121 protein-coding genes, 1 tRNA gene and 3 pseudogenes (2 of these 125 only partly in view) are annotated in these 107474 nt (G+C 63.4%); 70 read left to right on the forward strand and 55 right to left on the reverse strand.

Annotated features, from left to right (window positions below):
- Both X771_RS155510 and X771_RS155505 read right to left on the reverse strand, forming a co-directional pair.
- Window positions 1-891, reverse strand: partial view of an HlyD family efflux transporter periplasmic adaptor subunit gene (locus X771_RS155510; RefSeq protein ID WP_023687506.1) — the 5' portion only. It extends 63 nt beyond the left edge of the window; only the first 891 of its 954 coding nucleotides appear in the window; its start codon is at window positions 889-891; the stop codon falls past the left edge of the window.
- Complete coding sequence (locus X771_RS155505) at window positions 888-1592, reverse strand: CerR family C-terminal domain-containing protein (protein ID WP_023687507.1); 705 nt, start codon at window positions 1590-1592, stop codon at window positions 888-890. Before X771_RS155505 ends, X771_RS155510 begins: the two co-directional genes overlap by 4 nt.
- A 91-nt stretch (window positions 1593-1683) precedes the next feature.
- On the opposite strand from X771_RS155505, the gene X771_RS155500 reads away from it, so the two are divergent.
- The 3 genes from X771_RS155500 (at window position 1684) to X771_RS155490 (ending at window position 4075) form a co-directional block, all read left to right on the forward strand.
- Entirely contained in the window at window positions 1684-2181 is a 498-nt protein-coding gene (locus X771_RS155500; RefSeq protein WP_023681278.1) for a CYTH domain-containing protein, read from the forward strand.
- Window positions 2182-2267: 86 nt separating this feature from the next.
- On the forward strand, window positions 2268-3206 hold the full coding sequence (locus X771_RS155495; protein ID WP_023687508.1) for a CHAD domain-containing protein: 939 nt from the start codon (window positions 2268-2270) through the stop codon (window positions 3204-3206).
- A 41-nt stretch (window positions 3207-3247) separates the two neighbouring features.
- Complete coding sequence (locus tag X771_RS155490; RefSeq protein ID WP_023687509.1) at window positions 3248-4075, forward strand: hypothetical protein; 828 nt, start codon at window positions 3248-3250, stop codon at window positions 4073-4075.
- 50 nt (window positions 4076-4125) lie between these two features.
- Here X771_RS155490 and X771_RS155485 read toward each other — a convergent pair whose 3' ends face one another.
- Together X771_RS155485 and X771_RS155480 are read right to left on the reverse strand one after the other, a co-directional pair.
- Window positions 4126-5502 carry an adenylate/guanylate cyclase domain-containing protein gene (locus X771_RS155485; RefSeq protein WP_023687510.1) on the reverse strand — a complete coding sequence of 459 codons (1377 nt, stop codon included), beginning with the start codon at window positions 5500-5502 and terminating at the stop codon, window positions 4126-4128.
- 174 nt (window positions 5503-5676) lie between these two features.
- Window positions 5677-6477 carry a helix-turn-helix transcriptional regulator gene (locus X771_RS155480; RefSeq protein ID WP_023687511.1) on the reverse strand — a complete coding sequence of 267 codons (801 nt, stop codon included), beginning with the start codon at window positions 6475-6477 and terminating at the stop codon, window positions 5677-5679.
- Between the two features lie 115 nt (window positions 6478-6592).
- Between X771_RS155480 and X771_RS155475 the strand changes: the two genes are divergently transcribed.
- Window positions 6593-7450: an SMP-30/gluconolactonase/LRE family protein gene (locus X771_RS155475; protein WP_023687512.1), complete on the forward strand. Its 858-nt coding sequence runs from the start codon at window positions 6593-6595 to the stop codon at window positions 7448-7450.
- 18 nt (window positions 7451-7468) lie between these two features.
- Here the strand turns inward: X771_RS155475 and X771_RS155470 are convergent, their stop codons facing one another.
- Window positions 7469-9184: a SulP family inorganic anion transporter gene (locus X771_RS155470; protein ID WP_023687513.1), complete on the reverse strand. Its 1716-nt coding sequence runs from the start codon at window positions 9182-9184 to the stop codon at window positions 7469-7471.
- Between the two features lie 79 nt (window positions 9185-9263).
- Window positions 9264-9533: a helix-turn-helix transcriptional regulator gene (locus tag X771_RS155465; RefSeq protein WP_023687514.1), complete on the reverse strand. Its 270-nt coding sequence runs from the start codon at window positions 9531-9533 to the stop codon at window positions 9264-9266.
- Window positions 9534-9612: 79 nt separating this feature from the next.
- Here X771_RS155465 and X771_RS1000000168015 point away from each other — a divergent pair, with 79 nt between their 5' ends.
- A complete protein-coding gene (locus X771_RS1000000168015; RefSeq protein ID WP_023687515.1) occupies window positions 9613-9804 on the forward strand; it encodes a hypothetical protein in 192 nt (63 codons plus the stop codon).
- Window positions 9805-9820: 16 nt separating this feature from the next.
- Here the strand turns inward: X771_RS1000000168015 and X771_RS155460 are convergent, their stop codons facing one another.
- Both X771_RS155460 and X771_RS155455 read right to left on the reverse strand, forming a co-directional pair.
- Window positions 9821-10531: a phosphatase PAP2 family protein gene (locus X771_RS155460; RefSeq protein ID WP_023687516.1), complete on the reverse strand. Its 711-nt coding sequence runs from the start codon at window positions 10529-10531 to the stop codon at window positions 9821-9823.
- A gap of 4 nt (window positions 10532-10535) precedes the next feature.
- Window positions 10536-10877 carry a hypothetical protein gene (locus X771_RS155455; RefSeq protein ID WP_023687517.1) on the reverse strand — a complete coding sequence of 114 codons (342 nt, stop codon included), beginning with the start codon at window positions 10875-10877 and terminating at the stop codon, window positions 10536-10538.
- Window positions 10878-11107: 230 nt separating this feature from the next.
- Here X771_RS155455 and X771_RS155450 point away from each other — a divergent pair, with 230 nt between their 5' ends.
- Entirely contained in the window at window positions 11108-11332 is a 225-nt protein-coding gene (locus X771_RS155450) for a hypothetical protein (RefSeq protein ID WP_023687518.1), read from the forward strand.
- 79 nt (window positions 11333-11411) lie between these two features.
- Here X771_RS155450 and X771_RS155445 read toward each other — a convergent pair whose 3' ends face one another.
- The 3 genes from X771_RS155445 to X771_RS155435 form a co-directional block, all read right to left on the reverse strand.
- A complete protein-coding gene (locus X771_RS155445) occupies window positions 11412-12092 on the reverse strand; it encodes a GNAT family N-acetyltransferase (protein WP_023687519.1) in 681 nt (226 codons plus the stop codon).
- Window positions 12089-12574 carry a MarR family transcriptional regulator gene (locus tag X771_RS155440; protein ID WP_023687520.1) on the reverse strand — a complete coding sequence of 162 codons (486 nt, stop codon included), beginning with the start codon at window positions 12572-12574 and terminating at the stop codon, window positions 12089-12091. The genes X771_RS155445 and X771_RS155440 overlap by 4 nt, the downstream gene beginning before the upstream one ends.
- 394 nt (window positions 12575-12968) lie before the next feature.
- On the reverse strand, window positions 12969-14117 hold the full coding sequence (locus X771_RS155435; protein WP_156933273.1) for an NAD(P)/FAD-dependent oxidoreductase: 1149 nt from the start codon (window positions 14115-14117) through the stop codon (window positions 12969-12971).
- 187 nt (window positions 14118-14304) lie between these two features.
- Between X771_RS155435 and X771_RS155430 the strand changes: the two genes are divergently transcribed.
- A complete protein-coding gene (locus tag X771_RS155430) occupies window positions 14305-15336 on the forward strand; it encodes a phosphatidylglycerol lysyltransferase domain-containing protein (protein WP_023687523.1) in 1032 nt (343 codons plus the stop codon).
- A gap of 33 nt (window positions 15337-15369) precedes the next feature.
- Here the strand turns inward: X771_RS155430 and X771_RS155425 are convergent, their stop codons facing one another.
- Both X771_RS155425 and X771_RS155420 read right to left on the reverse strand, forming a co-directional pair.
- Window positions 15370-16131, reverse strand: coding sequence for an ABC transporter permease (locus X771_RS155425; protein WP_023681263.1), 762 nt, complete (start codon window positions 16129-16131; stop codon window positions 15370-15372).
- On the reverse strand, window positions 16128-17054 hold the full coding sequence (locus X771_RS155420; protein ID WP_023687524.1) for an ABC transporter ATP-binding protein: 927 nt from the start codon (window positions 17052-17054) through the stop codon (window positions 16128-16130). The genes X771_RS155425 and X771_RS155420 overlap by 4 nt, the downstream gene beginning before the upstream one ends.
- A 270-nt stretch (window positions 17055-17324) precedes the next feature.
- Between X771_RS155420 and X771_RS155415 the strand changes: the two genes are divergently transcribed.
- Both X771_RS155415 and X771_RS155410 read left to right on the forward strand, forming a co-directional pair.
- Window positions 17325-18686 (forward strand): cytochrome ubiquinol oxidase subunit I, encoded by a 1362-nt coding sequence (locus X771_RS155415; RefSeq protein WP_023687525.1) that lies wholly within the window; start codon window positions 17325-17327, stop codon window positions 18684-18686.
- Window positions 18687-18794: 108 nt separating this feature from the next.
- The gene (locus X771_RS155410; RefSeq protein ID WP_023687526.1) at window positions 18795-19799 is read left to right on the forward strand and encodes a cytochrome d ubiquinol oxidase subunit II; all 1005 of its coding nucleotides are present in this window, start codon (window positions 18795-18797) and stop codon (window positions 19797-19799) included.
- Between the two features lie 230 nt (window positions 19800-20029).
- On the opposite strand, the gene msrA is transcribed toward X771_RS155410, so the two are convergent.
- From msrA to X771_RS155395, 3 genes are all read right to left on the reverse strand, one after another.
- The gene (gene msrA / locus X771_RS155405) at window positions 20030-20755 is read right to left on the reverse strand and encodes a peptide-methionine (S)-S-oxide reductase MsrA (RefSeq protein WP_023687527.1); all 726 of its coding nucleotides are present in this window, start codon (window positions 20753-20755) and stop codon (window positions 20030-20032) included.
- A 111-nt stretch (window positions 20756-20866) separates the two neighbouring features.
- Entirely contained in the window at window positions 20867-21151 is a 285-nt protein-coding gene (locus X771_RS155400; RefSeq protein ID WP_023687528.1) for a hypothetical protein, read from the reverse strand.
- An 81-nt stretch (window positions 21152-21232) separates the two neighbouring features.
- Window positions 21233-21904: a DUF1223 domain-containing protein gene (locus X771_RS155395; RefSeq protein ID WP_156935983.1), complete on the reverse strand. Its 672-nt coding sequence runs from the start codon at window positions 21902-21904 to the stop codon at window positions 21233-21235.
- A gap of 224 nt (window positions 21905-22128) precedes the next feature.
- On the opposite strand from X771_RS155395, the gene X771_RS155390 reads away from it, so the two are divergent.
- A complete protein-coding gene (locus X771_RS155390) occupies window positions 22129-22500 on the forward strand; it encodes an endonuclease domain-containing protein (RefSeq protein ID WP_023681256.1) in 372 nt (123 codons plus the stop codon).
- Between the two features lie 140 nt (window positions 22501-22640).
- Window positions 22641-24446, forward strand: coding sequence for a translation elongation factor 4 (gene lepA / locus X771_RS155385; RefSeq protein WP_023687530.1), 1806 nt, complete (start codon window positions 22641-22643; stop codon window positions 24444-24446).
- Between the two features lie 298 nt (window positions 24447-24744).
- On the opposite strand, the gene X771_RS155380 is transcribed toward lepA, so the two are convergent.
- From X771_RS155380 to X771_RS155370, 4 genes are all read right to left on the reverse strand, one after another.
- Window positions 24745-25323 carry a hypothetical protein gene (locus tag X771_RS155380; RefSeq protein ID WP_023687531.1) on the reverse strand — a complete coding sequence of 193 codons (579 nt, stop codon included), beginning with the start codon at window positions 25321-25323 and terminating at the stop codon, window positions 24745-24747.
- Between the two features lie 32 nt (window positions 25324-25355).
- Complete coding sequence (locus tag X771_RS155375; RefSeq protein WP_198025821.1) at window positions 25356-25568, reverse strand: hypothetical protein; 213 nt, start codon at window positions 25566-25568, stop codon at window positions 25356-25358.
- Between the two features lie 119 nt (window positions 25569-25687).
- Entirely contained in the window at window positions 25688-25885 is a 198-nt protein-coding gene (locus tag X771_RS0133705) for a hypothetical protein (protein WP_023687533.1), read from the reverse strand.
- 86 nt (window positions 25886-25971) lie between these two features.
- Complete coding sequence (locus X771_RS155370; protein ID WP_023687534.1) at window positions 25972-26721, reverse strand: hypothetical protein; 750 nt, start codon at window positions 26719-26721, stop codon at window positions 25972-25974.
- A 409-nt stretch (window positions 26722-27130) separates the two neighbouring features.
- On the opposite strand from X771_RS155370, the gene X771_RS155365 reads away from it, so the two are divergent.
- The 5 genes from X771_RS155365 to X771_RS155350 all read left to right on the forward strand — a co-directional run bounded on the left by X771_RS155365 (window position 27131) and on the right by X771_RS155350 (window position 29661).
- Window positions 27131-27331: a hypothetical protein gene (locus X771_RS155365; protein WP_023687535.1), complete on the forward strand. Its 201-nt coding sequence runs from the start codon at window positions 27131-27133 to the stop codon at window positions 27329-27331.
- 70 nt (window positions 27332-27401) lie between these two features.
- Window positions 27402-27779 (forward strand): hypothetical protein, encoded by a 378-nt coding sequence (locus X771_RS1000000168745; RefSeq protein ID WP_245262539.1) that lies wholly within the window; start codon window positions 27402-27404, stop codon window positions 27777-27779.
- A gap of 333 nt (window positions 27780-28112) precedes the next feature.
- Window positions 28113-28517 (forward strand): hypothetical protein, encoded by a 405-nt coding sequence (locus X771_RS155360; RefSeq protein ID WP_245262540.1) that lies wholly within the window; start codon window positions 28113-28115, stop codon window positions 28515-28517.
- Window positions 28518-28833: 316 nt separating this feature from the next.
- Window positions 28834-29205: a hypothetical protein gene (locus tag X771_RS155355; RefSeq protein ID WP_023687537.1), complete on the forward strand. Its 372-nt coding sequence runs from the start codon at window positions 28834-28836 to the stop codon at window positions 29203-29205.
- 84 nt (window positions 29206-29289) lie between these two features.
- Window positions 29290-29661 carry an endonuclease domain-containing protein gene (locus X771_RS155350; RefSeq protein ID WP_023687538.1) on the forward strand — a complete coding sequence of 124 codons (372 nt, stop codon included), beginning with the start codon at window positions 29290-29292 and terminating at the stop codon, window positions 29659-29661.
- 112 nt (window positions 29662-29773) lie between these two features.
- On the opposite strand, the gene X771_RS155345 is transcribed toward X771_RS155350, so the two are convergent.
- Window positions 29774-30094 carry a hypothetical protein gene (locus X771_RS155345; protein ID WP_023681249.1) on the reverse strand — a complete coding sequence of 107 codons (321 nt, stop codon included), beginning with the start codon at window positions 30092-30094 and terminating at the stop codon, window positions 29774-29776.
- Between the two features lie 164 nt (window positions 30095-30258).
- Between X771_RS155345 and mbfA the strand changes: the two genes are divergently transcribed.
- On the forward strand, window positions 30259-31242 hold the full coding sequence (mbfA, locus tag X771_RS155340) for an iron exporter MbfA (protein WP_023681248.1): 984 nt from the start codon (window positions 30259-30261) through the stop codon (window positions 31240-31242).
- A gap of 156 nt (window positions 31243-31398) precedes the next feature.
- Here the strand turns inward: mbfA and X771_RS155335 are convergent, their stop codons facing one another.
- From X771_RS155335 to X771_RS155325, 3 genes are all read right to left on the reverse strand, one after another.
- A complete protein-coding gene (locus X771_RS155335) occupies window positions 31399-31746 on the reverse strand; it encodes an antibiotic biosynthesis monooxygenase (RefSeq protein WP_023687539.1) in 348 nt (115 codons plus the stop codon).
- Window positions 31743-32099 (reverse strand): NIPSNAP family protein, encoded by a 357-nt coding sequence (locus X771_RS155330; protein ID WP_023673248.1) that lies wholly within the window; start codon window positions 32097-32099, stop codon window positions 31743-31745. The genes X771_RS155335 and X771_RS155330 overlap by 4 nt, the downstream gene beginning before the upstream one ends.
- Before the next feature lie 85 nt (window positions 32100-32184).
- Complete coding sequence (locus X771_RS155325; protein ID WP_023687540.1) at window positions 32185-32388, reverse strand: DUF1127 domain-containing protein; 204 nt, start codon at window positions 32386-32388, stop codon at window positions 32185-32187.
- A gap of 69 nt (window positions 32389-32457) precedes the next feature.
- Between X771_RS155325 and X771_RS155320 the strand changes: the two genes are divergently transcribed.
- Window positions 32458-33132: a winged helix-turn-helix domain-containing protein gene (locus X771_RS155320; protein ID WP_023687541.1), complete on the forward strand. Its 675-nt coding sequence runs from the start codon at window positions 32458-32460 to the stop codon at window positions 33130-33132.
- A 218-nt stretch (window positions 33133-33350) separates the two neighbouring features.
- Here X771_RS155320 and ligD read toward each other — a convergent pair whose 3' ends face one another.
- Together ligD and X771_RS155310 are read right to left on the reverse strand one after the other, a co-directional pair.
- Complete coding sequence (ligD, locus tag X771_RS155315) at window positions 33351-35861, reverse strand: DNA ligase D (RefSeq protein ID WP_023687542.1); 2511 nt, start codon at window positions 35859-35861, stop codon at window positions 33351-33353.
- Window positions 35862-35872: 11 nt separating this feature from the next.
- Window positions 35873-36739 carry a Ku protein gene (locus tag X771_RS155310; protein WP_023687543.1) on the reverse strand — a complete coding sequence of 289 codons (867 nt, stop codon included), beginning with the start codon at window positions 36737-36739 and terminating at the stop codon, window positions 35873-35875.
- Between the two features lie 344 nt (window positions 36740-37083).
- Between X771_RS155310 and X771_RS1000000166560 the strand changes: the two genes are divergently transcribed.
- Together X771_RS1000000166560 and X771_RS155305 are read left to right on the forward strand one after the other, a co-directional pair.
- Window positions 37084-37233: a hypothetical protein gene (locus X771_RS1000000166560; protein ID WP_196813601.1), complete on the forward strand. Its 150-nt coding sequence runs from the start codon at window positions 37084-37086 to the stop codon at window positions 37231-37233.
- 179 nt (window positions 37234-37412) lie between these two features.
- Entirely contained in the window at window positions 37413-37838 is a 426-nt protein-coding gene (locus tag X771_RS155305) for a DCC1-like thiol-disulfide oxidoreductase family protein (RefSeq protein ID WP_031199395.1), read from the forward strand.
- 279 nt (window positions 37839-38117) lie between these two features.
- Here X771_RS155305 and X771_RS155295 read toward each other — a convergent pair whose 3' ends face one another.
- Window positions 38118-38579, reverse strand: a complete 462-nt coding sequence (locus X771_RS155295; RefSeq protein WP_023687546.1) for a RidA family protein — start codon at window positions 38577-38579, stop codon at window positions 38118-38120.
- 235 nt (window positions 38580-38814) lie between these two features.
- Here X771_RS155295 and X771_RS155290 point away from each other — a divergent pair, with 235 nt between their 5' ends.
- Window positions 38815-39183: a YciI family protein gene (locus X771_RS155290; RefSeq protein WP_023681239.1), complete on the forward strand. Its 369-nt coding sequence runs from the start codon at window positions 38815-38817 to the stop codon at window positions 39181-39183.
- A 7-nt stretch (window positions 39184-39190) separates the two neighbouring features.
- Entirely contained in the window at window positions 39191-40435 is a 1245-nt protein-coding gene (locus X771_RS155285) for a DUF6596 domain-containing protein (RefSeq protein WP_023687547.1), read from the forward strand.
- A 9-nt stretch (window positions 40436-40444) separates the two neighbouring features.
- Here X771_RS155285 and X771_RS155280 read toward each other — a convergent pair whose 3' ends face one another.
- The 3 genes from X771_RS155280 to X771_RS155270 all read right to left on the reverse strand — a co-directional run bounded on the left by X771_RS155280 (window position 40445) and on the right by X771_RS155270 (window position 43040).
- On the reverse strand, window positions 40445-41071 hold the full coding sequence (locus X771_RS155280) for a glutathione S-transferase family protein (RefSeq protein WP_023681237.1): 627 nt from the start codon (window positions 41069-41071) through the stop codon (window positions 40445-40447).
- 199 nt (window positions 41072-41270) lie between these two features.
- The gene (gene cysK / locus X771_RS155275; protein ID WP_023687548.1) at window positions 41271-42245 is read right to left on the reverse strand and encodes a cysteine synthase A; all 975 of its coding nucleotides are present in this window, start codon (window positions 42243-42245) and stop codon (window positions 41271-41273) included.
- A 177-nt stretch (window positions 42246-42422) separates the two neighbouring features.
- On the reverse strand, window positions 42423-43040 hold the full coding sequence (locus X771_RS155270) for a LysE family translocator (RefSeq protein WP_023687549.1): 618 nt from the start codon (window positions 43038-43040) through the stop codon (window positions 42423-42425).
- A gap of 63 nt (window positions 43041-43103) precedes the next feature.
- Here X771_RS155270 and X771_RS0133715 point away from each other — a divergent pair, with 63 nt between their 5' ends.
- Both X771_RS0133715 and X771_RS155265 read left to right on the forward strand, forming a co-directional pair.
- Window positions 43104-43634: a hypothetical protein gene (locus X771_RS0133715; RefSeq protein WP_031202523.1), complete on the forward strand. Its 531-nt coding sequence runs from the start codon at window positions 43104-43106 to the stop codon at window positions 43632-43634.
- A complete protein-coding gene (locus X771_RS155265) occupies window positions 43631-43888 on the forward strand; it encodes a hypothetical protein (RefSeq protein WP_023687551.1) in 258 nt (85 codons plus the stop codon). The genes X771_RS0133715 and X771_RS155265 overlap by 4 nt, the downstream gene beginning before the upstream one ends.
- A gap of 65 nt (window positions 43889-43953) precedes the next feature.
- On the opposite strand, the gene X771_RS155260 is transcribed toward X771_RS155265, so the two are convergent.
- From X771_RS155260 to hrcA, 3 genes are all read right to left on the reverse strand, one after another.
- A complete protein-coding gene (locus X771_RS155260; RefSeq protein ID WP_023672049.1) occupies window positions 43954-45303 on the reverse strand; it encodes a sorbosone dehydrogenase family protein in 1350 nt (449 codons plus the stop codon).
- Window positions 45304-45412: 109 nt separating this feature from the next.
- Window positions 45413-45613, reverse strand: a complete 201-nt coding sequence (locus X771_RS155255) for a hypothetical protein (protein WP_023672050.1) — start codon at window positions 45611-45613, stop codon at window positions 45413-45415.
- 36 nt (window positions 45614-45649) lie between these two features.
- Complete coding sequence (gene hrcA, locus X771_RS155250) at window positions 45650-46735, reverse strand: heat-inducible transcriptional repressor HrcA (RefSeq protein ID WP_023681233.1); 1086 nt, start codon at window positions 46733-46735, stop codon at window positions 45650-45652.
- A 148-nt stretch (window positions 46736-46883) separates the two neighbouring features.
- On the opposite strand from hrcA, the gene rph reads away from it, so the two are divergent.
- The 7 genes and pseudogenes from rph to X771_RS1000000169135 all read left to right on the forward strand — a co-directional run.
- On the forward strand, window positions 46884-47600 hold the full coding sequence (gene rph / locus X771_RS155245) for a ribonuclease PH (protein ID WP_023687552.1): 717 nt from the start codon (window positions 46884-46886) through the stop codon (window positions 47598-47600).
- A gap of 189 nt (window positions 47601-47789) precedes the next feature.
- Window positions 47790-48200 carry a VOC family protein gene (locus X771_RS155235; RefSeq protein WP_023687554.1) on the forward strand — a complete coding sequence of 137 codons (411 nt, stop codon included), beginning with the start codon at window positions 47790-47792 and terminating at the stop codon, window positions 48198-48200.
- The gene (gene rdgB / locus X771_RS155230) at window positions 48200-48847 is read left to right on the forward strand and encodes an RdgB/HAM1 family non-canonical purine NTP pyrophosphatase (protein ID WP_023687555.1); all 648 of its coding nucleotides are present in this window, start codon (window positions 48200-48202) and stop codon (window positions 48845-48847) included. Before X771_RS155235 ends, rdgB begins: the two co-directional genes overlap by 1 nt.
- A complete protein-coding gene (hemW, locus tag X771_RS155225; protein WP_023687556.1) occupies window positions 48847-50004 on the forward strand; it encodes a radical SAM family heme chaperone HemW in 1158 nt (385 codons plus the stop codon). The genes rdgB and hemW overlap by 1 nt, the downstream gene beginning before the upstream one ends.
- A gap of 101 nt (window positions 50005-50105) precedes the next feature.
- Complete coding sequence (locus X771_RS155220; protein ID WP_023687557.1) at window positions 50106-50426, forward strand: hypothetical protein; 321 nt, start codon at window positions 50106-50108, stop codon at window positions 50424-50426.
- Window positions 50427-50492: 66 nt separating this feature from the next.
- A pseudogene (locus X771_RS01000000164870) lies at window positions 50493-50815 on the forward strand (low molecular weight protein tyrosine phosphatase family protein).
- 189 nt (window positions 50816-51004) lie between these two features.
- A pseudogene (locus X771_RS1000000169135) lies at window positions 51005-51139 on the forward strand (transporter); the annotation flags it as partial.
- Between the two features lie 79 nt (window positions 51140-51218).
- Here the strand turns inward: X771_RS1000000169135 and X771_RS155210 are convergent.
- Window positions 51219-51404, reverse strand: coding sequence for a hypothetical protein (locus tag X771_RS155210; RefSeq protein ID WP_023687558.1), 186 nt, complete (start codon window positions 51402-51404; stop codon window positions 51219-51221).
- A 173-nt stretch (window positions 51405-51577) separates the two neighbouring features.
- On the opposite strand from X771_RS155210, the gene rsmI reads away from it, so the two are divergent.
- Window positions 51578-52486, forward strand: coding sequence for a 16S rRNA (cytidine(1402)-2'-O)-methyltransferase (gene rsmI / locus X771_RS155205; protein WP_023687559.1), 909 nt, complete (start codon window positions 51578-51580; stop codon window positions 52484-52486).
- Window positions 52479-52857: pseudogene (locus X771_RS01000000164875) on the forward strand (YraN family protein). The gene rsmI and the pseudogene X771_RS01000000164875 overlap by 8 nt, the downstream one beginning before the upstream one ends.
- Before the next feature lie 177 nt (window positions 52858-53034).
- On the opposite strand, the gene X771_RS155200 reads toward X771_RS01000000164875, so the two are convergent.
- The gene (locus X771_RS155200) at window positions 53035-53841 is read right to left on the reverse strand and encodes an undecaprenyl-diphosphate phosphatase (RefSeq protein ID WP_023687560.1); all 807 of its coding nucleotides are present in this window, start codon (window positions 53839-53841) and stop codon (window positions 53035-53037) included.
- Window positions 53842-54010: 169 nt separating this feature from the next.
- Here X771_RS155200 and X771_RS155195 point away from each other — a divergent pair, with 169 nt between their 5' ends.
- From X771_RS155195 to X771_RS155155, 9 genes are all read left to right on the forward strand, one after another.
- The gene (locus X771_RS155195) at window positions 54011-54703 is read left to right on the forward strand and encodes a glutathione S-transferase family protein (protein WP_023687561.1); all 693 of its coding nucleotides are present in this window, start codon (window positions 54011-54013) and stop codon (window positions 54701-54703) included.
- Window positions 54684-55838 (forward strand): tRNA epoxyqueuosine(34) reductase QueG, encoded by a 1155-nt coding sequence (gene queG, locus X771_RS155190; protein WP_023687562.1) that lies wholly within the window; start codon window positions 54684-54686, stop codon window positions 55836-55838. Before X771_RS155195 ends, queG begins: the two co-directional genes overlap by 20 nt.
- Entirely contained in the window at window positions 55835-56764 is a 930-nt protein-coding gene (locus X771_RS155185; protein WP_023687563.1) for an SDR family oxidoreductase, read from the forward strand. Before queG ends, X771_RS155185 begins: the two co-directional genes overlap by 4 nt.
- A gap of 34 nt (window positions 56765-56798) precedes the next feature.
- Entirely contained in the window at window positions 56799-57893 is a 1095-nt protein-coding gene (mepA, locus tag X771_RS155180) for a penicillin-insensitive murein endopeptidase (RefSeq protein ID WP_023687564.1), read from the forward strand.
- Window positions 57894-58030: 137 nt separating this feature from the next.
- The gene (locus X771_RS155175; protein WP_023687565.1) at window positions 58031-59050 is read left to right on the forward strand and encodes a glucokinase; all 1020 of its coding nucleotides are present in this window, start codon (window positions 58031-58033) and stop codon (window positions 59048-59050) included.
- Between the two features lie 278 nt (window positions 59051-59328).
- A complete protein-coding gene (locus X771_RS155170) occupies window positions 59329-61188 on the forward strand; it encodes an ABC transporter ATP-binding protein (RefSeq protein ID WP_023687566.1) in 1860 nt (619 codons plus the stop codon).
- Complete coding sequence (gene dapB / locus X771_RS155165; RefSeq protein ID WP_023687567.1) at window positions 61185-62006, forward strand: 4-hydroxy-tetrahydrodipicolinate reductase; 822 nt, start codon at window positions 61185-61187, stop codon at window positions 62004-62006. Before X771_RS155170 ends, dapB begins: the two co-directional genes overlap by 4 nt.
- A gap of 27 nt (window positions 62007-62033) precedes the next feature.
- The gene (locus X771_RS155160) at window positions 62034-62654 is read left to right on the forward strand and encodes a 2,3-bisphosphoglycerate-dependent phosphoglycerate mutase (protein WP_023672068.1); all 621 of its coding nucleotides are present in this window, start codon (window positions 62034-62036) and stop codon (window positions 62652-62654) included.
- Window positions 62655-62953: 299 nt separating this feature from the next.
- Window positions 62954-63038: transfer RNA gene (locus X771_RS155155), tRNA-Leu, on the forward strand.
- 101 nt (window positions 63039-63139) lie between these two features.
- On the opposite strand, the gene X771_RS155150 is transcribed toward X771_RS155155, so the two are convergent.
- The 3 genes from X771_RS155150 to X771_RS1000000166570 all read right to left on the reverse strand — a co-directional run bounded on the left by X771_RS155150 (window position 63140) and on the right by X771_RS1000000166570 (window position 64302).
- Window positions 63140-63484 (reverse strand): low affinity iron permease family protein, encoded by a 345-nt coding sequence (locus X771_RS155150; protein WP_023672069.1) that lies wholly within the window; start codon window positions 63482-63484, stop codon window positions 63140-63142.
- Between the two features lie 200 nt (window positions 63485-63684).
- Window positions 63685-63993, reverse strand: a complete 309-nt coding sequence (locus X771_RS155145) for a DUF1236 domain-containing protein (protein WP_023672071.1) — start codon at window positions 63991-63993, stop codon at window positions 63685-63687.
- Between the two features lie 48 nt (window positions 63994-64041).
- Window positions 64042-64302, reverse strand: a complete 261-nt coding sequence (locus tag X771_RS1000000166570; RefSeq protein ID WP_245262541.1) for a hypothetical protein — start codon at window positions 64300-64302, stop codon at window positions 64042-64044.
- Window positions 64303-64478: 176 nt separating this feature from the next.
- Here X771_RS1000000166570 and X771_RS155140 point away from each other — a divergent pair, with 176 nt between their 5' ends.
- From X771_RS155140 to X771_RS155115, 5 genes are all read left to right on the forward strand, one after another.
- Complete coding sequence (locus tag X771_RS155140) at window positions 64479-64778, forward strand: DUF1236 domain-containing protein (protein ID WP_023687568.1); 300 nt, start codon at window positions 64479-64481, stop codon at window positions 64776-64778.
- Between the two features lie 74 nt (window positions 64779-64852).
- Complete coding sequence (locus X771_RS155135; protein WP_023687569.1) at window positions 64853-65059, forward strand: hypothetical protein; 207 nt, start codon at window positions 64853-64855, stop codon at window positions 65057-65059.
- An 885-nt stretch (window positions 65060-65944) separates the two neighbouring features.
- Window positions 65945-69136 (forward strand): amino acid permease, encoded by a 3192-nt coding sequence (locus X771_RS1000000168750; protein ID WP_084566745.1) that lies wholly within the window; start codon window positions 65945-65947, stop codon window positions 69134-69136.
- A gap of 235 nt (window positions 69137-69371) precedes the next feature.
- Window positions 69372-71039, forward strand: coding sequence for an FAD-dependent oxidoreductase (locus X771_RS155120; protein WP_023687572.1), 1668 nt, complete (start codon window positions 69372-69374; stop codon window positions 71037-71039).
- On the forward strand, window positions 71039-71344 hold the full coding sequence (locus X771_RS155115) for a UBP-type zinc finger domain-containing protein (protein ID WP_023672079.1): 306 nt from the start codon (window positions 71039-71041) through the stop codon (window positions 71342-71344). Before X771_RS155120 ends, X771_RS155115 begins: the two co-directional genes overlap by 1 nt.
- 39 nt (window positions 71345-71383) lie before the next feature.
- Here the strand turns inward: X771_RS155115 and X771_RS1000000166580 are convergent, their stop codons facing one another.
- The 6 genes from X771_RS1000000166580 to X771_RS1000000168035 all read right to left on the reverse strand — a co-directional run bounded on the left by X771_RS1000000166580 (window position 71384) and on the right by X771_RS1000000168035 (window position 76983).
- Complete coding sequence (locus tag X771_RS1000000166580; protein WP_023681211.1) at window positions 71384-71557, reverse strand: hypothetical protein; 174 nt, start codon at window positions 71555-71557, stop codon at window positions 71384-71386.
- A 151-nt stretch (window positions 71558-71708) separates the two neighbouring features.
- Window positions 71709-72890, reverse strand: coding sequence for a PLP-dependent aspartate aminotransferase family protein (locus X771_RS155110; protein WP_023687573.1), 1182 nt, complete (start codon window positions 72888-72890; stop codon window positions 71709-71711).
- Window positions 72887-74320, reverse strand: a complete 1434-nt coding sequence (locus X771_RS155105) for a pyridoxal-phosphate dependent enzyme (protein WP_023687574.1) — start codon at window positions 74318-74320, stop codon at window positions 72887-72889. The genes X771_RS155110 and X771_RS155105 overlap by 4 nt, the downstream gene beginning before the upstream one ends.
- A gap of 227 nt (window positions 74321-74547) precedes the next feature.
- The gene (locus tag X771_RS155100; RefSeq protein WP_023687575.1) at window positions 74548-75915 is read right to left on the reverse strand and encodes an FAD/NAD(P)-binding protein; all 1368 of its coding nucleotides are present in this window, start codon (window positions 75913-75915) and stop codon (window positions 74548-74550) included.
- Window positions 75916-75931: 16 nt separating this feature from the next.
- Window positions 75932-76408 carry an Rrf2 family transcriptional regulator gene (locus X771_RS155095; protein ID WP_023687576.1) on the reverse strand — a complete coding sequence of 159 codons (477 nt, stop codon included), beginning with the start codon at window positions 76406-76408 and terminating at the stop codon, window positions 75932-75934.
- Between the two features lie 416 nt (window positions 76409-76824).
- Window positions 76825-76983 carry a hypothetical protein gene (locus X771_RS1000000168035; RefSeq protein WP_023672085.1) on the reverse strand — a complete coding sequence of 53 codons (159 nt, stop codon included), beginning with the start codon at window positions 76981-76983 and terminating at the stop codon, window positions 76825-76827.
- Window positions 76984-77217: 234 nt separating this feature from the next.
- On the opposite strand from X771_RS1000000168035, the gene tauA reads away from it, so the two are divergent.
- The 4 genes from tauA (at window position 77218) to X771_RS155075 (ending at window position 80305) form a co-directional block, all read left to right on the forward strand.
- A complete protein-coding gene (tauA, locus tag X771_RS155090) occupies window positions 77218-78231 on the forward strand; it encodes a taurine ABC transporter substrate-binding protein (protein WP_023687577.1) in 1014 nt (337 codons plus the stop codon).
- Between the two features lie 161 nt (window positions 78232-78392).
- Complete coding sequence (locus X771_RS155085; RefSeq protein WP_023687578.1) at window positions 78393-79184, forward strand: taurine ABC transporter ATP-binding protein; 792 nt, start codon at window positions 78393-78395, stop codon at window positions 79182-79184.
- The gene (locus X771_RS155080) at window positions 79181-80041 is read left to right on the forward strand and encodes an ABC transporter permease subunit (protein WP_023687579.1); all 861 of its coding nucleotides are present in this window, start codon (window positions 79181-79183) and stop codon (window positions 80039-80041) included. Before X771_RS155085 ends, X771_RS155080 begins: the two co-directional genes overlap by 4 nt.
- Before the next feature lie 81 nt (window positions 80042-80122).
- Complete coding sequence (locus X771_RS155075) at window positions 80123-80305, forward strand: hypothetical protein (RefSeq protein ID WP_023687580.1); 183 nt, start codon at window positions 80123-80125, stop codon at window positions 80303-80305.
- A gap of 136 nt (window positions 80306-80441) precedes the next feature.
- Here the strand turns inward: X771_RS155075 and X771_RS155070 are convergent, their stop codons facing one another.
- Window positions 80442-80729: a GIY-YIG nuclease family protein gene (locus X771_RS155070; protein WP_023687581.1), complete on the reverse strand. Its 288-nt coding sequence runs from the start codon at window positions 80727-80729 to the stop codon at window positions 80442-80444.
- Between the two features lie 283 nt (window positions 80730-81012).
- Here X771_RS155070 and X771_RS155065 point away from each other — a divergent pair, with 283 nt between their 5' ends.
- From X771_RS155065 to X771_RS155050, 4 genes are all read left to right on the forward strand, one after another.
- Complete coding sequence (locus X771_RS155065; protein WP_023687582.1) at window positions 81013-81966, forward strand: sulfonate ABC transporter substrate-binding protein; 954 nt, start codon at window positions 81013-81015, stop codon at window positions 81964-81966.
- A gap of 69 nt (window positions 81967-82035) precedes the next feature.
- The gene (gene ssuD / locus X771_RS155060; protein ID WP_023687583.1) at window positions 82036-83205 is read left to right on the forward strand and encodes an FMNH2-dependent alkanesulfonate monooxygenase; all 1170 of its coding nucleotides are present in this window, start codon (window positions 82036-82038) and stop codon (window positions 83203-83205) included.
- 39 nt (window positions 83206-83244) lie between these two features.
- On the forward strand, window positions 83245-83979 hold the full coding sequence (locus tag X771_RS155055) for an ABC transporter permease subunit (RefSeq protein ID WP_156935979.1): 735 nt from the start codon (window positions 83245-83247) through the stop codon (window positions 83977-83979).
- Between the two features lie 7 nt (window positions 83980-83986).
- The gene (locus tag X771_RS155050) at window positions 83987-84790 is read left to right on the forward strand and encodes an ATP-binding cassette domain-containing protein (protein ID WP_023687585.1); all 804 of its coding nucleotides are present in this window, start codon (window positions 83987-83989) and stop codon (window positions 84788-84790) included.
- 384 nt (window positions 84791-85174) lie between these two features.
- Here the strand turns inward: X771_RS155050 and X771_RS1000000168755 are convergent, their stop codons facing one another.
- Window positions 85175-85360 carry a hypothetical protein gene (locus X771_RS1000000168755; protein ID WP_023687586.1) on the reverse strand — a complete coding sequence of 62 codons (186 nt, stop codon included), beginning with the start codon at window positions 85358-85360 and terminating at the stop codon, window positions 85175-85177.
- A 310-nt stretch (window positions 85361-85670) separates the two neighbouring features.
- Between X771_RS1000000168755 and X771_RS155040 the strand changes: the two genes are divergently transcribed.
- The 4 genes from X771_RS155040 (at window position 85671) to X771_RS155025 (ending at window position 88861) form a co-directional block, all read left to right on the forward strand.
- Window positions 85671-86030 (forward strand): septal ring lytic transglycosylase RlpA family protein, encoded by a 360-nt coding sequence (locus tag X771_RS155040; RefSeq protein ID WP_023672096.1) that lies wholly within the window; start codon window positions 85671-85673, stop codon window positions 86028-86030.
- A 252-nt stretch (window positions 86031-86282) separates the two neighbouring features.
- Window positions 86283-87560, forward strand: a complete 1278-nt coding sequence (locus X771_RS155035) for a polyhydroxyalkanoate depolymerase (RefSeq protein WP_023687587.1) — start codon at window positions 86283-86285, stop codon at window positions 87558-87560.
- A 192-nt stretch (window positions 87561-87752) separates the two neighbouring features.
- Window positions 87753-88370, forward strand: a complete 618-nt coding sequence (locus X771_RS155030) for a transglutaminase-like cysteine peptidase (RefSeq protein ID WP_023672098.1) — start codon at window positions 87753-87755, stop codon at window positions 88368-88370.
- A gap of 284 nt (window positions 88371-88654) precedes the next feature.
- Entirely contained in the window at window positions 88655-88861 is a 207-nt protein-coding gene (locus X771_RS155025) for a hypothetical protein (protein WP_023672099.1), read from the forward strand.
- A gap of 90 nt (window positions 88862-88951) precedes the next feature.
- On the opposite strand, the gene X771_RS155020 is transcribed toward X771_RS155025, so the two are convergent.
- The 4 genes from X771_RS155020 to X771_RS155005 form a co-directional block, all read right to left on the reverse strand.
- Complete coding sequence (locus X771_RS155020; protein ID WP_023687588.1) at window positions 88952-89320, reverse strand: helix-turn-helix transcriptional regulator; 369 nt, start codon at window positions 89318-89320, stop codon at window positions 88952-88954.
- Window positions 89320-89838, reverse strand: a complete 519-nt coding sequence (locus tag X771_RS155015) for a Smr/MutS family protein (protein WP_023672101.1) — start codon at window positions 89836-89838, stop codon at window positions 89320-89322. Before X771_RS155015 ends, X771_RS155020 begins: the two co-directional genes overlap by 1 nt.
- Window positions 89835-90935 carry a murein transglycosylase A gene (locus X771_RS155010; protein ID WP_023687589.1) on the reverse strand — a complete coding sequence of 367 codons (1101 nt, stop codon included), beginning with the start codon at window positions 90933-90935 and terminating at the stop codon, window positions 89835-89837. The genes X771_RS155015 and X771_RS155010 overlap by 4 nt, the downstream gene beginning before the upstream one ends.
- Before the next feature lie 79 nt (window positions 90936-91014).
- Complete coding sequence (locus X771_RS155005; protein ID WP_023687590.1) at window positions 91015-91719, reverse strand: Tim44/TimA family putative adaptor protein; 705 nt, start codon at window positions 91717-91719, stop codon at window positions 91015-91017.
- A gap of 196 nt (window positions 91720-91915) precedes the next feature.
- On the opposite strand from X771_RS155005, the gene X771_RS155000 reads away from it, so the two are divergent.
- Window positions 91916-92416, forward strand: a complete 501-nt coding sequence (locus X771_RS155000) for an FxsA family protein (RefSeq protein ID WP_023687591.1) — start codon at window positions 91916-91918, stop codon at window positions 92414-92416.
- 139 nt (window positions 92417-92555) lie between these two features.
- The gene (gene secB, locus X771_RS154995) at window positions 92556-93056 is read left to right on the forward strand and encodes a protein-export chaperone SecB (protein ID WP_023672105.1); all 501 of its coding nucleotides are present in this window, start codon (window positions 92556-92558) and stop codon (window positions 93054-93056) included.
- Window positions 93057-93298: 242 nt separating this feature from the next.
- On the opposite strand, the gene dnaQ is transcribed toward secB, so the two are convergent.
- The 5 genes from dnaQ to X771_RS154970 all read right to left on the reverse strand — a co-directional run bounded on the left by dnaQ (window position 93299) and on the right by X771_RS154970 (window position 97040).
- The gene (dnaQ, locus tag X771_RS154990) at window positions 93299-94003 is read right to left on the reverse strand and encodes a DNA polymerase III subunit epsilon (protein ID WP_023672106.1); all 705 of its coding nucleotides are present in this window, start codon (window positions 94001-94003) and stop codon (window positions 93299-93301) included.
- Window positions 94004-94128: 125 nt separating this feature from the next.
- Window positions 94129-94713, reverse strand: coding sequence for a dephospho-CoA kinase (gene coaE / locus X771_RS154985; protein WP_023687592.1), 585 nt, complete (start codon window positions 94711-94713; stop codon window positions 94129-94131).
- Between the two features lie 27 nt (window positions 94714-94740).
- Window positions 94741-95568, reverse strand: a complete 828-nt coding sequence (locus X771_RS154980) for a shikimate dehydrogenase (RefSeq protein WP_023685038.1) — start codon at window positions 95566-95568, stop codon at window positions 94741-94743.
- Complete coding sequence (locus X771_RS154975) at window positions 95561-96160, reverse strand: Maf-like protein (protein WP_023685039.1); 600 nt, start codon at window positions 96158-96160, stop codon at window positions 95561-95563. The genes X771_RS154980 and X771_RS154975 overlap by 8 nt, the downstream gene beginning before the upstream one ends.
- Before the next feature lie 58 nt (window positions 96161-96218).
- Window positions 96219-97040 carry a pyruvate, water dikinase regulatory protein gene (locus X771_RS154970; protein WP_023687593.1) on the reverse strand — a complete coding sequence of 274 codons (822 nt, stop codon included), beginning with the start codon at window positions 97038-97040 and terminating at the stop codon, window positions 96219-96221.
- 403 nt (window positions 97041-97443) lie between these two features.
- Here X771_RS154970 and hemE point away from each other — a divergent pair, with 403 nt between their 5' ends.
- The 9 genes from hemE to X771_RS154925 form a co-directional block, all read left to right on the forward strand.
- Window positions 97444-98475 carry a uroporphyrinogen decarboxylase gene (hemE, locus tag X771_RS154965; RefSeq protein ID WP_023687594.1) on the forward strand — a complete coding sequence of 344 codons (1032 nt, stop codon included), beginning with the start codon at window positions 97444-97446 and terminating at the stop codon, window positions 98473-98475.
- Entirely contained in the window at window positions 98475-99017 is a 543-nt protein-coding gene (gene hemJ, locus X771_RS154960) for a protoporphyrinogen oxidase HemJ (protein ID WP_023687595.1), read from the forward strand. The genes hemE and hemJ overlap by 1 nt, the downstream gene beginning before the upstream one ends.
- Before the next feature lie 163 nt (window positions 99018-99180).
- Window positions 99181-100446, forward strand: coding sequence for a transcription termination factor Rho (gene rho / locus X771_RS154955; RefSeq protein ID WP_023672113.1), 1266 nt, complete (start codon window positions 99181-99183; stop codon window positions 100444-100446).
- 170 nt (window positions 100447-100616) lie between these two features.
- Window positions 100617-101543 (forward strand): EamA family transporter, encoded by a 927-nt coding sequence (locus tag X771_RS154950; RefSeq protein ID WP_023687596.1) that lies wholly within the window; start codon window positions 100617-100619, stop codon window positions 101541-101543.
- A gap of 474 nt (window positions 101544-102017) precedes the next feature.
- Window positions 102018-103340, forward strand: a complete 1323-nt coding sequence (gene mnmE, locus X771_RS154945) for a tRNA uridine-5-carboxymethylaminomethyl(34) synthesis GTPase MnmE (protein ID WP_023687597.1) — start codon at window positions 102018-102020, stop codon at window positions 103338-103340.
- A gap of 331 nt (window positions 103341-103671) precedes the next feature.
- Window positions 103672-105546 carry a tRNA uridine-5-carboxymethylaminomethyl(34) synthesis enzyme MnmG gene (gene mnmG, locus X771_RS154940; protein WP_023687598.1) on the forward strand — a complete coding sequence of 625 codons (1875 nt, stop codon included), beginning with the start codon at window positions 103672-103674 and terminating at the stop codon, window positions 105544-105546.
- A complete protein-coding gene (gene rsmG, locus X771_RS154935; protein WP_023687599.1) occupies window positions 105543-106175 on the forward strand; it encodes a 16S rRNA (guanine(527)-N(7))-methyltransferase RsmG in 633 nt (210 codons plus the stop codon). Before mnmG ends, rsmG begins: the two co-directional genes overlap by 4 nt.
- Before the next feature lie 65 nt (window positions 106176-106240).
- The gene (locus X771_RS154930) at window positions 106241-107038 is read left to right on the forward strand and encodes a ParA family protein (protein WP_023672118.1); all 798 of its coding nucleotides are present in this window, start codon (window positions 106241-106243) and stop codon (window positions 107036-107038) included.
- 62 nt (window positions 107039-107100) lie between these two features.
- Window positions 107101-107474: the beginning of a ParB/RepB/Spo0J family partition protein gene (locus X771_RS154925; RefSeq protein WP_023687600.1), read on the forward strand. Its footprint extends 514 nt past the window's final position; only the first 374 of its 888 coding nucleotides appear in the window; the start codon lies at window positions 107101-107103; its stop codon lies off the right edge, out of view.

Below are 107474 nucleotides of genomic sequence, written 5' to 3' on the forward strand. Positions count from 1 at the left end.
GCCCTCAGGCCGCGCCTCGACGAGGTAGACCAGCTTCTGCCGGTTCTCGAGCGAGTAGATCACCGGCGGGGTGAATTCCGGGTCGGGCGAGACATAGCTGACGCGCGCCTTCACCTCCGGCCCGCAGCCGTCGCAATGGACGACAAGCAGCGTGCCGACCTTGATCGACGAGAACGCACTTTCCGGGACATAGACGCTGAGCTTTACCGCACCGTCCGGCAACATCGAAATGACAGGCGCGGTCGGACCGGCGGTGTCGCCGGGATTGCGGATGACGTCATTGATGCGGCCGGGCGAGGGTGCCGCCAGCACGCGCTTCGATAGCCGCCACTCAGCCTGCTTCAACGCCGACTGTGCCTGTTTGACCTGATTGTCTGCCGCCTTGATCGTTTCGGGACGCGCAGGCAGACCGCCGACGGCGAGGTTGGCCTGCGCCTGGCCGACCTGCGCATTGGCGGTCTCCAGCGTCGCGGCGGCGGTGTCGTAGTCGGCCTGCGTGCCGGCACCGCGCTTGAACAGGTCGGCGGCGCGGTCGTATTTGCGCTTGGCATCCGTGGCCTGGGCCTTGGCCATGTCGACCTCGGCCTTCAGCACCGCGATCTCCTCCGGCCGCTTGCCGATCTGCAGGTCGGCCAGCTGCGCCTGCGCCTGGGCGAGCGCGGCCTCTGCCTGGGCGACGGCGATTTTTGCGTCGGCGCTTTCGAGAGTCACCACCGGCGTGCCTGATACAACACGGTCGCCGCGCTTGACCGCGACGGTCTCGACCTGCGCCACTTCGATCGGCGCCAGCAAGACATAGTCGCCCTCGACATAGCCGACGGCAAGCGGCGCTGCCGGCGCGCAGGCGCCGAACAGCTGGGCTGCGAGCGGCAGGGAACAGAGAAAACTCATCGCTTGCCCTCCTTGCGGGCGACCGGATTTCGGGCCGCCAGTATGGCGCCAAGATTGCTTGTGACCGCCGCCACCACCTTGGCGGCTTCGGTGTTACCGATCTCGCGCCAGCCCATACGACGCATCACTGCTTCGCGGCCGATGCGGAAATAGATGACCTGGCCGATCAGCGTGAAGACCACGAGCTTGGTGGCCTCGCTTTCGGCCGGCTCGCCCGTCGCCTGTTCCCAGATCTGGCAGAGGCGGCGATGCGTCGGTTCGAACACCCCGTCATAGATGCGGTCGAGGGCGGCCGTCGGATGCGACAACTCTCTAAGTACGAATTGTACGATCTCGCCCGCCTCCGGCCTGGCGACGACAAATCCTACCATCCGCTCCAATGCGGTCGAGAGCTGCGCCCGCGCCGTCTCTGAACTGGCTTGACCTTGCAGCTGCATGCCGCCGAGCGCCTGGCCGGCAACCGCCTGGATGGTCTCAACGATGTGGTCGGCGGCGGCCCCGCGCAGCCCTTCCTTGCCGCCGAAATGATAGGCGATGGAGCCGATGTTGGCCTTCGCCTCCGCCGCGATCTCGCGCGTCGAGGTGCCGTCGAAGCCCTGCCGCCCAAACAGTTTGAGCGCGGCCAGCACCAGTGCGGCGCGCGTCTGCTCGGCGGGCGATGTCTCCTGGCGAGGCATTTTGTTGGGCGCGGATTTGATCATGTGGCCTGTTTAATCAAACGATTGATTAAAGTCAAATTGATTGTCTACGGCCGCTTGCCATGTCGCGCCGCAGACGCTTTAGTGCGCGGCCATGGGCAAGGAAGTCGAACGCAAGTTCCTGGTCTCCAGCGCCGAATGGCTAGAAATGGCCGAGGCGAATATACGCATTCGCCAGTTCTATCTTGCCGCAGCACCTGGCCGCACCGTGCGCGTGCGCATCAGCGACGGCAGTTCGGCGAAGCTGACGCTCAAATTCGGCAGCAAGATCCGCGAGCGCGACGAATACGAATATGAAATTCCTCTGACTGATGCCGAGGAGATGCTGGCCTTCGCCATCGGACATGTCATCGAGAAGACACGCCACCATGTTAGGCATCGCGGCTATCTCTACGAAGTCGATGTTTTCGGCGGGATCCTAGCCGGCCTTGTGGTGGCCGAACTGGAGACGCCGGAGGATGTACCTGACGAAATGCTGCCTGATTGGCTCGGCCGCGAAGTGACCGGCGAGCAGAGATTTTACAACGCGTCGCTCGCCCTAGAGCCGGATGATTTTAGGTCGGGTCGACCTAAAATCGGAATCCGGCTCTAAATCAAAAGAGATGGAGCATGATGTCGTCCGAAAACCGCTTCACACTTTTCGGCATCATGCTCTAGGGGGATTCCGGAGATCGCCGCATGAGCTTTCGCATCGATCCGCGCCTGCCGCTGACCGGCGAGGTCAGGCGTATCCTTGGCGAGGAGATCGGCAAGGCGCTTGCCCATCTGGCCGTCGCGCGCGACCAGCCGGAGCAGGCATTGCACAAATGCCGCAAGCGGCTGAAGAGCGCGCGCGCCTTGCTGCGGCTGGTCCGTTCCGGAAATGAAACATTCTGTCAGACTGAGAACCAATGCTACCGTCAGGTGGCGGCGCTGCTTGCCGGGCCGCGCGAGGCGACCGCGCTGGTCGAGACCGTCGACCGGCTGGCAGCCGCCTTTCCCGAGCAGGTTGCCGGCGGCGGCCTCGACAGCGTGCGCGACCGGCTGATTGCCCGCCAGCATGAAACGCATGCCGGCGCCGGCCTCGACGCCGCCATAGGCGCGGCCACCGCCGCCTGCGAGGAAGGCCTCATCAGGATAGAGCGGCTGCTGCTCCCCGATCTGCCTGAGCATGCAGCCGATGTGCTTGCGGAAGGCGCTCGCAAGACCTTGCGCCGTGCCAGGAAGGCGCTGGACCGGGCGGGATCGCGCGGCGAAGCAGAGGATTTCCACGATCTGCGCAAGGCTGCCAAGACCCACTCGATGCATTTGTCGCTGCTCGGCCGGCTGTGGCCGACGCCGATCAAGGTGCGGCGCAAGGCGGTCGACGAACTGGGCGAAAGGCTCGGCGAACTGCACGACGTCTTCGTCATGCGCGTGTTGCTCGAGGCCGACGGTGAGCCGCTCGGCGATGCGCAGGATACAAGGCTTCTTGGCAAGCTTTTGAAGCGCTCGGAAAAAAGCCTGAAGAAGAGCTGCCTCGCCGGAGCGGCCGAGCTGTTCGGCGACAGCCCCAAGCGCTCGACAAAGAAACTCGCGCGCAATGCGCGCGACGACCTCGCCGGCCCGGTATTGTCGAAAGAGGTCCCGGTCGGTTGATCATGGCCGAGGACGTCACCTCGTGCTAGTCACACTTTGCCATGACCGCGCCGCGCGACACGCTTCTCGACCGACTTGGCCGCTGGCTTGCCGGCCGGCTGCAGGACGAATCCTCGGGCTATGAGCCCTACACGCCGTCCGACGCCGAGACGTTGCGGCGCACGCTCGAACCCGGCGACATCCTGCTCATCGAAGGCAACCAGAAGATCTCCGCGGCCATTAAATACCTGACACAGTCGACCTGGTCGCATGCGGCCTTCTATATCGGCGATGCGTTGTCCGAACCGGAGGACGGATCGGAACGGCGTCGGCTGATCGAAGTCACGCTCGGCGAAGGCTGTGTCGCCGTGCCGCTGTCGCGCTACCGCACCTACAACACCCGTATCTGCCGGGCGAGCGGGCTGGCGCCGGAAGACCGCGACCATGTCGTCGCCTTCATGATCGGCAAGCTCGGCCTGAAATACGATCTCAAGAACATCTTCGACATGCTGCGCTTTTTCCTGCCGACGCCACCGGTGCCGGTGCGCTGGCGCCGCCGCATGCTGGCTTTCGGTTCCGGCGATCCGACGCGCGCCATTTGCTCGACGCTGATCGCCGAAGCCTATGGCGAGATCCGCTACCCGATCCTGCCCGAGATCACCCGCGCGCCCGGCCGCGCCTCGGCGCAGTCGAACTATTCGCGCCGCGAAATCCTGCACATCCGCCACCACTCGCTCTACACGCCGCGCGACTTCGACCTGTCGCCCTTCTTCCGCATCGTGAAACCGACGCTGGAATTTGGTTTCGACTACCGGGCGGTGACCTGGGAGGACAAGGCAGGCACCGACGCCGCAGCCGCGAAGGCTGGCGCAATCGCCTCAGACACGTGATGGCTTCGGCCTGAGTCATGAGGTGCAGGCGTCTCACATGGCGGCCTGCATCACGCCGAAACCGCAATAGCGCCCTGGTTTTCGGCTCTGTGTTCGACCCAGACATGGACCGGTTCGTCCCGGCCGCGGATGCTAACCGGTCCATGATCGCGCGCATTCAGCTGTGTCCCGAGCGATTCCGCCTTCGCGGCCTCGATCAGTCGTGACCCAAAGCAAATATTCGCCTGAAGCTCCCGGCAGAGCGCCTGCAAACGGCTGGCGACGTTGACGGTGTCGCCCACCACCGCGAAGGACAGGTTGCGCTCGCTGCCGACCGCGCCGAGGACGACGGCGCCATATTGTGCACCGATCCGAACGTCCAGCGGCGGATATCCCCTGGACACACGCTGGACATTCCAGTCTTCGATAGCGGCGATCATCGCTTCAGCGCACCGGATGGCCCGGGTTGCGTCGTCATGGCTGGCTTGCGGAACCCCGAAGGTCGCCATGATGCAATCGCCGATATAGTTGTCGACGGTGCCATGGTGGTCGAAAACGACCTGCTCCATGCGACGGTGGAACTGACGCAGTAGTTCGAACACTGCTTCGGCCGGATGATCCTCGGAATAGTGTGTGAAGCCGACGATGTCGGCGAACAGCACCGCGATATCCTGCCGGCGGACCGGACCGAAGGGCTCGTCATCCGAGGCGAGCTGGTCGACGACATTGGGCGAAAAATGCCGGGCGAGATTGGCGCGGGCGCGCTCCGCCTTGACATAGTCTTCCGACAGATGCCGGGAACGGGAGACGACCAGCGCCATGATCGCGCCGATAATCAGGACAACCAACACATTGGTCGCCTGCGCGAACGTATCGACGAAATTGGGGTTGAGATAGAGATTCAGTCGCTCTGTCATCGGCAGCGAATAGAGGTTCGTTGCCGGAATGACGGTTCCCGCATGAAAAACCACCCATCCCACCCCGATCGTCCACGTCAAGGCCGCGAGCGCGCCGAGATAGAGCGCCAATCGTGTCGAAAGGGTCAGCGCGCCAAGGCATACGAAAATCAGCAGGAATTTGAAGCTGCCCTCGCGCAGTTGCATCGCGGCCGGCGCGACCTCGAGGGAAAACGGGTTGGGCGTTACCAGCAGAACGGTCAACAGAATGATGTCCAGCGTACCGACGAGGTAACCGATCCACCATGGCGCGTTACGACGGCGCGCAAAGCGAAACTGGATCAGGCCGACGAGTTGGAACAGCGCGAGGCCCGCCAGCACGAAGAGCAGCGAGGCATCCCAGCGGCTGATCAATGAAAAGAAGCAGGAGATCACGGCGAGCGATGCCGTGCGCGCCCAGAACTGCAATGCAGCACCTTGGCGTTCTGCGCGCTCCCGCAAATTTTTCAGGCGCGAATAGCGGCGAAGTTCAAGTGTTGGCGCGGTCGGCATAGGATCACTTCGATTTTGCGGGGACGGTCACGCATTCGGCAAACCCGCCCCGTACAGTCTGGCAAATCAGCGCGCGAACTCTATCATGAATGTGGCTTCATTTTTGAAGCACCTCCGGACTGGAGCGCGACAAGCTCAGCCGCCAGATGCAATCCTGCTCGGATGATTGCCCACTCAAGCCGGCAAAGGACGGCGTCCCTTTGCAGCAGCGGTGGGCCGGTCTGACGCCCCGGCATCCCTGGGGTGCGGGCCGATCGGCATGATCGCCGGAAACGGGGTTGCGCCAAAAGCAAATGTCCATTTGTAGCCGGTCAGCCCGTCTTCCGGCGTCGTGTGCTGGTCGTGATGGGCGAGCAGTTTGGCGCGCTCGGCCAGTTCCTCTGCCTCGCGCTTCACCATCTCCGCCGTCTCCGGCCGCATCCGCCTGGAGAAAGAGACGAAGGTCGCTTCCCGCTCCAGATGGGTGATCGCCCAGCCGATGAAATTCTTGTTTGTCATCTCGAACAGCGGCCTGAGCGGCCCTTCGAAATTCCACTGGATCGGTGTGTCGACCAGCAGCCGTGCCGACAGCCCGCTGCCCAATGCGATCAGACCGAGCGCTTCGAGATCGCGCAGATAGAGGAACATCGAGGCTTCGCTCAAGCCTTGCGAGCGCATGACGCCTTCGGGCGTGAACTTCTCCGACAGCATGACGAAGATGAACAGCAGCGCCGGCCGTCCCGCGAGCTTGCGCTCGATCTCCGGCGCGATGCGATTGACCGGTCCCGGCCCCCTGTTCATCGATCCGAGCACGTTTTCCAGCTCGACGCCGGCGGCGGCGCAGATCCCGACGAGACGGTCGAGCTTGCAGTTGCGCTCGTGGAAGATGCGCTTCACCGTCGGCTCGGAAATGCCCATACGCCCGGCTAGCTCACGATAGGTGACGCCCTTGGCCTTCATCGTCCGCTTCAGCGCCTCGAAGATCAGGCCGTTCATGGAATGCACCTCTTTTGCGCCATTTCGTATCGAATTTCGATACTAGCTCGAATCGTCCTTCCGGAAAAGTATCGAAACTCCTAGCTCTCCGCTATCCATCACAGGAGACCTGGCCATGAAAACCCTCATCACCTCGATTTGCGTCGCCGCCTTCGCTATCGCGCTCGCACCTGCGGCCGAGGCCGCCGAACTCTGGCGCGCCTCGGGCTTCGAGCAACCGGAAGCGGCGCTGTTCGACGCCGCCAACAATCGCATCATCGTCTCCAACATCGTCGGCAATCCCGGCGAGGCCGACGGCAACGGCTATCTCTCGGTGCTGTCGCTGGACGGCAAGGTCGTCAGCCGGCACTGGACCGCCGGCATGGATGCACCGAAGGGCTCGGCGATCTCCGGCGGCAAGCTCTACGTCGCCGACATCACCAAGGTGCGAATCGTCGATCTCGCCAGCGGCAAGCTGGTCTCGACCATCGATGTGCCCGGCGCCGTCTTCCTCAATGACGTGACATCGGACAGTTCGGGCAAGGTTTATGTCACCGACATGCTGGCCGATGCGATCTACCGCATTGACGGCGACAAGCCGGAACTGTTCGTGAAGGATGCGAAGCTCGCCGCACCCAACGGCATCTTTGCCGATCGCGACCGGCTGATCGTGGCGTCCTGGGGCAAGGGCATCAAGCCGGACTTCAGCACTGCCGCGCCCGGGGGCCTGCTGTCGGTCGATCTCGCGACGAAAGCCGTGACGCCGCTGCCTGGCGCACAAAACTTTGCCGACCTCGACGGCGTCGTCGCCATCGGCGACAGCATCTACGCCACCGCCTTCATGACCGGCACGCTCTATCGGTACAAAGTCGGCGAGGCGCCGGAGGCTGTAGAGCAGTTCAAGCCGGGCAGCGCCGATATCGGCACAGACGGCACGCGGATTTTCGTGCCGCTGATGAACGAGGGCGAGATCGCGGTGCTGAGCCTGGACTGACGGCGCACACTTGCCGGCTCAGCCAGCGGGCGCGGCTTTGAGTTGCGCCCGCGAATCCTTGATCGAGGCGGCAAAGGTCACCAGCGGCCGCTTGACGCCGTGGTTGATCAGCATGCGCCGTGTCTGCGGCGAGGCACCGGCGATGATGAAACGCACCCCTGCGCGCTTCGCCTTGTGCGCCGCGCCCTCGATGACATTGGCCGCGGTGGAATCGAAGAACGGCACCGCCGAACAATCGAGGATGAAGTTCTTGCGCTGGTCGGCGATGCGGTCGAGCACCGTGCCGACAGTCGAGGCGGCGCCGAAGAAGAAGGCGCCGGAGATGCGATAGACGACGGTGTCGGCGTCGCTTGCCTCGCTTGCATCGTAGGCGCGGCCGCTGCTGTCGGCGACATCGTCCAGCGGCAAATCCGCCTCCACGGCGATCGACTTGGCCATACGATCGATGAACAGGATCGAGCCTAGCGCGAAACCGACGACGATGCCTTCGGTGAGGTCGCGGAAGACGACGATCAGGAAGGTTGCCATCAGCACCAGGGCGTCGCCGCGCGAAGCGCGCAGCAACGTGGCGAAGGCCTGCTTCTCGAACATGTTCCAGCAGACAACCGCCAGCACACCCGCAAGGGCGGCAAGCGGGATGTAGCTGGCCAGCGGTGCGGCCACCAGCATGAAGACCAGCAGAAAAAGCGAATGCAGCATGCCGGAAACCGGCCCATGCGCGCCGGCCCGCACATTGGTGGCGGTGCGGGCGATGGTGCCGGTGGTGCAGATGCCGCCGAACAGGGCAGACGCGATGTTGGCAAAGCCTTGCGCCACCAGTTCGCAATTGGAACGGTGACGCCGCCCGGTCATGCCATCGGCGACCACGGCCGAGAGCAGCGATTCGATGGCGCCGAGCAGCGCAAAAGCCACCGCATCCGGCAGCACCGCAAGCGCCTTGTCGAGGTTGAGTGCCGGCAGTGCCGGCAACGGCAGGCTGCGCGGAATGCCGCCATAGCGGGTGCCGATCGTTTCCGCCGGCAGCGAAAGCAGCGCCACGACAAGGGAGGCCAGTCCGACGGCGATCAGCATGCCCGGCCAGCCGGGCCGCCAGCGCTTCACCCCGACGATGGTGGCGATGGTCAGCGCCGCCACCAGCGTCGCCGAGATGTTGAGCGTGCCGGCCGCGTGGCCGATCGCCATCAGTTTCGGCAGCAGCGGCCCGGGCTCCGGCCCGGCAAGCCTCAGCCCGAACAGTTCGACGATCTGGCCGGAGAAGATGATGATCGAGATGCCGGCGGTGAAGCCGACCGTCACCGGGTAAGGGATGAATTTGATATAGGTTCCGAGCCGGAGATAGCCGATGGCGAGCAGGAAGATGCCGGCCATCATCGTCGCCAGCAGCAGTCCGTCGACGCCTTCGCGCTGCACCGTCGCCGCCACCAGCACGATGAAGGCGCCGGCCGGGCCGCCGATCTGGAAGCGGCTGCCGCCGAGCGCCGAGACGATGAAGCCGCCGACAATGGCCGTGAACAGGCCGCGCTCCGGCGTCACGCCCGAAGCAATCGCAATCGCCATCGACAGCGGCAACGCGACAATGGCGACGGTCAGCCCGGCCATGAAGTCGGCCTTGAACTGCGGCAGGCGGTAACCTTCGCGCCAGACCGTCACCAGCTTGGGCGTGAACAGCTCTGAAAATGTCGGCTTTGCCGACTTCTGGGCCGGTTGATGCACTGCCCGCCGGATCTGATCCATGGACTGCCTTCCGCTTGCGTGAAGGCGGCGGGATCGTCGGCAGGACTGTCGGCGGTCGCCGTCGCGACTATATGCCGGCTCAGCCTTGCGGGTTCGGCGGCGCGACCGGCTTGAGGCGCACGCCCCGGCCGCCGCGCTCGCTGGTCTGGTTCTCGCCGATGAGCTCCACCCCGGCCTCGTCGAGAGCCTGGACAACCTTCATCAGCGTATCGACCACACCCCTGACCACGCCGTCACTCGCTTCCATGCGCTGGATTGTCGGAAGCGAAACGCCGGCACGCTCGGCGAGTGTCTTCTGATCGATGCCGGCCAGCGCCCTCGCGGCGCGCATCTGCGCGGCAGTGATCATCGGTCGGAACCCCCGTCTGAGTCTGCGGAGACGACGTGTAATACAATCATAGTGATGTTTCAACCATCATAAAGCATACATGAAACATGATCTCTCCACAAAGCCGGATGGCGGGATACGGGATGAGCATGCTACGTTAACCGCCTTGGCTCTTATGGCGGGGAAATATCAGTTGAAGATTTTCAGGACCTTGACGACGTCGGCAGCCTTGCTGTCGGCGGTTTTTCTGCTGGCAGGCTGCGGACACGGGCTGATCAACCGGCTGATTTGAATGTCGCTCCGGATCGTCAGTCTTCAGGCTCGTTGCCATCGGCCACCGCCTTGTTCCGCTGCAGCATTCGCGCCGCCAGCCAGCACAGCGTCGCCCAGGTGAAGCCGGCGCACCATCCCGCCAGCACGTCGGAAGGCCAGTGGACGCCGAGATAGACGCGGCTGACGCCGACCAGCAGCGTTACCAGCACCGCCAGGCTGAGGACATAGATTTTCGTCGTTCGTCCCGGCAGGAAGCGCGCTGCCAGCGAGCCCAGCGTGAGATAGGTCACCGCCGACAGCATGGCGTGGCCGCTGGGAAACGACAGCGACGTCTCGTTGGCCAGGTGCGAGACAAGATCGGGGCGCGGCCGGTCGATGCCGGCCTTGAGCAAGGTCGACAGCAGCTGCCCGCCAGCCACCGCGACAAAGATCAGCAGCGCCGTCCTCGGCCTACGGATCAGCAGGAGGTAGACGATCACCGCCGTTACGATCAGCACCAGCACGCTGGAGCTGCCGAGGCTGGTGATGTCGCGCATCGCGCCTTCCAGCCATGCCGGGCCGACGGGAACATCCGGCTGACCCACTTTTCGGAAAGCGAGCAGGATCTCAGTATCGAAAGCGTGCGGCGTGGTGGCCCGCGCCACCTCCATCAGTTCCTCGAAGCCCCACAGCCCGGCGGCTATCACCAGCCCGGCCAGCAGCACCGGAAATTCAAGCCAGTTGGTGAACGCACGCGGGGTCTTCATCGGATTACAGTCGCCCCTGCAGGTAAGGCCCGAGCGAGATCAGCACCACCGCCGCGATGGCCAGCACGATGCCGGTCGCCTGCAAGGCATTGACGCGTTCGCCGAAGAACACCAGCGCCACCACATTGACCGCCACCAGCTGGATCACCGCCGACAGGCTGAACGACACCGACATGCCGAACTCACGAACCAGCCGCAGCATCATCAGATTGCCCGCCGTATAGAGCGCCAGTGTCAGCACGATCTTGCCAAGGCTTGGCCCCAGCCCCCATTGCTTGGCCGCGATGGCCGCCAGCAGGAAGATCACCGTCGAAATGACGAGCTGCGCCAGTCCCCAGAAACTCACTTTTGTGCCTCGCTGTCCTTTGTGGCAGCTCTTGTTTCGCAAGCGTGGCGGCACGTCAAGCAGACTGCGGCGGAACAGGCCACGGCCGAGGTGCTGAATGAATGGCAGCGCGATCGCGGTCTGACTGCCACGCTCGGTCGGATTCGTGCAAACCCAGGCAGCTGCGCTCAAGCATTAGAAAAGAATGGACTTTTAAACATGGCGTCCTACGTCTTCTGGAGGAGACTGGGATGCCAAAGTCCGTCTATGACCGTGGCCTGCTGAAACCCGACGACATCGCCAGGCTGCAACGCGTGTTCGACGAAGCCTGCCGCAGGCGCGACGTGCATCCCGATTCCGCGGATGCGCGGGAGATCGCGCTGAACCTGCTTGCGCTGCACAATGCCGGCATGGTCGAGGAAGATATGCTGATGGAAACCGTGGGTTTCCGCCGGTTGGAGCCGAAATCAGCCTGAGGCCTGCAAGGCGGCCTGGAGCAATTCCAGAAAAGTGTGAAGCGGTTTCCGTCCGGAATTGGGTAAAAAACAAAGGCCTCTAGCCGGCGCGCTGCACGACGGCCACATTCATCTCTGCCCTCAGCCTGAAGCCGATGGACTCGTACAACCGGACCGCGCCGGCATTGCTGGCATAGGCATGCAGGTAGGGAATTTCGCCGCGCGCAAAAATTCGGTTGGCCACGAACACCGACAGCAGCCGGCCGAGGCCGCTGCCGCGAAATTCGGGATGCGAGCAGACGCCGCTGAGTTCGCTGTAGCCGGGCTGCTTCATGCGCTCGCCGGCCATCGCCGCCAGCCGGCCGCCGATCTTCACGCCCCAGAACTCGCCGAGGCTCAGCGCCTTGAGCGTGAACGGGCCGGGCTTGGTCAGTGACGCCAAAGCAAGCATCTCGGCCGCGTCGTCCTGCGTCAGCTGCTGCACACGCTCGTCCGACACGGAAGGCAATGGCGCCTCGGCAACCATCTGAACGCCGAAGGCGGTCACGGTCGCGGTCAGTTCCGGCGGCAAGGCAATGGGGTCCGCCTGGAGCATGAACACGCTCTCACCTGCAGGAATGAGGCTTGCGAGCGCCTGCAGGCTCTCAGCGCCGTCTGCCCCGGAAGCCGCGAAGGGGACGATCGAGGAGGGATAGCGCCTGGCGAGCCTGTCGCCATACGCAAAGATCCGATGCCGCGTGTCGAGCGCGCTCCAGACCGGACGATCGAGGACATGGCTCATGGCGCGACATCCTGTTTCACACGGCGGTCGAGCGGGGCCGCCGCCAGGCCGTCCTCCATTGCCGAGAGTTGTTCGAGAAGCGGCCCTGCAAGGCCTTTGCACAAGTCGGCAACGGCGTTCTCGATGCGCGGCCAAACGTCTCGCTTCGCCTTATCGACCAGGCGCTGGCCGTTCGCGGTCAGCGAGATCATCCTGCGGCGCTGGTCGTCGTTCGATGGCGCGGCCTCGACCAGCCCCAACTCGGCCAGCAGCGCCACGCTGCGCGTCACCCCCGGCTGGGTGATCCCCAGTGACTGCGCCAGCTCGCCGACAGGCAGCGGCCCGAGCCGGTCGAGCGCGGCCAGCAGAGGATACTGGCTGGACTGCACCGGCACCTCCAGCCCATCGAGCATGCGCTGCGTATCGGCCTGCAACTGCTCGCCGATACGCTTCAGCCTGCTGCCGAGGGTGAGGTAGCCAAGGGATCGAATGATGTCTTCCATGGGTGATCCGCCTGCTGGATAACCATAACATGTTATATAACGATGCAATGAACGAATTCAAGCGGCTGCTTTGGAGGTTGGCCGCACGCATCTCGACTTCGTCATCCTTGGGCGAAGCAGGAGCGAAGCTCCGTCGCGGAGACCCAGGGATCATGCCTTGGCCATGGAAGCAGCGGAGCAGAACCTGCAACGCAGCGTAGCTCAGAAGTCACGGCATGGATCCTCGGGTCTGCGCCGCGTCGCTACGCTCCTTGCTTCGCCCGTGGATGACGACGGGATGGCGTTTCGCCCTATCGCCAGGATATTCGATCCCGTCTTGCAGATGCGTTGAACCACCAGTCCGCGCCACAGCAGCAGCCCGAAGTGCGGTGGTTCTCCGTCCAGAAGCGCTCGTCTACAACCCCTTGGCGATCTGACGGGCAATCGCTTCGGCCTGCAGGCCGGCGCTGTGAAAATAGCTGGTCAGGCTTGGCCGCATGCCGATGAACCACAGGCCGGGCTGGCCGCTCGGGGTGCCGCCATTGGCCTTCGGCACGCCCTTGGCGTCGAGCACGCCGAGATCGCCCAGCATGGCCTCCAGGCCGGTGCGATAGCCGGTTGCCGCGATCACCACATCCGGCTCGAGCACCGTGCCGTCGTTCAGCCGCACGCCGGCGCCTTCGAAAGCCGCCACCGGCGCCACCACCGAAATCCGTCCGGCCTTCAGCGCTGCGACGGCGCCGTCGTCAATGGCAATAGCGATCTGCTCGACGCCGAGCCGGCTGGCGCCGCCCTTCGGCGCCGGCGGCAGGCCGAAGCGGGTGAGGTCGCCGAACACCAGCCGCTGCGTCGCGGCAATCGCGGCATCGGCAATCCACGTCGGCAGCATCGCCATGAAACCGCCGAAGCGCGCCACGGCGACCTTGCCGATCCGTTTCGGCATCAGCGACGGACCCTGCCTGGCTGACAAGCAGATGGCCTTTGTGTCGGCACGGGCGAGGTGGTTGAGCACGTCGAAGCCGGAATTTCCGGCCCCGACCACCAGCACGCTTTTGCCCACATAGTCCTGCGCTGTGCCGAAATCGGCGGCGTGGACAAGTTTGCCGGTGAAAGTCGCCTTGCCTTGCCAGTCCGGCGTCCATGGCAAGCGGTCGCGGCCGGTGGCGACGATGACATTGCGGGCGCTCAGCGTTTCCCGGCCCGTATGGACGAGCCAGCCATTGCCTCTGCGTCCGATCCGCTCGGCGGCGGTGCCGAATTCGACCCTTACGCCCCGCGCGCGGGCAAAATCCTCGAGATAACCGACGATGGCATCCTTGTTCGGAAAGGCGGCGGTGCGTGGCGGATAGGCAAGGCCGGGCAGGGCCGACAGCGCGCGATGCGTGTTGAGGGTCAGCTTCTCGTGCCGCCCTCGCCACGGTTCGGCGATCCGCGGCTCCTTTTCAAGCACGACGACCCGCACGCCGCGCCGGCCAAGCGCGTCGGCGGCCGCCAGCCCCGCCGCTCCGGCGCCGATGACGATAACCGTATAGTCGAGTCCTTTCGGCCCCGGGACGATAGGCATCGTTTCGCTTGTCGTAGCCGCCATTCGGTCGAGATTTCCTTTCAGGTGCGCCATGGGGACCCGTCCAATATGGCACGTCCCATATGGCACAGGGGCGATATGATCGATAATGAGGTCGCGTCAATGCGACTGATTCGAGGCCTTGGGGGCAAGCCTCTGTTTATCATCGGCACGCGGAAGCTCGACCATGCCCTCCTTGCGCATCTTTCTCGACAGACTGCTGGAGGGCGCCGCAGCCAAGGTGCCGCGCCAGGATTTTTCGCATGTCGAGCGGCTGGCGCTTGTCCGCCAGCACGGCGACTTCTCGCTGGCCTATTCGACCGCCGTGCAGCAAAAACTGTCCTATTTCGGCGACGCCGACGGCTACATCGCCTTCGGCACCAAGATGAAGCACCATTTCGCGCTAGGTGACCCGGTGGCCCATCCGGCCGATCGGTCCGACTATATCAGGCGCTTTGTCGAAGCCGCCGACAGCCCGTGGTTCGTGCAGATCGGCGAACCGACGGCGCGCGTGCTGTCCGGGCTCGGCTACCAGGTCAACCGTCTCGGCGTCGACACGCGGCTGGAACTGCCGGCTCACGATTTTTCCGGCAAGCGCAACGAAACCGTGCGCTATTCCGAACGCTGGCTCTTGAAGAAGGGGTTTTCCTTTGGCGAAGGAGCGGTCTATCTCGACGAGGTCCAGCGCCTGTCGCAGAACTGGCGGGCAGACCGCATCGTCAAGCGCTGGGAGATGGCGTTCCTCAACAGGCCCTTTGCCGATCATCTCGGCATCGATATGCGCCGTTTCGTGCTCTACAGCCCGGAAGGCGAGCTCGTCGCCCTGCTCGATTTCGATCCGATGTTCAGTGGCGGCAAGGTGATCGGCTACACCACCTCGTTCAAGCGCAAGCACATCGATGCCTCGCCGCATGCCGAAATCGGGCTGACCAAATTCGCCGTCGACCGGTTTCGCAATGAGGGCATTTCTGTCGTCACGCTCGGCCTGTCGCCGATGCTCGACGTCGGAGCCAACGGCTTTGCCGAATCGAGCTTCTGGCGCAACGCCTTCGAGCGGGCCTATGAGTCGCCCTGGGTCAACCGCAGCAAGTTCAACCTCAAGGGCCAGGCGGCGTTCAAGCGCCGCTTCCACGGCGTCGAGGAACCCACCTACATCGCCTTCCGCCAAGGCAGGCTGATCGAGATGCTGGGGTTGCTGCGCCTCATCAAGGCGATCTAGCAAGAAAACGCGACGCGCTTTAGAGCGGCAGGGTCAGTTGCGCAGCCGGTAGCCGGTGCGGAAGATCCAGGCGACGATGGCGATGCAGATGGCGAGGAACACCATCGTCATGCCCAGGCTGACGGCGACCGAGACATCGGACTTGCCGTAAAAGCTCCAGCGGAAACCGCTGATCAGGTAGACGACCGGGTTGAACAGCGTCACCGTGCGCCAGGTCTCGGGCAGCATGTTGATCGAATAGAAGCTGCCGCCGAGGAAGGTCAGCGGCGTGATGATCAACAGCGGCACCAGCTGCAATTGCTCGAAGCTTTTCGCCCATATGCCGATGATGAAGCCGAACAGGCTGAAGGTCACCGCCGTCAAGACAAGGAAGGCCAGCATCCAGAACGGATGCTGGATGGTGAGCGGCACGAACAGCGAGGCCGTCGCCAGGATGATCAAGCCGAGGATGATCGACTTGGTCGCGGCGCCGCCGACATAGGCGATGACGATCTCCAGATACGACACCGGCGCCGACAAGAGCTCGTAGATGGAGCCGACGAATTTCGGGAAATAGATGGCAAAGGAAGCGTTGGAGATCGACTGCGTCAACAGCGACAGCATGATCAGGCCGGGCACGATGAAGGCGCCGTAGCTGATGCCGTCGATCTCGGTGATGCGCGAGCCGATGGCCGAGCCGAAGACGACGAAATAAAGCGATGTCGAGATCACCGGCGAGACGATGCTCTGCAGCACGGTGCGGAACGCACGCGCCATCTCGACCCGGTAGATCGCCCATACTGCTCGCCAATTCATGGCTCTTGCCTCAACAGATTGACGAAGATCTCCTCGAGCGAGCTGTTTTGCGTATCCATGTCGCGGAACTGGATGCCGGCCGTCTCGAGTTCGCGCAGCAGCGATGCGACGCCGGGGCGTTCGCTCTGATTGTCATAGGTGTAGGTCAGCTGTGTGCCATCGCCCGACAGCTCCAACGCGTAGTGCGAGAATGCATCGGGAATGGCGGGGAGCGGGTTGCGCAATTCCACGATCAGGCGCTTGCGGCCGAGCTTGCGCATCAGTTCGGCCTTGCCCTCGACCAGGATGATCTCGCCGCGGTTGATGACGCCGACACGGTCGGCCATCGCCTCGGCCTCTTCGATATAGTGCGTGGTGAGGATGATGGTGACGCCATCGTCGCGCAACCGTCGCACCATCGCCCACATGTCCTGGCGCAGTTCGACGTCGACGCCGGCCGTCGGTTCGTCGAGGAACAGGATGCGCGGCTCATGCGACAGCGCCTTTGCAATCATCAGCCGCCGCTTCATGCCGCCCGACAGCGTGATCGCCTTGGCGTCCTTCTTGTCCCACAACGAGAGGTCGCGCAGCACCTTTTCGACGAAGCCCGGATTGGGCGCCTTGCCAAACAGGCCGCGGCTGTAGGTGACGGTTGCCCAGACGCTCTCGAACGCATCGATGGTCAGCTCCTGCGGCACCAGCCCGATCAGGCTGCGCGCCGCGCGGTAGTCTCGGTTGATATCATGGCCGTCGACGGTCACCGTTCCCGACGAACGGTTGACGATGCCGCAGACGATCGAGATGAGCGTCGTCTTGCCGGCGCCGTTCGGCCCCAGCAGCGCGAAAATCTCGCCACGTTCGATGTCGAGGTTGATTTCCTTCAGCGCCTTGAAGCCGGTGGCGTAGGTCTTGGTGACCCCGGAAATCGAAATGATGGAAGGCAAATTAGTGGAAGACATGAGGCCGAAAACGACTGTTTGAAAGAGGCGGGGATTATTATTGCGCTGAATGTCGGTGCGCACGGCGGGAAGTCAATGCCGCTGCTGACAATTGTGGACAAACGTTCCCCTCTTGCCGTTTCGTCATGGGGGTATCGGGGCACTGACGGATTGATCCCATCTGCTGCGACAACGCGCCCCGCGTGACGCCAAGCCGCTTTGACCGGACCGCATCCGCCGCCTATTCTGCGCCAACAAACAGCAGCCGGAGCCCGCATGGACCCGCTCATCCTGTCGCGAATGCAGTTCGGGGCGAATATCTCGTTCCACATCCTGTTTCCGACCATCACGATTGCGCTTGGCTGGGTGCTGCTGTTCTTCAAGCTCCGCTACAACACCACCAATGATTCCGCCTGGATGCGCGCCTATTTCACCTGGGTGAAAGTGTTCGCACTGTCCTTCGCCATGGGCGTGGTCTCCGGCGTCACCATGAGCTTCCAGTTCGGCACCAACTGGCCGGGCTATATGGAAAAGGTCGGCAACATCGCCGGGCCGCTGCTTGCCTACGAGATCCTCACCGCCTTCTTCCTCGAAGCGGCCTTCCTGGGCATCATGCTGTTCGGGTTCCGCCGCGTCTCCAACCGCGTCCACACGCTGGCGACGGTATTGGTCGCCGGCGGCACCACGCTGTCGGCCTTCTGGATCATTGCGCTGAACTCCTGGATGCAGACGCCGGCCGGCTTCGAGATGATCGATGGCAAGGCGCATCCCGTCGACTGGTGGGCGATCGTCTTCAACCCGTCCATGCCCTACCGTCTGACGCATATGCTGCTTGCCTCCGGCCTGACGGTGTCGTTCCTGATCGCCGGCCTGTCGGCGCTGCGCTACCTCACCGGCGACCGGTCGGAATCGATGTGGAAGGCGCTGCGCACCGGCGTCTTCACCGCCGCCATCCTGATCCCGATCCAGATCTTCGCCGGCGACCAGCACGGGCTGAATACGCTGGAGCACCAGCCGCAGAAGATCGCGGCCATGGAGGCCAACTGGAACACCGGCCCCAACGTGCCGCTGGTGCTGTTTGCGCTGCCCGACGAGGCGGCGAAGGAAAACAAATTCGAGATCGCCATTCCCGACGGCGCCAGCCTGGTGCTGCGTCACTCCACCAGCGGCATCGTGCCGGGGCTCAACGACTATCCCGGCCTGCATCCGCCGGTCTTCCCGGTGTTCTGGGGCTTCCGCATCATGGTCGGCACCGGCATTTTGATGCTCATCGTCTCGTGGTCGGCGACCTTCTTCCTCAAGCGCCGCCACAGCCTGCCGAGGCCGCTGGCCATGCTGATGGTGCCGATGGCGCTGTCGGGCTGGCTGGCGACGCTGGCCGGCTGGTACACCACCGAAATCGGCCGCCAGCCCTGGCTGGTCACCGGCGTGCTGAAAACCGCCGACGCTATCGGCCCGGTCGCCGGCAGCCATGTCGCGCTGACGCTCGCCATCTATCTCATCCTCTATGTGCTGCTGCTGATCGCCTATCTTGGCGTGCTGGTGCACCTGGCGCTGAAGGCCGCCAAGGACGGCGATACCTCGCCGCTGCCGGGCGTCATGAAGACGGCGATGTCGCAACCGGCCGCAGCGGAGTGAGGAATGGTCCGCGTAGCGGACGAAAAGCCAACGATTTGGCTTTCCGAATGACGAACGCCCGGAGCCATAGCGAAGGGCAGAACCGTTGATGAGAGGGATGACAGACCGATGAGCTTCGACTGGCCAACCGCGCTGCCCCTGATCTTCGCCGGCCTGATGGGCCTCGCCATCCTGATCTACGTCATTCTCGACGGTTTCGATCTCGGCATCGGCATCCTGTTCTCGGTCGCCGAAGATGCCGAGCAGGACACCATGATCGCGGCAATAGGCCCGTTCTGGGATGCCAACGAGACCTGGCTGGTGCTGGCCGTCGGCCTGCTCCTGGTCGCCTTCCCGCTGGCGCATGGCGTCATCCTCACCGCGCTCTACATTCCGGTCTTCGTGCTTTTGGTCGGCCTCATCCTGCGCGGCGTCGCCTTCGATTTCCGCGCCAAGGTGCCCGCCGGCAAGAAGCATCGCTGGAACCGCATTTTCTTCCTCGGTTCCGTCATCGCCTCGCTGGCGCAAGGCTATATGCTCGGCGTCTATGTGCTTGGCCTCGATGTCGGCTTTGGCGGCATCGCTTTCGGGGCGCTGGTGGCGCTCTGCCTGTCGGCGGCCTATGCAGCGATGGGCGCTGCCTGGGTCATCTACAAGACCGAGGGCGAATTGCAGAGGAAGGCGGTGGCCTGGCTGCGGACAGCCCTGGTGCTGACCGCGCTCGGCATGGCGGCGGTGTCGCTGGCGACCCCATTCGCCAGCCCGCGCATCTTCGCCAAATGGTTCGTCTGGCCCGAAATGCTCTTTCTGTCGCCGCTGCCGATCCTGTCGGCGCTGCTGTTCCTGTGGCTGTGGCGGCAGACCTTCCACCTGCCCAAGCCCGACGACCGCCATGCGCTGCGGCCGTTCCTGACGCTCGCCGCCATCTTCGCGCTCGGCTTTGCCGGGCTTGCCTGGTCGTTCTACCCCTTCGTGGTGCCCGAGAGGCTGACCATCTGGCAGGCGGCGTCGGCGACGGAAAGCCTGGCCATCATCCTCGCCGGCACGGTGGTCGTGCTGCCGGTGATCATCTTCTATTCGTTCTATGCGTATCGGGTGTTTGGGGGGAAGGCGACGGATCTGACGTATGATTGAGGGGTTGCGCGAGGCACCCCCCTCTGGCCTGCCGGCCATCTCCCCCTCAAGGGGGAGATCAGCTCCTCACTGCGGCCTTCGCCAACCTTGCAAGATGAGCACCGTCAGCGACGCTGCCAATCTCCCCGCATGAGGGGGAGATGCCCGGAAGGGCAGAGGGGGGTGCTGTCCCGCTGGCGTCTCAGGTAGGGCGTCGCCGCTCTCTGCGTCCGGCCAAGTCCTATCGCCCCTCAGCTCTTCCCCGCCAGCACCAGCACCGGCTTCTCGCTGTACAACCCCGGGAACAGCGACTTCAAATTCGCCACCTTGGGCAGGTCGTTGTAGACGATGTAGGGGTAGGTCGGGTTCAGCGTCAAAAAGTCCTGGTGATATTCCTCGGCCGGATAGAAGGTTTTGCCCGTCTCCAGCGTGGTGACGATGGGCTTGGCAAACACTTTCGCCTGGTCGAGTTGGGCGATGTAGCTCTGGGCGATCTTCTGCTGCTCGCCATTCTCGGCAAAGATGGTCGAGCGGTACTGGGTGCCCGAGTCCGGGCCCTGGAAGTTCAACTGCGTCGGGTTGTGGGCGACCGAGAAATAGACCTGCAGCAGCTGGCCGTAGGTCACCTTGGACGGATCGTAGGTGATCTCGACCGATTCGGCGTGGCCGGTGCGGCCGCTGCCCACCGTTTCGTAGACGGCGTCATCCTTGGCGCCGCCGGTGTAGCCGGAGACGGCCTTGGTCACGCCCTTGACGTGCTGGAACACGCCCTGCACGCCCCAGAAGCAGCCGCCGGCGAAGATAGCCTTCTCGCTGCCGCTGGCGGCCTTCTCGTCCACTGCCGGCGGCGGGATCACCACCGCGTCCTCGGCCGAGCGCGCCGGGCTCTGCCAGAAGGCGGCCGCGACGGCGGCGACGATGAGCGCGGCAAGCGCGCTCTTGAAGATCGGCGTTCTGGTCCTTGCAATGCCGGTCATGTCTGATCTCCTTGATGGTGGCGAAGACTATACGACAGAACGTCCCGCCTGGTTTCTCAAATTGCCGTGCGCCGGCCCGGCCACTGTGCGGCCGGGCCATGGGATCAAGTCTTATTGCGCGGGCGCCATGGCGTCCGCCGGTTTCATCGCATCCGTTGCGGGTTTCATGGCATCGGCCGGTTTCATGGCGTCGGTGGCGGGTTTCATCGCATTCGTCGCCATTGGGTCGGCTGGCTTGATGGCATCGGTCGCCGGCGCCATGGCATCGGTCGCGGGCTTCATCGCCTCGGTGGCCATCGCCGGCTTCATGGCGTTGGTCGCTTCGTCCCCGCGGGCGCCGGAGGCGAAGGCGGTCATCGAAAGCGCAAGAGCGAGCGCGGTCAGGGTCTTGGTCATGATGGTATTTCCTCCTTGAAGAGGGCGCGCGGATGCGAGCCCGGTTATGCCGCGCTAGCGGCGTTGCGTAGAAAAAGAAAATCAGTCGGCGGCTGCAGCCAGGATCGGCCCACCGCCCGGCGACTGCACCAGCACGGCGGTGCTCAAGCCGCCGGAGGCTGCCGGCAATGGCAGCGTGGTGGCGTCGCCGCTCCAGCTGCCGAGTTTCTCCAGCGAGTGCACGACATTGGCATGCGGCAGCGTGCGCCCGGTATTCTCGCCGCGCGCCACCGGCACCTCGACGACGCCCTTGTTGTAGCGAACCAGCCAGACATCAGCGCGGCCGGCCGGCGCGGAACCGACGCCGATGCTGATCTTGCCGCCGTCGAGCGACAGCGTCGGCCCCTTCGTGCGGCCATTCGCGGAAATCAGCTGCTCGATCTCGCCTGATGCCGCGCCCACCGCGTCGGCACCGCCATTGACCACCACCTGCGGCGTGAACGGGCCGGAGCGGCCGAGCGACGGCTCATAGCGCACCTGGCGCTGGGTAAATTCCTCGCGGCCGAAAATGTCCTTCCAGCCGAGATAGTCCCAGTAGGTAACGTTGAACGACAGCGCCAGAACGCCCGGCTGGTCCTTGACCTTGATCAGATTGGCATTGGCCGGCGGGCAGGACGAACAGCCCTGGCTGGTGAACAATTCGACCACGGTGAGCGGCTGGGCGAAGGCGGTGCCGCCAAGCATCATCAGCGCCGCACCTGCGGTGGCCAGCATGCCGGCGCGTTTTGTGTTGGATCCAGTCATTGGGGGTCTCCGTTGCGGCGGGTTCATCCCACACTTCGTCGCTGCCCGAGGCTTCGTTACATGGTTCACCGCTTCGTGATTGGGGGCGGACGCGTCGTTGCCTTCTCCCCTTGTGGGAGAAGGTGGATCGGCGGGAAGCGCCGAGACGGATGAGGGGTGTTCCAGCGGAGTGAGACGTTGGTTAATCTAACGTCATGCCACATCAGCCCGTCGCTCCTGCCAAACGAAACTTTGCCCGTTCGCTCCGACGTGAAATGACGGAGGCGGAAGACAAACTGTGGCACGAACTACGTGACCGCAGGCTCGATCGGATCAAATTTCGGCGCCAAGTTCCTGTTGGAAAATACGTCGCCGATTTCGCTTGTCTTGAATCACTCCTCATCATCGAGATCGATGGGAGTCAGCATGCGGACTCAGAGTCAGACCAGGCCCGTAGAACGGAACTGGAGGCGAGAGGCTTTCGTGTGTTGCGCTTTTGGAACGACGATGTCCTGAAAGACATGGACAGCGTCTGCACCACGATAATCGCTTATGTAAGGGATGTCAGTTTGCAGCCATGGCGGTGAAAGAACGTCGGCGTCAAGCTGGAACACCCCTCATCCGTCTCGGCGCTGCGCGCCGATCCACCTTCTCCCACAAGGGGAGAAGGCAAGGGCACCACCCCCCGCTTGCCCCTGCAACCCGCCCCTGCTAAAGCCGCCGCATCATGAGCACGCCTCTCGACCACATCCGCAATTTCTCCATCGTCGCCCATATCGACCATGGCAAATCCACGCTTGCCGACCGGCTGATCCAGTCCACCGGCGGGCTGGAGCTGCGCGACATGAAGGAGCAGGTGCTGGACTCGATGGACATCGAGCGCGAGCGCGGCATCACCATCAAGGCGCAGACGGTGCGGCTGAAATACCGCGCCAACAATGGCGAGGACTATATCCTCAACCTCATCGACACGCCCGGCCATGTCGACTTCGCCTATGAAGTGTCGCGGTCGCTGGCCGCCTGCGAGGGCTCGCTGCTGGTCGTCGACGCCTCCCAGGGCGTCGAGGCGCAGACGCTGGCCAATGTCTACCAGGCCATCGACAACAACCACGAGATCGTCGTGGTGCTGAACAAGGTCGACCTGCCAGCCGCCGAGCCCGAGCGCATCCGCGAGCAGGTCGAGGAGGTGATCGGCATCGACGCCTCCAACGCCGTACTGATCTCGGCCAAGACCGGGCTTGGCATTCCCGATGTGCTGGAAGCCATCGTCCACCAATTGCCGCCGCCGCGCGAAGGCGATGCGTCAGCCCCCTTGAAAGCCATGCTGGTCGACAGCTGGTACGACGCCTATCTCGGCGTCATCGTGCTGGTGCGCATCATCGATGGAGTGCTGAAAAAGGGCGCGACCATCCGCATGATGGGCACCGGCGCCAAACATCTGGTCGAGCGCACCGGCGTGTTCACGCCGGCCCGCATCAATGTCGACGAGCTCGGCCCCGGCGAGTTCGGCTTCTTCACCGGCTCGATCAAGGAAGTAGCCGACACCCGCGTCGGCGACACCATCACCGAAGACAAGCGCCAGACGGCGCACGCTTTGCCGGGCTTCAAGCCGGCGCAGCCGGTGGTGTTCTGCGGCCTGTTCCCGGTCGACGCCGCCGATTTCGAGGACCTACGCGCCGCCGTCGGCAAACTTCGCCTCAACGACGCCTCCTTCTCCTACGAAATGGAAACCAGTGCCGCGCTCGGCTTCGGCTATCGCTGCGGCTTCCTTGGCCTGCTGCATCTCGAAATCATCCAGGAGCGGCTGGAGCGCGAGTTCAACCTCGACCTCATCGCCACGGCGCCCTCCGTCGTCTACCGGCTGCTGCTCACCGACGGCTCGATGAAGGAACTGCACAACCCGGCCGACATGCCCGATGTGGTGAAAATCTCGGCCATCGAGGAGCCGTGGATCCGCGCCACCATCCTCACCCCCGACGACTATCTCGGCGGCATTCTAAAGCTCTGCCAGGACCGGCGCGGCATCCAGGCCGACCTCTCCTATGTCGGCAAGCGCGCCATGCTGATCTACGACCTGCCGCTCAACGAAGTCGTCTTCGACTTCTACGACCGGCTGAAGTCGATCTCCAAGGGCTACGCCTCCTTCGACTATCATCTGACCGACTACAAGGAAGGCGATTTGGTGAAGATGTCGATCCTGGTCAATGAGGAGCCGGTCGACGCGCTGTCCATGCTGGTCCACCGCACCGCGGCGGAAAAGCGCGGCCGCCAGATGTGCGAGAAGCTGAAAGAGCTGATCCCGAACCACCTGTTCAAGATCCCGATCCAGGCCGCGATCGGCGGCAAGGTCATCGCCCGCGAAACCATCTCGGCGCTGCGCAAGGACGTGACCGCGAAGTGCTACGGCGGCGACGTGTCCCGCAAGCGCAAGCTGCTGGACAAGCAGAAAGAGGGCAAGAAGCGGATGCGCCAGTTCGGCAAGGTAGATATTCCGCAGGAGGCGTTTATTCAGGCGCTGAAGATGGGGGACTAAGCGGTCCGGCCTTTGGCCGGACGCATCGACCCGGTGGGTCGATGCGAGCGCAAGTCCGGGTGGGAGCTGCCGAAGGCAGCGGGGCCCCCGCGCCAGCGCGGCGCTGACGCAGCACGGTGGAGACTATTCTCCGAGAGGCACCGTGTCAGGAATTCTTCGTATCTCGACCGTCCGGCTCCTTCGCGAGGCCTTCAAGTCGCGGTGTTGCCAATCACTATTCTCAGGCTGGAATTGAGTTCTGCCAGTCACCGCACCTTTGCGGCATTATGGAACAACTCACCAGCGTTTGTGGCTACTGTCAGTTGTCTCGATAAATCTTCATCTCTGAAAGCACGTCAAAGAATCCGACGCGACCTTCAAGCCTTTTCAACTCGTTCGGAGCTAGGTCGATGTCGAAGTCAGAGCCGATCACGCGCTGGCCGGACCTGGCCAGTTCAAGGTAGTCGTCTAGGCAAGTAAGCGGATCATCCCGCAGATTGTCGCAGAACCACTGCAACCTGTTCCACGGCGAACGGTGCAGAGGATGCTGAATGATGTTGCAGCTCAGTCTAAGCCCGAACAGCGGGTTAGCGTAGGTCGATACCAGATTTGGTTCGCTAAGCGCCTGCTCGGGCCGCAATGGATTGATTGTTGCAATAACAGCAGCCGTCAAGGCCGCAATCTTGGTTGGCTGAGTTCTATGGCCTTGGTTCTGTCGCCGCGCCTTGTAGGCTTCATTGACGAGGAAATATGCCTCTGCGGTGTACAGAGCGGCCTCGTCGGTAAGTCTAAAGCCATAATCTTTGAAGGGCGAGCCACTGCAAATGCGTTCGGCTTCATCTAAGAAAAAGTCCGCTCGAAGGCGGACTTTGTTTGCTGGAATTTGGAAGACTGTCATCGATGGTCATCTCCCTAAGGCATGGTGCGGCCTTAGAGGGATTTCACCTGATTGTCTAGCTGGGTAAAGAATTCTCGCTCAGCATCGGCATAAAGGTTGGCATTGGCGCGCCCAAACTCCATCCAGACTCGCTCTTCCGATTCAGCGTAATTGTTCTCATGCTTCACACGGCTAAGCTTTTCGTCAAGTGTCGGATCAGTTGGCATTGGCCCGAGTTGGTGCCAATTCGCCTTCAGCGCAGCCATCATGCGTTCTCCCCGAATCACATCGCCGCCGGGTCCGCCGACGGTTACAGGGAGGTTATCCCACTAAATGTAGTGGTAGGTCAAGACTCGAATCATGAAATGCGGATTCTGTCAACTGTTTAGTCTATCGGGCCGGAAGCATCATCGAAAGCCCCCACGGTCGCAAACGGGTCTGCCTTCATCATAGCAATGAGGATCTCCGAGAAATCTTCGCCGTCAATCTCAATCATCCATCGATTCCCACGACCAGGCGCATCGGCCTCAAAATGGAGAAAGATAGCGCCGCTCTCCGAGGTGGTAGCCTCGACAGTAGTCACGCGGACTGGATACTCCCTGTCGTGGGCTGCGATTGTGTCGCGCGCCCTACGATGCGCCCTCAGAGCCAATGCTGCCTCCTAGTTGCCTAGTGCTGGTCTTGACCCTCGTCAAAGCCGAGAATTCTTGCATTCGCACGGCGCTGCATCCTTCGAATAAAAAGCTTCAAGTGATCCTCTAGATCCCCAAAACTTTCCGCCGACAGATTTACAGGGAACGTGATGGTCACGTCCCCCTCATCCAGTGCGATGATTTCCTGCCGCACCCCCGGTTTGAGCGGCGACTGTTCGCTTGTCTCGGCGCGCCGTTGAATCGGACGTGACGGCTCCGGAGCCTGCATCATCTCATCCTCCATGGGGGTTGGCGAGTGAGGGTACCCCTTCTCATGAAGGGTCGCAAGCGTGATCGTCGCGAGATAGGTCTTCGCCGCCTTCGCCGCGCCGTCTGGCGAATAGCCCCGTTTAGCGAGCCAATAACGAAGGTTCTCATCGCTTGGCGGGGTCGGAAAGTTCTTTGCAATTTCCCGGAAAAGGCTTGGTTGCAGCGCCATCCGGCGTAGCGCCTCCACTCTGTCTAAGGAGTCCTCCGGAGCCATTAGCGCGGTGATCGCGTCCCCAGTGATTCGGTTCTCGTCGCCAGTGCCTTCGACGAGGCCATAGGCGCGCAAAGCACCGATCTTTCCTAATGCGGGGCCACTTAGGCTTTCGTGCCCCAGGTGCGACGCCAGTGCCGATTTGGAGACCTTATTTCGACCGTCCTTGTCATAGAGCTTCCGCGCCATGACCAATGCTCCGGCCAAATCGACAAGGGGGTAATTGGGGCTGCGAACCTTCGCCATGGAGCGTTCTCCTCTATTTGGTCGATTATTCTCATGGGCAGATAGAATAATCAATAGAAGAAAGCTGAGGGCTAACTCAGAATGCGCTTGTCAAGCGGGCGGTTTTCAATATGCTCCGAGCCGCCGGGAGAGAAATCCCGACGATTCGGAGCATTGGAGATGCGATGGAACCCATATGACGGCTGCTTCCTGATCTGACGAGGTTTGCCGACCTGGTCCGTTTCAGCAGCCGCCGCTGGGCGGTAGGAGCCGGGGGCGCGAATGCTCCGGTTCCACACTGGTCCGGGAATGGTCCCGGATCAGAACATGCGACCGAATAAACGGCGCACAGCAACGCGGCGACAATGATTCATCCGTGAATCAGCGTCAACTGTTTATTCGGTCGCATCCTTTTCGAAAGGAAAAGGCAATGCACGACCGGAAGATCACCCCAGACATGGTTCCGGTTATCAAGCTGGCCCGCGATCTGGGCATCAACTACGCGCTCATCGCGTCGTACTACCAGATCAATCAAGGCCGGATCGCGGACGTCATGAAGGGGCGCTTGTTCCCAGATATTTCGCCTGCGATCGAACTCCCCGCTGACTTCCCGATGACAGCGGCGGCTTAAACGAAATGAGGGGGCGGCCCACAGGTCGCCCTCTCATTGACGTATCCTCCCTAGCTTCGAGGAACATGAAATGCGCACCACACTCGACACCGTCGCCGCAATCGGCCCCGCCATCGGCGGCGCTTTCGGCCTGGCCGGCACTTTCGTCGCCAGCGCCCCGCTGCGCGAAACGCTGTGGGCGATCGACGGCGCAGCACTCGTGGTGGCCGCCGCACTGCTGACGATGAAATACCAGCGGCTGGGCAATGACTGTGCCGCAGCCGGGTTCCTCACCTTCCTCGCCGGCGAGAGCTTGATCATATCAGGCAATGCGGCGGGGCTGGAGGCCAGCGTGCCCTCCTATGTCGGCGGCATCTCGCTGTGGGCGGCAGCGCTCGTCCTGATCGGCGCGTCGAGCACATTTGCTCTGTGGATGCGGCTCACCGGCGCGCCATCCTGTTTGTCGTGACGGTGGCCATGGTGCTGTGGGGCGCGCCCTTGCTGCCAACCTCGGCGCCGCTGCCCGCCGCCGGCTATCCGTTCCTGGTGCTGACTTTTGTTGGCTGGATCTAGACGTTGCTGAAGTCGCCGAGGTGATTGACGCGATCCGGCGGCTGGCTCCGCATGTGAGGGTGGGGCGCTGACTTTTCCTTCCCCCCTTGTGGGGGAAGGTGGATCGGCGCGATAGCGCCGAGCCGGATGAGGGGTGTTCCAGCGGAGTGAGACGCTTGCGTTCCCTGGAACACCCCTCATCCGACCTCGCTTCGCGAGGCCACCTTCTCCCACAGGGGGAGAAGGGAAGATGGCGCTTCTTCCCCGACCATGCGAGCGTGCGTCTCCGATTCGGAAACCCGCCGCCATGCTCCGCCTCACCCTTGCCGCCCTCCTCATCGCCGCCCCGGCGCATGCCGCCGATATGGCGTTTTTCGTCAAGAACCTGCGCAGCCAGGCGGTGGCGGTGGAGCTGTTCAGCCGGGATCGCAAGATGTCGTGGCCGGGCGGCGACCAGGTGTTTTTGATCGAGCCGAACTCGCAAAAATCGGTGCCGATCTCGTGCAATTCGGGTGAGAACATCTGCTATGGCGCCTGGGTGAATGGCAATGATGCGATCTCCGCCGGGGTCGGGCCGGATAATGACCAGCCATGCGATACGTGCTGCTTCATCTGCGTGGAGAAGACGACGGAGACGATCGATCTGGTGGAGTGAGGGGCGGGGCGCCGAAGCTGCTGATCTCCCCCCTCGTGGAGATGTCCGGCAGGACAGAGGGGGGCGCGAAGGATGGCCAGCGTATGGATCAGCAAGCCTAAAATTGAAATGACGCGGCTGCAGGAATGAGAGGTCGGCGGGACAGCGCCCCCCTCTGCCTTGCCAGGCATCTCCCCCACGAGGGGGGAGATCAGCAGCTCCACCAACCTCTCCCAATCCCCCCAAAATCAGTCACGCCCCGCCCTTCAATCTCCGCCGCCATCATGCGATGCTGATTCCCTCGGCCGGGGGGCCGATTTGCCTCGGGGGAAACACCATGTCTTTCACTTGTCTGCGCCGCGTCGTCGTCGCGCTGTCGCTCGCCACCTTGCTGGCGCCGTCGGCCTACGCCGCCGACATCACCTTCGCCGTCAAGAACAGCCATCCCAACGCCATGCGCCTCGAGCTCTACAGCCAGGACCGCGACTATGTCTGGCCGGGCAATGACAAGGATTTCTATCTCGACGATGGCGAGACCAAGCAGATCCCGGTGTCGTGCGACGAGGGCGAGTCCATCTGCTACGGCGCCTGGGTCGACGGCGACGAGGGAACCTATTGGGGCGTCGGCCCCAACAACAAGGAAAGATGCGAGGATTGCTGCTACACCTGCAATGGCGGCGAGACGGAGGAAATTGAACTGACGCCGTAGGAAGTACAGCCAATCTCCCCCCAAGTGGGGGAGATGTCCGGCAGGACAGAGGGGGGCGCGAAGGATCGCNCACCGAGCATCGTAATGCCGCACACGCCTCTACCGCCTCGACATCGCGCAAACGCCAGATCGATGCGCAAAGTCCTGACGCCAGCCGAACTCAAGCTCTGGAACGAACTTCGTGCCCACCGGCTGATGGGGCTTGGCTTCCGGCGACAATTTCCGATTGCCGCCTACATCGTCGATTTCGCTTGCCCGGAGAAGAAGCTGGTCATCGAAGTCGATGGCTCCCAGCATGCGGACGCCGGCGCGGCTGCCGGTGATGAGACGCGGACATCGCACCTCGAACAAGATGGCTGGACCGTCCTGCGGTTCTGGAATGACGACGTCATCCGCGACATCGACAATGTCTGCCAGCATATTGTGATTGCGGCTGGGCTTGGAGGCGCATCCTGAACGGTGCTGGGCTTTAGGGCAGGGAAAGGTCGGCGGGACAGTGCCCCCCTCTGGCCTGCCGGCCATCTCCCCCACGAGGGGGGAGATCGGGTTTCCCCGCGGCTTTCGCCAATTATCCCAGCAACGCCCTCTGCCGCTTCGGCCCGCCCGCCTTGCGCCAGGAATTGAACCGGTGCGTCGCGGCGGCAAACGAGATCTTCATCTGCTGGGCGACCGAGTAGCGCGACTTGCCTTCGTCGAACAGGCGGTAGCAGCATTCGACGCCCTCCTCGGTCAGCTTGCCGTCGGGCGCCTTGTTGTGCGGATTGGCGGGGTCGAATTTTTCGACTTGCTGTTCGACCAGGCCTTTCAGCCGCTGCAAATCGGCCTCGATGCTGGCGATAAGATCGAGGACGGGTTTCGGATCGAAGTGGTCGTGCGGCTTTGCCGTCATCTTGCTCATGCCTTTCGCTTGCGTGTCGCGACCGATATAGGTGAACATTTGCCGATAATGAAGGGCGCGTTGCAATCCGGCGCTTCAACATTTCTTGACTGGTGATTGACCGCGGAGACTGCAGCGCCTAGTTTAGAATTGTTCTAAACTGGGGTGAATTTCTCATGCTTTCCCGTGTCTTCGGTTTCGGCCGCCGTCCTTTCGAAACGCTGTCGGAACAGGAGATCCTGGCCCTAGCAATTTCATCCGAAGAGGATGACGGGCGCATCTACCGCGCCTATGCCGACGGGCTGGCGGACAGTTTTCCGCAATCGGCGAAAGTGTTCGAGGCGATGGCGGAGGAGGAGGACGGCCATCGCGATTCCCTGATCGAGCTTTACCGCAAGCGTTTCGGCGAGCGCATTCCGTTGCTGCGCCGCGAGCACGTGAAAGGCTATTACGAGCGCAAGCCCGACTGGCTGGTGCGGCCGCTCGGCATCGAGCATGTGCGGCGCCAAGCCGAAGAGATGGAGCGGCAGGCCTATCGCTTCTATGTCGAGGCGGCCAAGCGCACCGGCGATGCCTCGACGCGGAAACTACTCGGCGACCTGGCCGCGGCCGAGCAAAGCCATGAGAATTCGGCGCATCGGCTGGAACAGAAACTCGTGCCGGGCGAGGTGAAGGACGAGGAAGCCAGCGCCGAGCAGCGCCAGTTCATCCTGACCTATGTGCAGCCGGGACTGGCCGGGCTGATGGACGGCTCGGTGTCGACACTGGCGCCGATCTTTGCCGCCGCGTTTGCCACCCACGACACCTGGCAGACGCTGCTGGTCGGCCTCGCCGCCTCGATCGGCGCCGGCATTTCGATGGGCTTTACCGAAGTCGCTTCGGACGACGGCAAGCTGTCGGGGCGTGGCTCGCCGATCAAGCGCGGACTGACCGTCGGCATCATGACGACGCTGGGTGGGCTGGGCCACGCGCTGCCTTACATCATCCCGCATTTCTGGACGGCGACGGCGGTGGCGGCTGTGGTGGTGTTCTTCGAGCTCTGGGCGATTGCCTTCGTCCAGAACCGCTACATGCAAACCCCGTTTCTGCGCGCGGCGTTTCAGGTGGTGCTGGGCGGGGCGCTGGTGTTTGCGGCCGGGGTGCTGATCGGGAATGCATGAGCGCCAAGCGCCCCCTAACCCAGCCTCCGCTACGCTCGGCTGACCTCTCCCCGAGGGGAGAGGAGATTTTCGACGCCTGCGCCAGTCTCTTCTCCCCAGCGGGGAGAAGGTGGCCGCGAAGCGGCCGGATGAGGGGGCCTGGCGCGACGCCGATACCTAGTCACAATTCACCGCCCTGCTGTCCGCCGGCGCTTCATCCCGCTCCGTCAGGCCATAGTCCCGCACCACATGCGCAATGCGCAGCCGGTAGCCGGCAAATATTCCGCCGCGGCCCGCATGCTGCGCCTGCCGATGCTCTTCCGTATTGCGCCAGGCTTTCACCGCTTCCTCGTCGCGCCAGAAGGACAGCGACAGGACGCGGTTCCGGTCGCCCAGGCTCTGGAAGCGCTCGATCGAGATGAAACCGTCTATGCCGTCGAGCAGCGGCCGCAGTTCGGCAGCGATGCCGAGATAGGCATCGCGCTTTCCCTCAGCCGGTTGCACCTCGAAGATGACAGCGATCATATCTCCTCCTTGACCGCGGTCTGGAACAGCTGCCGCGGTCCATGCGGCCCCGACACCAGCTTCAGGAAGATGCGGTCCTCTTTCAAGATGAACTTTTCGCGGCGGGCGAATTCGTAATTGGCCTTGCCCGCCGGATCGGCGGCCAGACGAGCGCGGTAGGCCTCGTAGGCAGCGAGGCTGTCGATGTTGTAGGCGGCGTAGGCCGTGGTGGCCGAGCCCTCATGCGGGGCGTAGTAGCCGATCAGATCGGCGCCGCAGCGCGGGATCGCCTGGCCCCAGGCCTTGGCATATTGCTCGAAGGCCGGCTTGCCGAACGGGTCGATCTCATAGCGGATGAAGCAAGTGATGGTCATCGTGATCTCCTTGGGTTTCGCGTGGATAGTTCGAGCGGCGTCGAAACGTTGTGCCGCAGGGTCTGCTAAGCAAAAGCGCTGGCTGTCAGGCCTGCCAGAAGGATTTTGCGCATTCGCGGCGCACATCCTCACGGGTCAGGCCGAGATCGCGCAGCAGATGGTCGTCGATCTCCGCGAGGCCGAGCCGCTGCAGGTGGCGGTCGTACCAGCGGGCGAGCAGCCGCCGTTGCAGCCAGGTGACGAATGGAAAAGGCCGGCGGCTGGCGAGTGGGGCGGAAGCGGTTGGCATCGGCGTTCTCCTTGATCCCGCCCGACAATAATGCTTATCTGACGAGAATGCTTCGATGGAGACCTAACTATGCGTGAAGGACCCGACATTGCCCGCATCGCCAGCCTGGTCGGCGATCCGGCGCGGGCAAACATGCTGAATGCGCTGATGGGCGGCACGGCTTTGACGGCCAGCGAACTGGCGCTGGAGGCCGGCGTGTCGCTGCCCACCGCGTCCTCGCATCTGTCGAAACTGATGGAGGGCGGGCTTTTAACTTTGGCCAGCCAGGGACGGCATCGCTATTACGGCCTCGCAGGGCCGCAGGTGGCCGGCATGATCGAGGCGATCACCGGGGTGGCCGAAGCGGTCGGCCCCAAGCGGGTGCGGCCCGGCCCGCGCGACGGCGCCATGCGCGTCGCCCGTGTCTGCTACGACCACCTCGCCGGCGAACATGCGGTGGCGATGCTCGACCGCCTCGTCGCGCGCGGCATCCTGTTGCGCGACGACAATGAGATGAGGCTGGGGCCAGCAGCAGCCTCGCATTTTTCGGCCATCGGCATCGACGTCGGCGCCAAGCCGCGCCGGCCGGTCTGCCGCGCCTGCCTCGACTGGAGCGTGCGCCGCTCGCACCTTGCGGGAACGCTGGGCGCGGCTATTCTGGACAAGATCCTGGCGGAGAAATGGGCAAGGCGGGAGAAGGACAGCCGCGCGGTGGTGTTTTCACCGCCGGGGAAGCAGGCGTTCGAGCGGGTGTTTTTGGCGTAGAGGTTCGGCAGCGCTAATTGGGCGACGCTGGCGGGACAGCACCCCCCCTCTGGCCTGCCGGCCATCTCCCCCTCAAGGGGGGAGATTACGCGCTCAACAGCTTTCGCCAATCTCGAACATCGTAAAGGTGAGCTGCGCCTCGAAGCTGCCAATCTCCCCCCTTGAGGACAGAGGGGGGTGTGACGGAACGCTTGCGTAGCAGGTGAGGCGCGCGACGCTCACCCCCGCTTCAGCACCTTCGCCTGCTCGAAGAAATCCGCCCACGGATCGGCCTTCTCCAATTCCTTCAGCGTCGTCTTGTCGCCGATCGGGAAGGAATTCGGCGCTAGCCCCTTCTCAACCTCCGCCCACGTCACCGGTACCGAGACCGTCGCGCCCTTCTTGGCGCGGGAAGAGTAGGGCGCGACGGTGGTCGAGCCCCTGCCATTGCGCAGATAGTCGACGAAGATTTTTCCGGTGCGCGCCTTTTTCGACAGCGTCGCCGTGTAGCGGTCGGGCGCGGCCTGCTCCAGCGCCTTGGCGAAATCATGCGAGAAGGTTTTGACCGCCTCCCAATCCGCCGACGGCTTCAGCGGCACCAGCACGTGATAGCCCTTGCCGCCTGACGGCTTGACGAAATTCGGCAGCGACAGATCGTCGAGCTTGCCTCTGATGTCGAGCGCGGCCTCGCGCACCGCCTTGACGTCGACGCCTTCGTCGGGATCGAGATCGAAGATGATCTGATCCGGCTTTTCCAGCTCATCGATCTTGCAGCCCCAGATGTGGACCTCGACCACGCCGTACTGGACCAGAGCGGCAAGGCCGTCGAAATCGCGGATGAACAGGATTTCCTCGCCATCGGTCGGGTCCTTCATGCGGGCAATCTTGTCGCTCATGCCGGCCGAAGCATGTTTCTGGAAGAAGCGCGGACCGCCGATGCCATCCGGCGCCCTGACCAGGCTGAGCGGCCGGTTGACGATGAACTGCTCCATGCGCGGCCAGACCAGCGCGTAGTGTTCGAGCAAGTCCTGCTTGGATATTTTTTCCTCGGGCCACAGCAGCTTGTCGGGATGGGATAGTTTTACGCTGGTCGTGATCGTCGCGGGCGCCTTAGCCCCGGCGGCCTTGCCGGCGCCGCCTGCCGCCGGCTTTGCCTTGTTTGCCGCCTTCGATGGCTTTTCCTGCACGACTTCCTCCGCCGGCTTGTCCTCGCGCAGTCCCTGGAACGACGCGTGGCGTATTATACGGTCCGAGGTCCAGCTGCGGAACTCCACTTCGCCGACAAGTTCGGGCCTGACCCAGACCAAACCCTTGCCCTTTGGCACCGCGGCGGCAAACGGCGAGGCGTCTGCCTTCAGCGCATCGAGTTTTTTCTTCAAATCGGTGGCGCTCCTGGCTGTGAAGCCCGTGCCGACGCGGCCGGCATAGTGGAGCTTGCCGCCCTCGTGGTAGCCGACCAGCAGCGAACGCAGGCCGCGGCCGGTCTTGTCCGAGGGCAGATACCCGCCGATGACGAATTCCTGGCGGGCCGTGCATTTCGACTTCACCCAGCTTGGGCCACGGCCGCTGCGGTAGGGCGCATCGGCGCGCTTGGAGACGATGCCTTCAAGGCCCATGCGGCAGGCGTGCTGCAGCATGATCTTGCCGGGCTCGGCGAAATGGTCGCTGAAGCGGACGGGGGCATTTTCGGCCGTCTCGCCGAGCAGCTCCTGCAGCGCCTGCTTGCGCTCGACCAGCGGCTCGCGGCGCAAATCGTTGCCGTCAAGCCGCATAAGGTCGAACACATAGTAGGTGAAGCGGTCGGTTCGATTGGCGGAGAGATCCTGCTGAAGCAGCGAGAAAGACGAAACGCCGCTGTCGGCGAGCACGACGATCTCGCCGTCGATGATGGCGTCGCTGCATTTCAGCTGGGCCAGTTCCGCGACGATCTCAGGGCCGAATTTCTCCGTCCAGTCGAGGCCGGTGCGGGTCAGCAGCCGCACCTCCGTGCCGGCGATCTGCGCCTGCATGCGGTAGCCGTCGAATTTGACCTCATGCAGCCAGTCCTCGCCGGGCGGCGCCTCGCGCTCCAGCGTCGCCAGTTGCGGCTCGACGAAGTCGAGGCGCTTGCCGGCTTTCGCCTTGCTGGATGCCGCAGGCTTGTTGGAGTGCCAGACCTTCGGCTTCTTGCCGTCGGCGGTCTTGCCTTCCGCGACCTCTTCGATGGTCAGGCCGGACTTCACCGATTTCGGTGCGTCCTTCAGGATATCCTCGCCGGGGCGGGCGGCGGCATCGTCGGATTTGATCAGCAGCCAGTTGTCGCGCTTTTCGCCAGGGCGGGGTCTTAACCTGACCAGATGCCACCGCCCATTCAGCTTCTGGCCGTTGAGTTCGAAGTCGATATGGCCCTTCTTCATCGCCTTGGCGGGGTCGATCTCTGGCGTCCATGTGCCTTCGTCCCAGACGATGACGGTGCCGCCGCCATACTCGCCCTTGGGAATGGTGCCCTCGAAGCCGGCATAGTCGATCGGGTGGTCCTCGACATGCACGGCCAGCCGCTTTTCGTGCGGGTCGAGGCTCGGGCCTCGCGTCACCGCCCAGCTCCACAACACGCCCTCATGCTCGAGGCGGAAATCATAGTGCAGCCTGGTCGCGTCGTGCTTCTGGACGACGAAGATGCCGCCGGGCTGCTTGCCGCGCGCGACCTTGCCCCCCGGCTCGGCCGTCTTCTTGAAATCGCGCTTGGACTGATATTGTTCGAGGCTGGCCACGGCGCCGACCCTCAAGCCGACTTGCGCTTGGGCGCAGAAGCTTTCGCCTTGCCGCTTTTTGCCGCCGGCTTGGCCTTCTTCGCCGAGACTTCCGCCTGGCCGCCATCGGACAGGCTCTTCTTCAGCGCGTCGAACAGATTGACGACATTGGACGGCTTGGGCGCGGCCTGCGCTTTCGGAGCCTTCTTTCCGGCCTTCTTGGCGCGGATCAGTTCGAGCAGCGCGTCCTCAAACTTGTCCTCGAATGTCGACGGATCGAACTTCCCCTTCTTCTTGTCGATGATGCGTTCGGCCATATCGGTCATCTCCTGGTCGGTCTTCACCGCCTTGATGTCGCCGAAGATGCTCTCCGGCTCCCGCACCGTGTTGCCGTAGCGCAAGGTGGTCAGCACCATGCCTTTGCCGCGCGGCTCGATGACCACGGGCCGCTCGCGGCTATAGAGCACGACGCGCGCCAGCCCGGCCATCTTCTTGTCCGCCATGGCATCGCGGATGACGGCAAAGGCCTCCTCCGACACCTTGTCGGCGGGCGTGACATAATAGGGCGTGTCGAGATAGATCTGCTCTATCGAGGCTTTGTCGACGAAGCCATCCAGCGCCATCGTGTGCGAGGACTCGATCTGCACCGCTTCGATCTCTTCGTCCTCGACATAGACGAACTCACCGGGGCTCACCTCATAGCCCCTGATCTCGTCGCCATCGCCCAGCGGCTTGCCGGTTTCAGAATCGACATAGATGCGCTTGACCGTGTTGCCGGTCTTGCGGTTGAGCACCCGGAACGAAACTTTTTCGGCGTGGGTGACGACGTTGGTCAGTTCGACAGCGCAGGTGACCAGCGACAGTTTCAGATAGCCCTTCCAGGCGGGGCGAGGTGCCATGGCGAACTCCTGCGCGATGCGGTTCAAGCGAGAACGGGCAAGGCCCGTTCCGGTTCCGGGCGCGCAGCCAGGGGCATTTCGGCAGCGAGCATGGAAATTTCGAGAGGCTCGCCAAATTGAAACAGAACCGCGCTCAAGCGACATCCATACGAAACATATGTGATGCAAAAGTCACAATGCCGGAAATGGCGACGAACCACACCGAAAGACCCCCAAACAGCCGCATTCCGGCCACGAAGCATGGGGTTTTCGACCAAAGATTAACATCGTGTTCACCGACTATTCACGCCTCGACGCTATGATCCCCGCAATCGGACGGGACATCCGAAAATCGGGACAGGGACTTGAGTAAAATGAAATTCTGGGGCCACATCGCCGGCTATGCCGCCGCCATCCGTGAGTTCATCGCGCCGACCTATCGGCCGGAGCGCTACTACATGCGCGGCCCGGGTCCGGCCTGCGCCCGTCGCGGCAGCTCGCTCGGCGCGCATTGATCATGACATTCGAAACGCGTCACGACAGCCGGATCTGCAGACCGGAGGCCGATCCCCGCGCAACCACCTATCGCGCCGAGCGCCCCGCGCTGGCCGCGAGAAGCCGTGCGACAACGCCGCGGCTTTGATCCCGCTGCCGGCGGGCTTAGTGTCTGAAGACACAAGCTGCCGGACGTCCCGTGACTTCTTCTCCTGAACCCTTCGATGCCAGCCAGCCATTGATCGTTTTCGACGGCGTCTGCGTGCTGTGCTCGGGCTTCGTACGCACGGTGGTCGGGCTCGACCGCAAAAACCGCTTCCGCTTCGCCACGGCGCAGTCGCCCTTCGGCGAGGCGCTGTTCCAGAGATACGGGCTGCGCACCGACAGCTACGAGACCAATCTGGTCCTTGTCGGCGGCGCTCCCTTCATGCGGCTGGACAGTTTCATCGCGGTGATGGCCGAACTCGGCTGGCCGTGGCGGGCGGCGAAGGCCCTGCTGCTCATCCCGCGCCCCTTGCGTGACTGGCTCTACGAACGCATCGCCAAAAACCGCTACGCCATGTTCGGCCGCAAGGACAGTTGCGAGATCCTGTCCGCCGCGATACGTGCGCGCGTGATCGGCTAATCGCCTGTCACCCAAAAGTGACCTCGGTTCCGGGAAAACGACATACGCAAAAAGAGCGGCGCCATAGGCTTCTGGTCGTTGGCGGCTATGGCATTTTCGGCGGCCGCATCGTGCAATTGCTGGAGAGCGAGCCACGCCTGATCCTGCTCGTCGCCGGGCGCTCACTGGCCAAAGCCGAGGCCTGGTGCAAAACCCGCACCGGCGCGGCGCCGCCACTCGTGCCGACGCGCTTCGATCGCAACGGCGACGTCGCGCAAGGCCGGCCTGTTCGTTCGCGCCTCAGTCCGGCAGCGCCGCGACGGCGACGATCTCGATGACGATGTCTGCCTGGGCAAGCGCTGCGACGCCGATTACCTCCGAAGGCGGCGGATTGTTGTCGCTGCAATGCTTCGGACAATGCTCGGCGAAAAACGCGTCCAGCACGTCGAGACGAAAATTAGGCGAGCTGAGGACGCCGCCGTCGGGAAATGGCCCTTTGACGAAAAAGGTCAGCCTGATGAGATGGTCGAGCCCGCTGCCAAGTTCTTCCAGATCCGATTTGATGTTGCCGAGAACTTCCCGCCACTGCGCCGCGGCATCGCCGGCGAAGCCGCCACCCTTCTTGCCGGCCGGATCGTAGTCAGCCGATGTCGCGGTGTTGCCGCAGAGATAGACGGTGCCTTTCGCACCGCTGACGACCGTGCCTTTGCCCCATGGCATCAACCGGCCGTTCTTGAATTTCTTGTGGGTCACGAGTTCCATTCTCTTCTCCCACGCCTCGTGTGACGTGCCCGCCAACGACAGAAGATAGTGCTGTGCGGAGCCACGGCCAGTCCGCTGCCGGTCATCCGCCAGCAGACGAAGGAACATCTGGTCCTTGCGAAATCTCCTGGCGGAGGCGAAAGTTTTTTCTGAAGCCTGTCGAAATCGGCCGCCGCCGCGCGACATACGTCTGGCCCCGCTAGGACGCGGCCTTCGAAACCACGGGAGAAGACCCATGCGATACATGCTTTTGATCAACAGCGACGAAGCCGCGCAGGCGAACACGCCAATCGAGAAGGCTCAGCAGATGAGCGCAGCATATGCCGCCTATACCGAAGCGTTGAAGAAATCCGGCGCATGGCTCGCCGGCGAACGGTTGCGCCCGACCCAGGCGACCACCTCGGTGCGGATCACAGACGGCAAGACCAACGTGATCGACGGCCCCTATGCCGACACCAAGGAGCAGCTTGCCGGCTTCTACATGATCGAGGCGGCCGATATCGATACCGCCATCGACTGGGCGGCGCGCTGTCCGGCGGCGAGCGCCGGCACGGTCGAGTTGCGGCCGATCTGGGAAATGGCCGACTACATGCCCAAGAAATGAAACCGTGATGGACAATCGCCCGGAGATCGCGCGGGCGGCGGCCGAAGCGGCCGCCCGGCAGAGTTACGGCAAGCTGGTCGCCTACCTTGCTGCGCGCACCCGCGACGTAGCCGGCACCGAGGACGCGCTGGCCGAGGCCTTTGCCGCGGCCCTTGAGCGCTGGCCACAGACCGGCGTGCCCGAGAAGCCGGAAGCATGGCTGCTGGCCGTGGCGCGCCGGCGGCGCGTCGACGCGGTGCGCCGTCGGCTGACCAGCGAGGCGAGCCGCGACCATCTCAAGCTGATGGCCGAGGAGATGGAGGCGAGCATGGAAGACGAAGACCTTCCCGACGAACGTCTCAGGCTGATGTTTGCCTGTGCGCATCCGGCGATCGAAGCCAGCGTGCGGGCGCCGCTGATCCTGCAGACGGTTCTGGGTTTCGACGCGGCGACGATCGCCTCGGCCTTCCTGGTTTCGCCGGCGACGATGGGCCAGCGTCTGGTGCGCGCCAAGAGCCGCATCCGCGAGATCGGCATTCCGTTCCGCGTGCCGGATCGCGCCGAACTCGGCGAGCGGCTGGGAACGGTGCTGGAAGCGATCTACGCGGCTTTCGCCGAAGGCTGGACCGACCCGGCAGGGACCGAGACGAGAGTGAGCAATCTGGCGACCGAAGGCATCTGGCTCGGGCGGCTGGTGGCATCGCTGATGCCGGACGAACCGGAAGCGCTCGGCCTGCTGGCGCTGATGCTGTTTGCCGAGGCGCGCCGCCCGGCGCGGCGCGATGCGGCTGGAGATTATGTGCCGCTCGCCGAACAGGATTGCCGTCTTTGGGATCACGCGCTGATCGACGAAGCCGAGTCGCTGCTGGGCCACGCCGCCACCATTGGCGTCATCGGCCGCTACCAGCTCGAAGCGGCGGTACAATCGGTGCATGCGACGCGGCGACGGACCGGCCAAACCGATTGGGCGGCGATCCGTAACTTCTACGATGCGCTGTCGGCGATATCAGGCTCGCCGGTGATTTCGATCAACCGCGCCGTGGCGATTGCCGAGGCCGAAGGGGCGGCGGCAGGACTGGCGGCGCTCTACGTGCTGGGCGACGACAAGCGGCTCAACGACTATCAGCCCTATTGGGCCGCTCGCGCCGGCCTGCTGGCCAGGCTCGGCAATGCGGCGCAAGCGGTCGAAGCCTATGACCGGGCGATCGGCCTTGAACGCGACCCCGCCGTGCGCCGCTTCCTGCAGGCGAAACGGGCGATCCTGCGAAATTGAAGCGTCCGTTCAGGCCGGCCACATTTCATGCGTGGTGTTGAGCCGTTTCATCAGCGGATGCGCGCGCAGCGCCGACCATAAGCGTTCGATGTTCGGCCAGTCGGCTCGCGCCTTGTCCATATCGGGGTGCCAGGCCACCAGCATGACGAGGTAGATGTCGGCCAGCGACATCGCGTCGCCGACCAGCCAGCCGCGCCCCTCGAGGGCTGCATCGACAATGGCGAAGCCGCGGTCCATCTCGGCAATGGCTGCCTGCTTGACGGCTTTCTTGCCGTCGGCATCGGCGGTGTAGCGATGGGCATAGTAGAGGCGCAGGATGGCGGGGTAGAGCACCGATGACATGAACGCCATCCAGCGCAGGAAACCGGCGCGATCCGGCGATCCGGCGGCCGGCGCCAGACCCGCCTCCGGATGGCGCTCGGCAAGCAGGATGCAGATCGCCGCCGATTCGGTTATCGATTGACCGTTGGGCAAGGTCAGCACCGGAACCTGGTTCAACGGGCTGATGTCGAGGAAAGCCGGGTCCGGCGGATCCTTCTTGGGCACATCGATCTGGTCGAATTGCGCGTTTGCCAGCGCCAATGCGGCCTCGACGACAAAACCGCCGCTGCCTGGGCGCGTGTAAAGCTTGTACATGTGATTCTCCCCCTGCCCGCGCGAAGCAGGCCGGGGCGATTTGACCCTGAAGCCGCCTCCCGCTCAAGCCGGTGGCGGACGCCACGGCCGGGTTTTCTGCGGTCCAGCCATGAGACTTCCGATGTCGGAGGGACAGCACCCCCGATGCCCGGCAGGGCAGAGGGGGGTGCGAAGGATCGCCGCCTATCCAGTTAAGACGTTAAGCCCCCAGCCCGTCGAACAGGATCGTCGACAGATAGCGCTCGGCGAAGGACGGGATGATCACCACCAGGTTCTTGCCCTTGTTCTCCGGCCGCGACCCGACGGCGATGGCGGCCTGCAGGGCAGCGCCCGACGAGATGCCGACCGGCACGCCTTCAAGGCGGGCGACGAGGCGGGCGTTGGCGACCGAATCCTCGTTGGAGACCTTGACGATCTCGTCATAGATCGAGGTGTCGAGGATCTTGGGCGCAAAGCCGGCGCCGATGCCTTGGATCTTGTGCGGGCCGGGCTGGCCGCCCGACAGCACCGGCGAGGCCTCCGGCTCGACGGCGACGACATGCACCGAGGGCTTGCGTTGCTTCAGCACCTGGCCGACGCCGGTGATCGTGCCGCCGGTACCGATGCCGGCGACGAAGATGTCGACCCCGCCATCGGTGTCGTTCCAGATCTCCTCGGCGGTGGTGCGGCGGTGGATCTCCGGGTTGGCCGGGTTTTCGAACTGCTGCGGGATGACGGCGTCAGGCAGGGTGGCGGCCAATTCGTCGGCCTTGGCGATGGCGCCCTTCATGCCTTTCGGCCCTTCCGTCAGCACCAGTTCGGCGCCGAGCAGCGCCAGCATCTTGCGGCGCTCCACCGACATGGTTTCGGGCATGGTCAGGATCAGCTTGTAGCCCTTGGCGGCGGCGGCGAAGGCGAGCGCGATGCCGGTATTCCCCGAGGTCGGCTCGATCAGCGTCGTCTTGCCGGGTTTGATCCGGCCCGACGCTTCCAGCGCCTCGATCATCGAAACGCCGATGCGGTCCTTGACCGAGGCGATCGGATTGAAGAATTCGAGCTTGGCAAGAAGGTTGGCAACGACGCCCTTCTCCTTGGCGAACTTGTCGAGCCGCACCAGCGGCGTGTCGCCGATCGTCTCGGTGATCGAGTTGTAGACACGGCCGCGGCCGGGCACGCGCGCGGAAGGCTTGCTCATTGGTTTCGCTCCCAAATCAGATCAGGCAATTGGCGTCGGCGGACAGAATAAGGCTTTCGTCCGCGCAAGATAGGCTGCCGGCCGAAAATATCGAGTGGGCCGCTTGCTGAAAACGCTTGCCTTCCGAAGCCGCATTTCCGGATGGACCGATCGGCGGAATGAATTGCCTGAACCGATCTACTGACGTGCGGCAATGGCTGCGGCCGCGCCCACCATGAAGCCGGCGGCGGTGCGGTTCAGCGCCTTCAGCGCGCGCGGCGATTTCAGGAACCAGCGCGCCTTGGCGGCCAGCGCCAGATAGGGCACAAGCACCACGAAGAGCACGATAACGGTGAGCGCGACCAGGATGCCGTAGTCGGCGAGCGTGATGGTCTTCAGGTCGACGATGGTCGGCGTGATGGCGAGGTAGAAGATCATCGTCTTCGGGTTGCCCAGCGTGACGGCGAGGCCGGCAAGGAAGCTCGATACCAGGCCGCCCTTGCCTTTCTTGGCCTCGACAGTCTCGGGCGTGATCCCGGCCGTCCAGAAACGCCAGCCGAGGAAGGCGAGATAGGCGACGCCCAGCCATTTGATGGCGAGAAACACCATGCCGAAGCTTTGCGCGACAAAGGCAAGGCCGAGCACCACCGCGGTGAGATAAATGAGGTCGCCGAGCATCAGGCCGAACGACATCGCCAGCGACGAGCGGAAGCCGGATCCGAGCGCCCGCGCCACAAGCGCGGTGACGCCGGGGCCGGGAATGGCGGCGGCGATGCCCAGCGCAGCACTATAGGCAAGGAAGCCGGCGAGGGTCATGACGGTCGCACCTCCTGAGCCGCTCTGATGCCATGAAAGCCTGCAACGGCAAAACGGATTCGATTGCGCCAAGCAGGACATGAAAGCCGGTCATTCGAGGGGCGTCAGGCTTTCAGCCTGTTCGACAAGGGCGATAGCGATGTCGTTCCGCAGACTGGATATTTTACCGACAGCCGGAACCTTGGCGCTCACCCCATTCGTCCGATGATCTATCCGCTGGTCGTCAACAACCGGTTCAAGGTGCGGCTGGTGGCGATGGAGCGTGACGGACCGCAAAAGATGGACCCCGACGACACCGCCAAAGGCGAATTCTACATCGACCTCCACACCAAATATCCGCCGGTCTCCGACTGGCGCATCATTGCTGCCGATCCGCGCAGTACCGACCTCAACGTGGAAGCGTCGTTCCAGCTGCAATGGCTGGACTATGTCGATACCGCCGAGGTTGCCGAGGATGGCCCGCCACGCATCATCGACAAGTCCAACTATCCCTATCCGTGGGGCGCCAATGTGATGGTGTTCGAGCACTGGCTCGGGCTTGGCCGCAAGGCGCCGCTCAAACTCATCGCGCATCGCGCCGCGAATACTGGATGATCAATGGCAATGCGGCCCGGCGCATGGTGCAGGACCTCTATCGCTTCAACGTCAACCAGCTTGGCGTCGCCAACGACACCATCAGCAGTGTTTACGTGCCGAAGCTCAATGCCGGCCACGTCACGGTGACGCTTTACGAACACGATTTCAGCGGCGGCCGCTTCGCGCAAGGGGCGAAGAAGTCCTTCGGCTCGGTCGGCCTCTTCAATCTCAGGGATACCGGTTTCGATGACCGCGCTCATCGGCCGAGGTGATCCATACCTATCCCAAGGTGATCCATCGGGACGTGCATTAGGGCCGGATTGCGCTGTTCGCCGGCTCAGGATGGGCCATCGACATGGGTGATGCGCCAGATGGTGCCGTTGCCATCCTCGGTTACGATAAGCGCGCCGTCCTTGGCCACCGCGACGCCGACCGGCCGGCCCCAGACGGCGTCGTCGGAGAGGACGAAGCCGGTGATGAAATCCTGGTACTCGCCGGTCGGCTTGCCGTCGCTGAATCTCAGCCGCACCACCTTGTAGCCGGTCCTCATACCACGGTTCCAGGAGCCGTGCAGGGCGACGAAAGCATCGCCCTTGTACTCGGCCGGAAAATTGTCGCCGTCATAGAAGGCGATGTTGAGCGGCGCCGAATGCGCCTGCATCAGCACGTCGGGCACGGCGACCGAGCCGGCGAGGTCTGGGCGCGCGCCCTCGTGACGCGGGTCCTCGTTGGCGCCGATATAATACCAGGGCCAGCCATAGAAGGCGCCGTCCTTGACTGAGGTGGCATATTCGAACGGCACATCGTCGCCGAGACCGTCGCGCTCGTTGACGACACACCACAGCGCGCCGGTGGCCGGTTGCACGGTCATGCCCGAACAATTGCGCAGGCCGGTAGCGAGGATGCGGCCATTCTTGCCGTCGGGGCCGAAGGCCAGCACGTCGGCACGGCCATCCTCGGAACCCCAGGTGGCGCCGAGTGGCTGTGATTTTGCCCAGGCGTCAAGGCCGCTATTCGGTGCCTTCCCCATGCCCTCCGCGACGTTAGAACCGGAGCCGACCGAGAGATACAGCGTCTTCCCGTCCGGCGAGAAGGAGATATCGCGGGTCCAGTGGCCGCCGGTAGGGATGTCGGAGACAATCGTCTCCGGTTCGCCAGAGGCTTTAAGGTCGCCGTCGCGATAGGCGTAGCGGACCACGCTGTCGTTGTTGGCGACGTAGACCCATTGCGGCTTGTCGCCAGGCGGGTAGAAGGCGATGCCATAGGGCTGGTTGAGATTGTCGGCAAAAATGCCCTCTTCGGCCGGCTTCGCGCTACCCTTGGCCAGCCGATAGACGCGGATCTGGTTGGCGTCGCTGTCGGCGACGAACAGGTCGCCGTTCGGCGCCACGCGCACGACCCGCGGATTGGAAATGCCGGAAGCAACCAGTTCGGCCGAAAACCCAGGCAGCAGGACGGGCTTCGCGCCCTCGGGCCGATCGCCAAGGCCGGCGCTGTTGGAGGCGGATTCGGTCATGTTGGGCTTTTGCAGATCATCCGGCTTGATCAGCCGGCGCACACCTGGCTTGTCGGCCTTCCAGTCGCCGAAAGCGTCCTTGCCGGTCAGCAGCGGTTGATCGGCCTCCTGGGCGAAGGTGCTGGTGGCCAGAAGCAGGGCAAGGCCTGCCAAGCCGGCAATCCGGATCATGCTGTTCTCCTCGAACTCGCGCCGGTCGGCGCGTCATGCACAAGGGAGATATTGTGCAGCCGCCGCAAAAGAGAAGCGTGCGCGCGCGCAGATTCGACGAGAGAACCGCTCAACTTTCCTCTTCGACGTCCAGATCGTCGTCGAGACGCTTTTCCAATGCGACGAGATCTTCCGGCAGCGGCAAGCCCATGGCGCGCATTTCGCGCAGTTTTTCGCGCAGCTGCTCCTGGATTTCGTGCTCGTCCTCCGGCTGGTTGACCATTTCTTCGAGCAGCATGCTGATCTGGGCCTTGAACGATTCAAGCGCCATTCTGCGCCCTCCTTTACGGTGATCCCGGCTTCGGAATTATCTTAACATCCGGGTAATCAATTGGGCCGTGTAGTCGACCATCGGCACGATGCGGGCATAATTCAGCCTGGTCGGGCCGATGACGCCGAGCGCGCCGACGACGCGGGCGTCCTTGTCGCGGTAAGGCGCCACGACCAGCGACGAGCCGGAGAGCGAGAACAGCTTGTTTTCCGAGCCGATGAAGATCCGCACGCCGGGGCCGTCCTCGGCGAGGTCGAGCAGCTGGATCAGCCCGTCCTGCGTCTCCAGATCCTCGAACAGGTGGCGCAGCAATTCGATATCGGCCTGGGCGGTGACGTTTTCGAGCAAATTGGCGCGGCCTCGCACGATAAGGCGCGCCGGCAGGCCGCTATCGGCGCCGGCCCACACCGCCAGGCCTTTCTCGACCAGATCCTGCGACAGCGTGTCCAGCGCTGCCCTGGTCTCGTCCTTGATGCGGGCGATCTCGATGCGCGCCTCGGCGAGCGTGCGGCCCCTGATATGGGCGTTGAGGAAGTTGGAGGCCTCGTGCAGCTGCGAGACGGTGATGCCGGCCGGCAGGTCGACGACGCGGTTCTCGACATCGCCATTCTGCGACACCATTACCGCCAGCGCCTTGGTCGGCTCGAGCTGGATGAACTCGATGTGCTTCAGCGCCACCTCGTTCTTGGTGGCGAGCACCAGGCCGGCGCCGCGCGACATGCCCGACAGCATCTGGCTGGCCTCGGTCAGCATGTGTTCCAGCGTCGCGCCCGAGCCGGAGGCGCGCACCTGCGCCTCGATGACCCGGCGTTCCTCGTCGGAGAGATCGCCAAGCTCCATGAAGGCATCGACGAAGAATCGCAGGCCGGTCTGGGTCGGCAGGCGCCCGGCCGAGATGTGCGGGGCATAGATCAGGCCGAGATGCTCGAGGTCGCTCATCACGTTGCGGATGGTGGCCGGCGACAGCGACGACGGCAGGATGCGCGACAGGCTGCGCGATCCCACAGGCTCACCGTCCTTCAGATAGGACTCGACGATGCGCCGAAAGATGTCGCGCGAACGCATGTCGAGCGACTGCAGCGCGGGCGCCAGCAAACTGGGTTCGGTGACTGCCTTGGTCATTCGAGCCAAAAACCTCCGGCTCAAGGATATAGACTTCCATCGCCCCCGCGCAACCCGGCGTCTGTATGGGGGCCTTTTCCTTTGCGCCATGGGCTGCATGCGTCTACAAGCCGCCGACGAAACCATAAAAGAACAGAAAGAGGCCTCGATGCGCCCTTCCAAACGCCAAGCCGACGAAATGCGCGCCATCTCCTTCGAGCGCGGCGTCTCCAAACACGCCGAAGGCTCGTGCCTGGTGAAATTCGGCGACACGCATGTGTTGTGCACGGCGAGCCTGGAGGAAAAGGTGCCGGGCTGGATGCGCAATTCCGGCAAGGGCTGGGTGACGGCGGAATACGGCATGCTGCCGCGTTCGACCGGCGAGCGCATGCGCCGTGAAGCTTCGGCCGGCAAGCAAGGCGGCCGCACGCTGGAAATCCAGCGGCTGATCGGCCGCTCCTTGCGCGCCGTTGTCGACCTGCAGGCACTGGGCGAACAGCAGATCACCGTCGACTGCGACGTCATCCAGGCCGATGGCGGCACCCGCACGGCTTCGATCACCGGCGGCTGGGTGGCGCTCTACGATTGCCTGCGCTGGATGGAAGCGCGGCAGATGGCCAGTGTTGCCAAGGTGCTGAAGGACCATGTCGCGGCAATTTCCTGCGGCATCCATGACGGCCAGCCGGTCATCGACCTCGACTACGTCGAGGATTCATCTGCCGGCACCGACGCCAATTTCGTCATGACCGGCAAGGGCGGCATCGTCGAGATCCAGGGCACCGCCGAGGGCGAGCCGTTCTCGGAAGGGCAGTTCGCGGAGCTGATGGGCCTGGCAAAGAAGGGCATTCAGCGGCTGGTGAGCTTGCAGCAGATGGCTGTGGCCTGATTGAATTAACGTGATGACGTCGGCGATCCTTCACACCCCCCTCTGGCCTGCCGGCCATCTCCCCCGCAAGGGGGGAGATCTGAGGTCGCAACCGTTTTCGCCAACCATCAACGTTGAGACGCCGCCAGCGGAACTGCCGATCTCCCCCCTTGAGGGGGAGATGCCCGGCAGGGTAGAGGGGGGCGCCTCGTGACGCCCTCCGCTATTCTTGAGTCAGCGCTTTACGTCACGGATCTCGCCGCCGCCGAAGCCTTCTACTCCAACGTGCTTGGACTCGGCCTGCTCGGCAAGGTCGACGGCCGCCATCTCTTCTTCCGCTGCGGCCCGGGCGTGCTGCTCATCTTCAACGCCGAAGCCACCAAAATCCCGCCGGCGCCCGATGCGCGGCTGAAAGTGCCGCCGCATGGCACGGTCGGCGAGGGCCATCTCTGCTTTGCCGCAAGTGAGGATGAACTCGCACAGTGGAAGGCGCAACTTGAGGCGAAAAACATCGCCATCGAAAGCGAATTCGAATGGCCGCAGGGCGGGCGCTCGATCTACATACGCGACCCCTCGGGCAATTCGATCGAATTCGCCGAGCCAAGGATCTGGGGCCTTTGATGCATTCTCTCGATGGAAAGAAGATCGTCGTTGCCAGCCACAATGAAGGCAAGCTGCGCGAATTCGCCGATTTGATGGGTCCGTTCGGCTTCGAGGCGAAGTCGGCCAAGGACTACGGCCTGCCGGAACCGGAGGAGACCGGCACCACCTTCGAGGAAAACGCCTACATCAAGGCCTTCGCCGCGGCTAAGGCGACCGGCCTGCCGGCGCTGTCGGACGATTCGGGCCTGTGCGTCGACGCGCTCGACGGCGCCCCCGGCGTCTACACCGCCAATTGGGCCGAAGCTCCCGATGGCAGCCGCGACTTCAGCATGGCCATGCAGCGCACCGAAGTGGCCTTGCAGGAGGTCGGCGCCGCCAAGCCAGCGCAACGCAAGGGGCGGTTCGTCGCCGTCATCTGCCTGGCCTTCCCCAATGGCGAGGCTGAATATTATCGCGGCGAAGCTGAGGGAACGCTGGTCTGGCCGCCGCGCGGCGAACTCGGCTTCGGCTACGACCCGGTGTTTTTGCCCGACGGTTTCGACAAGACGTTCGGCGAGATGAGCGCTGAGGAAAAACATGGCTGGAAGCCCGGTCAGCCGACGGCACTGTCGCACCGCGCCCGCGCCTTCCAGAAATTCGCCCGCGCCAGGTTAGGCTCAGCCTAATGTCGCTGGACCGCAGCCCGGGTTTCGGCGTCTACATCCATTGGCCGTTCTGCGCGGCCAAATGCCCATATTGCGACTTCAACAGCCATGTCCGTCACCAGCCGGTCGACCAGGAGCGCTTTGCCCGCGCCTTCGAGACCGAGCTGAAGACCATGCGCGAGCGCACCGGGCCGCGCGAAGTGACCAGCATCTTTCTCGGCGGCGGCACACCGTCGCTGATGCAGCCGCAGACGGTGGCGGCGGTGCTGGACGCCGTGGCGAAGAACTGGACGGTGCCCGACGGCATCGAGGTGACGCTGGAAGCCAATCCATCTTCGGTAGAGGCCGAGCGCTTTCGCGGCTACCGCGCCGCCGGCGTCAACCGCGTGTCGCTCGGCGTGCAGGCGCTGAACGACAAGGATCTGCGCTTCCTCGGCCGGCTGCACAATGTCGACGAGGCGCTGCATGCAATTGGCCTGGCACGGGACATATTCCCAAGACTTTCCTTCGACCTGATCTACGCCCGCCCCGGCCAGACGCTGGACGACTGGCAGGTGGAGCTCGAACAGGCGATCGGCCATGCCGCCGACCATCTGTCGCTCTACCAGCTGACCATCGAGGAAGGCACGCCGTTCCATGCGCTGCATGCGGCGCACAAGTTTACCGTTCCCGACAATGACCGGGCCGCCGATCTCTATGCCCTGACTCAGGAGGTCACCGCGGCGCATGGCCTGCCGGCCTATGAGATTTCCAACCACGCCAGGCCGGGCGCCGAGAGCCGGCACAATCTGACCTATTGGCGCTATGGCGAATATGTCGGCGTCGGACCGGGCGCGCATGGCCGCTTCATCGAAAACGGCCAGCGCATCGTGACAATCGCCGAGCGGATGCCGGAGACCTGGGCCAATCTGGTGGAGGCCAGGAGCCATGGCGTCACCGGCGGCGAGATCCTGACGCGCTCCGAAGAGGCCGACGAGTTCCTGCTGATGGGGCTGAGGTTGGCCGAAGGCATCGACCTTTCCCGCTACGAGGCGTTTTCCGGGCGCGGCCTGTCGAGCGCCCGGCTGACCGTGCTGCAGGATGAGGGGCTGGTGGCGCCGATCGGCAATGCCAGGCTACGCGCCACGCCAGCCGGCATGATCGTGCTCGATGCCGTGGTGGCGGATTTGGCGCGGTGAGCCCACAGGGCAAATGGCCGGGCTGTTGGACGATTTATCGGCTTGAGCAAGGATGCTAGGAGTTCTGCTTAGCCATTGCACCGCATCCAATAGGGCCTGCCATGAAGTTCCTGATCCACGAAACGCTGGGAACATTGAACACAGATGATGTCTTCGAGTTTGGACTAACCGAGATATCGAAATCCCTCGAGTACGAAGATCTCTATGAAGCCGAGGCAATATTCATCAAAAACCGGAAATCCAGAAAGGTTAAGCTGTCGGGCCTAAGCGAGTTCGATGTAGTGCGCGCCTTCATGTCGTACGTAGGGATAAACCTCAGGGCGACTGCCAAGGATGATTCGATAGCATTCGATCTGTGCGGGCTTACGCCTGACCAGTACATTCCTCTAACTAAAACGATACGTGAGATGTGGGATGAGTAACCGCTTTCAGCGGGGCACAATTTGGTTTTCCAACCGGGGAAACAACCAAATCAAAGATCGAAGCTGTTGAAGAACGTCCTCTTCGTCTGCAGCCAGAATCGCTTGCGCAGCCCGAGCGCCGAACAGGTGTTTTCCAACGCAGGGATATCGAGGTCGCCTAGGGCGGCACCACCCACGATGCCGACACCCCGCTGACGCATGAGCTGGTAGTCTGGGCCGACATCATCTTCGTGATGGAAAAGGCGCACCGCAGCAAGCTGCAGAAGAAATTCAAGGCAAGCCTGAAGAAGGCGCGGGTGATCTGCCTCGATATCCCGGATGACTATGAATCCATGGCCCCGGAGCTGGTGCGATTGCTGGAGGTGAGGGTGACGCGATACCTGGGCTGACTGATGTGGTTGGGGCGTTCCACGCCCGCGTTCGCCATCCTCGGGCTTCACCCGGGATTTGACCGCGAGGTTAAGGCGCTGCAGCGGTTCAGAATTCTGCGCCGCTGCATCCTTCGGCAGAGGTCACGGAATGGATCATAGGGTCTGCGCCGCGTCACTTCGCTCCTTGCTTCGCCCTAGGATGACGATGTTGCACCGATCGACAAACTAAGCGTCGTGCTTGAAGCGGCGCTTGCCGCGGTGTTTCTCGGCATGCGCCTCTCCGGTCCGGGCCGGCTTGGCGTCGCTCTTGTCCCGGCGGACGCTGTTCTGGTCGTTCATCGGATGCGGCGGCGCGCCTTCGCGGGCGCTCTTCGTTTCAAGACGGGTGATGAAGATATCGAAACGATTGGGCATCGTACGGTCAGTGCTCCGTCGTGCTGTCCGGTTTGTTGTCCGAAAGCCTGACATTCGTCGGCAAGGCGGTGGCCGCCCGACTGGCCAGGCCGGTGTCGCTTTCGGCGAGCGCACGCTTGCCCTTTCGCGCAGTGAAGCGCTTGCGCTCGGCATAATAGGGCTCGAAAACGTCCTGCAATTCCAGGCTGTCCATCCTGTCCTCCTCCTCAAGAGACTCAGGTATTCAATCCGCCAGCCACGCTTTCGTTCCCCACTGTGGCAAAGACATGGCCGCCGGGTTACATCGGCGTCAGGTTTGGCTCGATGTTCGGGAGTTTTGCAACCCGGCGCGCGCCGTGCCAAACAGGGCGAAATGGAGAGACCCCGGTGACCGGCGAGAAGCGCAGCTATGTGATCGGGCAGACCGAGATCGCGGTCCGGTCGCTGGCGCCGGCGCTGTATCTGGTGGCGACGCCGATCGGCAACCTCTCCGACATCACGCTGCGCGCGCTGGAGACGCTCGCCGCCGCCGACATCGTCGCCTGCGAGGACACTCGCGTCTCGCGCGTGTTGCTCGATCGCTACGGCATCCGGCGGCGCACCACCGCTTATCACGAGCACAACGCCGGCGAGGCCGGGCCGAAGCTGATCGCGGCACTCGAGGCCGGGCAGAGCGTGGCGCTGATTTCGGATGCCGGCACGCCGCTGATCTCCGACCCAGGCTACCGGCTGGTCGGCGAAGCGCTGGAGCGCGGCCTGCGCGTGGTGCCGATCCCCGGCCCATCGGCGCCGCTGGCGGCGCTGACGGCGTCGGGCCTGCCGTCCGACGCCTTCCTGTTTGCCGGGTTTCTGCCGGTGAAATCAGGGCAGCGGATGACAAAGCTGGAAACGTTCAGGGCGGTGCCGGCAACGCTGATCTTCTTCGAGTCGCCACGCCGGCTGGCCGAAACGCTGGTCGCCATGGTCGAGGCGTTGGGCGGCGCGCGCAAGGCCGCCATCGGCCGCGAGCTGACCAAGACTTTCGAAGAGATGCGGACGGGAACGCTGCAGGCGCTGGCCGATTATTATGCGGCGGCCGATACGCCGAAGGGCGAAATCGTCATCTGCGTCGGGCCCGCCGAGATCAAGGCCGACCAACCCGCCGACATCGACAGGCTGCTGCTGTCGCTGGCCGCCGAAATGCCGGCGTCCAAGGCGGCGGCGGAGGCGGCGAAGATGACCGGCGGGCAGAAGCAGGCGCTTTACCGGCGGCTGCTGGAACTCAGGGATGCGGTTGGAGAAGGCGAAGGTGGCTGAGCGCCCGGCCGCCAGCCGCCAAAAAGCCTATCGGCGCGGCCATCGCGGCGAGTGGCTGGCGGCAGCGGCGCTGATGCTGAAAGGTTATCGCACTCCTCGCCCGCCGGCATCGCACCCGCTTCGGCGAGATCGACCTGATCGCCAGGCGCGGCGACCTGGTGCTGTTCGTCGAGGTCAAGGCGCGGCGCACGCTGATGGAAGCGATGGAGGCGATCGGCCACGAATCGGAGCGCCGCATCGAGGGCGCCGCCGACATCTGGCTGTCGCGGCAGCCGGACTACGGCAGATTGTCGATGCGCTTCGACATGATCGCGGTGCTGCCCTGGCGCTGGCCGGTGCATGTCGAGAACGCGTTTTTTGGGAGGAGTTAGCGGCCTTTACCCTCCCCCTTGTGGGGAGGGTCGGTGAGCAAGCGACCCGAAGCGTCGTTGGCGAAACGGGGCGGGGGCGTGGCGCCCCCACCCCGATCCGCTTTGCGGATCGACTGACCGGGGCGAGCCGCCTGTCTCGCCCGTCCTTCGGACCCCCACAAGGGGGGAGGGTAAAGCTCACCCCCAAATGAAAAGCGCCACCAACCCAACCGCTCCCACCACCAGGCGCCACCAGCCGAACAGCGAATAGCCGTTGCGCGAGACGTAATCGAGCAGGAAGCGGACGACGATCAGCGCGGTAAGGAAGGCGGCGATGAAGCCGATAGCGATGATCGGCAGGTCGGCGCTGCTCAGCACGTTGCGGTTCTTGAACAGATCGAAGGCGAAGGCGCCGACCATGGTCGGGATGGCGAGGAAGAAGGAGAATTCCGCCGCCGCGCGCTTGTCGACGCCCAGCAGCAGCGCGCCGACGATGGTCGAGCCGGAGCGCGACGTGCCGGGGATCAGCGACAGGCACTGGAACAGGCCGATCTGCAGGTAAAGCCTTGTCGGGAAGCGCTCGACGTCACGGTAGACCGGCTGCAGCTTCATGCGGTCGACGACCAAGAGCACGACGCCGCCGATGATCAGCATGATGCAGATCAGCCTTGGCGATTCGAACAGCACCGTCTTGATGAAATCATGCGCCAGCGCGCCGATGATGGCGGCCGGCAGGAAGGCAATCAGGATGCCGATGACGAAATGCCGCGTCAGCCGATCATGCGGCAGGTCGAGCAGCATCTGCCACAGACGGCGGAAATAGACGCTGAGGATCGCCAGGATGGCGCCGAGCTGGATCAGGATCTCGAACGCCTTGCCGGTGGAATGGAAGCCGAGGAAATGGCCGGCGAGCAGGATATGGCCGGTCGAGGAGACCGGGATGAACTCGGTCAGCCCCTCCAGCAGGCCGAGCAGCAGGGCTTCGACGATGGTGTGGCTATCCATGGCAACCTCGGCATTCAAGGGACGGAAGGAAACGGCTGGCAAAAGGGCTTGCTTGTCACGGCGCGGAAGTCCCCCTATAGGTCGCAGCACCGTGACGGCCGCATGACGGGCCGCCAAGACTTACCGGTGCGGACGGCGATTCGCCAGTGCGCCTTAATATCGCGGAATCATGCTGACGCTTTTCCATCACCCGATGTTCGCCACCTGCCGCTTCGTGCGCCTCGCCTTCGGCGAATATGGCGAGGAGCTGGCGCTGATCGAGGAAAAACCGTGGACGCGGCGCAAGGAGTTTTTGGCGCTGAACCCCGCCGGCACCTTGCCTATCCTGCTGGCCGAAGGCGACGTGCCGATCGTCGGCGCCATGGTGATCGCTGAATATCTCGACGAAACACGTGGTGTCCTGAAGCGCGACAAGCGCCTGTTTGCGGAAGACCCGATGCAGCGCGCCGAAATCCGCCGCCTGACCGACTGGTATCTCAACAAGGCCGATAGCGAAGTGACCCGGCATCTGGTGCGCGAGCGCGTGCTGAAGCCGGTGATGCCGGAAACGGCGGGCGGCGGTTCCCCCGATTCGGCGGCGATCCGCGCGGCGCGCGCCAACATTCGCCAGCACATGAAGTACACCAACTGGCTGGCCGGCACCCGTCATTGGCTGGCCGGCAGCAAGGTCACCTATGCCGACCTGGCGGCAGCGGCGACGCTGTCGGTGCTGGATTATCTCGGCGAGATCGATTGGCGCGAGCATGCCGCGGCGCGCGAATGGTACACGCGGGTGAAATCGCGGCCGTCGTTCCGGCCGCTGCTCTCCGACCGGGTTCGCGGCCTGTCGCCGGTTTCGCATTATGCGGACCTCGACTTCTAGAAGCCAAACCCTGCGCGCGCTGATCGACGCCGAGGCGCGGCGCGCCGGCTTCGATGCGGTTGCCGTCACCACGCCTGACGCGATCCCGCTGGCGCCTGCCAGATTGGCAGAATTCGTCGCCGATGGTTTTCACGGTTCGATGGCGTGGATTGCGGAGACGCTTCAACGCCGCAGCGAGCCTTCGACGCTGTGGCCCGAGGTGCGCTCGATCATCGTGCTGGCAATGAATTACGGCCCCGACCACGATCCGCGTGCGCTGCAGGCAAGGCGCGATCTCGGCGCGATCTCGGTCTATGCGCAAAACCGCGACTATCACGAGGTGATGAAGGGCCGGCTGAAGGAGATCGCCGGCAAGATCGTCGCGCGGGCCGGCGGCGACGTGAAGGTTTTCGTCGATACGGCGCCCGTGATGGAAAAGCCGCTGGCTGAGGCCGCCGGGCTCGGCTGGCAAGGCAAGCACACCAATCTGGTCAGCCGCGAGCACGGCTCCTGGCTGTTTCTCGGCACCATCTTCACCACGGCGGAGCTCACGCCAGATTCGACCGAGGTAGACCATTGCGGTTCCTGCCGCGCCTGTCTCGACGCCTGCCCGACCGATGCCTTTCCGGCGCCCTATCGGCTCGATGCCAGGCGCTGCATCTCCTACCTGACCATCGAGAACAAGGGGCCGATCCCGCAAGAATTCCGCGAAAAGATCGGCAACCGCATCTATGGCTGCGACGATTGTCTCGCCGCCTGCCCGTGGAACAAGTTCGCCCGCGCCGCCTCGGAGGCCAAGCTCGCCGCGCGCGATGAACTGCGCGAACCGCCGCTGGCGGAACTGTTGCAGCTGGACGACACGGCGTTCCGGACCTTTTTCTCCGGCTCGCCGATCAAGCGCATCGGCCGCGACCGCTTTGTCCGCAATGTGCTGACCGCCGCCGGCAATTCCGGCGATGTTTCGCTGGCCGGCCCGGTGCGCGATCTGCTTGGCGATGCCTCGCCGCTGGTGCGCGGCGCGGCGATCTGGGCGCTGGCGCGGCTGGTGACGGCCGCCGAATTCAACGGGCAGGCGGCGGTCTACTTGAAAACCGAAACCGACACTACAGTGCAGGACGAATGGCTGTCCGCATTGCCAATCGAGGCGCATGCATGAGCGAAAAACAGGTTTTTATCTTCGGCGCCGGCTATTCGGGCAAAGCCTTTGCACGGGCCAATGCGGAGGCGATTACGATCTTCGGCACCACGCGCTCATCGGAAAAATTCGACGCGCTGCGGCAGGTCGGCATCGCGCCGCTGCTGTTCGACGGCGCCCTGACCCCTGAAATCGGCGATGCGCTGGAAAAGACCACCCATCTCGTCGTCTCGGTGGCACCGGAGGAGGCCGGCGACCCTGTGCTTCTCGCCGCGCGCAAGGCGATCGAGGCGATGCCGGCGCTTCGCTGGATCGGCTATCTCTCGACCGTCGGCGTCTATGGCAATTATGACGGTGCCTGGGTCGATGAAACGGCCGAATGCCGGCCGGTGTCGAAACGCTCGTCGATGCGAGTGGCGGCCGAGCGGGGCTGGCTGCAGCTTGGACTCGAGACCGGCAAGCCGGTGGCCATCCTGCGGCTTTCCGGCATTTACGGGCCGGGTCGCAACGCGCTGGTCAATCTGGAAAACGGCACGGCCAGGCGGCTGGTCAAGCCCGACCAGGTGTTCAACCGCATCCATTGCGACGACATCGCCGGCGCGCTCTGGCACCTCATCGGTGGCAATAGAGGCGGCATTTTCAACATCACCGATGACGAGCCGGCGCCGCCGCAGGATGTCGTCACCTATGCCGCTTCGCTGATGGGCGTCGAGCCGCCGCCGGAGATTCCTTTCGAGACCGCCCAACTTTCGCCCATGGCGCGGTCCTTCTATGGCGAGAACAAGCGCGTCGCCAACGCCGCGATCAAGGCAGCGGGCTACCGGTTCCGCTATCCGGACTACCGCCAGGCGTTCGATCGGATGTGGGCCGACGGCAGCTGGCGCGACGGCGAGCCGCGCAGCCCGATGAAGGTAGATAATCGAAACGCGAGCCCGAGGGTGATATGATTCGATTGTGTTGCGGACTTTTGCAGTGGGGTTCATGACGATTTCGATGCGATCCTTGACCGGCAGACGGCCGTTCCTGACGGCGGCGCTGGCGATCGTGGCGCTGGCCGGGCTGGTGGCGGGCGCAATCACGGCCGAGCCACGGGCAAAAGACCTGTTCGGCGCCAAGAAGCTGCCGGCGGTGGCTGCGGCGCAATCCTTCGGCTTCTATTCAAAGGGCTGCTTCACCGGCGGCGTCGCCATTCCGATGGACGGCCAGAACTGGGAGGTGATGCGTCCCTCGCGCAACCGGCGCTGGGGTCATCCAACGATGATTGCGCTGATCGAGAAGCTGTCGCGCGATGCCGCCGCCGACGGCTGGCCGGGGCTTCTGATCGGCGACATTTCGCAGCCGCGCGGCGGCCCGATGCTGACCGGGCACGCCTCGCACCAGATCGGCCTCGACGCCGACATCTGGCTGACGCCGATGCCCGACCGCAAGCTTACGACCCAGGAGCGCGAAAACATCAGCGCCACGCTGATGGTCGACGACAAGACGCATCTGGTGAAGGACAGGCTGTGGAAGCCGATACATACCAAGCTGTTGAAGCGCGCCGCGAGCTATCCGGAAGTCGAGCGCATCCTGGTCAATCCAGGCATCAAGAAGAAGCTGTGCGACACCGTCACCGGCGACCGTACCTGGCTGAGAAAAATCCGGCCGTTCTGGGGCCATGACTATCATTTCCACATCCGCATCGGCTGCCAGCCGGGTTCGCCCAACTGCAAGGGACAGGAAGCGACGCCCGACGATGACGGCTGCGGCAAGCCGCTGGCCTGGTGGTTTACCGAGGAGCCGTGGCGCCCCAACAAGAACCCGGACGCGCCCAAGGCGCGCGACCTGATGACGATGGCGAACCTGCCGAAACAATGCCAGTTCGTGCTCGACCAGCCCGACGCGGACTCGGCGGAAGCCGTCACCTATCGCGGCGGCGGCGTGCCGATCGCCGCCAGGGCGCCGGAACCCGACGCGCCTCCGCCTATTGCGGGCAATGCGGGCGGCTTGCCAAACGCAGCCAACGCCTTCACCGCCACGCCGGAGATCGGCATTCCCCTGCCAAGGCGACGGCCGCCGGCAAACGTCGGACAGTGATGGCGAACTGACGCTTTCCCTTTCCGGGGCCATGCGCTAGTCAATCGATTGAACACCGGGCGATTGAACACCGGGCGATTGAAAAACCGGGCGATTGAAACGGTCGCAACGGCGCCGCAAAGGGGACGAGCAAGAGCATGTCAGGCGACGACGACACCGCGTTGCGGTTTCCAGTGCTGATCGGCGACATCGGCGGCACCAATGCGCGCTTTTCGATCGTGCTCGACGCAAATTCGGAAGCCGGTGAGCCGCATATCGTGCAAACCGCCAATTTCGCCACCATAGACGAGGCGATCCAGGCGGCGGTGCTCGACCGATCGTCCATCCGGCCGAATTCGGCAGTGCTGGCGATCGCCGGACCAGTCGATGGCGACGAGATCCCGCTTACCAACTGTCCCTGGGTGGTGAAGCCGAAGCAGATGTTTGCCAATCTGGGCCTGGGCGACATCGTCGTGCTCAACGATTTCGAGGCGCAGGCGCTGGCCGTCGTGGCGCTCGGCGAAGAGCATATGGAAAAGATCGGCGGCGGCACGCCGGAGGAGAATGCCGGACGCGTCGTGCTCGGCCCCGGCACCGGCCTCGGCGTCGCCGGGTTGGTTCATGCCCTCCACCACTGGATCCCGGTGCCTGGCGAAGGCGGCCATATGGATATCGGTCCGCGGACGCCGCGCGATTTCGAGGTGTTCCCGCATATCGAAAAGCTGGACGGCCGCATTTCGGGCGAGCAGATCCTGTGCGGGCGCGGTCTGGTCAATGTCTACCGGGCGGTCGCCAAGGCCGACGGCAAGCCGGCGCCGTTCACCACGCCGGCCGAAATCACCGGGGCGGCGCTGGCCAAGACCGACCCGGTTGCCGAGGAAGCGCTGGCGCTGTTCGTCACCTGCCTCGGCCGCACCGCCGGCGACCTCGCGCTGGTGTTCATGAGCCGCGGCGGCGTGTTTTTGACCGGCGGCATCGCGCAAAAGATCGTTCCGGCACTGAAGGAAGGCAGTTTCCGTGCCGCCTTCGAGGACAAAGCGCCGCACAGCGCGCTGATGGCCTCGATGCCGGTCTATGTCATCATCCACCCGCTGGCAGCGCTTCTGGGCCTTGCCGCCTATGCCCGCAACCCGTCGCTGTTCGGCGTCCAGACCGCGGGGCGGCGCTGGCGCACGTAATCCATTTCGTCCCGAACATGGGTCTGTTCCTGGAAATGGCTGCCGCTTTCGTGACCCTGACCTCGAGCCGCGACGAAGTTTCGCCATAGGCAAGCCGTAGCCGGGGCGCTAAGAGGGGGCCGAATTCCAGCCTGGCATCCCTAGATGCCGGTTGATTTCAGATCGAATCGACCTGAAATCATCCGGCTCTAAATCAAAGAGATAGAGCATGATGTCGTCCGAAAACCGCTTCACACTTTTCGGCATCATGCTCTAGCAAACCACGAAGCGCCCGCGATTTGACCGCTCAAAGTCCACTCAAACTGAAAGTCCAGCCAGCTGAGGTCACTGCGGTGCTGCGCCGCATCCTGGCCGAAAACGGTAGTGAATATCGCTGGACCTATGTCGTTGCCATCGGCTGCCTGCTGATTGTTTCCGCCACCACCGCCTTCACGGCGTGGATCATGGCCCCGATGATCAACGAGATCTTCTACGAACGACGCGGCGACATGATCGTCTGGATCTGCGCCGGGTTCATGGCCGCCTCCGTGCTGCGCGGCTTCGCCGGTTACGGCCAGGCGGTCGCGTTGGCCAAGATCGGCAACAATCTGGTCGCCCGCTACCAGAAGCGCAGCTTCGACCATCTGATGAAGCTCGGCGTCGACTTCTTCAACGATACGCGTTCCGGTCGGCTGGCGGCACAGGTCAACGAGAATGTCGGCGGCGTTCGCGATCTGCTGTCGCTGACGCTGACCTCCATCAGCCGCGACGCGGTCTCGCTGATCGCCCTCGTTGGCGTCATGATCTACCAGGATCCGGTGTTGTCGCTCAGCTCGCTGCTGATCGGGCCGCCGCTGATCTGGGCCGTCGTCTACATCACCCGCCGATTGCGGCGCATCAACCGTGAATCGGTGCTGATCAACTCGCGGCTGAACGGGTCCGTACAGGAGGCCACGCAAGGCATCGCCATCGTCAAGGCCTTCACCCTGGAAGCCGAGCTGGCGCGCCGGATCGGCATCATGGCCGATACGGCCGAGCAGCGTAACAACAAGATCGCCCGGGTCGCGGAGCGGCTGTCGCCGATTTCCGAGATTTTGGGCGGTCTCGCCATTACCTCCGTCCTTGCCTATTCCGGCTACCGGGCGCTGGTGCTCGGACAACCACCAGGCGCTGTGTTTTCCTTCATCACCGCGCTGATCATGGCCTACGATCCGGCACGGCGCCTGGCTCGTACGCAGGTCGGTATGGAACGTGCCCTGGTCAACGCCCGGATGATTTACGAGCTGCTCGACCTGGAGCCTAAACAGGGCGATGCGCCCGACGCGGTCGAAGCCAGGATCACCACCGGCGAGGTTCGCTTCGACAATGTGACGTTCGGCTACAGCGCCGACATGCCGGTGATCAGGAACCTGAGTTTCACCGCCGCGGCCGGCAAGGTTACGGCGGTGGTCGGGGCCTCGGGTGCCGGCAAGACGACGCTCGTGGCGCTGCTGCAGCGCTTCTACGATGTCGACAAGGGTTCGATCGAGATCGATGGCCAGGACATTTCCAAAGTCACCAAGCACTCGCTGCGCGGCTCGATCGCCTATGTCTCGCAGGCGCCCTATCTGTTCGAAGGCAGCATACGCGACAACATCCGTTTTGGCCGACTTTCGGCGACCGACGCCGAGATCGAGCGGGCGGCGGTGCTGGCGGCGGCCGACGAGTTCATCCGTCAGCAGCCGCAGGGCTACGACACGCCCGTCGGCGAGGGCGGCTCGACACTTTCCGGCGGCCAGCGCCAGCGCGTCTCGATTGCGCGGGCGATCGTGCGCAACGCGCCGATCCTTTTGCTCGACGAAGCGACCTCGGCGCTCGACAACGAGGCCGAGGCGCGCGTCCAGGAGGCGCTGACCCATGTGATGGAAGGGCGTACCACCATCGTGATAGCGCATCGCCTGTCGACGGTCGTCAACGCCGACCACATTATCGTGCTTGAAGAGGGGCGCCTGGTCGAGGAAGGCACCCATGCCGCACTGATGGCCGATCCAAACAGTGTCTACGCCCGCTTCCACCGCATTCAAGGCAAGAACGGACTGGGGCTTGTCGACGACTCGAAGCCCGTCCAAACTCCGGTCCTGCGCAGCCGCGCCAAGAAGGCGGTGGGGAGAACAGCATGAGCGAATCCGGCGAAATGGGCCTGGTGGTGGTGGGGGCGGCCGGCCGCATGGGCCAGACGCTGATCCGCGCCATCCATTCGATCCCCGGCGCCCGCGTCGTCGGCGCGGTCGAACGAACCGGATCGCCCTATCTCGGCAGGGATGCGGGCGAGCTTGCCGGCATCGGCATCATCAATGTGACGATCGGCGACGATCCGCTGCCGGTGTTCGCCAAGGCCGACGGCGTGCTCGATTTCACCATGCCGGCAGCCACCGTCGAATTCGCAGGCTATGCCGCGCAGGCACGCATTGCCCATGTCATCGGCACCACCGGCTGCTCGGCGGAAGACGACGCCAGGATCGAGGCCGCGGCGCGCCACGCGACGATCGTCAAATCCGGCAATATGAGCCTCGGCGTCAATCTTCTGGCGGTGCTGGTCGAGCAGGCCGCGCGCGCGCTCGGTCCAGAGGATTTCGACATCGAGATCCTCGAAATGCATCACAAGCACAAGGTCGACGCGCCGTCGGGCACCGCCTTGCTGCTCGGCGAAGCGGCGGCGGCGGGACGCGGCATTTCCCTTGCCGGCAACGATGTGCGGTCACGCGACGGCCATACCGGCGTGCGCAAGCCAGGAACGATCGGCTTTGCCAGCTTGCGCGGCGGCTCGGTGGTCGGCGACCACAGCGTCATCCTGGCCGGAACCGGCGAGCGCATCACGCTATCGCACCATGCCGAGGACCGCGCCATCTTTGCCCGCGGCGCGGTCAAGGCCGCGCTCTGGGCGCGCGGCAAGAAGCCCGGACTTTATTCCATGCGGGACGTGCTCGGCTTGAGCTAAACCATCCATAATTTTGAAGGAGCAAACATGTCGGGAACTCTCGTGCTCGTGCGCCACGGCCAGAGCGAATGGAACCTGAAGAACCTGTTCACCGGCTGGCGCGATGTCGACCTGACTGAGCAGGGCCACAAGGAGGCCAAGGAAGCCGGCCAGAAGCTCAAGGCGCGCGGCTTGAAGTTCGACATCGCCTTCACCTCGGCGCTGATCCGGGCGCAGAAGACCTGCCAGCACATTCTAGACGCCGTCGGCCAGAGCGATTTGAAGACGATCCGCGATCAGGCGCTGAACGAGCGCGACTATGGCGACCTCTCCGGCCTCAACAAGGACGACGCGCGCCAGAAGTGGGGCGAGGAGCAGGTGCATATCTGGCGCCGCTCCTACGACGTGCCGCCGCCCGGCGGCGAAAGCCTGAAGGACACCGGCGCCCGCGTCTGGCCCTATTACCTGCACGACATGCAGTCGCATGTTCTGAAAGGCGGCACCGTGCTGGTCGCCGCGCATGGCAATTCGCTGCGCGCACTGATCATGGCGCTGGACGGCAAGAGCGGCGAGGAGATCGTCAAGCTTGAGCTCGGCACCGGCGTGCCGGTGATCTACAAGCTCAACGCCGATTCCACCGTGGCGTCGAAGGACGTGCTGGAGGGGTGAGGTTTTCGGCCAACGCATTCGCCAAGTCGGCGCTGCCCCTCATTGCCCTGCCGGGCATTTCTCCCCGTATAGTGACGGGGAGAAAGGGCTGGCCGCAGCCTCGGCGCTCTTCTTGTGACGCAGGTGACCGGCGAAAATCATCGATGAGAGCGCCCCTCTCCCCGTCACTGTACGGGGAGAGGATGCCGGCAGGCAGGTGAGGGGCGGCGCTGACCCCCGGGAAACTAAGCCGGCAGGCAGCGGCCCTCGAAAAAGCGCGTTGACACATATCGTTTGCCCGCTTACATGAGCCCGCACCAGCCCAGATGGCGGAATTGGTAGACGCGCACGGTTCAGGTCCGTGTTCCGCAAGGAGTGGAGGTTCGAGTCCTCTTCTGGGCACCAAATTCCCGTTTCGGATAAGTCCGAAATGATTTAGACGCGAAGCAAAAAAGCCCGGTTCCCGGGCTTTTTTGCTGATGGATGACAGATTGTCCAGCGGAGGGTCAATGCGGCGGGCGAACCGCTTTCATTGCTTCTTCTTCGAGTGTCTGGAGCTTCTCCCGAATCTCCTCCGGCTCGGCATGCTCCAAGCCGACGACATCGTTTCTGGTCTCATTCAGCGAAACGATAATCTCATCAAGCTTGGCGTGAATGGCGGCCGTGTCGCGGTAACCCTGGATCAGCACAACGCCGGTGATCACGATGGCCGCTACCGACAATGCGTAGGTGACCACATTCGTCAGGCCGAATGGCACCAACGCAGTACAGAGCAGCATGGCTACAAGAAGGACATAGAAGCCCGGTGGCCGGGATAGAAAGTCGCCCATCACAAAGAGGAAGCGGTTCATATCCAGGCCGCGGTCAAAAATGCCACGAGTGCGGTGACGGCTACGCAAATTGGAATTGCTGCGAGTAAGGCAGCTTCCAGGACCCAAGTTTCCTTGTCGCTAAACATCAGACATCCTCCCGTTCAGAAAACGGCTGCCCGTAGAGCCTTCACAGCGCAGCCAAAGCCCGCCGCTCCTGATCGGAGCGGCGGGCTCGCGCGTTACTCGATGATCTGCACGACCTTGCGCGTGTCGGGATCGACGAGAACCGCATGATCTCCGACAACCGTATACTTGTAGCGGACATCCGGAACGTCGATTGCGTGGAGCTCGACAGTGTCGGGAAGTGCCGTGCCGACGTTGAGTTCGACGCCGAGCAAACTGACTGAGGCCAGCTTCTGCTTATGGATATATTCGCGAACGACCGTCTGTTGTTCGGGCTTGAGAACAATAACATCCTCGGCAAACGAGGTGCCGATGCCCGCCATAAGGACGAGGGCGCCGGCGGCGCTGACGAAATACCTGGTCATGGGAATTTCCTTTTCATAGGTCAGTTTGAAGGCGTGGATACGAGCAGATCAGCCGCCACTCGCAGGGGCTGGGGCAGGTGCCGCAGGCTTTGCAGGTGCAGCCGGAGCTTCCACCTTTGGCGCTTCAACCTTGACGTTGATATCCTTGCCGCCGTCGCCGCGGATATTGATCACGCCGGTAAAAATAAGCAACACTACGACCGCAATAAGTGCAAGAACAACAGCAATCGCAGTGCCGCCGCCACCCCCAGAATTAACAACAGTTGGGCCGTCGGCCATGTGTTCCTCTCCTGTTTTATTTAGTTGCATTTGGGAAACGCCTGCCCCGCTTGAACGTTCCGCCTCGGGACTTGGGTCTTAGCTGATATCCGACTTTGGTCTGGTTCGCCGCGGACTGAAGTCACAGGAACAATCTGGCTGATCTCAAGTTCGGTCCCTCGGCGAACAGGCGTGGTGCCGTCGCCGGATTACGCGAGGAGAAAACCATGAAAATCCACTTTGCAAGTGCCGCTGCAGGCTTGTTGCTTTTGGCTGGCGTCGGCAGCGCCGCAGCTCAGGATGTCGTCATCACACCGGAGCAGGATACGGTCGTCCGCGAATACGTGAAAAAGCAGCCGCTGGCTTCGGTGAAGATCCCGGGCGTGGAGCTGAACGTCGGCAGTGCCTTGCCTGATACGGTCGAGCTGCACGAAGTTCCCAACGTCAAATACCGCTATGTCGTGGTCGACAACCGCACCGTCCTGGTCGACCCCGGCACCCGGAAAATTGTGAAGGTCTACGACTGATCGAATAGCTGCCGCCCGCCGCCGGCCATGGCGGCGGGCAGCGGATTTCACATTGCGCTCCAGGATGATCGAAGATGATCGATGGCGTCGAGACATCGCCAGCCCTTGATACCCGCCTGGGTTCTCTCAGGGCGAGAATGCGCGATGCGCGCATAACAGAGGCCGACATGAAGACCTTTCAGAAAGTCGCATCCATCATGGTTGGCGGCAGTGGCCGCATCAGCGGCGATGACCTGATTGCAGCGTCGTTCGTCCTCGAGGACCAGCCGGAAGGCTTGTGAGGCGGAGTACTCACGTGTGCAGGCGCCCGCAACGCTGATCCCAAGTGTTCTGGTGCTGAACACATTCCTGCTACGGGCCGGCGTCGAAGGCGTGCCCGCTGGCGAGGTCGCGTCGCGCTCAAGCATCGTCCAGAACACCATGTCGCCGCATGTGACGATACTCGGCCATGCTAGCCGATGCGGGCGCCATAGAAAATCACCGCGGTCGGCAGAACCGGGCAGGCCGGTCCAGAGCGTCGCCACGCCTGTGGTCAGAAATGTCACCGAGGCCAGTTTGGTGCAGATCGGATGATGGTAGCGAGCGATCGCCATATCGACCGTACGGGCGCCGGCCTGGGAAGGACCCACCAGCGCGCCAAGGCCGACCGCCGCGCCCAGCGTGGTCGGCGCGCTGTTTGCCCTGCAACGCGGGGCTATGCTGCATGCTCGCACAAGTTAGCTCCAACTTGAGGCACGGCGTGAAGTCTCGGTGCTTGCCCCCATGATGGCGAGGTACGAAGTCAAAAGCGGTCAATGTGCTTAGCGATCTACAGTCGACTTCAGCCGCCGTTTCGAATGATGGCGCCCCGCAATCACGAGATTTGTCGATAATAATCGATATTAGGCTGTATCCGCGACTATCCCTCATAGTGGGCGATTAGATAAAATTGATATGATATCCCAGATTTGAGGAGATCGATCCATTCGGGCCGGCATCAGCATGATTGAACCGCAGCTACCGCAAGTTGACAGCGATCATCGGGCGGATCTGGTTTGGTACGAAGTCTTAATACGTGTCACCTAAGGTCCAACTTTGACTTCGGGAGCGCGACGTTCGACAGACATATCTCCGCAGGTTACATTCGCCAGTCAGACAGCGCTCCGCACTCGAATGGATGTCTCTGAATGCCGGGCCTCACGCCTTCACGACCGCACCCGAGAACCTTGGGATGGATGGGCACGACAGCGCTCGCCATGGGTGGCAGCAATCAAAGCCTGTTTCTGATTGCCGCCCTTTTTGTCGGCCAGGGGAATATTCCCGGTCAAGGAAGCGCTGCGGTTCCTTTGCTGGTTGTTGGTCTGCTTCTAAGCTGGGCCGCCGCGCCTGCGTGGACCGAATTGGTTCTCATGTGGCCAAACCGCGTCGGCGGTATCTCTGCAGCGTGCGCCGAAGCCTTCCGACCTTACAGTCCCGTTCTCTCGGCTCTGACGGGCACCTGCTATTGGTGGGGTTGGGTGCCGACCTGCGGACTGACAGCGGTTCTTTCAGCGTCTGCAATCCAGCAATGGTACCTGCCGGGCCTCCCCGTGGAGGCGGTCGCCTGCGGGCTTATCGCATTCTTTACGGCGGTCAACCTGTGTGGAATCAAGTGGGTGGTCCAACTGGCGATCCCGATCGCCACTGCCTCCGCGACGCTTGCGTTTCTCTCATCCCTCGTCCCGGTCATCAGTGGCTCGGTCGACTGGCGGCAGGCGACGGATTTTGCCCTGACCAGCCCGTTTACCGGCCTGTTCGGCGACATCACGTCGGTGATGGCGGGACTGTACCTGATCGGGTTTGCCGCACCGGCATTTGAGGCTGCAGCCTGCCATGTTGGCGAAACCATCGATCCCAACCGCAACATTCCTCTGGCGATGTGGGCCAGCGCCGCAATGGCCGGCGTCTATTTCCTGGTCCTGCCGGTTGTCTGGCTGGGTGTGCTCGGGCCGGAGCCGCTCGGCACCGACCTCGCCATAGCTCTCGGGCCCACCTTTGCGCCCTTGTTGGGGAGTTTCGGCAAGGCGGCCGCCATCTGGCTCATCATGCTGAACATGTTCCATGGAACGTTGCAGCCATTGGCAGGCGCCGCGCGGACCCTTGCGCAGCTGAGCGAAGACGGCCTGCTGCCGAGCTTCCTGGCCAGGCGCACCTCAACAGATTGTCCCTGGGCGGCAACGCTGCTCACAGCTGCCGCGGCAATCGGCTTCATGCTGTGCGGGTATCCGCTCTGGATGATCGCCGCGGCCAATTTTACGTACCTGATCAGCATCTGCATGCCAAACATCGCAGTCTGGCTCTTGCGCCGTGACAGTCCCGAAGCCGAGCGACCCTTCCGGGCTCCCAGGGGAACGATCATCCTTGGCGTAGGCGCGGCTGCAATATGGCTGTTGACCGCCATACTGGGATTTCAGCAATTTGGCCTTCCTACCGTCCTGTTCGGTCTGGCTTTGGCATATTCGGGTGCTGCGCTATACGCCTGGCGCACGATGGAGGATCGATACGCACTCGGTCTACCCTTGCTGCCACATACGCTTCACCTGAAGCTTACCGGAGCCATGCTTTTTGTGCTCGTGCTTGACGGTGCCGGCTATTTCCTGGCGATCGGCAGCGTTCCCCAAGGCGACACTTCATTGGTCGCCGCGCTGGAGGACATTTTTGTCGTTGTCGCGCTGCTGACCATCAGCGTTGGCCTGATCTTGCCGGGAATGATCACCCATTCGGCGACAGAGGTGAGCAACGCGGCAAAGCGTCTGACATCCGGAACGCTGAAAGACTTCTCTCTCGCCATGGTCGCCCTGGGGCGGGGAGACCTCGCGGCGGCGCATGCCTCCGTGAATATCATGCCGGTTACGGTAAACTCTCGTGACGAACTTGGAGAGATGGCCGAAAGCTTCAACCTGCTCCAGGACAAGGTGAGGGAAGCCGCCCACGGCCTGGACGACGCGCGCGAGAACATGAACGTAGCGCGCACCGAACTGATGGCACGGCACGAGGAAATCGCGCATCTCGCGCACCACGATCCGCTTACCGGCCTGGCGAACCGGGCCGCGCTTGCAGCACACCTGGCCACGACGCTCGAGCGCGCAAAAGCAACGCACGCCAGCTTTGCCGTCTTCAGCATCGACCTTGACCATTTTAAAGAGGCGAACGACGTTTTCGGGCACGCCGCCGGCGACGATCTGCTTTGCACCATTTCCCGGCGTCTCCAAACCGCGGCGCCTGAGGCCTTTATCGCGCGCATGGGCGGCGACGAATTCACGGTTGTCCTGGCCATGGATGACCGGTCCGCGAGTGCCAAGGACGTTGCGGACCGTCTGTTCGAATCGGCGGCAGGCAAATTCGAAATCCGGGGCCAGCACATTTCGATCGGGGTGAGCATCGGGGCGGCGATCTATCCGAAAGACGGAGAGAATGCAGCGGCGCTGATGGCAAATGCCGACGCAGCGCTCTACCGGGCCAAGGCGGACGGTCGTCGAATGGTGCAATTCTTCGATCCTGAGATGGATAAGCGGCTAAGAGAGCGCTACGCCTTGCAGCGAGATTTGCGCTCTGCGGTCGCCCATGGCGAACTTGTGCTTCATTATCAGCCGCAAGCCAGGATGGACGGCGAAATTTTCGGCTTCGAGGCACTCGCCCGATGGCACCATCCAAAGCATGGGCTCATCTCCCCAAACGCGTTTGTCTCGCTTGCCGAACAGGATGGCACGATCGTTGAGATAGGTGAATGGACGCTCAGGCAGGCGTGCAGAGACGCGGCCTCCTGGCCCTCACCGCTGCAGATCGCCGTCAACCTCTCTCCCGTGCAATTCCGTTTCGGCGACCTGGTAGGCCTCGTTCATTCTATTCTCTACGAGACCGGCCTTGCTCCGGGGCGGCTGGAACTGGAAATCACGGAAGGGGTTCTCATCCGCGACCGGGCAACTGCCTTGTCGGTTTTGCGGAGGTTGAAGGCGTTGGGCGTCAGGGTCTCGATGGATGATTTTGGCACGGGGTATGCCTCGTTGTCCTCGTTGCAGGCGTTTCCATTCGACAAGATCAAGATCGATCGCAGTTTTGTTTCGGGTGTCGGTTCGAATGCCCAATCGGCCGCCATCGTTCGCACGATACTCAGCCTGGGGAATGCGCTGGCCTTGCCTGTCATCGCGGAGGGTGTCGAAACAGAGGACGAGCGTGCCTTCCTGATGAAGGAAGGATGTCCCGAAATCCAAGGATATCTGGTGGGGCGCCCGCATCCGATAGCGCTCTACAAAGATGTGACGAATGGGCTTTCGCCGGGATCTGCCTTCGGGGAGCCCGAGGATACCACCGCACCCCAGGCGCTTGGCGTAACGCGATAGCCGCGGCGCCGTTCGTCGGCGCGCTGCTCCTGCAACACACCGGTGATCGAGGACTGCCGACGGTACTGCTCGGGCTCGCCCTTATAAAGGTCGCACTGGTCAGCGCGCTGTTTGCCTTGCAGCGCGGGGCCATGCGAAGCATCCGAACCAGCTGGCGCGGGAGCCACCTCCCCTTCCGGCCAGTCCTCCAACAAACCACTTCAAACCCGGCCGTCTCGGCGCTACGTTCGCACCTATGGCCCCACCCACCCAGCCGATCACCGTCACCCGCCGCGACCAGATGTTTCCCATCCTGGGCGACGCCGATATCGAGCGCATGCGCCGGTTCGGCGAGGCGAGTTCCTATGCCGCCGGCGAGCACATCGTCACCGCCGGCACCGTGGCGCCGGGGCTGATCGTCATCCTGTCGGGCACGGTCGATATCACCCAGGATGTCAGGCCCGGCCGGCGCGAGACCATCGTCACTCATGGTCCGGGCAATTTCATCGGCGAGCTGGCGCAGCTTTCCAGCCGGCCGTCGCTGGTCAATGCGGAGGCGGCCGAGCCGGTCGAGGCCTTCGTCATCCCCTCGCAGCGGCTGCGCGACCTGATGGTGCAGGAGGCAAGCCTTGGCGAGCGGATCATGCGGGCGCTGATCCTGCGCCGCGTCGGGCTCCTGGAAAGCGGCAGCAGCGGACCGATCGTCGTAGGTCCGACCGGCAATGGCGACACGCTGCGGCTGCAGGGATTTCTGCGCCGCAGCGGCCAGCCGCACCGCGCGCTCGATTCCGACAGCGACCCGTGCGCCAAGACGCTGATTGAGCATTTTCATGTCGACCCGCACCATCTGCCGATCGTGCTCTGCCCCAACGGCAAGCTGATGCACAATCCCGGCGAAACCGAACTTGCCCGCTGCATCGGCCTGCTGCGGCCGATCGATCCCGACATGGTCTATGACGTCGCCATTGTCGGCGCCGGGCCGGCGGGGCTGGCGGCCGCGGTCTATGCGGCATCCGAAGGGCTGTCGACCATCGTGCTCGATTGCCGCGCCTTCGGCGGCCAGGCCGGCGCCTCCGCGCGCATCGAGAACTATCTGGGTTTCCCCACCGGCATTTCCGGCATGGCGCTGATGGCGCGCGCCTACAACCAGGCGCAGAAATTCGGCGTCGAAATAGTCATCCCGGACGAGGCCAAGCTGCTCGGTGCAGCAGGCGAGGGCTACACGCTTACCGTCGGCGACGGTGAAAGCCTGCGCGCACGCACGGTGGTAATCGCCAGCGGCGCCCGCTACCGCCGCCTCGACATCGCCAAGCTGGCCGAGTTCGAGGGCACGTCGGTGCATTACTGGTCCTCGCCGATCGAAGCGCGGCTATGCACAGGGCAAGAAGTGGCGCTGGTCGGCGCCGGCAATTCGGCGGGGCAGGCGGCCGTCTATCTCGCCAGCCAGGTGCGCAAGGTGACGATGCTGGCGCGCCGCGGCGGCCTCAGGGAAACCATGTCGCGCTATCTGGTCGAGCGTATCGAGGCGCAACCCAACATCGAGGTGCTTGGCGAGACCGAGATCGAGGCGCTGGAAGGCGAAGGCGGCAATCTCACCCAGTTGCGTTGGCGCAACCCCGGCGGCGTCGAGACGCGGCCGATCCAGCATCTCTTCCTGTTCATCGGCGCCGACCCCAACACCGATTGGCTGGCTGGGTGCGATATCGCGCTCGACGCCAGGGGCTTCGTGCGCACCGGCGCCGACATAGGGGCGGGCCAGATGGAGACCAGCCGCAGCGGCGTGTTCGCCATCGGCGACGTGCGCTCCGGCTCGGTCAAGCGGGTCGCCGCCGCCGTCGGCGAAGGCGCCCAGGTGGTGGCTGCCTTGCACGCCTATCTCGCGCGACCCGACGCAGCAGCGCCCGAACTGGCCAGGAGAGCATAATGGATGAATGCAAACACACGCGCGACATCAAGACGGTGACGCCGAGCGCGCTCGGCTGCGAGGAATGCCTGAAGAGCGGCTCGATGTGGGTGCATCTCAGGCTCTGCCGCACCTGCGGCCATGTCGGCTGCTGCGACGACTCGCCCAACCGCCACGCCACCAAGCATTTCCACGCCACCAAGCACCCGATCATCGAAGGCTACGACCCGCCGGAAGGCTGGGCCTGGTGCTTTGTCGACGAGGCGTTCATCGACCTGGAAGGCGACGTGACGCCGCAGAACGGCCCGATCCCGAAGTTTTTCTGAGGCGGCCGTTCCCGGGCAGGCAAGCCGACGGCCGTGCCGCTATTTCACCGAGCCCGTAACCGTGCGGTCGAGGGCGTCGGAACTGTGGTCGTTGCCGGCAAGAGCGGCAATGATCAGAAGGCTGGCGACGACCGGGACAAACAGGATGGCCACGCGGGCCTGCACATAAAAAATGGCGCGCCATTCGCTGCGCTTTTCCGGGTTGTTGTCCATCACACTCACCTCTCGCCATGCCTCCCCGGGGCGGGACATAGCGGCGAAGAGTTAAGCAAAAGCTGCTGAATGTGTTAACGCGCGGCGGATTGGGATTTAATCTCGACGGTCAGCGCCGCCCCTCATTGTCATCGGTACGCATCCGGTACGCCTACCCCCGCAGCGCCTGGTCCAGGTCGGCGATCAGATCATCGCCATCCTCTATCCCCGCCGACAACCGCACCAGCGAATCCGAAATGCCGATTTCCGCGCGCTTTTCCGCCGGGATCGAGCCGTGCGTCATCAGCGCCGGGTGTTCGATCAGGCTTTCGACGCCGCCGAGGCTTTCAGCCAGCGTGAACAGTTGCGTCCGTTCCAGGAAGCGTTTGGTGCCGGCGAGGTCGCGGTCGAGGTCGACCGAGATCATGCCGCCGAAGGCATGCATCTGTTGGACGGCGATGGCGTGCTGCGGATGGCTGGCCAGGCCGGGATAGACGACGCGGCGCACATCTTTTCGCGCCTCCAGCCACTGCGCAATCTTCAGGCCGTTCGTGGAATGCCGCTCCATCCTGAGCGCCAGTGTCTTGATGCCGCGCAGCGCGAGAAAACTGTCGAAGGGACCGGAGATGGCGCCGGTGGCGTTCTGCAGGAATTTCAGCTGGGCGGCGAGATTCTTGTTGTCGCCGACGATGGCGACGCCGCCGACCATGTCGGAATGGCCGTTGAGATATTTTGTCGTCGAATGGACGACAATGTCGATGCCGAGTTCCAGCGGCCGCTGGATGTAGGGGCTGCAGAACGTGTTGTCGGCGACCGTCAAAACCCCTTTGCGCCTGGCGAGTGCCGCAACGCCTTCGAGGTCGACGATACGCAGCAGCGGATTGGTCGGAGTTTCGACCCAGAGCAGTTTTGTCTCCGGGCGAATCGCTGCTTCCACCGCCGCCAGATCGGTGAAGTCCACAAAACTCACCTGCAGATTGGCCGAGCGCTTGCGCACCCGCTCCATCAGCCGGAACGAGCCGCCATAGATGTCGTCGGTTGCAACGATATGGGCGCCGCTGTCGAGCAGCTCGAGCACGGTCGAGATCGCCGCCAGGCCGGAAGCAAAGGCAAAGGCCGCCGAGCCGCTCTCGAGATCGGCCACCGCGCGCTCGAAGGCAAAGCGGGTCGGGTTTTGGCTGCGGGCGTACTCAAACCCCTTGTGCACGCCGGGCGACTGCTGGCCATAGGTCGAGGTCGCGTAGATCGGCACCATCACCGCGCCGGTCAGCGGGTCATGGCTCTGGCCGCCATGGATGGTGCGCGTGGAAAAAGCCAGGCGGTTCTTGCCCGATGGGGATGTTTCAGCAGTCATCGTGCGCGCCTCAAATGGTTGATCAGGTCGATACGGGTTATCAGGCCGACGAACTCGTCGCCATCGAAGATGATGGCGACCTCGTTGCGGTCGAACACCGGCAGCAGCGCATCCAGCGTCTGGCTGGCCTGCAGCGTGTGCAGATTGGAGGTCATGGCGGTGCGCACCGGGGCGTTGAAACGGTCCCAGCGGCCGTCATAGGGGCCGTCGACCTTGGCCAATATATCGCCCTCATCGATAATGCCGACCAGCTTGCCGTTGTCCAGCACCGGCAGCTGCGAGACATCGGAGCGGCGCATGCGGCCATAGGCGTTGAGCAGGCTTTCGTCGGGGCCGACATAAACGGTGTCGCCGGTGCGGTGCGAGCGCATGACGAGGTCGCGCAGATCGCCATGCTGTTCCTGTTCGGCCAGCCCCTGCTCGGCCAGCCAGAAATCGTCGAACACCTTGGACAGATATTTGTTGCCGCTGTCGCAGACGAAGGTGACGACGCGTTTTGCTGTCGTCTGCTCGCGGCAATAGCGAAGCGCGGCCGACAGCAGCGTGCCGGAAGACGAGCCGGCGAGAATGCCTTCCTTCGAAAGCAGGTCCCGCACCGCCAGCATGCTCTGCTTGTCTGGGATGGAATAGGCTTTCCTGACCAGCGACAGATCGGCATTGGGCGGCACAAAATCCTCGCCGATGCCTTCGACGGTCCAACTGCCGGCCTCTTCCATCTTGCCGGTCTTGATCAGCGGCGCCAGCACCGATCCGACGGGATCGGCCAGCACCATTTCGGTTTTCGGCGATGTTCTGGCGAAATAGCGGCCAAGCCCGGTCAGCGTGCCGCCGGAGCCGACGCCGACGACCACGGCGTCGAGGTCGCCGTCGAGCTGGGCAAGGATTTCCGGTCCGGTGGTGGTCTCATGCGCCTCAGGGTTGGCCGGGTTGGCGAACTGGTTGGCGTAGAAGGCGCCGGGCGTTTCCGATGCGATCTTCTCGGCCATGTCCTGGTAATATTCGGCATGGCCCTTGCCGACATCGGAGCGGGTCATGCGCACTTCGGCGCCGAGCGCGCGCAGATGCTGGATCTTTTCGCGCGACATCTTGTCGGGCACGACGAGGATGATGCGGTAGCCCTTGGGGATGCCGACCTGGGCGAGGCCGAGACCGGTATTCCCGGCGGTCGCCTCGACGATGGTGCCGCCGCGCTTCAGCTTGCCTTCCTTCTCGGCCGCGGCAATCATCGACAGCGCAATGCGGTCCTTGATCGAGCCACCGGGATTCTGGCTTTCGAGCTTGATGAACAGCCGGCACTTGCCGGTGTCGAATTTGGTCAATTCGACCACCGGCGTCTGGCCGATGAGGTCGAGCACCGAGGCGTATGGCGGACGCAGGCGCGATAACGTGCCGTCCGAACTGCCTGGCGCAGCTTTTCCGTGCTCGCTCATGTCGATGTGCTCCCTTGAACAAGCGACCGCCTCGGGGGCAGAGCGGCAGCGTAGCTTCTTTTCCGGCCGTTTGCAGTCGGAAAGAAGGTAGATCGTGCCAATCAACCGGCGAGAGGGGGAATGGAATTCCAGTTTGAGGCGGGCTTTGGACTCAAGCCCAACACCCTCCGTAGCGATCCTTCCCACTCCCCTCTGAGGGGAGTGCTATCCCGCCGACGTCAACAGCTTTACCCCAGCAGCTGCTTGCTCAGCCTAGCGCATTGCACGCGGATGTCGGGGATGGCGTCGATCTCGAAGAAGGTGCCGCGGGTCAGCGGCCCGACGGCGAGGATCTTGGCCGATGCGGTGCCGTCGCCGGCGATGATTTCGCACTTGGCCGTTACATCGAGGCCAAGCCGCAGCGGGTCGGGCCGCGCCAGGCCGCGGTCGACCAGCGAGCGCACGACGCTGTTTGACGTCGTCGAGATGTCGCGGGCGATGCCGGTGCAATCATAGATGCGCGCGACCTGCAGCGTTTCCAGCGCCTTTGTGTGGCGGGACTGGATGCCGACGGTGAATCCATCGCCGGCCTCGATGCCGAGGACACGGCCGGCGACCGGGCGGATGCGGCCGGTGCGCACCGCCTCGGTGACGCGGGTATGTACCTCGGGCGCCAGCCGATGGCGATGGATGTCCCACCAGGCCTTGGTGTGCTCGACGAAGCGGCGCTTGGCCGAGGACGGCCAGTTCTGCCAGATCTTCTGGTTGAAGGGTCGCAGCCCATCGACGACGTCGCGCCAGTCGATGCCGGCCTTCTGGTTTTCTCGGATCAGGTCGCGGAACCAGCCGACGAAATAGGAGAGCTGCGTGCCGAGCGGAATGTCGGCGACGTCGAGCTTGATCGGGTTGCCCTTGCGGTGCGGCGACGGCAGCAGGCCGCGCCGCGACACGGCGACGATCTCGCCGCGATGGCCGCGCTGCTCGAGCGACAGGAAGGCATCGACCATGCTGAGCCCGGTGCCCAGCACCAGCACGCGGGCTTCAGGATCGAGCGCGGTGTCGGCCTCGGCGCCCATGCGGATGGCGTGGCCCTGGCCGGCGCCGGGCTGCTCGTCATGGCCGGTGGCAAGCACCGCCAGATGCGCGACGACGCTGGTGCCGTTGGCCAGCACCACTTCGACGCCGGACGATGTCGGCGAGATCGACAGGCTTTCCTCGCGAATCAGCCTGAGACGGCCGGTTTCCTTTTCGCGCGCTTCGAGCTCGTCGAGCACTTCCTTGAGGTAGCGGGCATAGACGCTGCGCGGTGCATAGAAGGGTGTCTGCGGCGTCTGTTCCTGGCTTATCAGGCCGCGCCCCTGCAACCAGCGCCAGAAATTCAGGGGATCGTCGGCATAGGCGCTCATCCCCGCAGCGCTGACATTCAGCACGTGCGCCGACAAAAGCGTCGAATAGGCGATGCCCTGGCCGAAATGCGGACGCTTTTCGATCAGCGTGACGCGAAGGTCCGGGTTGGGCGACTTCAGCAGATGAGCGGCCAACACGACGCCGCTGGCGCCGCCGCCGACGATGATGATCGAGCTGGGGATGATCGAATTGGCGCGCGCGACGCTCATGCGAGCACGCTCAGGATCAGGCGGGGACCTTTTGCGCCGGCGCAAGCTCGTCGATGTCCCTCGCGACCGGAAGGTCGTCGAGGACGATGTCGCGCATCTCGGCCAGCGTGCGCTGGTCGAGCACCTCGGCGATCGCCTGCCGGACCTCGAGCATCAGATGTCGGACTTGGCATGTCGCCTCATTGCAGTCTTCACAGCGCTGATACTGGGTGCGGCTGGCGCAGGGGATGGGCGCCAGCGGTCCGTCGAGCACGCGCACGACATGGCCGACCTTGATCTCGTCGGCCGGGCGCGCCAAGCGATAGCCGCCATCCTTGCCCTTGCGGCTCTGGACGAAACCGGCATTGCGCAATTCGCCCAGAATGGCGTCGAGGAATTTCTTCGGAATGTTGTTGCCGCTGGCGATGTCGCCGACAAAGGCGAGCTGTCCCACCGGCAGTTGCGCCAGATGGACCAGCGCCTTGAGGCCGTACTTGCCTTTTTTGGTGAGCATAGACCGAATGTTTCTCTGTCAGGCGATGGCCCAAAACCATCGGTTTCGAAACGCCTGACGTGCCTCCCCGCCGCGTGCAAGCTGCTTCGACACATAAATTCTACTGACATGATATACAAGCCGAGAAACCTTGATTTTGCTTCGTTTTCACGCCGCAGGGGCCACTTTAGCAAGGCTTTGTGCCGTTAAGGTCACAGCCAGCCGCGAGCGATTGCGGCGATGAGCGGCGGCTCCTGCTCCCAATGTCGATAAGATTACTATACTTACCCTCGAACACGCGGAACGTGTTTTCAAATCAACCGTCTTTTACAGCATGGATTTGCGCCATTTGGGGCTTTGCCGGGAATTTTGGGTCGCAGCCCGCGGATCGGCGAAACATGACTCCCGACAACTCGGGCGCCGCCCTGCGCCCGATATCAGGACGCCGCCTTGCCGCTCTGAGGCCGGGCGGCCTTGGCGGCCACCGGCACGCCGCTTGACCGCAGCATCCAGCGGTGGCCGTCGCTGCGGAAGTCGGTGAGGCTCAACGGCTCGACATCGATCCTGCGGCAGGCCGCAAGCGGCGCGCCGAGCACAAATCAGGCCTCTTCCGTAGGGAGGGTTGGCAGGACCACCAACTCTTCAGCACCTTGGGGGCGCCGTTTGCGTTTGCGCACGGTTCGGCACGGGCCGGTCACCGCGCCCGCATCAGCCGGTGGTTTTTTTCTAACAAGTGCTTCTTGCTTGGAAGGATTTAACTCTACAAGAATGATAGAATTAGCTGACTATGAACAGGCATCCGGTTTTTCTCATTTTTCATGGAGCCTTTCATGTCCAGCATTTCGCGACGCATTGTCCTCCTGTCGTCGGCAGCTTTGGCGGGTGCGGCCTTCCTCGGCCCGGCCCAGGCGCAGGACCTCAACATCACCATCGGCTACCAGACGGTGGTCGAACCTTCCAAAGTAGCGCAGGCCGACGGCGCCTATGAAAAGGCGACCAAGGCCACGATCGACTGGCGCAAATTCGATTCCGGCGCCGATGTCATCGCCGCCGTCGCATCCGGTTCGGTCGATATCGGCTATGTCGGCTCGAGTCCGCTGGCCGCGGCCGCCAGCCGCGAACTGCCGATCCAGACCATCTTTGTCGTCGGCCTGATCGGCCAGTCCGAGGCGCTGGTCGCCCGCAATGGATCCGGCATCGAGAAGATCGCCGACCTCGCCGGCAAGAAGGTGGCGGTGCCGTTCGTGTCGACCACGCATTACAGCCTGCTTGCCGCGCTGAAGCACGAAAACGTCGACCCGAAGTCGGTCGAAATCCTTAATCTCAGGCCACCGGAAATAGCCGCCGCGTTCGCTCGCGGCGACATAGACGCGGCCTATGTCTGGGATCCGGCGCTCGGCCAGATCAAGACGACAGGCAAGGTGGAGCTGGATTCCTCGCAGGTTGCCGCCTGGGGCGCGCCGACCTTCGACGCCTGGATCGTGCGCACCGACTTCGCCGAAAAGAACCCGGACGCCGTGCGCGATTTCGTCAAGGTGACCGGCGAATCCTATGCCCAGTTCCTGGCCAAGCCCGAGGCATGGTCGGTTTCGTCGCCGGAAGCGGCCAAGATCGCCAAGATCACCGGCGCCAAACTGGAAGAGGTGCCGCAGCTCCTCAAGGGTTACGTCTTCCCGACATTGGAAGAGCAGGCTTCCGACAAATTCCTCGGCGGCGGCACGGTCAAGGCGATCGAGGCAGCTTCGGCCTTCCTCAAGGAGCAGGGCAAGATCGACGCCGTGCTGCCCGACTATTCGAAATACGTGTCGTCGAAATACGTGACCGAGGCTCTGGCCTCGAACTGATCTTCAGTTTTACGCAATTCCGGACGGAAAACCGCTTCACACTTTTCCTGGAATTGCTCTGAACACGCGCGGTTTCCTCTTCCCTGACGCCGCGTGCTGCCTGTCCCGGATCCGCTCAACGAGGGCCGGGGCAGGCTGATTTTCTTCCGGAGCCCCTTTTCATGCCGCATCTCGTACTCTACCCGCATCTCGTACTCGACAAGGTCTCGGTTCACTATGACGGCCAGGCAGCGCCGGCGGTCGACCGAGTTTCCATCGATGTCGCCAAGGGCGATTTCGTCGTGCTGGTCGGCCGCTCCGGCTGCGGCAAGACCTCGCTGCTCAATGTCGCCGCCGGCCTGGTCGAGCCTGGGCGCGGGGTCGCCACGATCGGCGGCCGGCCGATCACCGGCCCAGGCTCCGACCGGGCGGTCGTGTTCCAGAACGATGCGCTGTTTCCCTGGCTGACGGCCCGTGAAAACGTCGCCTTTGCGCTCAGGCTGCGCGGCGTGCCGCGAGCCGAGCGGGCGCGCCGCGCCGACCAGTTGCTGGCGCTGGTCAAGCTTGACGGCGTCGGCGACAAACGCATCTGGGAATTGTCCGGCGGCATGCGCCAGCGCGTCGGACTCGCCCGTGCACTCGCCGCCGAACCGGAATTCCTGCTGCTCGACGAACCGCTCGGCGCACTCGATGCGCTGACGCGCGAGCGCATGCAGACGACGCTGCTCGACCTGTGGACCGCAAGCCGGGTCGGCGTGCTGATGGTCACGCACGGCATCGAGGAGGCGCTGGTGCTGGCCACAAGCATCGTCGTTTTGGCGCCCGGACCGGGCCGCGTGGTGCGGACATTCGAGACCGGTTTCAGCCGCCGCTATGCCGCAGGCGAGCCGATCCGCGCCATCAAGGCCGATCCAGTCTTTGCCGCGGCGCGCGGCGAGCTGACCGATGCGATCTTCGAAGGAGAGGCGGCATGAGCGTCACCTCCTACAGCGAGCGGCCGGCCACCGGGACCGGCGAGGCCGATGCCATTTCGGTGCCGTGGTCGCGGCCGGTGCGGAAGCGGCGCGGGGTTTCCTCGCGGGCGATCAGCGCCGTCACCATCCTGGTCGTGCTGGCGGCATGGGCGCTGTCTGCGCGCCTGCAACTGGTGTCGCCGGTGTTCCTGCCGTCGCCCGCCGCCGTGTGGACCAAGTTCATCGTGGTGATCAAGGACGGCTTCGTCGACGCGACTTTGCTCCAGCATATCGTCGCCAGCCTCGGTCGCGTGTTCGCGGCGCTGCTCGCGGCCATCGTCATCGGCGTTCCGGTTGGGCTGGCTATCGGCATTTGGACGGTCGGGCGCGGCATCTTCGATCCCTTGCTCGAATTTTTGCGGCCGATCCCGCCGCTCGCCTATCTGCCGCTGGTCATCATCTGGTTCGGTATCGGCGAACCGTCAAAGATCCTGGTGATCGCCATTGCCATGCTGGCGCCGGTGGCGCTGTCGACGGCCTCGGGCGTGCGCGGTGTCTCAAAGGAGCGCATCGATGCGGCCCGTTCGCTTGGTGCGACGCAGCGCCAAGTGGTGCGCCATGTCATCCTGCCCAGCGCGCTGCCGTCGATCCTCACCGGCCTGCGCATCGCGCTCGGCGCCGGCTGGTCGACGCTGGTTGCAGCCGAGCTGGTGGCGGCAACGCGCGGCCTCGGCTTCATGATCCAGTCGGCCGCCCAGTTCCTGGTCACCGATGTCGTGGTGATGGGAATAGTGGTGATCGCGACAATAGCCTTCGTGCTGGAATTCATCATCCGCCGGATCGAGCGTCAGCTGGTTCCGTGGGCGGGAAAGGAATGACAACAAGTTTCTGCCGGTTTGACCGGCTGCTTCCCTTCGCAGCACGGCGACCGCCGACCCCGGAACAGAAGGAGTGATGTCATGACCCAGTCCACCTTGGTGCTGTTCGCCCATCTCGGCAACTGGCTGCTCGCCTGGCGGGAGAACTCGTCGTCGCAGCCGCAGCCGAAATCGCCGGCCCCCGTGCAACTCGACGCCGAACGCGACCGCCTGCCGCCACGCGACGAGGGATTTTACTGGGCCTGGCAGTATTGGTCGCAGTGAGGTGATGGTGATTAGCGCCAGCCTTCGCGATTTCGTCATCCTAGGGCGAAGCAAGGAGCGAAGCGACGCGGCGCAGACCCTAGGATCCATGCCGAGACGCTGATGCTACGCTCCAGGGGAGCAACAAACCGGGCGCCTACCACCCGGTTCCGCCAAACAGCTCAAACCACTCCGGATTGGCCTTCTCTATCAGTTCGATCTTCCACTGTCTCGGCCATCGCTTCAGCGACTTCTCGCGTTGAATGGCATCGGTGATGTCGAAGAATTCCTCATACCAGACCAGCCGTTGAACACCGTAGCGGCTGGTGAAGCCTGCGCCCTGGCCCGATTTGTGTTCAGGCATGCGGCGGGCGAGATCGTTGGTGACGCCGATGTAGATCGTGCCGCGTTTTTGGCTTGCAGTCATGTAGACGTAGCCGGTCATGGTTTCAGGGTATCGAGCCTCGGTTCGCGCACAAGCGACATTCTGATCCGTTCCACTCTACGGCAAACGTCACGGCATCGATCCTAGGGTCTGCGCCGCGTCGCTTCGCTCCTTGCTTCGCCCTAGGATGACGAGCGCTGGGTTCTGAAGAAAATATTTCCACGTCAAGCAGCCAACTCGCAAAATCGTTTCTCTACTAAATTTATAGACCTACCTAGCCTTGTCTCTCATCCACGGCAGGGAGCCCTTCCCGGCGCCGGTTCGCAGCGAAGGAAGAGGGATCATGTTCAGCCTGACCAGACGCGTTTTCGGCCTTGGCCTTTTGGCGGCGGGCATTGCTGCCTCGCTCAGTGCCTCGGCGCAGGAGTTGAAGCAGCTCAACATCGGCTATCAGAAGACCGGCCTGCCGGTCATCGCCCGGCAGCAGCAGGTGATCGAGAAGGCGCTGAGCGACAAGGGTGTCGCGGTGAAATGGGTCGAATTCACCGCCGGCCCGCCGCTGGTCGAGGCGCTCAATGTCGGCGCCATCGATGTCGGCTGGACCGGCGACGCACCGCCAATCTTCGGCCAGTCGGCCGGCGCCAACATCGTCTATGCGGCGGCACTGCCGGCCAATGGCGACGGCGAAGCGATCTTCGTCAAGCCGGCATCGCCGATCCAGTCGCTCGCCGACCTCAAGGGAAAGCGCATCGGCGTCGGCAAAGGCACCAGCGCGCACAATCTGCTGGTCGCGGCACTCGAAAAAGCAAACATCCCCTTCGACCAGATCACCCCGGTCTATCTCAGCCCGGCCGATGCTGCGGCGGCTTTCGCCAGCGACCAGATCGATGCCTGGGCGGTCTGGGATCCGTTCTACGCCATCGCCGAGACACGCTACCAGCCGCGCGTGCTGGCGCGCTCCAGCGAGGTGCTGAAGGTGAACACCTATTTCCTCGCCAACAAGGATTTCGCCAAGGCGCATCCGGAGACGATCGCCACGACGATATCGGCGCTCGGCGTGGCGGCGAAATGGGCGGACGCGAACCGCGACAAGGTTGCCGCGGCGCTGCATGAGGTGACCGGCGTGCCGCTCGATGCACAGACGATCGCGGCCAACCGCACCAAATTCGGCATCTTCCCGATTACCGACGAGATCATCGCCGGCCAGCAGGCGACAGCCGATCGCTTCTACAAGCTCAAGCTGATCCCGAACGCGGTGCGCATCTCCGACGCCGTGTGGACCGCACCGGGCAATTGAACTTTCTTGTGTGGCGCCGGGCGGAAAACGCCCGGCGCCTTTGCCGTTTCAAGCTTCAGGGATTTCGCCATGACCGCTTCATCAAGCCCGCAAGCCGGCCCGCTCGATTTCTTCTGGTTCATCCCGACGCATGGCGACGGCTCCTATCTCGGCTCCGAACAGCAGCAGCGGCCGCCGGAGTTCGCTTACTTCAAGGAGATCGCACAGGCCGTCGACCGGCTCGGCTTTCCCGGCGTGCTTTTGCCGACCGGGCAGAATTGCGAGGATTCCTGGATCACCGCCTCCGGCCTTGCAGCGCTGACGGAAAAGCTCAAATTCCTGGTGGCGCTACGGCCCGGCGTGACGTTGCCCACCTTCGCGGCGCGCCAGACGGCGGCGCTCGACCGGCTGAGCAATGGCCGCCTGCTGCTCAATGTCGTGGTCGGCGGCAACCCGACCGAGCTTGCCGGCGATGGCGTGTTCCTGCCGCATGATGAGCGCTATGCGCAGGCGCAAGAGTTCCTGACCATCTGGCGCGCGCTGGTGTCGGGCGAGAGCGTCAACTTCAACGGCAAATATTACCGCGTCGACAATGGCCGCCTTGACCTTCTGCCGCAACAGGAGCGGCCGCCGCTCTATTTCGGCGGCTCGTCCGATGCCGGCCAGGAGCTCGCCGCCGATCTCGTCGATATGTACCTGACCTGGGGCGAGCCGCCGGCGCAGGTGGCGGAAAAACTCAGCGCGGCGCGCAAAAAGGCTGAACGGCGCGGCCGCAAACTGCGTTTCGGCATCAGGCTTCATTTCATCGTGCGCGAGACCGAGGAAGAGGCCTGGCGCGCCGCCGACCGGCTGATCAGCCACGTCACCGATGCCCAGATCGAAAATGCCCAGGCCCGCTTCACCAAGGAGATGGACTCTGTGGGACAACGGCGCATGGCCGAACTGCATGGCGGCCGCCGCGACAGGCTGGTGGTTTCGCCCAATCTGTGGGCCGGCGTCGGCCTGGTGCGCGGCGGCGCCGGCACCGCGCTGGTCGGCTCGCCGGAGCAGATCGTCGAGCGCATCCGCGAATATCAGGCGATCGGCATCGACACCATCATCGGCTCTGGCTACCCGCATCTCGAGGAAGCCTACCGCGTCGCCGAGCTTCTGTTCCCGCGTCTCGGCCTGGGCACCAGGCGGGCACGGGCGCATGAGAACATCGCCAATGAATTCGCCGTCGGCTTCCACGGCGCCAACCGCCTTCAGGCGTCGTCATGAGCCTGGCTCAACGGGCCAAACAGAACGGCATCGGCCTGGCTGCTGCCGGCGTTGGTCATAATTGGCTGGGAAGCCGCCAGCCGCGCCGGCGTGATGCCGGCCAATGTGCTGCCGGCGCCGAGCGCGGTGGCCGAGGCCTTCTGGCGGCTGACGCTATCGGGCGAGCTGATACAGAACATCGGCGTCAGCACGCTGCGCGCGCTGGCCGGCTTTGCCATCGGCGGCTCGATCGGCTTTGCACTCGGCCTTGCCAACGGGCTGTCGGCGCTCAGCCGCGGCCTGACCGACACGACGCTGCAGATGATCCGCAACATCCCGCATCTGGCGCTGATCCCGCTGGTCATCCTGTGGTTCGGCATCGACGAGGAAGCAAAACTGTTCCTGGTGGCGCTCGGCGTGTTCTTCCCGATCTACGTCAACACGCTGCTCGGCATCCAGAGCGTCGACCCGCAGCTGGTCGAGATGGGCAGGGTCTACGGCATGGACCGCCGCGCGTTGTTTTTTCAGGTGATCCTGCCCGGCGCGCTGCCGGCGATCTTCGTCGGCCTGCGCTATGCGCTGGGCATCATGTGGCTGACGCTGATCGTTGCCGAAACCATCTCGGCCAGTTCCGGCCTCGGCTACATGGCCATGCAGGCACGCGAATTCCTGCTGATCGATGTGGTCGTGCTGTCGATCCTGATCTATGCGCTGCTCGGCAAGCTTGCCGACAGCTTCGCCCGCCTGCTCGAGCGGCTGTCGCTCGGCTGGCATCCCGCATTCCAGAACGCCTGAGGGTTCGATGCCAACCGCCAGCCTGACCGCCATCCGTTCCTTCGTCGCCGCGCCGGAACCGTCACGGCCGGAGGAGGCCGTCGAAAGGCAGCGCGCCTTTGCCTTCAAGGGCGTGGAAAAGCGCTTTGGCGACAAGGTCGTGCTCGACGGCATCGATCTCGATGTGCCCGTCGGACAGTTTGTGGCCGTCATCGGCAAGAGCGGCTGCGGCAAGAGTACGCTGTTGCGGCTGCTGGCCGGGCTCGATCGGCCAACCGCTGGATCCCTTACATTCGGGCCGGAGGCGAAGGCCGGCGCCGGCGAAGAGAGCCGCTTCATGTTCCAGGAGCCGCGGCTGTTGCCCTGGGCCAGCGTGGTGAAAAACGTCGAGGTCGGGCTGACCGGGCTTGCCACCGGTGCGGAAGCCAGGCGGCGCGCGCTCGCCATCCTGGGTGAAGTCGGCCTCGCCGACCGCGCCGACGAATGGCCCTCGGTGCTGTCGGGCGGCCAGAAGCAGCGCGTGGCGCTGGCGCGTGCACTGATCGGACAGCCAAAGATTCTGGCGCTCGACGAGCCGCTCGGCGCACTCGATGCGCTGACCCGCATCGAAATGCAGCAGCTTCTGGGACGCATCTGGCTGGAGCAAAAATTCACCGCCGTGCTGGTCACGCATGACGTCGCCGAGGCGGTTGCGCTCGCCGACCGGGTGGTGGTGATCGACGAGGGCCGCATCGCGCTCGATCTCGACGTGTCGGTGGCGCGGCCGCGCCGGCGCGGTTCGGTCGAGCTTGCCAGGCTGGAGGGCAGGATTCTGGATCAGCTGTTCGGGTAGTGCTGTCGCGGGCAGGGCATTCTATCCGAACCGGATAGATAGGTAACAGAATGGACCGGCAATATGGGGTGGCTGTTTTCTTGCTCGCCGGGTTGGCCCTGTTTGCGACTGCGGGTTTGACCAGCGCCTTCCCCCACTCCGTCACCGCTTCGCGGCGCCACCTCTCCCCCCTCCGGAGGGAGAGGAAGGGAGCCAGGCCGCATAAGTTCGCGCCCCTGCAAGGCTCGCGCCTTTCCTCTCCCCCGTCGATCGGGGGAGAGGTGTCGAGCGAAGCTCGACGGAGNAGGCTCGCGCCTTTCCTCTCCCCCGTCGATCGGGGGAGAGGTGTCGAGCGAAGCTCGACGGAGTGGGGGTCGATCTGTGGCGGTCGACTTTCGTCGCAACTCACCCCGGCGAACGGCTCGCCCATACCAGCCCGGCGAAACCGACCAGCATGGTCACGATGCCGATATAGAGCCATTGCGACTGGCCGGTCATGAAGCTGCCGCCGACCACGCCAATGCCTTGCAGCGACCACAGCGCGCCGATGGCCAGTACGATCAGAGCCAGCGGATATTTGAGCAGTCTCATCGTTGGAATCCCTTTTCAAAGTCGATGGTCAACTGCGCCATGACCGTGATGACAGAGCGAAAGGACGGCGCCCAATCGCGCTCTCTTCTACTTGTAATATAACGTCCTGCCTTGCTCACGGAGTCTGTGAAACAGCTCGCAATATCGCCAGCGATACGGCCGCGCCACACGAAAGATGCCTGACAAACTGTTTCCCAGCGACTCCAAACGTGTGCCGGTGCCACGGAACTGCCCGATGCTTGCCGCATTTCCTGCCTTATTCGACACTTAACGGCTGGGGTCTGTCGAAAACGGAGCCAATCCCCCCAACATGAAGAAAACAAACCAGACCGCGCTTGTCGCGGTAACGATCGCGGCTGGCCTAATGGTCGGTGCATCCGCCTCCTCCGCCGCTGGCCAGTGCGGTCGCGCCTCCTGGTACGCACTGCATTCCAGGACCGCCAATGGCGAACGCATGAACCCGTCGGCGCTGACCGCCGCGCACCGCAGCCTGCCTTTCGGCACCAAGTTGAAAGTGACCAACCAGAATAATGGCCGCAGCGTCATCGTGCGCATCAACGACCGCGGCCCGTTCATCAAAGGGCGCGTGCTCGATCTGTCCAAGGGCGCCGCCGGCCAACTCGGCTTCATCGGCTCCGGCCATACCTCGGTGTGCATGGCGCGCGTCTAGATCTGTCCAAGTCCGGCCCGATCGGGCCGGACACATCCTGCCCCGTTGTCCAACAGCCTTGCATTTTGCAGTGCACATTGAGCCGGCTGCACCCGCCCAACGCGGTTTCTCAATGCCTTGGACGGAAGATTGGCATATGTCACGCCACGTGACGTATTGCATCGCAGCAATATCTTGTTAACCTCCGCGCGAGACATTCAAGGCTCGGCGCTGTCCGTCGTCCCTTCGGTCACGGCAGCTGCGGAGTACCTGATGTTCTACCAGCTCTACGAAATGAACCATGCCGCCCTGCAGCCCGCGCGGCTTTATGCCGATGCAGTGCGGCTGTTCTACACCAACCCGCTCAATCCGTTTTCGCATACGCCGTGGGGCCGCTCGGTCGCCGCCACGGCCGAACTGTTCGAGCGCACAACGCGCCGCTACAGCAAGCCGCATTTCGGCCTGAGCAAGACCGTGGTCGACTGGAAGAGCGTCGAGGTCAGCGAAAAGACCGTGTGGTCGCGGCCGTTCTGCAATCTCACCCGCTTCGAGCGGTCGGTGCCCGCCGGGCGCAAGGCCGACCCCAAGCTTCTCATTGTGGCGCCGATGTCGGGCCATTATGCGACGCTGCTGCGCGGCACGGTCGAGGCGATGCTGCCCTATGCCGACGTGCACATCACCGACTGGGTCGATGCCCGCATGGTTCCGGTGACCGACGGCCATTTCGACCTCGACGATTATATCGACTACATCATCGACATGCTGCATGCGCTGGGGCCGGACACCCATGTGATGGCGGTGTGCCAGCCTTCGGTGCCGGTGCTGGCGGCGGTGGCGCTGATGGAAAAGCGCGGCGATCCCTTCGTGCCCTCGACCATGACCTTGATGGGCGGGCCGATCGACACACGCCGCAATCCGACCGCGGTCAATCTGCTGGCCAAGGAAAAGGGCATCGACTGGTTCCGCGACAACGTCATCATGCACGCGCCCTGGCCGGTGCCGGGCTTCGGCCGCGAAGTCTATCCGGGCTTCCTGCAGCTGTCGGGCTTCATGAGCATGAACCTCGACCGCCACATCACCGCCCACAAGGACTTCTTCATGCATCTGGTCAAGCATGACGGCGACAATGCCGAGAAGCACCGCGATTTCTACGACGAATATCTGGCGGTGATGGACCTGACGGCGGAATTCTATCTGCAGACCGTCGACACGGTGTTCGTGCGCCATGCGCTGCCCAAGGGCGAGATGACGCATCGCGGCGAGGTGGTCGACACCAAGGCGATCCGCAATGTCGCGCTGTTCACGGTCGAAGGCGAGAACGACGACATTTCCGGTCTCGGCCAGACCCAGGCCGCCCACGATCTCTGCCCCAACATCCCGGCTGACCGGCATGCGCATTACATGCAGCCGGCCGTCGGCCATTACGGCGTCTTCAACGGGTCGCGATTCCGCTCGGAAATCGTGCCGCGCATCGTCGATTTCATCACAAGCTACGGCCGCCAAACACGGGTAGCGGTGAAACCCAAGCTGGTCCGCTCCGCCAAAGGCTGAGGCTCGATCCGGCTGCAGCGTGCATTGCCCGCAAAAGCGGGGCGATTTTGCGCGCCACAGGCGTTCTGTTGCACAATAGACGCTGTTGGGCGGGCGCGGGTAACCATGCCGAAGAATCTGGCTCCCCCGATAATTGACACGGAGTGTAAATCCCCTTTAACCTTTCATTAACAACAAGGGCGAACGGGGACAATGACTTCCTCACCGATGGCACGGACGCTGCGCTTGTGGGCGGCAGCAGGGCTGGCGATCTCTGCGTGCTGGGCAGTGCCGGCACTTGCAGGCGGCGCCATGGCGACGGGCGGCATGACCTCGCAGCCGATCGGCCACTATGATTTCTGTAAAACCCAGCCCGGCGAATGCTCGATCCGGCCGAGCAACCTCAACCCCGCCGCGATGACCGACGCCTTCATGCGCAAGCTGATCAACGTGACGTCAAGGGTCAACGCCGCCGTCAAGCCGATGAGCGACTACGACATCTATGGCAAGGACGAGGTCTGGGCCTATCCCGACAAGGGCGTCGGCGATTGCGAAGACTATGTGCTGGAAAAGCGCCGCCAGCTCTCGCGCTCTGGCGTGTCGCTGGCCGATCTCTTGATCACCGTCGTGCGCAAGCCGGACGGCGAAGGCCATGCCGTGCTGACCGTGCGCACCGACAAGGGCGACTACGTCCTCGACAATCTGACCGACAAGGTGAAGATCTGGGACGCCACCGGCTATCGCTTCCTCAAGCGGCAGGCCATCGACAACACCGGCCGCTGGGTCTCGATCCGCGGCGGCCAGCAGGTACTGGTCGGCGCGGTTCAGTAAGGACACGACGCTTTCGAACGAGCGGGATATCGGCCCGCGCGCCATCTTCAGGATGAGTCAGCGCCGCCCCCATCAACGCTGCGGAATAGGTGCCGGCGCAGCGGCTATCTCCCTTCCCCCGTCACTACGGGGAGAAGGTGCCGGCAGGCGGATGAGGGCAGCGCTGCCCTCGAAATCTTATCTCTCGAAACGCCTCCTCAAAAAATTTCGCTACCTGCGTGAACCAAACCGTCTCCAGCGGCGACACACAGCCGTAAACAGAAACCCAACCATGGAGACTTCAAATGACTGCTTTCCTGCGTAATGCTTTCCTCGCCGCCATCGCGGTATCGTCCCTGGCCGGATCCGCTATGGCCGACCAGACCGGCTGCGCCAAGAACAACCAGTGGGGCAATCGCTGTTGCGATCTCACCTCGGACTGCCTGGGTGGCGGTCGCGGCGGCGATCATGACAGCACTGGCGGCCGTGGCGGCCAGGCCGGCGCGAAGTAATCGTGACATATGCCCGCTGGCTATCGGCCGGCGGGCATCGCTTTCAGGAACAGCGCAAGCAAACCTTGCGCCTTGGCATCGCTTACCGGATTACTCTCGCCGCTCCAGTGCGGCCCGGATCGACGCGGTGATGCGGGCAAGCTCGGCTTCGTCCAGCTTCTCGATGTTTTCGGCCAGGAGATTGGCCAACTCGGTGGCGGCAGGACTGAGGCCGGACGTATCGAGTCTCACCCGCGGATGTGAGGCCTCGGCCAGACGCGCCAGCTCTTCGGCATCGTCCCAGATGACGTTGAAATAGCCGATGATCTTCTGGATCAGCGTCCAGGTCGGCGCGCCACGGCGGCCATGTTCCAGCGCCGACAAATAGGCGGCGCTGACTCCGATCGCCTGCGCCATGTCCTTCTGGCGCAAGCCGCGCTCGGCTCGAAGCGCCCGCAGTTTTTCGCCGAAGGGCGTCATCAGCGGGTTCGCCTGAGTCGAACGTAGAGCGCGCCCGAACCGCCGTGGTTGCGGGCGGCGTGATCGTGGCTGGAGACCAGCGGCCGGAAGGCAGGCGTCGACAGCCAGGCAGGCACGGCGCGCCGCAAGACGCCGTCGCCGCCCGACGACGACCCTTTTCCCGTAATGACGAGGACATAGCGGATGCCGCCGGCATGGGCCCGGTGCAGGAACGAAAACAGCAGCGAATAGGCCTCGTCCTGGGTCATGCCATGCAGATCGACGCGGCCTTCGATCGGCAGCCGGCCCTTCTTCAGCTTGTCCAATGTCGGCTCGTCCAGCGCGTGCGATACATGCTGCGCCTTCGGCTTGGCGGCGAGGACCGGACCGACAGCGACCGGCGTCTGTGCCGGCTTGGGGTCGACGACGATGTCGGGAATCTCGACCGCGGTCCGGCCCTTCAGCGGTCGGGCGGTGCGCGCCACCAGGTTCCACAGCACCCGGTCGTCTTCGTTGAGTTTATCGGGGCGCTTGCTCATCGATTCGATTCCGAAACGAGAGCGCGTGGAACCAAGGCATAGAAATCGGCCGCATTGCGAACGACGCCGGCGATCTCGCCGGCCGCATCGCCGGAGCCGGCGAACAGATCGCCCCGCGCCGGTCCGGTGATGGCCGAGCCGGTGTCCTGCGCAATCATCAGCCGCCGGAACGGTTTTCCGTCGAAGGCGGTCAGCGACGGAGCGTCGATGTAGAAGGGGGTACCGAATGTGTGCAGCAGCCGGTCGACCGCGAGCGAACGGCCCGGCGTCAACGGCACCTTGGCGGCGGCGATAGGACCGAGTGCGGCATCGTCGACATCGGCTTCGCGAAAGAAGATATAGGAGCGGTTCTGCCAGAGGATCTCGTCGACGCGATCCGGATGCGCCCTGAACCAGGCGCGGATAGACTGCATCGTCACTTTTTCCAGTGGGATTTCGCCGAGTTCGGCGAGAATCTTCCCCGGACCGCTGAAACGTTGGCCGGATTTGGCGGCGTAGGTGACGCGGCAAAGCCGGCCGTCGGTCATCTTCAGCCTGGCCGCACCTTGCACATGGATGAAGAAGACGTCGACCTTGTCGGCAAGCCAGGCGATTTCCAGGCCTTGGCCGGCCAGCGCGCCTCTCTCGATCTCACTGCGGTCGAAATACTCCACCAGGCCCTGCGGCGTATCGCGGGCGAAGGCGAGATAGTCGTCCATCCCTCGAGGACGGTTGGCATCATCGATGTCGACGAGATCGGAAGGCCGCTCCAGCAGCGGCACCGTGAATTCATCCGTGCGCACTGGTGAGGCCTCGACCTCCGGCTCGTAGAAGCCGGTGACCAGGCCGGGGTTTTCGGATCGAATCTGGACTGGGGCGAAATGGCGCTCGAAAAAACCCTTGGCCGCCGACCGATTCGCCGGCGAAACGGTGCGCGCCTCGTCATAAGCGCCGGCAAACGCGTCGAACCGGACGCCCAACGAACCGGTGCGGTAGGGCTTGTTCAGGACATGAAAGGCCGAACGGCGGAAGGCTTCGAAAGCGGGCAGATGGTCATCGAAATTCCAACCGGGAAGATCATCGAAGGACTTTTCCACGAAAAGCGGCGAGAGCGACACCTCAGCCTCGCCACTGCCGATGTTTGCCTGCATGTCGCTATCCCAAAAAAGCTGCCCGCACCGGGCGACATGCATAGGCTCAGTCTTCTTCCTCGGTGGCGACCAGCTTCCAGTTTGGATCGCGCGAGCGTGTGTCGCGGGCGAAGGTCCAGACATCCTTGACCTCGGCCACCGTCTCGGGATCGCCATCGATGACGGCACCCGCCTTGTCGCGGGTCGCCGAAATCAGTTCGCTCACGATGCGCAGCGTGATGTGGGCCTCGCTGCCCTTCATCTCGGCCGAGACGATGTCGGCCTTGTCGATGCCGACGAAGGAGGACTGGATCTTTTCGGCTTTCGCCTCGCGGTCGCCAATCGCGGCAACGAAGCCGTCAAAAACCTCGCGCGACAACAGGTTCTTCAGCGTTTTTCGGTCGCCATCGGCATAGGCCATGACGATCATCTCATAAGCCATCTTGGCGCCGTCGACGAAGACTTTGGGGTCGAAGGAGGGATCATTGTCCTTGATCGCGCGCAGGCCCTTGTTGAGGTCGGTGTCGGGCTTGGCGAAGGCATCGATGGCCGCATAGGTCTCGGCAGCCGTCTCGCCCGGCATGCGCTTGCGTGGCAGCGAAACCACATTTTCGGGCTTCTGGGTCGCGTCCTTCTCGGTGCGGCTGGCCGTGTACGGATCGAAGGGCGGGCGCTCGCTGCCCGTGCGGCGGCCAAGCACGTTGCGCAGCTGGAAAAAGATCACCACCGCCGCAATCAGAAAGAAAATGGTGCCGAAGTCGAAGAATCCCATATCTTTCGCCAATCAATCCCTGACCTGGCCGGGACCGCCAGCCAATCGGGCGGCGGTCGCATGGCGTTAAACATGCAAAGCATATAGAACGCATGGCGCAATCATTCAAATCAAAGGCAGGCATACCTATCTAACGGCCTCAGTGCCAGCGGCGATTATGCGCCGCCCGGCAAACATGGAAACGATCGGTCAAGACTTGCGCATTTCCTTCCTTCCTCTGTTCCTGCTTGCGCTGCCGCTGCTGGAAATCGCCGGTTTCGTCATTGTCGGCCGCGAGGTCGGGGCGCTGGCGACGGTCGGTCTGGTGCTGGCTTCAAGCATTGCCGGCGTGCTTCTGCTCCGGCACCAGGGTTTTGGCGTCATGGCGCGGGTCCGCGCCGAGATGGCCGGCGGCGGCGACCCCAGCCGCCAGCTCGCGCATGGCGCCATGATCGTGGTCGCCGCGATCCTGTTGATCATCCCCGGCTTCATCACCGATATTGTCGGCCTGCTGCTGTTCCTGCCGCCGGTGCGCGACCTTGCCTGGCGCAGGCTCAAGGGCCGCATCGTCGTCGCGACCGATTTCACCGCCGGCGGTTTTCGCGGCAGGTCGCGTGACAAGGTCATCGACCTCGACGACCGCGACTATTCGCGCGAGGACGATTTCAAGCGCGGTCCCGACCATAACTCGCCGTGGCGCCGCCTGAAGGACGACTGAACGTCACCTTGCCAACGACTGACTATTGACCCCTTTCGGCCTGAAGGCGGCAAACCTTGTCTTGTCTTGCCGACCATGCTAGCCAACGCCCGATTTCAATTCGGTCAGCGCTGCTGTCCAGGCAAAAGGAACAAGGCTCATGGCCAGCAAAGATGACGCGCCGGTCGGCGCCGCCAACGGCAACGGCGAAACGGCGCAGCCCTCGCTCAACGTGCTTGCCCAGTATGTGAAGGACCTGTCCTTCGAAAGCCCCGGCGCGCCGAACTCGCTGCGCGGCCGCGACAAGGCCCCAGGCATTGCGATCAACGTCAATGTCAATGCCAACCCGCTCTCCGACAAGCAGTTCGACGTCAATCTGACCTTGAACGCCAAGGCGTCCTTCGACCAGGAAGTGCTGTTCAATGTCGAACTGGTCTATGGCGGCGTCTTCGCCATCGCCGGCTTCCCGCAGGAGCACATGCTGCCGATCCTGTTCATCGAATGCCCGCGGCTTTTGTTCCCGTTCGCCCGCCAGATCATCGCCGAAGCCACCCGCAATGGCGGCTTCCCGCCGTTGATGCTCGACCCGATCGATTTTGCCCAGATGTTCCAGCAGAAGCTGGCCGAGGACCAGGCGGCATCGAAGGTCAAGGTGAGCTGAAGGCAAGCGTCACGCGCATGAGTTGAAAGCCCGGCTTCGTGCCGGGCTTTTTGTATACTGAGATGCTGGCGGGACAGCACCCCCTCTGCCTTGCCAGGCATCTCCCCCTCATCGCGACCTTCGCCAACTTTAGACGTTGCAGGAATGGGCTGGAGCGGCGAAGCTGCTGATCTCCCCCCTTGAGGGGGAGATGGCCGGCAGGCCAGAGAGGGGTGTGACGGAACGCTACCTCCGCGATCCGTTCACCCCGCCGCCACCTTCAGCCACAGCGCCTTTTCACCCAGCGTCGCCACCAGCCCCGCATGCGCCGCTCGCTCGCCCTCAGTCAGGCGCGGCGGCAGGGCGATTGGCCTGGCGGCGATCGAGATGTCGATGTCGGCAACGTCGCCATTGCTGTTGAGCTGCACCACGACCGCGTCGAGGACAAGTGCGGCCTGCTTGCCGCCGATGAGTTCGATGTAGACCTCGGCCAGGAGCTCGGAATCGAGCAGCGCGCCGTGCTTGGTGCGGTGGCCGTTGTCGATGCCGTAGCGGCGGCAGAGCGCGTCGAGCGAATTGGGGCCCATCGGATGCTTGCGCCGCGCCAGCGCCAGCGTGTCGACGACGCGCCCGGTGTCTATGGCCGGCTGGCCGAGCCGCCCGAATTCCGTGTTGAGGAAGCCGATGTCGAAATTGGCGTTGTGGGCGACGAGCTTGGCGCCGTCGGTGAAGGCGAGCCATTCCTCGGCGATTTCGGCAAAGGTCGGCTTGCCGACGAGGTCGGCGGCGCTGATGCCGTGCACGGCTTGCGCCTCGACATGGACGGCGCGCCCCTGCGGATTGATGAATTTGTGGAAGGTGCGGCCGGTCGGGAAGCGGTTGACCAGCTCGACGCCGCCAAGCTCGATGATGCGGTCGTCGCGCATGTCGAGTCCGGTGGTTTCGGTATCGAAAATGATCTCACGCATAGAATCAACTCACTCCTGGAGGAGTAGAATCATGGAGCGCAACAAAATGGCAATGGGCAATGCCGACAGCCTGCCGTCAGGAGCCTTATGGGCGCGACTTATCCCCCAGGAGTTAGCAGGCGAGCTCAGCGCCCTGAGAGCTCGGCAATGATCGCGCCGACCGCGCTGCGGGCGGCGTCCATGCCTTCACCGGTGTCGATGACGAAATCGGCCTGCCGGCGTTTTTCGGCATCGGGCACCTGCTTGGCCAGGATGGCCGCCAGCTTTTCCTCGCTCATATCAGGACGCGCCAGCACGCGGGCGCGCTGGATATTGGCCGGCGCGGTGACGACGACGACCTTGTCGACACGGTTGCGGCCGCCGGTTTCGAACAGCAGCGGAATGTCGAGCACGACGAGCGGCGCGGCGGCGGCGCGGTGCCTTGCCAGAAAGGCATCGGCATCGGCCCGCACCAGCGGATGGACGATCGCCTCCAATGTCTTCAGCGCAGCAGCGTTGCCGAGCACGCGGCGCGCCAACTCGGTGCGGTCGACCGAACCGGCAATCACGGTGCCGGGAAAGGCCGCCTCGACGAGAGGTGCTGCCTTGCCGGCATAGAGGCGATGCACGGTCTCGTCGGAGTCATGCACCGGCACGCCGGCGTCGACGAACATTTTCGCCGTCGTCGACTTGCCCATGCCGATCGACCCGGTGAGGCCAAGCACGATCATCATTTTGCGCCCATCATTTGCGACCCATCATTTGGCGACGATGTCGGCGACGATCATCTGTCGCAACTCAGGCGTGACCTGCGGCTTCTTGCCGAACCAGCGTTCGAAACCGGGCACAGCCTGGTGCAACAGCATGCCGAGCCCGTCGACCGTCTTCAAGTTTCTCGCGCGGGCAGCGGCAAGCAGCGGTGTTTCCAGCGGCACATAGACGATGTCTGCGACAATGGCGTGAGCTGGCAGGCCGGCCGGATCGGCGGCCAGCGTCGCATCGCCATGCATGCCAAGTGCCGTCGTGTTGATCAGCAAGCCGGCATCGCCAAGCAAGTCGCCGACCGCGCCATGCGCCGAGACGCCGGCCCCGAAGCGGTCGGCGAGTTCCTGCGCCCGCGCCAATGTGCGGTTGACGATGCGGATATCTTTGATGCCGCGCGATTTAAGCGCGTGGATGACCGCGCGCGACGCGCCACCGGCGCCGAGCACCACGGCCGGAGCGTTTCTCTCCCAGCCCCGGGCATGCTCGTCGAGATTGCCGGCAAAGCCGATCCAGTCCGAATTGCCGCCCCACAGCACGCCGTCGTCCAGCCACAGCATGTTGACCGCGCCGATCATCTCCGCCGCCTCGTCGCGGCGCTCGACCCGGGCGAAGGCGACTTCCTTGTGTGGAATGGTGACGTTGCCGCCCTGATAGCCATTGGCCTGGAGGGAAGAGAGGAACTCGGGAAAATCGGCCGGCGCGACATCGATCGCATGATAGCTGCCGTCGATGCCGTATGTGTTCAGCCAATAGCCGTGGATCTTCGGCGAGCGCGAATGCGCGATCGGATGGCCGGTGACGAAAGCTTTTTTCTCAACCATCGATGGCTCCGAGCGCACGCAATTCCGCCAGCACCGGTAACAGCGGCAGGCCGACAATGGTGAAATAATCGCCTTCGATCTTTTCGAACAGCTGGATGCCTTCGCCCTCGATCTGGTAGGCGCCGACGCTCGACAACGCCTTGGCGCCGACGCGGGCCAGGTGCCGGCCGACGAAGGCCGGATCGAGCTTGCGCATGGTAAGGCTGGCGATGCCGACGTGACGCCACAGCACCTTGCCGTTGCGGCAGAGCACGGCGGCGCTGTTCAGCTGATGCGTCTTGCCCGACAGCGCCAGCAGATGGCGGCGGGCGCCTTCCATGTCGGCCGGCTTGTGGAACACTTCATCTCCCAGTGACAAAGTCTGGTCGCAGCCGAGCACCAGGGCGCCCGGTCTGCGTTCGCTGACCTCGGTCGCCTTGGCTTCGGCGAGTATCAGGGCGACATCTTCCGGCGACACACCGCTGTCCTGCAACGGCGCCTCGAGCGCACGCTCGTCGACATCGGCAGGCACCGCTTCGATGCCGAGCCCGGCATTGATGAGCATTGCTTTGCGGAACGGGCTGCCGGAGGCGAGGATGATTTTTTCGGTCATGGGTTCTGGGCCTGGTCGATAGTGGTTGATCGGGGCAGGAGGTCGCGTTGCCATCCCATCATCTATTCTTCCCCCGCAGGGCAACAATGGCTGCCGCGGTCTCTTCGATCGAGCGGCGGCTGACGTCTATCATCGGCCAATTGTGGCGGGTGCAGATCTGGCGGGCATAGGCGAGCTCTTCGGCGATCGAGGCACGGTCGACATAATCGGTCGCTTCGTAGGTGCTGCTGTTGCCGAGCACGCGGTTCTGCCGGACATGCGAGATGCGTTCGGCGGTGGCGATCAGCCCGACGATCAGCGGCTTGGTGGCAGCGACCAGGCTTTCGGGCACCGGCACGCCGAGCACGATCGGGATGTTGGCGGTCTTGATGCCGCGGTTGGCGAGATAGATGCTGGTCGGCGTCTTCGATGTCCTGGAAATGCCGATCAGCACCACATCCGCGTCGTCCATATTGAGCGGCAGCTGGCCGTCATCATGCTCCATGGTGAAATTGAGTGCGTCGATACGGTGGAAATATTCGGCGTCGAGCACATGCTGGGCGCCGACGCGGCGGCCGGCCGGCGTGCCAAGATAGGACTGGAAGACGGTGAGGACCGGCTCCAGCACCGAAACACAGGGCAGCCCCATGGTGGCGCAGCGCTCGTCAATGCCGCGCGCCAGCTTCTGGTCGACGACGGTGTAGAGGATGATGCCCGGTTCCTCCTCTATGTCCTCGAAGACTTTCGCCACCTGCTTTTCGGTGCGGATGAGCGGATAGATATGCTCGATGGCTCGCGCATCCTTATATTGCGCCGAGGCGGCTCGGCCGGCCGCCAGCAGCGTCTCGCCGGTGGCGTCGGAAATCAGGTGCAGATGAAAGAAGCTCTGGGGTTTGTTCACAGGGGGCGCCTCAGGCTGTGGGCTTGTGTGGATAAATAGGGACCGCAAAGGCGACCGGCTGGAGGCGACTGTATCAGAAGGCCAGTTGTCCACAATTCAATGCGCTGTCAGCTCCACGGTGCGGCTGGGGACAAATCTGGGGACGGGCGTTTTTGCCAGCGCTTCATCCACAGAGGCGGTTTTTCAGCTGCTACGCCAAACCATTGACTCCAGTGATGGAATCCTGGTCATCCACACTCTTTGCCAATCCCGCGGAAGAAACACGCGACAAAATGCTGGCTGGCCTTTTCCAGGGCAAAGCGGGACAGGTGACAACCACCGATACCAACAGACTCTTAGAATCATCAGAAGATTCTAGAAATAGACTATTTAATTATAGAGAAGGCAGGGAAGAGAGCGCTCAATGCCCGAGAACCGCATCGTGCTGGACGTGCTGAGAGGCGAGGCAGTGTTTCCGCCGCCGCTCTGGATGATGCGCCAGGCCGGGCGCTATCTGCCGGAGTACCGCGAGACCAGAAAGCGCGCCGGGTCCTTCCTCGATCTTTGCTACAATCCTGATCTGGCCGTTGAGGTGACGCTGCAGCCGATCGAGCGCTTTGGCTTCGATGCCTCGATCCTGTTCTCGGACATTCTGGTCGTGCCGCATGCGCTGGGGCGCGATGTCCGCTTCGAGGAGGGCCGCGGGCCGCTGCTGACGCCAATCACTGCAGCTGAGATTTCGGCTCTCAACGGCGAAACGTTTCACGTGAATCTCGAACCGGTCTACGAGACGGTTCGCCGGCTGCGGGCAAGATTGCCTGACGAGACCACGCTGATCGGCTTCTGCGGCGCGCCGTGGACGGTGGCGACCTACATGATCGCCGGCCACGGCACACCCGACCAAGCGCCGGCGCGGCTGTTTGCCTATCGCGAACCGACGGCCTTCAAGCATCTCCTGAAAGTGCTCGCCGATCACTCCGCGGCCTATTTGATCCGCCAGATCGAAGCCGGTGCCGACGTGGTGCAGATTTTCGATTCCTGGTCCGGCGTGCTTGATGATGCGTCTTTCGAGCAGTTCTGCGTGCAACCGGTGGCGGAGATCGTCAGGCAAGTTCGTGCGGTTCATCGCGATGTTCCGATCATAGGCTTTCCCAAGGGCGCCGGCGCCCGCTACGAGACCTATCGTGAGAAGACCGGGGTGACGGGGCTGGGGATCGACTGGACCGTGCCCCTGTCGGCTGCGAACGAACTGCAGCATTCAGGTGCGGTCCAGGGCAATCTCGATCCCTTGCGGCTTGTGGCTGGCGGCAAAGCCCTGTCGGACGGCGTCGATGCGATCCTCAAGGCGCTGGGCGACGGACCGCTGATCTTCAATCTCGGCCATGGCATTACGCCGGAGACGCCGGTGGCGCATGTCGAGGCGATGGTGAAGCAGGTGCGGAGCGCGACACGCTGATGGCTCAATCGGATAATACGGGCGGCAACAGCACTCGTGGGGCGATGATGCGCATGACCATCGGCATCGGAGTGCTGGTTGTTCTCACCGCACTTTTGTTTTTCTTTGCGCCTGAGGGTTTCTATCCCTGGGCGAAGGCAATCCATATCCTGGCCGTCATCTCCTGGATGGCCGGCATGCTCTATCTGCCGCGATTGCTGGTCTACCACGCCGACGCAGAGAAGGGGTCCGTCCAATCGGAGACCTTCAAGGTGATGGAGCGGCGTCTGCTGCGCGGCATCATCAATCCGGCGATGATTGTCACCTGGGTGTTCGGGCTTTGGCTTGCCTGGAAAGTGTTTGGCTTTCACGGCGGCTGGCTGCACGCCAAGATGGGCTTGGTGCTGTTGCTGTCGGGCGTGCATGGCTATCTGGCCGGTGCTGTCAGGAAATTCGCCGAGGACCGCAATGAAAAACCGGCGCGGCACTGGCGAATCGTCAACGAGATCCCCACATTGCTGATGATCGTCATCGTCATCCTGGTTGTCGTCAAGCCGTTCTAGGCCCATTTCGGTCGACAAAACGCAGCTTGCTCTTTCCCCCGACCGACGATAAAAGACGGGTCTTCCTTCCCGTCATGCGCCGCCCTTGATTGCTTTCGGCCGCGCCCGGCATTTATCGCATCCAGCCGATATATTTTCCCCAAAGCAGATTCAGAGTCCGTCTATGCAAGAAATGAAACTCGCAGAGTTCAAGAACAAGAAGCCGCCAGAGCTGATCGCCTATGCCGAATCGCTCGAAGTGGAAAACGCCAGCGTCATGCGCAAGCAGGAACTGATGTTTGCCATCCTGAAGAAACTGGCCGCCCAGGACGTCGAGATCATCGGCGATGGTGTGGTCGAGTTGCTGCAGGACGGTTTCGGCTTCCTGCGCTCAGCCAACGCCAATTATCTGCCGGGTCCCGACGATATCTACATCTCGCCCTCGCAGATCCGCCGCTTCTCCTTGAAGACCGGCGATACCGTCGAAGGGCCGATCCGCAGCCCAAAAGAGGGCGAGCGCTATTTCGCCCTTCTCAAGGTCAACACGATCAATTTCGACGATCCCGAAAAGATCCGTCACAAGATCCATTTCGACAATCTGACGCCGCTCTATCCGACCAAGCGGCTGAAGATGGAGATCGACAATCCGACCGGCAAGGACATCTCGTCGCGGGTGATCGACCTGGTGGCGCCGATCGGCAAGGGACAGCGCGCGCTCATCAACGCGCAGCCGCGTACCGGTAAAACGGTGCTGATGCAGAATATCGCCCACTCGATCACGGCCAATCATCCGGAATGCTATCTGATCGTACTTCTGATCGACGAACGGCCAGAAGAAGTGACCGACATGCAGCGTTCGGTGAAGGGCGAGGTCGTGTCCTCGACCTTTGACGAACCGGCGGTGCGCCACGTCCAGGTCGCCGAAATGGTCATCGAAAAGGCCAAGCGCCTGGTCGAGCATGGCCGCGACGTCGTTATTCTGCTCGATTCGATCACCCGCCTCGGCCGTGCCTACAACACCGTTGTGCCGTCCTCCGGCAAGGTGCTGACCGGCGGTGTCGACGCCAACGCGCTGCAGCGGCCGAAGCGCTTCTTCGGCGCGGCCCGCAACATCGAGGAAGGCGGCTCGCTGACGATCATCGCCACCGCGCTGATCGACACCGGCAGCCGCATGGACGAAGTCATCTTCGAAGAGTTCAAGGGCACCGGCAACTGCGAAATCCAGCTCGACCGCAAGGTCGCCGACAAGCGCATCTACCCGGCCATGGACATCTTGAAGTCAGGCACCCGCAAGGAGGACCTGCTGGTCTCCAAGCAGGATCTGCAGAAGATCTTCGTCCTGCGCCGCATCCTGGCGCCGATGGGAACCACCGACGCGATCGAGTTCCTGATAGACAAGCTGAAGCAGACCAAGACCAACGCCGATTTCTTCGATTCAATGAACACGTAAGCAGTTTCACCGGATCATCGGTCATGCATGAAACCCCGTTCCGGGAAACCGGGACGGGGTTTTTCATTGCGGGGGCAAACAGGTCGCATTTCCGACAGGGCGTGGCCTTGGGCGGCAATTTCCATCGCTGTCGTCATGCGAGTAATCCCGTCTCGAAGATCGGAGGCCGCATGAAGAAAACAATCCCGACCCTGATCGGCTTCTCGGCCATTCTGACATGGTCGTTCCTGGCGCTGCTTTCGACTGCGGCTGGACCGATTCCGCCCTTTCAGCTGGCGGCGATGACGTTTCTGCTTGGCGGGTTGGCCGGCGCGTCGAGCTGGCTTGTCCGTCCGGCGGCGACCAAGTCGCTGCGCCAGCCGTGGCAGGTCTGGGCGCTCGGCACAGCGGGGCTGTGCATTTATCACTGCGCCTATTTCTTCGCCATCCAGTCGGCGCCGCCGGTCGAGGTCAGCCTGATCGCCTATCTCTGGCCGTTGCTGATCGTCGTCTTTGCCGCCTTCCTGCCTGGAGAAAAGCTTAGGGCCCATCACATCGCCGGCGTCGTGCTCGGCCTTGCCGGCGCCATTGTGGTGATCACCAAGGGCGGCACGATCGGACTGGCCAATGGTGTGATGAAGGGGCATGTCATCGCGCTGTTCTGCGCTTTCATCTGGGCCGGCTATTCGGTTTTATCGCGCCGCTTTGGCAAGGTGCCGACCGATGTCGTCGCCGGTTACTGCTTCATCACGGCTGCGGTCGCCTTGGTGCTGCACCTGACGCTTGAGGCTACCGTCTGGCCACAGACGGCGACGCAGTGGAGCGCCATCGTCATCTTGGGCGTAATACCGCTAGGCGCCGGCTTTTACGCCTGGGACTATGGCTGCAAGCACGGCGACATCATGATCCTCGGCGCCCTCTCCTACGCGGCGCCCCTCTTCTCGGTCATCGTGCTTCTGCTGGCAGGCTTTGGTGTGTTTCACTGGTCGGTGGCTGTTGCTTGCATCCTGATCACGGTCGGAGCGGTGGTCGCGGCCAAGGATTTGCTGTTCGCGCCGCGGCCGCTATCCATTGATGTGACGCGGCTTCCTTCGGCCTTGGACGGAAACACGGGTTGAGCTACCGGCGTCGCAGCAGCGGCTCGGTTCCTACGGATCCGGCCCCACGGGCAGGATAGCCGGTACATAGCTCCGGTCTGCCGGTCTGCGGCCGGATGCCACTGGCCAATGTTAAGTCGATTCGCATCCGTTCCGATCGCGGAGACGATCGGCGTGACGCGGGTCGGGATTTCCGATTCGCAACCGGAACGAGGCTTGCCTCATGGGGAGATGGGCTCCAGCTTCACGGTTCCGGGCCAGGAACAGGCATTGCCGGCCTGCCGTAGGGCTTGCTGGCCCGCCCAGAACTGCTTGGCGTCGGGATTAGGACCCGCCTGCTCGCACATGGATGACGAGGCGGCTATACAGATTTGGTAATGTCCGGCCGCTCCTCGCGATCGACCTTACCTTGATATTGACGAACAGCCGGTTCATGACGGCCGCGACACTGTGGGATTGTCGACCGGACAGCTAGGCGACCGGTGAGAAGGGCAAATGATTTCAGGCGATTCGATCGTTGCGCTTTCCAGCGGGCGCCTGCCCGCCGGCATCGCTGTCATCCGCATTTCCGGACCGAAGACTCGATTCGTCGTCGAAACGGTTGCCGGTGGTAAGGTCAAGGACCGGGTTGCAACCCTGCGCAAGCTCCGAACGGTGGACGGTTCGCTTATCGACAACGGCCTGGTGCTGTTTTTTCCTGGGCCGAACAGTTTTACCGGCGAGGATGTCGCCGAGTTCCACGTCCATGGCGGCCGCGCCGTGGCCGGCAAGATGCTGGAGATCATTGCCGGGTTTGACGGCGTGCGTCATGCGGAACCTGGTGAATTTACGCGCCGGGCTCTTCTCAACGGCAAGCTGGATCTGGTTGAGACGGAGGCGTTGGCCGATCTGGTCAATGCCGAAACCGAAGCGCAGCGGCGCTTTGCCGTGCAGAATGCCGAAGGAGTGCAAAGCGAACTCTATCTTGGCTGGCGCCGTCGGCTGATCCATGCACGGGCGATGATCGAGGCGGAAATCGACTTCGCCGACGAAGACGACGTGCCCGGTTCGGTTTCGGACACGGTCTGGTCCGATGTGCGCGCAATGGTGGGCGAGATCGGCCGGCATGTCGATGGCTTCCATGCCGCCGAGATCATCCGCGACGGGTTTGAGGTTGTCATCCTCGGTGCACCGAACGCCGGAAAATCCAGCCTGTTCAACGCGCTGGCCAGGCGTGAGGCGGCGATTGTTACCGACGAGCCCGGCACGACGCGGGACTTGCTCGAAGTGGTGCTGGATCTCCACGGAGTGCGGGTCAGGGTAACCGACACCGCGGGCCTGCGCGAGTCGCCCGGCAAGATCGAAGCGATCGGCATCGAAAAGGCGCGGGCCAAGGCGCACACGGCTGACCTGGTGCTGTTGCTGGAAGATCTGGCGGACCCTACTGCGATCGGCAACATGCCTGTCGAGGCCCCGGCTTTGAGAATCGGCACCAAGGTCGATCTCTTGAAAGGTTCGCCGCGATCAGAGGCGTATGATGCGTTGATATCGACGGTGGACGGCACTGGTTTGGCTGAACTGCTGGCTGAGATCGGCAGGCGCGCCGCGGCTGCTATCGGCGATGCCGGGGACATCCTGCCGTCTCGGTTGCGGCATGTGGAGCTGCTCAATGAGACCAGGCGCTTTCTGATCTCGGCTTTGTCGGGGCAAGAGTGCGGCCAGGAGCTGCGGGCGGAGGAGCTGCGTCTTGCGGCGGATCGGCTTGGCCGGATTGTCGGCGCGGTGGATGTCGAGGACCTGCTGGACGTGATCTTTTCGCAGTTTTGCATTGGGAAGTGACTCACGTGAAACAGGGGGGCGCGCTGTGTGAGTGACTCACGTGAAACACAGGGGGCCGCCCAAGTGCGTGTTTCACGTGAAATGAGACGGTTGGCAAAAGGGCAAGTGGCCGAAAGCCTGCACCGCCCCTCATTGTCCCCGTTCATGGGGAGAAGATGCCGGAAGGTAGATAAGGGGCAGCGCCAAACGAGGCTTCGCTGCTCCTAGACTCACGTGAAACACCTCTGCGACTTTCAGCACTCCGGTCCACGTGAACGAATCAACCTGCAATCCTTGACAGCGTCCTCTTGTGGGGACATGTGTCGGGAAATCTCTGAATCTGGAAGGGACAATGATCGATCGCTATGATGTGGTTGTGGTGGGCGGTGGCCATGCCGGGTGCGAGGCTGCGTCCGCTGCCGCGCGCGCCGGCGCCAGGACCGCGCTGGTCACGCTGCGCTTCGACACGATCGGTGTCATGTCCTGCAATCCGGCGATCGGCGGCCTCGGGAAGGGCCATCTGGTGCGTGAGATCGACGCCATGGACGGGCTGATGGGCCGCATCGCCGATGCTGCCGGCATCCAATTCCGCCTGCTCAATCGCCGCAAAGGCCCTGCCGTGCGCGGGCCGCGCACGCAGGCCGACCGCAAGCTGTATCGGCTGGCCATGCAGGAAGCGATTCGGCAGCAGAACGGTCTCGACGTCGTCGAAGGCGAGGTTCTGGACTTCGACATCGTGGATGGACGGGTCGCCGCTGTGCGCCTGGCCGACGGGCGCCGGTTGGTGTGCGGCGCGGTGGTGCTGACCACCGGCACGTTTCTCCGCGGTCTTATTCACATTGGCGACAGGAAGATTGTCGCCGGGCGGATGAACGAGCAGGCGAGCCTTGGCCTGTCGGCGACGATGAGCCGCGCCGGTTTCGCGCTTGGACGGCTGAAGACCGGCACGCCGCCGCGGCTCGATGGCCGCACCATCGACTGGGCGTCGCTGGAAAGCCAGGCGGCCGACGAACATCCAGTGCCGTTCTCGCTGCTCACCGACACAATCAAGAATCCGCAAATCCATTGCGGCATCACGCGCACGACACCGGCGACGCACGAGCTGATCCGCGCCAATCTCGGCCGCTCCGCCATGTATTCCGGCTCGATAGAGGGGGTCGGACCACGCTATTGCCCGTCGATCGAAGACAAGATCGTCAAGTTCGGCGATCGAGAAGGTCATCAGATATTCCTCGAGCCGGAAGGGCTGGACGACGACACGGTCTACCCCAATGGCATTTCGACCTCCCTGCCCGAGGATGTGCAACTCGACATTCTCAAAACTATACCCGGGCTAGAGCGGGCGACCATGCTGCAGCCCGGCTACGCCATCGAATACGACCATGTCGATCCGCGCGAGTTGGAGCCGACGCTTGAGGCCAAACGTATTGCGGGGCTTTTCCTAGCCGGTCAGATCAACGGCACCACCGGTTATGAAGAAGCCGGAGCGCAGGGCCTGCTCGCCGGGCTCAACGCCGCGCGCAACGCGGCGGCCGACGACCAAATCGTGCTCAGCCGCACCGAAGCCTACATCGGAGTGATGGTCGACGACCTCACCAGCCGCGGCATTGCCGAGCCCTACCGCATGTTCACTTCGCGGGCGGAGTTTCGCCTATCGCTGCGCGCCGACAATGCCGATGAAAGGCTTACGCCTCTGGCAAATCGGCTTGGTATCGTGTCGCCGGAGCGGACGCAGCGGTTCAATCAAGTCACACAGGATCTTGGTAGGGCGCGCGAACTCGCAGTTGCGACGACGATGACGCCCAACGAAGCGGCGCGGCATGGGCTGGAGATCAACAGGGACGGCGTGCGCCGCTCCGCTTATGAATTGCTCGCTCATCCCGGCGTCGATATAGCCTGGCTGGCCCGTGTTGCGCCGGCCTTTGGCGCAATCGACGTCAAAACCGCTGAGCGGCTCGAAACGGAAGCGAAATATTCGGTTTACCTTGATCGCCAGCAGGCGGATGTCGGACAGATCCGCCGCGAGGAAAGCCGGTTGATCCCGGCGTCGGTGGATTTCGCCGATGTTCCCGGCCTGTCCAATGAGCTGAAGCAGAAGATGCTAACGCGTCAGCCGCGTTCGATCGCTGACGCGCAGCGTATGGAAGGCATGACGCCGGCGGCGCTGGCCATCATCGTCGCGCACGTCCGCAACGCCGAATCGGCTGCCCAAAGGGCCGTTGCGTGAGCGCTGCCTCATGGGCGAGCCTGCAAGAGGCCGCGGGACCGGTTTCACGTGAAACATTCGACCGGTTGGTGGTGTTCGAACAGTTGTTCCTGAAATGGAACCGCAGCATCAATCTGGCCGCGCCGTCGACGCTGGACGATGTCTGGGGCCGCCATATTCTGGATAGCGCGCAGCTGGCGCGAATCGCTCCGCAGGCCAAACGCTGGGCCGATCTCGGTTCGGGCGGCGGTTTTCCGGGCCTGGTAATGGCCTTCCTGCTGGTCGAACGCGATGGCGCGTCGATCGATCTGGTCGAGAGCAACCGCAAGAAAGCGTCGTTTTTACAGGCGGTCATTGGCCAGTTCGGCTTGCCGGCGCGGGTTGTCGCGCGGCGCATTGACGACAGCTATGCGCTTGTTTCCTCACCGGAAATCATCACGGCGCGGGCGCTTGCCGCTCTACCTGCGCTGCTCGATCTGTCGGCGCCGTGGCTGACCAAGGGATCGCGGGCGCTGTTCCACAAAGGCCGGGATTACCGCTCCGAGGTGGAAGAAAGCACTCACCGCTGGGCTTTCGATCTGGTAGAACATCCGAGCATGACCGACGCCCATGGCGTCATCCTCGAAGTGACCGATCTGCAGACTGCGTAAGCTCTCCTTCGCAACCTTGGCGACGCAATGAATACCTGGCCCACATGAATACCTGGCACAGACCCATGAAAACCGGACCTCGCATTATCACCGTCGCCAACCAGAAGGGCGGCGTCGGCAAGACAACCACCGCCATCAATCTGGCCACGGCGCTGGCCGCGATCGGCGAAAAGGTGCTGATCGTCGATCTCGACCCGCAAGGCAATGCCTCGACGGGTCTCGGTATCGACCGCAAGGACCGCACCGTCTCCTCCTACGATGTGCTGACCGGCGAACTGGGCCTGGAAGAGGCCGCCATTCCAACGGCGGTGCCCGGCCTGTCGATCGTGCCGTCGACGCTCGATCTGCTCGGCATCGAGATGGAAATCGCCTCGGCACCGGATCGCGTGCTTAAGCTGCGCAACGCGCTGCGCGCCGCCACCGAGCGCGGTGCGCCGTTCGGCTATGTGCTGATCGACTGCCCGCCCTCGCTCAACCTTTTGACTTTGAATTCAATGGCGGCAGCCGATTCTGTTCTTGTGCCGCTGCAGTGCGAGTTCTTCGCGCTGGAAGGGCTAAGCCAACTCCTGGAAACGGTGGAGCAGGTGCGCCGTTCGATCAATCCGGACTTGATCATCCAGGGCATAGTGCTGACCATGTATGACGGCCGCAACAACCTCGCCAACCAGGTGGTGCAGGACGTGCGGGCACATATGGGCGACAAGGTCTACGAGACCATCATTCCTAGGAATGTGCGAGTGTCCGAGGCGCCCTCCTATGGCAAGCCGGCAATCCTCTATGACCTGAAATGCTCGGGCAGCCAGGCCTATCTGCAGCTGGCGTCCGAAGTGATCCGCCGCGAGCGCAAATTGCGCGCTGCTTGATTAGGCAGGATCGATAAACAAAGCCGATCCGTTACCGAAACGATCAAGAATCTGGAATTGAGATGAGCGAAGACCTTTCGAGAAAGAGACTGGGCCGCGGATTGGCGGCGCTGATCGGCGAAATAGATCGCCCGGCAGCGGCCGAAAAGCCAGGCCTGAATGCCGACGGCAAGGTGCCGATAGAGTTCCTGAGCCCGAACCCGAAAAACCCGCGCCGGTACTTTGGCGACGCCGACCTCACCGATCTCGCGCAGTCGATCCGCGAGCATGGCGTGGTGCAGCCGGTGGTGGCGCGGCCTTCGCCCACGCAGGCCGGGCGCTACGAGATCATCGCCGGCGAGCGCCGCTGGCGGGCGGCGCAGCGAGCCGGGCTGACCGAGATCCCGATCATCGTGCGCGACGTCAACGACCGCACAGCGCTGGAACTGGCGATCAT

The organism is Mesorhizobium sp. LSJC269B00 (genome assembly GCF_000502815.1).
In the GTDB taxonomy this organism is placed as follows: Bacteria; Pseudomonadota; Alphaproteobacteria; order Rhizobiales; family Rhizobiaceae; genus Mesorhizobium.

What these genes read in the sequence shown, in the direction of transcription:
- X771_RS155505 (WP_023687507.1), bottom strand. Translation starts at nt 1,592, where the DNA reads ATGATCAAATCCGCGCCCAACAAAATGCCTCGCCAGGAGACATCGCCC.
- X771_RS155500 (WP_023681278.1), top strand. Translation starts at nt 1,684, where the DNA reads ATGGGCAAGGAAGTCGAACGCAAGTTCCTGGTCTCCAGCGCCGAATGG.
- X771_RS155495 (WP_023687508.1), top strand. Translation starts at nt 2,268, where the DNA reads ATGAGCTTTCGCATCGATCCGCGCCTGCCGCTGACCGGCGAGGTCAGG.
- X771_RS155490 (WP_023687509.1), top strand. Translation starts at nt 3,248, where the DNA reads ATGACCGCGCCGCGCGACACGCTTCTCGACCGACTTGGCCGCTGGCTT.
- X771_RS155485 (WP_023687510.1), bottom strand. Translation starts at nt 5,502, where the DNA reads ATGCCGACCGCGCCAACACTTGAACTTCGCCGCTATTCGCGCCTGAAA.
- X771_RS155480 (WP_023687511.1), bottom strand. Translation starts at nt 6,477, where the DNA reads ATGAACGGCCTGATCTTCGAGGCGCTGAAGCGGACGATGAAGGCCAAG.
- X771_RS155475 (WP_023687512.1), top strand. Translation starts at nt 6,593, where the DNA reads ATGAAAACCCTCATCACCTCGATTTGCGTCGCCGCCTTCGCTATCGCG.
- X771_RS155470 (WP_023687513.1), bottom strand. Translation starts at nt 9,184, where the DNA reads ATGGATCAGATCCGGCGGGCAGTGCATCAACCGGCCCAGAAGTCGGCA.
- X771_RS155465 (WP_023687514.1), bottom strand. Translation starts at nt 9,533, where the DNA reads ATGATCACTGCCGCGCAGATGCGCGCCGCGAGGGCGCTGGCCGGCATC.
- X771_RS1000000168015 (WP_023687515.1), top strand. Translation starts at nt 9,613, where the DNA reads ATGAAACATGATCTCTCCACAAAGCCGGATGGCGGGATACGGGATGAG.
- X771_RS155460 (WP_023687516.1), bottom strand. Translation starts at nt 10,531, where the DNA reads ATGAAGACCCCGCGTGCGTTCACCAACTGGCTTGAATTTCCGGTGCTG.
- X771_RS155450 (WP_023687518.1), top strand. Translation starts at nt 11,108, where the DNA reads ATGCCAAAGTCCGTCTATGACCGTGGCCTGCTGAAACCCGACGACATC.
- X771_RS155445 (WP_023687519.1), bottom strand. Translation starts at nt 12,092, where the DNA reads ATGAGCCATGTCCTCGATCGTCCGGTCTGGAGCGCGCTCGACACGCGG.
- X771_RS155440 (WP_023687520.1), bottom strand. Translation starts at nt 12,574, where the DNA reads ATGGAAGACATCATTCGATCCCTTGGCTACCTCACCCTCGGCAGCAGG.
- X771_RS155435 (WP_156933273.1), bottom strand. Translation starts at nt 14,117, where the DNA reads ATGCCTATCGTCCCGGGGCCGAAAGGACTCGACTATACGGTTATCGTC.
- X771_RS155430 (WP_023687523.1), top strand. Translation starts at nt 14,305, where the DNA reads ATGCCCTCCTTGCGCATCTTTCTCGACAGACTGCTGGAGGGCGCCGCA.
- X771_RS155425 (WP_023681263.1), bottom strand. Translation starts at nt 16,131, where the DNA reads ATGAATTGGCGAGCAGTATGGGCGATCTACCGGGTCGAGATGGCGCGT.
- X771_RS155415 (WP_023687525.1), top strand. Translation starts at nt 17,325, where the DNA reads ATGGACCCGCTCATCCTGTCGCGAATGCAGTTCGGGGCGAATATCTCG.
- X771_RS155410 (WP_023687526.1), top strand. Translation starts at nt 18,795, where the DNA reads ATGAGCTTCGACTGGCCAACCGCGCTGCCCCTGATCTTCGCCGGCCTG.
- msrA (WP_023687527.1), bottom strand. Translation starts at nt 20,755, where the DNA reads ATGACCGGCATTGCAAGGACCAGAACGCCGATCTTCAAGAGCGCGCTT.
- X771_RS155400 (WP_023687528.1), bottom strand. Translation starts at nt 21,151, where the DNA reads ATGACCAAGACCCTGACCGCGCTCGCTCTTGCGCTTTCGATGACCGCC.
- X771_RS155395 (WP_156935983.1), bottom strand. Translation starts at nt 21,904, where the DNA reads ATGCTGGCCACCGCAGGTGCGGCGCTGATGATGCTTGGCGGCACCGCC.
- X771_RS155390 (WP_023681256.1), top strand. Translation starts at nt 22,129, where the DNA reads ATGCCACATCAGCCCGTCGCTCCTGCCAAACGAAACTTTGCCCGTTCG.
- lepA (WP_023687530.1), top strand. Translation starts at nt 22,641, where the DNA reads ATGAGCACGCCTCTCGACCACATCCGCAATTTCTCCATCGTCGCCCAT.
- X771_RS155380 (WP_023687531.1), bottom strand. Translation starts at nt 25,323, where the DNA reads ATGACAGTCTTCCAAATTCCAGCAAACAAAGTCCGCCTTCGAGCGGAC.
- X771_RS155375 (WP_198025821.1), bottom strand. Translation starts at nt 25,568, where the DNA reads ATGGCTGCGCTGAAGGCGAATTGGCACCAACTCGGGCCAATGCCAACT.
- X771_RS155370 (WP_023687534.1), bottom strand. Translation starts at nt 26,721, where the DNA reads ATGGCGAAGGTTCGCAGCCCCAATTACCCCCTTGTCGATTTGGCCGGA.
- X771_RS155365 (WP_023687535.1), top strand. Translation starts at nt 27,131, where the DNA reads ATGCACGACCGGAAGATCACCCCAGACATGGTTCCGGTTATCAAGCTG.
- X771_RS1000000168745 (WP_245262539.1), top strand. Translation starts at nt 27,402, where the DNA reads ATGCGCACCACACTCGACACCGTCGCCGCAATCGGCCCCGCCATCGGC.
- X771_RS155360 (WP_245262540.1), top strand. Translation starts at nt 28,113, where the DNA reads ATGGCGCTTCTTCCCCGACCATGCGAGCGTGCGTCTCCGATTCGGAAA.
- X771_RS155355 (WP_023687537.1), top strand. Translation starts at nt 28,834, where the DNA reads ATGTCTTTCACTTGTCTGCGCCGCGTCGTCGTCGCGCTGTCGCTCGCC.
- X771_RS155350 (WP_023687538.1), top strand. Translation starts at nt 29,290, where the DNA reads ATGCCGCACACGCCTCTACCGCCTCGACATCGCGCAAACGCCAGATCG.
- X771_RS155345 (WP_023681249.1), bottom strand. Translation starts at nt 30,094, where the DNA reads ATGACGGCAAAGCCGCACGACCACTTCGATCCGAAACCCGTCCTCGAT.
- mbfA (WP_023681248.1), top strand. Translation starts at nt 30,259, where the DNA reads ATGCTTTCCCGTGTCTTCGGTTTCGGCCGCCGTCCTTTCGAAACGCTG.
- X771_RS155335 (WP_023687539.1), bottom strand. Translation starts at nt 31,746, where the DNA reads ATGATCGCTGTCATCTTCGAGGTGCAACCGGCTGAGGGAAAGCGCGAT.
- X771_RS155330 (WP_023673248.1), bottom strand. Translation starts at nt 32,099, where the DNA reads ATGACCATCACTTGCTTCATCCGCTATGAGATCGACCCGTTCGGCAAG.
- X771_RS155325 (WP_023687540.1), bottom strand. Translation starts at nt 32,388, where the DNA reads ATGCCAACCGCTTCCGCCCCACTCGCCAGCCGCCGGCCTTTTCCATTC.
- X771_RS155320 (WP_023687541.1), top strand. Translation starts at nt 32,458, where the DNA reads ATGCGTGAAGGACCCGACATTGCCCGCATCGCCAGCCTGGTCGGCGAT.
- X771_RS155310 (WP_023687543.1), bottom strand. Translation starts at nt 36,739, where the DNA reads ATGGCACCTCGCCCCGCCTGGAAGGGCTATCTGAAACTGTCGCTGGTC.
- X771_RS155295 (WP_023687546.1), bottom strand. Translation starts at nt 38,579, where the DNA reads ATGGAACTCGTGACCCACAAGAAATTCAAGAACGGCCGGTTGATGCCA.
- X771_RS155290 (WP_023681239.1), top strand. Translation starts at nt 38,815, where the DNA reads ATGCGATACATGCTTTTGATCAACAGCGACGAAGCCGCGCAGGCGAAC.
- X771_RS155285 (WP_023687547.1), top strand. Translation starts at nt 39,191, where the DNA reads ATGGACAATCGCCCGGAGATCGCGCGGGCGGCGGCCGAAGCGGCCGCC.
- X771_RS155280 (WP_023681237.1), bottom strand. Translation starts at nt 41,071, where the DNA reads ATGTACAAGCTTTACACGCGCCCAGGCAGCGGCGGTTTTGTCGTCGAG.
- cysK (WP_023687548.1), bottom strand. Translation starts at nt 42,245, where the DNA reads ATGAGCAAGCCTTCCGCGCGCGTGCCCGGCCGCGGCCGTGTCTACAAC.
- X771_RS155270 (WP_023687549.1), bottom strand. Translation starts at nt 43,040, where the DNA reads ATGACCCTCGCCGGCTTCCTTGCCTATAGTGCTGCGCTGGGCATCGCC.
- X771_RS155265 (WP_023687551.1), top strand. Translation starts at nt 43,631, where the DNA reads ATGATCAATGGCAATGCGGCCCGGCGCATGGTGCAGGACCTCTATCGC.
- X771_RS155260 (WP_023672049.1), bottom strand. Translation starts at nt 45,303, where the DNA reads ATGATCCGGATTGCCGGCTTGGCAGGCCTTGCCCTGCTTCTGGCCACC.
- X771_RS155255 (WP_023672050.1), bottom strand. Translation starts at nt 45,613, where the DNA reads ATGGCGCTTGAATCGTTCAAGGCCCAGATCAGCATGCTGCTCGAAGAA.
- hrcA (WP_023681233.1), bottom strand. Translation starts at nt 46,735, where the DNA reads ATGACCAAGGCAGTCACCGAACCCAGTTTGCTGGCGCCCGCGCTGCAG.
- rph (WP_023687552.1), top strand. Translation starts at nt 46,884, where the DNA reads ATGCGCCCTTCCAAACGCCAAGCCGACGAAATGCGCGCCATCTCCTTC.
- rdgB (WP_023687555.1), top strand. Translation starts at nt 48,200, where the DNA reads ATGCATTCTCTCGATGGAAAGAAGATCGTCGTTGCCAGCCACAATGAA.
- hemW (WP_023687556.1), top strand. Translation starts at nt 48,847, where the DNA reads ATGTCGCTGGACCGCAGCCCGGGTTTCGGCGTCTACATCCATTGGCCG.
- X771_RS155220 (WP_023687557.1), top strand. Translation starts at nt 50,106, where the DNA reads ATGAAGTTCCTGATCCACGAAACGCTGGGAACATTGAACACAGATGAT.
- X771_RS155210 (WP_023687558.1), bottom strand. Translation starts at nt 51,404, where the DNA reads ATGGACAGCCTGGAATTGCAGGACGTTTTCGAGCCCTATTATGCCGAG.
- X771_RS155200 (WP_023687560.1), bottom strand. Translation starts at nt 53,841, where the DNA reads ATGGATAGCCACACCATCGTCGAAGCCCTGCTGCTCGGCCTGCTGGAG.
- X771_RS155195 (WP_023687561.1), top strand. Translation starts at nt 54,011, where the DNA reads ATGCTGACGCTTTTCCATCACCCGATGTTCGCCACCTGCCGCTTCGTG.
- queG (WP_023687562.1), top strand. Translation starts at nt 54,684, where the DNA reads ATGCGGACCTCGACTTCTAGAAGCCAAACCCTGCGCGCGCTGATCGAC.
- X771_RS155185 (WP_023687563.1), top strand. Translation starts at nt 55,835, where the DNA reads ATGAGCGAAAAACAGGTTTTTATCTTCGGCGCCGGCTATTCGGGCAAA.
- mepA (WP_023687564.1), top strand. Translation starts at nt 56,799, where the DNA reads ATGACGATTTCGATGCGATCCTTGACCGGCAGACGGCCGTTCCTGACG.
- X771_RS155175 (WP_023687565.1), top strand. Translation starts at nt 58,031, where the DNA reads ATGTCAGGCGACGACGACACCGCGTTGCGGTTTCCAGTGCTGATCGGC.
- dapB (WP_023687567.1), top strand. Translation starts at nt 61,185, where the DNA reads ATGAGCGAATCCGGCGAAATGGGCCTGGTGGTGGTGGGGGCGGCCGGC.
- X771_RS155160 (WP_023672068.1), top strand. Translation starts at nt 62,034, where the DNA reads ATGTCGGGAACTCTCGTGCTCGTGCGCCACGGCCAGAGCGAATGGAAC.
- X771_RS155150 (WP_023672069.1), bottom strand. Translation starts at nt 63,484, where the DNA reads ATGAACCGCTTCCTCTTTGTGATGGGCGACTTTCTATCCCGGCCACCG.
- X771_RS155145 (WP_023672071.1), bottom strand. Translation starts at nt 63,993, where the DNA reads ATGACCAGGTATTTCGTCAGCGCCGCCGGCGCCCTCGTCCTTATGGCG.
- X771_RS1000000166570 (WP_245262541.1), bottom strand. Translation starts at nt 64,302, where the DNA reads ATGCAACTAAATAAAACAGGAGAGGAACACATGGCCGACGGCCCAACT.
- X771_RS155140 (WP_023687568.1), top strand. Translation starts at nt 64,479, where the DNA reads ATGAAAATCCACTTTGCAAGTGCCGCTGCAGGCTTGTTGCTTTTGGCT.
- X771_RS155135 (WP_023687569.1), top strand. Translation starts at nt 64,853, where the DNA reads ATGATCGATGGCGTCGAGACATCGCCAGCCCTTGATACCCGCCTGGGT.
- X771_RS1000000168750 (WP_084566745.1), top strand. Translation starts at nt 65,945, where the DNA reads ATGCCGGGCCTCACGCCTTCACGACCGCACCCGAGAACCTTGGGATGG.
- X771_RS155120 (WP_023687572.1), top strand. Translation starts at nt 69,372, where the DNA reads ATGGCCCCACCCACCCAGCCGATCACCGTCACCCGCCGCGACCAGATG.
- X771_RS155115 (WP_023672079.1), top strand. Translation starts at nt 71,039, where the DNA reads ATGGATGAATGCAAACACACGCGCGACATCAAGACGGTGACGCCGAGC.
- X771_RS1000000166580 (WP_023681211.1), bottom strand. Translation starts at nt 71,557, where the DNA reads ATGGACAACAACCCGGAAAAGCGCAGCGAATGGCGCGCCATTTTTTAT.
- X771_RS155110 (WP_023687573.1), bottom strand. Translation starts at nt 72,890, where the DNA reads ATGACTGCTGAAACATCCCCATCGGGCAAGAACCGCCTGGCTTTTTCC.
- X771_RS155105 (WP_023687574.1), bottom strand. Translation starts at nt 74,320, where the DNA reads ATGAGCGAGCACGGAAAAGCTGCGCCAGGCAGTTCGGACGGCACGTTA.
- X771_RS155100 (WP_023687575.1), bottom strand. Translation starts at nt 75,915, where the DNA reads ATGAGCGTCGCGCGCGCCAATTCGATCATCCCCAGCTCGATCATCATC.
- X771_RS155095 (WP_023687576.1), bottom strand. Translation starts at nt 76,408, where the DNA reads ATGCTCACCAAAAAAGGCAAGTACGGCCTCAAGGCGCTGGTCCATCTG.
- tauA (WP_023687577.1), top strand. Translation starts at nt 77,218, where the DNA reads ATGTCCAGCATTTCGCGACGCATTGTCCTCCTGTCGTCGGCAGCTTTG.
- X771_RS155085 (WP_023687578.1), top strand. Translation starts at nt 78,393, where the DNA reads ATGCCGCATCTCGTACTCTACCCGCATCTCGTACTCGACAAGGTCTCG.
- X771_RS155080 (WP_023687579.1), top strand. Translation starts at nt 79,181, where the DNA reads ATGAGCGTCACCTCCTACAGCGAGCGGCCGGCCACCGGGACCGGCGAG.
- X771_RS155075 (WP_023687580.1), top strand. Translation starts at nt 80,123, where the DNA reads ATGACCCAGTCCACCTTGGTGCTGTTCGCCCATCTCGGCAACTGGCTG.
- X771_RS155070 (WP_023687581.1), bottom strand. Translation starts at nt 80,729, where the DNA reads ATGACCGGCTACGTCTACATGACTGCAAGCCAAAAACGCGGCACGATC.
- X771_RS155065 (WP_023687582.1), top strand. Translation starts at nt 81,013, where the DNA reads ATGTTCAGCCTGACCAGACGCGTTTTCGGCCTTGGCCTTTTGGCGGCG.
- ssuD (WP_023687583.1), top strand. Translation starts at nt 82,036, where the DNA reads ATGACCGCTTCATCAAGCCCGCAAGCCGGCCCGCTCGATTTCTTCTGG.
- X771_RS155050 (WP_023687585.1), top strand. Translation starts at nt 83,987, where the DNA reads ATGCCAACCGCCAGCCTGACCGCCATCCGTTCCTTCGTCGCCGCGCCG.
- X771_RS1000000168755 (WP_023687586.1), bottom strand. Translation starts at nt 85,360, where the DNA reads ATGAGACTGCTCAAATATCCGCTGGCTCTGATCGTACTGGCCATCGGC.
- X771_RS155040 (WP_023672096.1), top strand. Translation starts at nt 85,671, where the DNA reads ATGAAGAAAACAAACCAGACCGCGCTTGTCGCGGTAACGATCGCGGCT.
- X771_RS155035 (WP_023687587.1), top strand. Translation starts at nt 86,283, where the DNA reads ATGTTCTACCAGCTCTACGAAATGAACCATGCCGCCCTGCAGCCCGCG.
- X771_RS155030 (WP_023672098.1), top strand. Translation starts at nt 87,753, where the DNA reads ATGACTTCCTCACCGATGGCACGGACGCTGCGCTTGTGGGCGGCAGCA.
- X771_RS155025 (WP_023672099.1), top strand. Translation starts at nt 88,655, where the DNA reads ATGACTGCTTTCCTGCGTAATGCTTTCCTCGCCGCCATCGCGGTATCG.
- X771_RS155020 (WP_023687588.1), bottom strand. Translation starts at nt 89,320, where the DNA reads ATGACGCCCTTCGGCGAAAAACTGCGGGCGCTTCGAGCCGAGCGCGGC.
- X771_RS155015 (WP_023672101.1), bottom strand. Translation starts at nt 89,838, where the DNA reads ATGAGCAAGCGCCCCGATAAACTCAACGAAGACGACCGGGTGCTGTGG.
- X771_RS155005 (WP_023687590.1), bottom strand. Translation starts at nt 91,719, where the DNA reads ATGGGATTCTTCGACTTCGGCACCATTTTCTTTCTGATTGCGGCGGTG.
- secB (WP_023672105.1), top strand. Translation starts at nt 92,556, where the DNA reads ATGGCCAGCAAAGATGACGCGCCGGTCGGCGCCGCCAACGGCAACGGC.
- dnaQ (WP_023672106.1), bottom strand. Translation starts at nt 94,003, where the DNA reads ATGCGTGAGATCATTTTCGATACCGAAACCACCGGACTCGACATGCGC.
- coaE (WP_023687592.1), bottom strand. Translation starts at nt 94,713, where the DNA reads ATGATCGTGCTTGGCCTCACCGGGTCGATCGGCATGGGCAAGTCGACG.
- X771_RS154980 (WP_023685038.1), bottom strand. Translation starts at nt 95,568, where the DNA reads ATGGTTGAGAAAAAAGCTTTCGTCACCGGCCATCCGATCGCGCATTCG.
- X771_RS154975 (WP_023685039.1), bottom strand. Translation starts at nt 96,160, where the DNA reads ATGACCGAAAAAATCATCCTCGCCTCCGGCAGCCCGTTCCGCAAAGCA.
- hemE (WP_023687594.1), top strand. Translation starts at nt 97,444, where the DNA reads ATGCCCGAGAACCGCATCGTGCTGGACGTGCTGAGAGGCGAGGCAGTG.
- hemJ (WP_023687595.1), top strand. Translation starts at nt 98,475, where the DNA reads ATGGCTCAATCGGATAATACGGGCGGCAACAGCACTCGTGGGGCGATG.
- rho (WP_023672113.1), top strand. Translation starts at nt 99,181, where the DNA reads ATGCAAGAAATGAAACTCGCAGAGTTCAAGAACAAGAAGCCGCCAGAG.
- X771_RS154950 (WP_023687596.1), top strand. Translation starts at nt 100,617, where the DNA reads ATGAAGAAAACAATCCCGACCCTGATCGGCTTCTCGGCCATTCTGACA.
- mnmE (WP_023687597.1), top strand. Translation starts at nt 102,018, where the DNA reads ATGATTTCAGGCGATTCGATCGTTGCGCTTTCCAGCGGGCGCCTGCCC.
- mnmG (WP_023687598.1), top strand. Translation starts at nt 103,672, where the DNA reads ATGATCGATCGCTATGATGTGGTTGTGGTGGGCGGTGGCCATGCCGGG.
- X771_RS154930 (WP_023672118.1), top strand. Translation starts at nt 106,241, where the DNA reads ATGAAAACCGGACCTCGCATTATCACCGTCGCCAACCAGAAGGGCGGC.